The 107,750-nt window shown below is 56.6% G+C and carries 96 protein-coding genes and 5 pseudogenes; 53 read left to right on the forward strand and 48 right to left on the reverse strand.

The window, feature by feature from the left end:
* The 6 genes from P1Y20_RS18825 to P1Y20_RS17875 form a co-directional block, all read left to right on the forward strand.
* Positions 1–174 (forward strand): acyl-CoA dehydrogenase family protein (locus tag P1Y20_RS18825; protein WP_368662202.1); only part of this gene is annotated, 174 nt, incomplete at its 5' end.
* A gap of 221 nt (positions 175–395) precedes the next feature.
* Complete coding sequence (locus P1Y20_RS17855) at positions 396–1,406, forward strand: alcohol dehydrogenase catalytic domain-containing protein (protein ID WP_304450045.1); 1,011 nt, start codon at positions 396–398, stop codon at positions 1,404–1,406.
* 56 nt (positions 1,407–1,462) lie between these two features.
* Positions 1,463–2,245, forward strand: coding sequence for an enoyl-CoA hydratase/isomerase family protein (locus P1Y20_RS17860; RefSeq protein WP_304450046.1), 783 nt, complete (start codon positions 1,463–1,465; stop codon positions 2,243–2,245).
* A gap of 53 nt (positions 2,246–2,298) precedes the next feature.
* Positions 2,299–3,279 carry a thiamine pyrophosphate-dependent dehydrogenase E1 component subunit alpha gene (locus tag P1Y20_RS17865; RefSeq protein WP_304450047.1) on the forward strand — a complete coding sequence of 327 codons (981 nt, stop codon included), beginning with the start codon at positions 2,299–2,301 and terminating at the stop codon, positions 3,277–3,279.
* Positions 3,279–4,256, forward strand: a complete 978-nt coding sequence (locus P1Y20_RS17870; RefSeq protein ID WP_304450048.1) for an alpha-ketoacid dehydrogenase subunit beta — start codon at positions 3,279–3,281, stop codon at positions 4,254–4,256. The genes P1Y20_RS17865 and P1Y20_RS17870 overlap by 1 nt, the downstream gene beginning before the upstream one ends.
* Positions 4,257–4,259: 3 nt before the next feature.
* On the forward strand, positions 4,260–4,721 hold the full coding sequence (locus tag P1Y20_RS17875) for a nuclear transport factor 2 family protein (RefSeq protein WP_304450049.1): 462 nt from the start codon (positions 4,260–4,262) through the stop codon (positions 4,719–4,721).
* Positions 4,722–4,724: 3 nt separating this feature from the next.
* Here P1Y20_RS17875 and P1Y20_RS17880 read toward each other — a convergent pair whose 3' ends face one another.
* From P1Y20_RS17880 to P1Y20_RS17910, 7 genes and pseudogenes are all read right to left on the reverse strand, one after another.
* Positions 4,725–5,483: an IclR family transcriptional regulator gene (locus P1Y20_RS17880; RefSeq protein ID WP_304450050.1), complete on the reverse strand. Its 759-nt coding sequence runs from the start codon at positions 5,481–5,483 to the stop codon at positions 4,725–4,727.
* Positions 5,484–5,928: 445 nt separating this feature from the next.
* Positions 5,929–6,600: pseudogene (locus P1Y20_RS17885) on the reverse strand (IS6 family transposase).
* Between the two features lie 85 nt (positions 6,601–6,685).
* Positions 6,686–7,018, reverse strand: coding sequence for a DUF6788 family protein (locus tag P1Y20_RS17890; protein WP_304450051.1), 333 nt, complete (start codon positions 7,016–7,018; stop codon positions 6,686–6,688).
* Positions 7,019–7,287: 269 nt separating this feature from the next.
* Positions 7,288–7,671: a DUF8115 family protein gene (locus P1Y20_RS17895; RefSeq protein ID WP_304450052.1), complete on the reverse strand. Its 384-nt coding sequence runs from the start codon at positions 7,669–7,671 to the stop codon at positions 7,288–7,290.
* Entirely contained in the window at positions 7,671–8,510 is an 840-nt protein-coding gene (locus P1Y20_RS17900) for a ParA family protein (protein WP_304450053.1), read from the reverse strand. Before P1Y20_RS17900 ends, P1Y20_RS17895 begins: the two co-directional genes overlap by 1 nt.
* 217 nt (positions 8,511–8,727) lie before the next feature.
* Complete coding sequence (locus P1Y20_RS17905) at positions 8,728–9,240, reverse strand: zinc ribbon domain-containing protein (protein WP_304450054.1); 513 nt, start codon at positions 9,238–9,240, stop codon at positions 8,728–8,730.
* A 1,022-nt stretch (positions 9,241–10,262) separates the two neighbouring features.
* Complete coding sequence (locus tag P1Y20_RS17910) at positions 10,263–16,904, reverse strand: sacsin N-terminal ATP-binding-like domain-containing protein (RefSeq protein ID WP_304450055.1); 6,642 nt, start codon at positions 16,902–16,904, stop codon at positions 10,263–10,265.
* Between the two features lie 774 nt (positions 16,905–17,678).
* Here P1Y20_RS17910 and P1Y20_RS17915 point away from each other — a divergent pair.
* A complete protein-coding gene (locus tag P1Y20_RS17915) occupies positions 17,679–18,800 on the forward strand; it encodes a tyrosine-type recombinase/integrase (RefSeq protein ID WP_304450056.1) in 1,122 nt (373 codons plus the stop codon).
* An 823-nt stretch (positions 18,801–19,623) separates the two neighbouring features.
* On the opposite strand, the gene P1Y20_RS18915 is transcribed toward P1Y20_RS17915, so the two are convergent.
* Positions 19,624–19,914 carry a DUF7961 domain-containing protein gene (locus P1Y20_RS18915; RefSeq protein ID WP_465261623.1) on the reverse strand — a complete coding sequence of 97 codons (291 nt, stop codon included), beginning with the start codon at positions 19,912–19,914 and terminating at the stop codon, positions 19,624–19,626.
* 72 nt (positions 19,915–19,986) lie between these two features.
* On the opposite strand from P1Y20_RS18915, the gene P1Y20_RS17920 reads away from it, so the two are divergent.
* The 3 genes from P1Y20_RS17920 (at position 19,987) to P1Y20_RS17930 (ending at position 23,744) form a co-directional block, all read left to right on the forward strand.
* The gene (locus P1Y20_RS17920; RefSeq protein WP_304450057.1) at positions 19,987–21,144 is read left to right on the forward strand and encodes a hypothetical protein; all 1,158 of its coding nucleotides are present in this window, start codon (positions 19,987–19,989) and stop codon (positions 21,142–21,144) included.
* Positions 21,145–21,533: 389 nt separating this feature from the next.
* Positions 21,534–22,601 carry a hypothetical protein gene (locus P1Y20_RS17925; RefSeq protein WP_304450058.1) on the forward strand — a complete coding sequence of 356 codons (1,068 nt, stop codon included), beginning with the start codon at positions 21,534–21,536 and terminating at the stop codon, positions 22,599–22,601.
* A 3-nt stretch (positions 22,602–22,604) separates the two neighbouring features.
* Positions 22,605–23,744, forward strand: a complete 1,140-nt coding sequence (locus tag P1Y20_RS17930) for a hypothetical protein (RefSeq protein ID WP_304450059.1) — start codon at positions 22,605–22,607, stop codon at positions 23,742–23,744.
* A 395-nt stretch (positions 23,745–24,139) separates the two neighbouring features.
* Here P1Y20_RS17930 and P1Y20_RS17935 read toward each other — a convergent pair whose 3' ends face one another.
* Positions 24,140–24,364: a hypothetical protein gene (locus P1Y20_RS17935; protein ID WP_304450060.1), complete on the reverse strand. Its 225-nt coding sequence runs from the start codon at positions 24,362–24,364 to the stop codon at positions 24,140–24,142.
* A 234-nt stretch (positions 24,365–24,598) separates the two neighbouring features.
* Between P1Y20_RS17935 and P1Y20_RS17940 the strand changes: the two genes are divergently transcribed.
* Positions 24,599–25,306, forward strand: a complete 708-nt coding sequence (locus P1Y20_RS17940) for a DNA methyltransferase (RefSeq protein ID WP_304450061.1) — start codon at positions 24,599–24,601, stop codon at positions 25,304–25,306.
* A 1,255-nt stretch (positions 25,307–26,561) separates the two neighbouring features.
* On the opposite strand, the gene P1Y20_RS17945 is transcribed toward P1Y20_RS17940, so the two are convergent.
* The 4 genes from P1Y20_RS17945 to P1Y20_RS17960 form a co-directional block, all read right to left on the reverse strand.
* Positions 26,562–26,951 (reverse strand): hypothetical protein, encoded by a 390-nt coding sequence (locus P1Y20_RS17945; protein WP_304450062.1) that lies wholly within the window; start codon positions 26,949–26,951, stop codon positions 26,562–26,564.
* A 188-nt stretch (positions 26,952–27,139) separates the two neighbouring features.
* Positions 27,140–27,856: a DUF6338 family protein gene (locus P1Y20_RS17950; RefSeq protein WP_304450063.1), complete on the reverse strand. Its 717-nt coding sequence runs from the start codon at positions 27,854–27,856 to the stop codon at positions 27,140–27,142.
* Positions 27,857–27,868: 12 nt separating this feature from the next.
* Positions 27,869–28,243 (reverse strand): hypothetical protein, encoded by a 375-nt coding sequence (locus tag P1Y20_RS17955; protein WP_304450064.1) that lies wholly within the window; start codon positions 28,241–28,243, stop codon positions 27,869–27,871.
* 169 nt (positions 28,244–28,412) lie between these two features.
* Entirely contained in the window at positions 28,413–28,577 is a 165-nt protein-coding gene (locus tag P1Y20_RS17960; RefSeq protein ID WP_304450065.1) for a hypothetical protein, read from the reverse strand.
* A gap of 213 nt (positions 28,578–28,790) precedes the next feature.
* Here P1Y20_RS17960 and P1Y20_RS17965 point away from each other — a divergent pair, with 213 nt between their 5' ends.
* Positions 28,791–30,677, forward strand: a complete 1,887-nt coding sequence (locus P1Y20_RS17965) for a hypothetical protein (protein WP_304450066.1) — start codon at positions 28,791–28,793, stop codon at positions 30,675–30,677.
* A 220-nt stretch (positions 30,678–30,897) separates the two neighbouring features.
* On the opposite strand, the gene P1Y20_RS17970 is transcribed toward P1Y20_RS17965, so the two are convergent.
* Positions 30,898–31,143, reverse strand: coding sequence for a winged helix-turn-helix domain-containing protein (locus P1Y20_RS17970; protein ID WP_304450067.1), 246 nt, complete (start codon positions 31,141–31,143; stop codon positions 30,898–30,900).
* Between the two features lie 182 nt (positions 31,144–31,325).
* On the opposite strand from P1Y20_RS17970, the gene P1Y20_RS17975 reads away from it, so the two are divergent.
* From P1Y20_RS17975 to P1Y20_RS18005, 7 genes are all read left to right on the forward strand, one after another.
* Positions 31,326–31,688 (forward strand): DUF7344 domain-containing protein, encoded by a 363-nt coding sequence (locus P1Y20_RS17975; protein ID WP_304450068.1) that lies wholly within the window; start codon positions 31,326–31,328, stop codon positions 31,686–31,688.
* 293 nt (positions 31,689–31,981) lie between these two features.
* On the forward strand, positions 31,982–32,836 hold the full coding sequence (locus P1Y20_RS17980) for a hypothetical protein (RefSeq protein WP_304450069.1): 855 nt from the start codon (positions 31,982–31,984) through the stop codon (positions 32,834–32,836).
* Positions 32,837–33,233: 397 nt separating this feature from the next.
* The gene (locus tag P1Y20_RS17985; protein ID WP_304450070.1) at positions 33,234–33,722 is read left to right on the forward strand and encodes a hypothetical protein; all 489 of its coding nucleotides are present in this window, start codon (positions 33,234–33,236) and stop codon (positions 33,720–33,722) included.
* A gap of 230 nt (positions 33,723–33,952) precedes the next feature.
* Positions 33,953–34,213 (forward strand): hypothetical protein, encoded by a 261-nt coding sequence (locus tag P1Y20_RS17990; protein WP_304450071.1) that lies wholly within the window; start codon positions 33,953–33,955, stop codon positions 34,211–34,213.
* 92 nt (positions 34,214–34,305) lie between these two features.
* Complete coding sequence (locus tag P1Y20_RS17995) at positions 34,306–35,424, forward strand: CRISPR-associated protein Cas4 (protein ID WP_304450072.1); 1,119 nt, start codon at positions 34,306–34,308, stop codon at positions 35,422–35,424.
* Positions 35,405–36,208, forward strand: a complete 804-nt coding sequence (locus P1Y20_RS18000) for a transcription initiation factor IIB family protein (RefSeq protein ID WP_304450073.1) — start codon at positions 35,405–35,407, stop codon at positions 36,206–36,208. Before P1Y20_RS17995 ends, P1Y20_RS18000 begins: the two co-directional genes overlap by 20 nt.
* The gene (locus P1Y20_RS18005) at positions 36,205–37,158 is read left to right on the forward strand and encodes a recombinase family protein (RefSeq protein WP_304450074.1); all 954 of its coding nucleotides are present in this window, start codon (positions 36,205–36,207) and stop codon (positions 37,156–37,158) included. The genes P1Y20_RS18000 and P1Y20_RS18005 overlap by 4 nt, the downstream gene beginning before the upstream one ends.
* A gap of 14 nt (positions 37,159–37,172) precedes the next feature.
* Here the strand turns inward: P1Y20_RS18005 and P1Y20_RS18010 are convergent, their stop codons facing one another.
* A complete protein-coding gene (locus tag P1Y20_RS18010) occupies positions 37,173–38,069 on the reverse strand; it encodes an alpha/beta hydrolase (protein WP_304450075.1) in 897 nt (298 codons plus the stop codon).
* 192 nt (positions 38,070–38,261) lie between these two features.
* On the opposite strand from P1Y20_RS18010, the gene P1Y20_RS18015 reads away from it, so the two are divergent.
* Positions 38,262–39,050 carry an SDR family NAD(P)-dependent oxidoreductase gene (locus tag P1Y20_RS18015; RefSeq protein WP_304450076.1) on the forward strand — a complete coding sequence of 263 codons (789 nt, stop codon included), beginning with the start codon at positions 38,262–38,264 and terminating at the stop codon, positions 39,048–39,050.
* Positions 39,051–39,297: 247 nt separating this feature from the next.
* On the forward strand, positions 39,298–39,651 hold the full coding sequence (locus P1Y20_RS18020) for a nuclear transport factor 2 family protein (RefSeq protein ID WP_304450077.1): 354 nt from the start codon (positions 39,298–39,300) through the stop codon (positions 39,649–39,651).
* 286 nt (positions 39,652–39,937) lie between these two features.
* Here the strand turns inward: P1Y20_RS18020 and P1Y20_RS18025 are convergent, their stop codons facing one another.
* Together P1Y20_RS18025 and P1Y20_RS18030 are read right to left on the reverse strand one after the other, a co-directional pair.
* Positions 39,938–40,600 (reverse strand): recombinase family protein, encoded by a 663-nt coding sequence (locus P1Y20_RS18025; RefSeq protein WP_304450078.1) that lies wholly within the window; start codon positions 40,598–40,600, stop codon positions 39,938–39,940.
* Positions 40,597–41,319, reverse strand: coding sequence for a recombinase family protein (locus P1Y20_RS18030; RefSeq protein ID WP_304450079.1), 723 nt, complete (start codon positions 41,317–41,319; stop codon positions 40,597–40,599). The genes P1Y20_RS18025 and P1Y20_RS18030 overlap by 4 nt, the downstream gene beginning before the upstream one ends.
* Before the next feature lie 477 nt (positions 41,320–41,796).
* Here P1Y20_RS18030 and P1Y20_RS18035 point away from each other — a divergent pair, with 477 nt between their 5' ends.
* Positions 41,797–42,804 carry a Cdc6/Cdc18 family protein gene (locus tag P1Y20_RS18035; RefSeq protein ID WP_304450080.1) on the forward strand — a complete coding sequence of 336 codons (1,008 nt, stop codon included), beginning with the start codon at positions 41,797–41,799 and terminating at the stop codon, positions 42,802–42,804.
* A gap of 66 nt (positions 42,805–42,870) precedes the next feature.
* Here P1Y20_RS18035 and P1Y20_RS18040 read toward each other — a convergent pair whose 3' ends face one another.
* Positions 42,871–43,470, reverse strand: coding sequence for a winged helix-turn-helix transcriptional regulator (locus P1Y20_RS18040; RefSeq protein ID WP_304450081.1), 600 nt, complete (start codon positions 43,468–43,470; stop codon positions 42,871–42,873).
* A gap of 5 nt (positions 43,471–43,475) precedes the next feature.
* Positions 43,476–44,207 (reverse strand): DUF4396 domain-containing protein, encoded by a 732-nt coding sequence (locus P1Y20_RS18045; RefSeq protein ID WP_379738186.1) that lies wholly within the window; start codon positions 44,205–44,207, stop codon positions 43,476–43,478.
* 389 nt (positions 44,208–44,596) lie between these two features.
* On the opposite strand from P1Y20_RS18045, the gene P1Y20_RS18050 reads away from it, so the two are divergent.
* Positions 44,597–44,941: a four-helix bundle copper-binding protein gene (locus P1Y20_RS18050; protein ID WP_304450083.1), complete on the forward strand. Its 345-nt coding sequence runs from the start codon at positions 44,597–44,599 to the stop codon at positions 44,939–44,941.
* 144 nt (positions 44,942–45,085) lie between these two features.
* Here P1Y20_RS18050 and P1Y20_RS18055 read toward each other — a convergent pair whose 3' ends face one another.
* Positions 45,086–46,486 (reverse strand): permease, encoded by a 1,401-nt coding sequence (locus P1Y20_RS18055; protein WP_304450084.1) that lies wholly within the window; start codon positions 46,484–46,486, stop codon positions 45,086–45,088.
* A gap of 240 nt (positions 46,487–46,726) precedes the next feature.
* Positions 46,727–46,882, reverse strand: coding sequence for a HoxN/HupN/NixA family nickel/cobalt transporter (locus P1Y20_RS18060; protein WP_304450085.1), 156 nt, complete (start codon positions 46,880–46,882; stop codon positions 46,727–46,729).
* Positions 46,883–47,001: 119 nt separating this feature from the next.
* Here P1Y20_RS18060 and P1Y20_RS18065 point away from each other — a divergent pair, with 119 nt between their 5' ends.
* Entirely contained in the window at positions 47,002–48,009 is a 1,008-nt protein-coding gene (locus P1Y20_RS18065) for a potassium channel family protein (protein WP_304450086.1), read from the forward strand.
* 543 nt (positions 48,010–48,552) lie between these two features.
* Here the strand turns inward: P1Y20_RS18065 and P1Y20_RS18070 are convergent.
* Together P1Y20_RS18070 and P1Y20_RS18075 are read right to left on the reverse strand one after the other, a co-directional pair.
* Complete coding sequence (locus tag P1Y20_RS18070) at positions 48,553–50,043, reverse strand: multicopper oxidase family protein (RefSeq protein ID WP_304450087.1); 1,491 nt, start codon at positions 50,041–50,043, stop codon at positions 48,553–48,555.
* The gene (locus P1Y20_RS18075; RefSeq protein ID WP_304450135.1) at positions 50,040–50,426 is read right to left on the reverse strand and encodes a DUF302 domain-containing protein; all 387 of its coding nucleotides are present in this window, start codon (positions 50,424–50,426) and stop codon (positions 50,040–50,042) included. The genes P1Y20_RS18070 and P1Y20_RS18075 overlap by 4 nt, the downstream gene beginning before the upstream one ends.
* Positions 50,427–50,655: 229 nt before the next feature.
* Here P1Y20_RS18075 and P1Y20_RS18080 point away from each other — a divergent pair, with 229 nt between their 5' ends.
* Both P1Y20_RS18080 and P1Y20_RS18920 read left to right on the forward strand, forming a co-directional pair.
* Positions 50,656–51,006, forward strand: coding sequence for an SHOCT domain-containing protein (locus P1Y20_RS18080; RefSeq protein WP_304450088.1), 351 nt, complete (start codon positions 50,656–50,658; stop codon positions 51,004–51,006).
* 108 nt (positions 51,007–51,114) lie between these two features.
* Complete coding sequence (locus tag P1Y20_RS18920; protein ID WP_497526968.1) at positions 51,115–51,912, forward strand: DUF8832 domain-containing protein; 798 nt, start codon at positions 51,115–51,117, stop codon at positions 51,910–51,912.
* 604 nt (positions 51,913–52,516) lie between these two features.
* Here P1Y20_RS18920 and P1Y20_RS18090 read toward each other — a convergent pair.
* On the reverse strand, positions 52,517–54,532 hold the full coding sequence (locus P1Y20_RS18090; RefSeq protein ID WP_304450136.1) for a copper-translocating P-type ATPase: 2,016 nt from the start codon (positions 54,530–54,532) through the stop codon (positions 52,517–52,519).
* A gap of 452 nt (positions 54,533–54,984) precedes the next feature.
* Between P1Y20_RS18090 and P1Y20_RS18095 the strand changes: the two genes are divergently transcribed.
* A complete protein-coding gene (locus P1Y20_RS18095) occupies positions 54,985–55,584 on the forward strand; it encodes a winged helix-turn-helix transcriptional regulator (RefSeq protein ID WP_304450090.1) in 600 nt (199 codons plus the stop codon).
* A gap of 169 nt (positions 55,585–55,753) precedes the next feature.
* Here the strand turns inward: P1Y20_RS18095 and P1Y20_RS18100 are convergent, their stop codons facing one another.
* Positions 55,754–56,593, reverse strand: a complete 840-nt coding sequence (locus tag P1Y20_RS18100; RefSeq protein WP_304450091.1) for an alpha/beta fold hydrolase — start codon at positions 56,591–56,593, stop codon at positions 55,754–55,756.
* A 319-nt stretch (positions 56,594–56,912) separates the two neighbouring features.
* On the opposite strand from P1Y20_RS18100, the gene P1Y20_RS18105 reads away from it, so the two are divergent.
* The 4 genes from P1Y20_RS18105 to P1Y20_RS18120 all read left to right on the forward strand — a co-directional run bounded on the left by P1Y20_RS18105 (position 56,913) and on the right by P1Y20_RS18120 (position 60,646).
* Positions 56,913–57,608: a hypothetical protein gene (locus tag P1Y20_RS18105; protein WP_304450092.1), complete on the forward strand. Its 696-nt coding sequence runs from the start codon at positions 56,913–56,915 to the stop codon at positions 57,606–57,608.
* 3 nt (positions 57,609–57,611) lie between these two features.
* Positions 57,612–57,890 (forward strand): DUF8156 family protein, encoded by a 279-nt coding sequence (locus P1Y20_RS18110; RefSeq protein ID WP_304450093.1) that lies wholly within the window; start codon positions 57,612–57,614, stop codon positions 57,888–57,890.
* Positions 57,874–60,030 (forward strand): type B DNA-directed DNA polymerase, encoded by a 2,157-nt coding sequence (locus P1Y20_RS18115; RefSeq protein ID WP_304450094.1) that lies wholly within the window; start codon positions 57,874–57,876, stop codon positions 60,028–60,030. The genes P1Y20_RS18110 and P1Y20_RS18115 overlap by 17 nt, the downstream gene beginning before the upstream one ends.
* Before the next feature lie 307 nt (positions 60,031–60,337).
* On the forward strand, positions 60,338–60,646 hold the full coding sequence (locus P1Y20_RS18120; RefSeq protein WP_304450095.1) for a PadR family transcriptional regulator: 309 nt from the start codon (positions 60,338–60,340) through the stop codon (positions 60,644–60,646).
* 420 nt (positions 60,647–61,066) lie between these two features.
* Here P1Y20_RS18120 and P1Y20_RS18125 read toward each other — a convergent pair whose 3' ends face one another.
* The 3 genes from P1Y20_RS18125 to P1Y20_RS18135 form a co-directional block, all read right to left on the reverse strand.
* Positions 61,067–61,432, reverse strand: a complete 366-nt coding sequence (locus P1Y20_RS18125; protein ID WP_304450096.1) for a DUF7344 domain-containing protein — start codon at positions 61,430–61,432, stop codon at positions 61,067–61,069.
* Between the two features lie 159 nt (positions 61,433–61,591).
* Positions 61,592–62,248 carry a helix-turn-helix domain-containing protein gene (locus P1Y20_RS18130; protein ID WP_304450097.1) on the reverse strand — a complete coding sequence of 219 codons (657 nt, stop codon included), beginning with the start codon at positions 62,246–62,248 and terminating at the stop codon, positions 61,592–61,594.
* Between the two features lie 182 nt (positions 62,249–62,430).
* The gene (locus tag P1Y20_RS18135; protein WP_304450098.1) at positions 62,431–62,790 is read right to left on the reverse strand and encodes a hypothetical protein; all 360 of its coding nucleotides are present in this window, start codon (positions 62,788–62,790) and stop codon (positions 62,431–62,433) included.
* A 41-nt stretch (positions 62,791–62,831) separates the two neighbouring features.
* On the opposite strand from P1Y20_RS18135, the pseudogene P1Y20_RS18140 reads away from it, so the two are divergent.
* The 4 genes and pseudogenes from P1Y20_RS18140 to P1Y20_RS18155 all read left to right on the forward strand — a co-directional run.
* A pseudogene (locus P1Y20_RS18140) lies at positions 62,832–63,104 on the forward strand (PEP-utilizing enzyme); the annotation flags it as partial.
* 446 nt (positions 63,105–63,550) lie between these two features.
* Entirely contained in the window at positions 63,551–64,762 is a 1,212-nt protein-coding gene (locus P1Y20_RS18145; protein WP_304450100.1) for a Cdc6/Cdc18 family protein, read from the forward strand.
* Positions 64,763–65,013: 251 nt separating this feature from the next.
* Positions 65,014–65,253, forward strand: a pseudogene (locus P1Y20_RS18150) (antitoxin VapB family protein); the annotation flags it as partial.
* A pseudogene (locus tag P1Y20_RS18155) lies at positions 65,248–65,448 on the forward strand (zinc ribbon domain-containing protein); the annotation flags it as partial. The pseudogenes P1Y20_RS18150 and P1Y20_RS18155, both read left to right, overlap by 6 nt.
* Here P1Y20_RS18155 and P1Y20_RS18160 read toward each other — a convergent pair.
* Together P1Y20_RS18160 and P1Y20_RS18165 are read right to left on the reverse strand one after the other, a co-directional pair.
* A complete protein-coding gene (locus tag P1Y20_RS18160; RefSeq protein WP_368662200.1) occupies positions 65,427–65,834 on the reverse strand; it encodes a type II toxin-antitoxin system HicA family toxin in 408 nt (135 codons plus the stop codon). The pseudogene P1Y20_RS18155 and the gene P1Y20_RS18160 overlap by 22 nt on opposite strands.
* Positions 65,734–65,985 (reverse strand): type II toxin-antitoxin system HicB family antitoxin, encoded by a 252-nt coding sequence (locus tag P1Y20_RS18165; protein WP_304450102.1) that lies wholly within the window; start codon positions 65,983–65,985, stop codon positions 65,734–65,736. Before P1Y20_RS18165 ends, P1Y20_RS18160 begins: the two co-directional genes overlap by 101 nt.
* A 543-nt stretch (positions 65,986–66,528) precedes the next feature.
* Here P1Y20_RS18165 and P1Y20_RS18170 point away from each other — a divergent pair.
* The 4 genes from P1Y20_RS18170 to P1Y20_RS18185 all read left to right on the forward strand — a co-directional run bounded on the left by P1Y20_RS18170 (position 66,529) and on the right by P1Y20_RS18185 (position 70,454).
* A complete protein-coding gene (locus P1Y20_RS18170) occupies positions 66,529–67,785 on the forward strand; it encodes an orc1/cdc6 family replication initiation protein (RefSeq protein ID WP_304450103.1) in 1,257 nt (418 codons plus the stop codon).
* A gap of 479 nt (positions 67,786–68,264) precedes the next feature.
* Positions 68,265–68,513, forward strand: a complete 249-nt coding sequence (locus P1Y20_RS18175; RefSeq protein WP_304450104.1) for an antitoxin VapB family protein — start codon at positions 68,265–68,267, stop codon at positions 68,511–68,513.
* The gene (locus tag P1Y20_RS18180; RefSeq protein WP_304450105.1) at positions 68,510–68,920 is read left to right on the forward strand and encodes a PIN domain-containing protein; all 411 of its coding nucleotides are present in this window, start codon (positions 68,510–68,512) and stop codon (positions 68,918–68,920) included. The genes P1Y20_RS18175 and P1Y20_RS18180 overlap by 4 nt, the downstream gene beginning before the upstream one ends.
* A gap of 259 nt (positions 68,921–69,179) precedes the next feature.
* Positions 69,180–70,454 carry a serine hydrolase domain-containing protein gene (locus P1Y20_RS18185; protein WP_304450106.1) on the forward strand — a complete coding sequence of 425 codons (1,275 nt, stop codon included), beginning with the start codon at positions 69,180–69,182 and terminating at the stop codon, positions 70,452–70,454.
* Positions 70,455–70,754: 300 nt separating this feature from the next.
* Here the strand turns inward: P1Y20_RS18185 and P1Y20_RS18190 are convergent, their stop codons facing one another.
* Positions 70,755–71,825, reverse strand: coding sequence for a hypothetical protein (locus tag P1Y20_RS18190; protein ID WP_304450107.1), 1,071 nt, complete (start codon positions 71,823–71,825; stop codon positions 70,755–70,757).
* Positions 71,826–71,828: 3 nt separating this feature from the next.
* Positions 71,829–72,947: a hypothetical protein gene (locus P1Y20_RS18195; protein WP_304450108.1), complete on the reverse strand. Its 1,119-nt coding sequence runs from the start codon at positions 72,945–72,947 to the stop codon at positions 71,829–71,831.
* Positions 72,948–73,179: 232 nt separating this feature from the next.
* On the opposite strand from P1Y20_RS18195, the gene P1Y20_RS18200 reads away from it, so the two are divergent.
* Positions 73,180–74,013, forward strand: coding sequence for a GNAT family N-acetyltransferase (locus P1Y20_RS18200; RefSeq protein WP_304450109.1), 834 nt, complete (start codon positions 73,180–73,182; stop codon positions 74,011–74,013).
* A 1,036-nt stretch (positions 74,014–75,049) separates the two neighbouring features.
* On the opposite strand, the gene P1Y20_RS18205 is transcribed toward P1Y20_RS18200, so the two are convergent.
* Positions 75,050–76,909, reverse strand: coding sequence for a transposase (locus P1Y20_RS18205; RefSeq protein WP_304450110.1), 1,860 nt, complete (start codon positions 76,907–76,909; stop codon positions 75,050–75,052).
* Between the two features lie 652 nt (positions 76,910–77,561).
* On the opposite strand from P1Y20_RS18205, the gene P1Y20_RS18210 reads away from it, so the two are divergent.
* Both P1Y20_RS18210 and P1Y20_RS18215 read left to right on the forward strand, forming a co-directional pair.
* A complete protein-coding gene (locus P1Y20_RS18210) occupies positions 77,562–78,563 on the forward strand; it encodes a Cdc6/Cdc18 family protein (protein ID WP_304450111.1) in 1,002 nt (333 codons plus the stop codon).
* Between the two features lie 652 nt (positions 78,564–79,215).
* Positions 79,216–79,410 carry a hypothetical protein gene (locus P1Y20_RS18215; RefSeq protein ID WP_304450112.1) on the forward strand — a complete coding sequence of 65 codons (195 nt, stop codon included), beginning with the start codon at positions 79,216–79,218 and terminating at the stop codon, positions 79,408–79,410.
* 20 nt (positions 79,411–79,430) lie between these two features.
* On the opposite strand, the gene P1Y20_RS18220 is transcribed toward P1Y20_RS18215, so the two are convergent.
* Complete coding sequence (locus P1Y20_RS18220) at positions 79,431–80,162, reverse strand: 3'-5' exonuclease family protein (RefSeq protein WP_304450113.1); 732 nt, start codon at positions 80,160–80,162, stop codon at positions 79,431–79,433.
* A 173-nt stretch (positions 80,163–80,335) separates the two neighbouring features.
* Between P1Y20_RS18220 and P1Y20_RS18225 the strand changes: the two genes are divergently transcribed.
* Both P1Y20_RS18225 and P1Y20_RS18230 read left to right on the forward strand, forming a co-directional pair.
* Complete coding sequence (locus tag P1Y20_RS18225; RefSeq protein ID WP_304450114.1) at positions 80,336–81,343, forward strand: DUF8098 family protein; 1,008 nt, start codon at positions 80,336–80,338, stop codon at positions 81,341–81,343.
* Between the two features lie 17 nt (positions 81,344–81,360).
* The gene (locus tag P1Y20_RS18230; protein ID WP_304450115.1) at positions 81,361–82,017 is read left to right on the forward strand and encodes a hypothetical protein; all 657 of its coding nucleotides are present in this window, start codon (positions 81,361–81,363) and stop codon (positions 82,015–82,017) included.
* Between the two features lie 456 nt (positions 82,018–82,473).
* On the opposite strand, the gene P1Y20_RS18235 is transcribed toward P1Y20_RS18230, so the two are convergent.
* The 4 genes from P1Y20_RS18235 to P1Y20_RS18245 all read right to left on the reverse strand — a co-directional run bounded on the left by P1Y20_RS18235 (position 82,474) and on the right by P1Y20_RS18245 (position 89,205).
* The gene (locus P1Y20_RS18235) at positions 82,474–83,523 is read right to left on the reverse strand and encodes a phospholipase D family protein (RefSeq protein ID WP_304450116.1); all 1,050 of its coding nucleotides are present in this window, start codon (positions 83,521–83,523) and stop codon (positions 82,474–82,476) included.
* Positions 83,524–83,716: 193 nt separating this feature from the next.
* Positions 83,717–86,743: an Eco57I restriction-modification methylase domain-containing protein gene (locus P1Y20_RS18240; protein WP_304450117.1), complete on the reverse strand. Its 3,027-nt coding sequence runs from the start codon at positions 86,741–86,743 to the stop codon at positions 83,717–83,719.
* 2 nt (positions 86,744–86,745) lie between these two features.
* The gene (locus P1Y20_RS18830) at positions 86,746–86,916 is read right to left on the reverse strand and encodes an AbrB/MazE/SpoVT family DNA-binding domain-containing protein (protein WP_368662201.1); all 171 of its coding nucleotides are present in this window, start codon (positions 86,914–86,916) and stop codon (positions 86,746–86,748) included.
* 999 nt (positions 86,917–87,915) lie between these two features.
* Positions 87,916–89,205 (reverse strand): orc1/cdc6 family replication initiation protein, encoded by a 1,290-nt coding sequence (locus tag P1Y20_RS18245; protein ID WP_368662203.1) that lies wholly within the window; start codon positions 89,203–89,205, stop codon positions 87,916–87,918.
* Positions 89,206–89,896: 691 nt separating this feature from the next.
* Between P1Y20_RS18245 and P1Y20_RS18250 the strand changes: the two genes are divergently transcribed.
* Together P1Y20_RS18250 and P1Y20_RS18835 are read left to right on the forward strand one after the other, a co-directional pair.
* Entirely contained in the window at positions 89,897–90,127 is a 231-nt protein-coding gene (locus P1Y20_RS18250; protein ID WP_304450138.1) for an antitoxin VapB family protein, read from the forward strand.
* A pseudogene (locus P1Y20_RS18835) lies at positions 90,124–90,198 on the forward strand (PIN domain-containing protein); the annotation flags it as partial. The gene P1Y20_RS18250 and the pseudogene P1Y20_RS18835, both read left to right, overlap by 4 nt.
* 125 nt (positions 90,199–90,323) lie before the next feature.
* Here P1Y20_RS18835 and P1Y20_RS18255 read toward each other — a convergent pair.
* Entirely contained in the window at positions 90,324–90,812 is a 489-nt protein-coding gene (locus tag P1Y20_RS18255; protein ID WP_304450118.1) for a winged helix-turn-helix domain-containing protein, read from the reverse strand.
* 115 nt (positions 90,813–90,927) lie between these two features.
* Here P1Y20_RS18255 and P1Y20_RS18260 point away from each other — a divergent pair, with 115 nt between their 5' ends.
* Positions 90,928–91,728, forward strand: coding sequence for a DUF8170 family protein (locus P1Y20_RS18260; RefSeq protein ID WP_304450119.1), 801 nt, complete (start codon positions 90,928–90,930; stop codon positions 91,726–91,728).
* A 250-nt stretch (positions 91,729–91,978) separates the two neighbouring features.
* Positions 91,979–92,746 (forward strand): SDR family NAD(P)-dependent oxidoreductase, encoded by a 768-nt coding sequence (locus P1Y20_RS18265; RefSeq protein WP_304450120.1) that lies wholly within the window; start codon positions 91,979–91,981, stop codon positions 92,744–92,746.
* 51 nt (positions 92,747–92,797) lie between these two features.
* Here P1Y20_RS18265 and P1Y20_RS18270 read toward each other — a convergent pair whose 3' ends face one another.
* From P1Y20_RS18270 to P1Y20_RS18285, 4 genes are all read right to left on the reverse strand, one after another.
* A complete protein-coding gene (locus P1Y20_RS18270) occupies positions 92,798–93,259 on the reverse strand; it encodes a MaoC family dehydratase (protein WP_304450121.1) in 462 nt (153 codons plus the stop codon).
* A 158-nt stretch (positions 93,260–93,417) separates the two neighbouring features.
* Positions 93,418–93,711: a hypothetical protein gene (locus P1Y20_RS18275; protein ID WP_304450122.1), complete on the reverse strand. Its 294-nt coding sequence runs from the start codon at positions 93,709–93,711 to the stop codon at positions 93,418–93,420.
* Positions 93,712–93,914: 203 nt separating this feature from the next.
* A complete protein-coding gene (locus P1Y20_RS18280; RefSeq protein WP_304450123.1) occupies positions 93,915–95,534 on the reverse strand; it encodes an acetate--CoA ligase in 1,620 nt (539 codons plus the stop codon).
* A gap of 54 nt (positions 95,535–95,588) precedes the next feature.
* On the reverse strand, positions 95,589–96,344 hold the full coding sequence (locus tag P1Y20_RS18285) for an SDR family NAD(P)-dependent oxidoreductase (protein WP_304450124.1): 756 nt from the start codon (positions 96,342–96,344) through the stop codon (positions 95,589–95,591).
* 90 nt (positions 96,345–96,434) lie between these two features.
* Here P1Y20_RS18285 and P1Y20_RS18290 point away from each other — a divergent pair, with 90 nt between their 5' ends.
* Together P1Y20_RS18290 and P1Y20_RS18295 are read left to right on the forward strand one after the other, a co-directional pair.
* On the forward strand, positions 96,435–97,181 hold the full coding sequence (locus P1Y20_RS18290; RefSeq protein WP_304450125.1) for an ABC transporter ATP-binding protein: 747 nt from the start codon (positions 96,435–96,437) through the stop codon (positions 97,179–97,181).
* A complete protein-coding gene (locus tag P1Y20_RS18295; protein WP_304450126.1) occupies positions 97,178–97,894 on the forward strand; it encodes an ABC transporter ATP-binding protein in 717 nt (238 codons plus the stop codon). The genes P1Y20_RS18290 and P1Y20_RS18295 overlap by 4 nt, the downstream gene beginning before the upstream one ends.
* Positions 97,895–97,994: 100 nt before the next feature.
* On the opposite strand, the gene P1Y20_RS18300 is transcribed toward P1Y20_RS18295, so the two are convergent.
* The 5 genes from P1Y20_RS18300 to P1Y20_RS18320 form a co-directional block, all read right to left on the reverse strand.
* Positions 97,995–99,005: a branched-chain amino acid ABC transporter permease gene (locus P1Y20_RS18300; protein WP_304450127.1), complete on the reverse strand. Its 1,011-nt coding sequence runs from the start codon at positions 99,003–99,005 to the stop codon at positions 97,995–97,997.
* Positions 99,005–99,940, reverse strand: coding sequence for a branched-chain amino acid ABC transporter permease (locus P1Y20_RS18305; RefSeq protein ID WP_304450128.1), 936 nt, complete (start codon positions 99,938–99,940; stop codon positions 99,005–99,007). The genes P1Y20_RS18300 and P1Y20_RS18305 overlap by 1 nt, the downstream gene beginning before the upstream one ends.
* A 6-nt stretch (positions 99,941–99,946) precedes the next feature.
* Positions 99,947–101,212: an ABC transporter substrate-binding protein gene (locus P1Y20_RS18310; protein ID WP_304450129.1), complete on the reverse strand. Its 1,266-nt coding sequence runs from the start codon at positions 101,210–101,212 to the stop codon at positions 99,947–99,949.
* Between the two features lie 137 nt (positions 101,213–101,349).
* Complete coding sequence (locus P1Y20_RS18315; RefSeq protein WP_304450130.1) at positions 101,350–102,876, reverse strand: acyl-CoA synthetase; 1,527 nt, start codon at positions 102,874–102,876, stop codon at positions 101,350–101,352.
* Positions 102,877–102,963: 87 nt separating this feature from the next.
* Positions 102,964–103,428: a VOC family protein gene (locus tag P1Y20_RS18320; RefSeq protein ID WP_304450131.1), complete on the reverse strand. Its 465-nt coding sequence runs from the start codon at positions 103,426–103,428 to the stop codon at positions 102,964–102,966.
* A 106-nt stretch (positions 103,429–103,534) separates the two neighbouring features.
* Between P1Y20_RS18320 and P1Y20_RS18325 the strand changes: the two genes are divergently transcribed.
* From P1Y20_RS18325 to P1Y20_RS18335, 3 genes are all read left to right on the forward strand, one after another.
* On the forward strand, positions 103,535–104,710 hold the full coding sequence (locus P1Y20_RS18325) for an iron-containing alcohol dehydrogenase family protein (protein WP_304450132.1): 1,176 nt from the start codon (positions 103,535–103,537) through the stop codon (positions 104,708–104,710).
* A 60-nt stretch (positions 104,711–104,770) separates the two neighbouring features.
* A complete protein-coding gene (locus P1Y20_RS18330; protein ID WP_304450133.1) occupies positions 104,771–106,573 on the forward strand; it encodes a dihydrolipoamide acetyltransferase family protein in 1,803 nt (600 codons plus the stop codon).
* 64 nt (positions 106,574–106,637) lie between these two features.
* On the forward strand, positions 106,638–107,750 hold a 1,113-nt coding region (locus P1Y20_RS18335), incomplete at its 3' end, for an acyl-CoA dehydrogenase family protein (RefSeq protein ID WP_304450134.1).

The raw sequence follows: 107,750 nt of genomic DNA on the forward strand, positions 1-107,750 counted from the left end.
TTCAATGCCTGCGACCAAGCCGTCCAGACACTCGGTGGGATGGGATTCGCGAACGAGTACCACGTCGAGCGACTGTACCGCGACGTTCGCCTCGCGCGGGTCGCACCCGTCAGCGACGAACTCGTACAGGCATTCGTCGGCAGTAACGTTCTCGGCCTTCCCCGGTCGTACTGAGCGGGTCACCACTCGTCCGGCCGTAATCGCCCTTTTCGCTGTTGGCTTCCGTTGTCACCCGGCGACCTACGGCAACGAATACCCATGCGGAGACGTACCGGCGCCGCCCACACGAAGCGAGGAGAGGCGTAAACACCGTCGCCACTCCTGACCAGATGAGAGGCGAGCGCTGTGTGGGGAGCCACGCCAAGCTATTTCACACCGTACGGTCATGATGGTCTATGCGTGCTGCAGCGTTTACTAGCCTCGGCGGCCCCGACGGGGTCGAAGCCATCGACGTACCGGAACCGACTGTCGGCGACGGTCAAGCACTGCTCCGCGTTCGTGGAGCATCGGTCAACCGCCATGACCTCCTGTACTTACAAGGTGACTTCCGACTGCGTGAGAACCACCTCCCGTTCGTCTCCGGTGTCGACGTAGCCGGTGAAGTCCTCGACGTCGACGAGAGTGTCGAACGCGTCGCGCCCGGCGACCGAGTCGTCCTCTCGCCGATGATGACCTGCGGGACCTGTCAATACTGCCGTGACGGTCCGGAGAACTACTGTGAACGGTACCATCTCTTCCACGGAGGATTCGCTGAACGCGTCGTCGTCGATGCTGATCGACTTGTTGTCCTCACGGATGACGTCGACCTCGTCGCCGCCTCGACGCTCCCTGTCGCGTATATGACTGCGTGGCACATGCTCCGCCGCGCCGATGTCGACGCCGGTGATACCGTGCTCATCCCAGGGGCGACCGGTGGCGTCGGCGTCGCAGCCACCCAGCTCGTCGCTGCGATGGGGGCACGCTCGATCTGTACGTCCACATCATCGTCGAAACTCGACGCGCTGGGAGTGCACGGCGGTGACCACCGGATAGTCGTCGAGGACGCCGAGATGCTTCCGGATGCGGTCGCAGAGTTCGGCCCCGTTGACGCGGTGCTCAATCATCTCGGTGGGCCGTTCACCGATGCCGGGCTTGCAACGCTCCGACGCGGCGGGCGGATGGTCATCTGTGGGCGGACTGCCGACCGCTATTCGACGTTCGATACGCAAGACCTCTTCCTCGAACACAAGCAGGTCCTGGGGAGTACGATGGGGACACAAGCGGACCTCGAACGAGTCGTGCGGTTCGTCGAAGCCGGACAGTTCGACCCGCCCGTTCACGAGACCTACGACCTCGAGGAGGCGCATCAGGCGTTTGCCGACATGGAGAACCGAGACGTCGTTGGAAAACTCGTCGTCACACCGTAGGCGGTCCCGCATCATTCGGGAGAACAGTTAACACACCAGTCACCCAACGACGGATGATGTCGAATGAGTACGAAACGATAGCCGTAGAACACGATGGACCGGTCGCGACGGTGCGCGTCGCCCGTCCAGAGTCGATGAACGCCGTCAACACGGAGGTCCTCACCGAGCTCGCGGATGCCATCTCCACGGCGGAAACCGACGCTCGTGTGGTTGTCTTGACGGGCGAAGGTGACCGGGCGTTCATCGGTGGGGGCGATATCAAGGAATTTCAGGGCCAGTCTGGGATGTGGTTCCGTGGGGAGTTCCGTGACCGGATGGCTGACCTCGAAGACGCCATCGAATCGGGCCGCGTCCCGGTCATCGCTGCGGTCAACGGTATCGCACTCGGTGGAGGCACCGAAATCGCGATGATGTGCGATATGATCGTAGCGACGGAGAGCGCGGTGTTCGGTCAACCCGAAATCGGCCTCGGCTTCATTCCGGGGGCGGGCGGAACCCAGCGACTCACCCACCTTGTCGGGTATATGAAGGCCAAGGAACTGATTCTCACCGGACGGCAGGTCGCCGCGGAAGAAGCGGTCGATATCGGGTTGGCAAACGAAGTCGTCGATGACGACGCCTTCGACGACCGGATCTCCGAACTAGCGACTGACCTCGCAAACGGTCCACCGCTGGCCCAATGGTTCGCGAAGAAAGCTGTCAACCAGTGCCGGGCCGACATCGAACGCGGACTCGAGCTGGAGGCAGCCCTCGGGGCGCTGCTGTTCGAGACCGAGGATAACCAGGAGGGTTTGACCGCGTTCATCGAGAAACGCGACGCGGAGTTCCGCGGTCGGTAATCCCTGCGACGGCGACACATACCTTTTTGTAGTTGGACTCGGCCTATCTCGGTATGCCAGAAGCTGTCGAAGAGTATCCCGAACTTCTAGCTGAGCAGCTGAAGGAGATGATACTCATACGTGAGTTCGAGACCCAGGTGAGTTCACTGTTCGAAGCCAACGAACTCCCGGGGTTCGTCCACCTCTACATCGGACAGGAGGCGGTCGGCGTCGGCGCGTGCTCTGCCATCGATGACGAGGACTACATCACGAGTACCCATCGCGGGCACGGCCACGCCATTGCCAAGGGGCTTGATCCCGACCGGATGATGGCCGAACTGTTCGGCAAGGAGACTGGCTACTGTGGGGGGAAGAGTGGGAGTATGCACATTGCAGACGTAGACAAGGGAATGCTCGGTGCGAACGGTATCGTCGGAGCAGGACCAACACTCGCGGTCGGGGCGGGGTTATCGATTCGCCAGCGCCAATCCGATGCTGTCTGCCTCTCGTTCTTTGGAGAGGGTGCGATGGCCGAAGGATCCGTTCACGAGGCGATGAACCTCGCGGGCGTGCTCGACCTCCCGGTGGTATTCATCTGTGAGAACAACCAGTACGGAGAGATGACGCCCGCCGCGAATCAACACCACGTCGACGGGTTCGCTACTCGTGGAGAAACGTACGGGATGCCGACCGAGATGGTCGACGGGATGGTCGTTCAGGACGTCTACGAGGCGACGGCAGAAGCCGTCGAGCGAGCCCGGTCTGGCGACGGTCCGTCATTGCTCGTCTGTGAGACCTATCGCTACCACGGCCACTACGAAGGCGACCCGACGCGATACCGAACCGACGAGGAACTCGAGCAGTGGCAGGCACGCGACCCCATCGAATCCCTCGAGACAACACTCCTCGACGCAGGGACGGTCGATGAAGACAACGTCGAAGCGATGCGCGAGGGCGCAACGGATCGAATCGACGAGGCCGTCGAGTTCGCGAGGGAGAGTACATTTCCAGCCGAAGAGACGGCCTTCGAGGGCGTCTACACGGAGGAACTGTAATGCCTGAACGCTCGATGCGCGATGCCATCACCGAGGCACTCGACGAGGAACTCGAACGCGACTCTTCGACGTACCTCATTGGTGAGGATGTCGCTGACGCGGGAGGGAGTTTCGGTCTCACGCGCGGGCTCCTCGATTCGTATGGTCCTGAGCGAGTCATCGACACGCCCATCAGCGAGGCCGCGATCGTTGGAAGCAGTGCGGGTGCAGCGCTCACCGGATCGCGCCCGATTGCAGAGATCATGTACGCTGACTTCATGGGGTTGGCCGCAGACCAGGTGATGAACCAGGCAGGCCTCTTCAAGTACATGTTCGGTGGGGATGCCTCCGTACCGATGACCATCCGGACGGTCAACGGGGGAGCAGGGTTCAATGCGGCCGCTCAGCACTCGAAGAGCCTCCACGGGCTGTTTATGCACATGGCAGGGGTTCGGGTGGTGCTCGCGAGTACCGTCTACGACGCGAAAGGGTTGCTCAAGAGTGCGATTCGCTGTGACGACCCCGTGGTGTTCTTCGAACACATGGGGCTATACAACCGGAAGGGCGAGATCCCGGCCGAGTCGTACACCTTGCCACTCGGCGAAGCGGCCGTCGAACGTGAGGGTGACGACGTGACTGTCGTCGCCACCCAACAGCTGCTTCACGACGCACTGAACGTTGCCGAGACGCTTTCAGGCGATATCAGTGTGGAGGTGATCAACCCGCGAACCCTCGCACCACTGGACCGCGAAACACTCGCCGAGAGCGCCAAAAAGACCGGTCGAGTTGTCGTTGCCGATGAATCACTCATCCGGAATGGCCCGGCGTCCTACATTGCCGGACGCATCGAAGAGGACGCGTTCTACCACCTCGAAGCACCCGTCTCGGTCGTCGGTGTGGACGACACACCGATACCGTTCTCGCCCCCGCTCGCGGACGCCGTCGTCCCAGACGCTGAAGCCATCGAAAACGCGATTACTGCACTCCCACGACTGTAACCAATGTCAACTGACCTTATCGAACGACTCACTCGCCTGGAGCACCGAGAAGCGATCAAAGAGCTGCGCGCTGAGTACTGCTATCGAATCGATGCCCGTGACTGGGACGGGTACACGGCTCTGTTCACTGAGGATGCTCACCTGAGTTTCGGACCCGTCGGTGAGTTCGATGGAAGCGAGGAGATTCGGGAGTTCGCCGAACACATCGTCGGCGCCGAACACCCGTTTCTCTCGCACATGATCCACAACCCTGTAATCGATATCGATGGAGAGACGGCGACTGGGCGGTGGTACTTCGAGGTCCCCTGTACGTTCGCTGATGGTACTGCGGGCTGGATCCAGGGGCAGTACACCGACGAGTACGTCTACAACGGGTCTGAATGGCGGTTTAGTTCGGTCATCGCCGAATTCAACTACTTCGCGGACTATGACGCGGGCTGGGCAGATATCGTTGCCTCGCGGTAACGTTCAGTCGTAGTTCAGCAACACCTCGACGATGTTGGCCGCTCGGAGGAGCTTATCTGGGAGCTCCTCTGTAAACAGGTGGTCGTCGATGCGATTCGTCGGTCCGTACACGGATAGCGATCCCTGGACACGGCCGCTTCGGTCGATAACGGGAGCGGCGACAGAGCGCATTCCTGTGAGCCGTTCCTCGTCGTCTAGGGCGTAGTTGTCGGCCCGGATCCGTTCGAGCTCCGTATCGAGACGCTCGCGATCGGTGATGGTGTTCGTAGTTCGTTTCGGGAGGCCATGTGTCTCGATGATCTCGTCGACACGGTCTGGAGAAAGGAACGCTAAAATGGCCTTTCCAGGAGCTGCAGTATGGAGATTCATCTTGAGACCGTCAAAGATGTGAACCGGAATCGCCTGTTCACCCTCTTCGGTGGCGATGATGACGGCTCGTCCGTGTTCCTCGACCGTGAGACTAGCGTATTCGCCGGTGTCTGCAGCAAGGCGCTGGAGTTCGTTTATCGCCGCCTGGTACAGCGTCCGGTTATACCGGTTCCAGTATCCCAGACGCAAGAAGTCAGATGTCAGTCGATACGTACCGTCTTCGCGCGTGAGGTACTGGAGTTCGTACAGCGAGACGACGTGGTCATAGACGGTACTCTTTGGCTTTTCAAGTGTCTCCGCGAGTTCCGCGATACCCGCCCCGTTGCGATCGACGATTTCCTCGATTATCGCGAACGTGGTTCGCAGGGAGTTGACGGGGAGCTTTGGGGCCATACGAGTGCAATTCACAGACTGCTATATTATAGTATCGGCAATGCCGGACGAGTAATTGCTGGATGCCGATCTAGCACCCCCAGCGCGGCGAACTTTTCTACAGAGATACGCGCGATCCCCGAATTTGAGACAATTACATTTTCTTTTTGATACTTGGTGACGGGGGCAGATACTCCAACCTGTTCCAATATCAATAGTTTCCATCTGGGCATCCGGTAATGCCGGACATGGTTTGTGCATACATACCAAGAGACGGCAGGGGGCAGGTGGCCAATGGGCAATGGCTATAATGAACGCCGAAGTACAGAATGAAAGATATAACAAATCTATGCTTGTTATAAGATTCGATAGGATGCGCAACCGAGTAACAAAGCAGTTTACGTTATGTGAAATTCAGTCTCGTAGTACTATCGAACGGGGTACCTCATTGCCAGTCTGGCACTGTCTAGTTTGGTACCTCCTCGACTGGCGTTTTTCCATCGAGCGATTGGTGCGGTGTGAGATAGTCGTAGTAATGTATTAACTGTTCAAGTCATTGGCGGACGTTCCGCCGACTGCCCACCCATGAATATGGAAGCGGTCGACCCGCATTGTGAGCGTGTGAAACCACTTTTCGATAGGATCCGATCGGTGTAGTCGACCCGATCGCTCAACCCAGATCGAGCAAGGGAAGTTCGACATCCTAACTGACCGACGAGAAACACAGTGTCTGACAGGTCGTGTTTTTCGGCAAGGCTGGACAGAAACGCAGCCGCCGGATCGGTACCATGTGTCCGAACTATTGCACATCAAGAATCAGATTTGTGTCGAGGTATATTGTAGTATACAACCACGACCGCTCGCTATTGACCCTGGCAGCGGTCTCGTCGACCGTGACTAGCGACGGCGTCGTCGTCGGGTCAGGGACGCTGCCAGCCAGCCGATGTACCCACTTCCATACTGCTCCGTGAGTGCGCTTAACGCCTAATTCTACGAGTATAGACGTTGTTTCTCTAAGCGAACAGCCGGTCACGTGGAGCCGGACGGCGACACTCGTCAGAGTATTCGCTGTCCGCTTACACTCCCAGGTTTCTTCTAAATCCGCCGCAAAGCACTCGCTGAGCAGGTCTGCGAGCATCTGAACCAACTGACTCAACGACCTGCTCACTTCTCAAACGGGCTTAACTAGACCGTGCCTCCTCTAGTTATCTTCCATACCCGAATCAGGAGTCGACCTTTCCCAGGTATTCCCACTTCAGCGTGTCCCCCCGTCGGGTTACCCGGTACTGGTAAGGGCCATGCGGACAGCCGCTACAGTCCTTCCCACAGGGAATTTTCTTCGTGACGATCGTCCCGCGCTTCTCATCTCCATCGACGTCGACGACCTCTTCGTCCGCCTCCGCGAGCTCATCCGTCTCCACGTCACGTGTCTGCCAGTCGATGCGTGCGTGGCAGTACTCGATGATGTCCTCGAGGGTTCCGGTGTCCTGGCGATCGATGCCCTCGCGAATATACTTTGGAATCGACGTCGGTGGGTCTGGTTTCTCGGTATTCATTCTTACCAAACGTATCCCATGCTATCATCGTAGATGTTTGGTAAGGCGAACTCGGCATACCTTCCGAGTTTCTTTGAATCCATATCTGAATACGTACCCGTATACGAATTCGTATACGGTATCATATACGATTACGTATCTGTATAAGGCGTGGATCCGCAGCCACGGGAACTGCACATACTTCAACATCTGGTCCAGTAGCCTGCGGGAAAACGCACCTGGTATCGTATACGAATACGCATACAGACACGAATAGGAATTCGTATACGTCAGAACTGGTCGGTCATATGCCGTATCTGCGCGGATTTGGCGGTCTCGATCACCTCTGGTGCAGCCTCCTGTAACCCAACCCGGAGTGCTAACCTGAGGAGTTCTGACCGGTCAACAGAGTCGTCGACATCCCGTCCGAGCGCACTCTGAAGTGACGCTCCGACGGTCTCTATTTCACCGGTTGCCTCTAGACCGTAAATGACCGCTGCGAGTCGCTCATCTCGAACCGAGAGCGTCTTTGCCTTTCCTCGCTGGTTGATCGCTTCCAACGCCTCGACAATTGCTGTCTCGAGTTCGTCGACGTCGTCTTCTTTCGCAGGCTGCTTGACGCGTGATCCTGGATCGGTCAACTCCCGGAGCTCATCGAGTTCGTTGCCGGTCATCAGTTACCACCTCCTAATCGTGCGATGAGCGCTCTGGCATCTTCCTCGTACGCTGCCATTGCCCGCTGGGCAGTTTTCGACGGTCGTTCTAGTGACCAGAGTACGGTCCCATCCATCTGAGCGTTCTGGATGTCCTGGCTCGAGGGGATCTGTGCAGGCGCAATTGCGTCAGGGTACTCGCTTGCGAACTCTTCGAGGTACCGTCGGCCCGCCTTCGTTCGCTCATCAACTTCGTTCAGTAATACCATGGTCAACTCGATGGTGACGCCCTGCTCTTCGTGGATGTCATCCAGATCCTGCCTGAGTTGAGCGGCTTGCCCCGCTTCGAATGGTCCTGGTCTAACGGGGGCGATGACATTTCTCGCCGCCCATAGGCCATTGTATGCGATGTTCGATGTACTCCCTGGGAGGTCGAGGAGGATTACATCGTAGTCATCGTCAACGTATTCGGTGAGAAACGCGTCGAGGCGGCCATATCGCTCCGCAGGCTCGTCGATATTCGCTAACACGGCGTCCAGTCCATCGAGCGACCCGTGTGCGGGGATGATATCTGGTCCTTCCTCCGTCTCGATGATGAGGTCCTCGAGTGCTGAATCCAGTTTTTCGACGACGATACTCCATTCGTCCTGAAACGTCGTCGCGATGTTCGGCCACCGGTCTTCGGCTTGCAACTCCTCCCAGAGCCCGAAGTGCTTACTCAGGTCGCCTTGCTTCCCTGCGAGATCGATAAGCAGGGTTCGATACCCCTCTTTTTCGAGCGCTGTGCCCAGATGAGCAGTTCCGGTGGTCTTACCGACACCGCCCTTGTCGAGGAACAGTGCCGCTCGCATTGCAGCCATATACGGTTTCGTATACGTATACGCATAAATGTACGTCAGACAAATCACAGTCTACTGATCTCCAAACCGATAGAAACCAGCAACCACGAAAACCGGTACACAGGTAGTCTATGGAGTTCAGCACAACTCGTGGTAGATCGGTGGTCTGGCCGGTTCTCGTACCTGATTGCGAGAGTTCATCTACTGGTGTATGTTGACCACCAATCTTGTCGTCCAGTTACTCCGGGACCTCTTCGTTCTCAAGCTCTTCATTCGCGTACTCGATCAGTTGCTGCACTCGGTCATTGAACTCGTTCTCGAACTCAGTGTGAAGCGCGTCATCGTACATCTGGAGAGTTCGTCCCAGCCCAACCGCAGCGAGCCAGTCTCGGAACTGATTGCTGTTCATGTCGTCGATGGACATGCTCAACGCTTCCGTGTCCGATCCAGCTCCCCAGAGATGTAGAAGATCGAGATCGGTGATCATTGCGAGGCGAGCAAAATCTGCAAGCGCAGCAGTCACCTCTCGAGATAACTCCGTGTAGGAGACGGAATCATGGTCGAGTTCTCGCTCTCCCCTCAACAATTCATTGACGTATGTGAGCGAACGTCGTGATAGGAATCCATCTCTACCGACTGCCATCGGGGGATCACTCTCTGACTCTGCAATCTCAGACAATGCCTGTCCACAGGAGCCACAGTAGTGGTGAACTGCCTTGATCCGACGTCCGCAATTCGAGCAGTAGGGCATACTTTGCGCTACGAGTCATAGATACTGAGTCTTTGCTGGTGCGGGTATCTCCTGCGGCCTCGAGGACCCACTCTAGCCAGTATTCGTCTCTAGGGAGCTATCTGAACGCAGTCGGGGCGATATTCTCTGTCTGCTTGTTCGCGGTGAGATCGATTCTTACAATTTCGCGGGGTCCCGTTGAGGTGGTCCAATCCTCAATTCGAGTTTGGACCAGCTCCGAGCGGTCGAACCGAGCACCAGCAGAAGTTGCGACTGGGAGTCTCAATGCATGAGTGCTTGTGAGTCGAATCAGCTACTGCATGGATTGCTGGTATTGATAGATAGAGAGCGTGCGTGTCTCAGTGAGGGGCCCAATCTCTCACAGTTCTGCCAGTCTCATTGTGCTGCATACACAGTGTGTATCAGTCGGCCAACAATCGCAAATCCGAGACACTAGTCAATAGATTGTATCAATCTTGAAGTGGAGGATTCTCGAACACTGAACCACAATCTTTGCATACTGTTACCGTCCGACTGTTTCTCCGGGTGAGAGTCAAATCAGCATGCCCACAGTGGGGACAATCTCGCGGGATATGCTCACTATTGCAGGAAGGGCAGACGAAGGTAACACCAGCATCACCGGTGTTCAAGCGTAGATTCTCGTGGTCACAGGTAGGGCACAGTACTGGGATTCGTATATCCGCAGTGTTGCGAGGCGCACCCATAGCGAGGGCTACCAATTCCTGACCAGACGCGTTTCTACCAGACTGAAACTCGCCGGGAGGAAACCGGATTACCTCACCTTCTTTAGGCGAGACCCGATACAAATAATGAGGGACTCATTACCGTGGTCACGATCTCCGCTGTCCCTGTTTGACATTTCGATTTTGGTGCCCAACAAATGACCGATACACGCTGTGTATCTTCGCACGACTGTTTTAACAAATTCCAGATAGGATATGAGTGAGTAGATGATTTTTTGTGAATCCAATACTAAATTTGGAATCGCGTTCCACGAAGATTTCTGGCTGTCCGCTGGTTTGTCACCCTCCGAGTTCGAAGTTCACGTAGAATTTCCCGCCGCGGAGTTTCTCCCAGACGGGGTCTTCCTCGTGATCGAAGTCGCCGAAGCGAACGACGTCTTCGATGTCCCGAAACTCGATCTCCGGCCATCCCGATCCCTTTTCCCACCCACGGGGTAAGCGGACCATTCGAACCAGATATCGGTCGACGGTCACCCTTGCAGGAATCCCTCCATCGGCACTGGGACCAGGTCGACGAGCCATCCGGAACTCGTTCCCGGTCAGTTTGAACCGCCCTTTGTCGGTCTCCTCGAGCAACACCGTCTTCACTTCGGTCCGCGTCATCTGCGCTCGTTCCCACCCGTCGGTGGCGTCGGGACCGTACTGCCGGCCGAACGGATCGATGTAATCGAATCCCGGCCCCCGTTCCTCCGATGTGTCGACGAGTGCGTGGAAGACGGCTCGAGCGGTGGGTTTGTCGTCGATCTCCGCAGCCGTGAGGTGACGCTTGGCGACGGCGTAGTCGTCGATTCCCTTCAGTCCCAAGATGGCAGCGTCCGTCACGGCATCGGACGCCGACTTCATGCGCCAGTCGTCGTAGTCTCGCCACTCTTCGACCGCGTCGACGACACGCGACCGTTGGTTGGCAGCTAGTGACTCGAAGCGGTCCCAGGCACGCTCGATACAGATCAGTTCGCCATCACGGCCACGACCCGCGGCAATTTCGGCGTCACTGTACGACGAGGGGGTGCCGCTCTTGTTGCCAACGGACGGGGAGCCGCGCGACTCTGGGGGATCCGACGCTGAGAGGTCGGACTGGCTGAAGTCGATCGACGAAACCGGCGACTCCTCCGAGAACCACTCTTCGGTTCGCCGTTTCCGCGTTCGTTCCTGCTCGACGGGAGACGACCGCCCCCTGTCCTCGGTGACCGTCTCGAACACCTCTCGCACCGTCGTCTCGGCACTGGCTGGCGACTCCAACGCTTCACAGAGGCTGTCGAACAGTTCGCGGTTGGCTTCGTCGGCGAAGACGACGTCCATCTCGACGACTTCCGATCGCTGAGTCCGACACCACGACACCACCGTGTCACGGAGTACCGGGGGAACTGGCCCCGAATCGTCCGCCGGAAGGGCGACCAGCGGAACGTCCTGGAGGTGGTCCGGTAACGACGTGGCAGTCGGAATCACGTCCGATGTCGAGGCAGTCGGGGTCGGCGTGGTCCGCCGACGTGCCTCGGCTACGGCGTCGAGGAGGACGTCCTCTCCGGGATCGGTCGTCTGTGTGACAACGGCCCAGAACTTCTCGACGGCTGTGATCGCGGTGACGTAGTCTTCGAGTGTTTTGTAGGTTGCCGACTCACCCCACTCGTCCAGATCGGCCCACGGGTCCGACTTGGCGAGGCTGGCGAGATCGAGGTGTGGTGTACGTCTCGCGACGGGTGCCAGCAGCCGTTGCCGATCGGTTGGACGGCTCTTCGCCGCGGCGACCGTACAGCGCGTCGCATCCTCCTCGGAGAGGCCGCCGGGCTCACAAAGGTGTCTGTGCCACGTCGCGATCGGGTCGAGATCGCTGAGCGGTTCGTCAGCCTCGGGATCGACATCGGTCACTGCGTTGAGGACCGTTTCGGCGTCGACCGATGACCACGCGATTTCGGGGAGGGGCCGTCGGTCTGAACCCGACTCGGAGTCGGACGAGCGCAGGTGGTCGAGCAACGTCTCGAGAGCAGCGTGGATCCGCCGCAGTCGCCTCTCGTTCAAGGCAGCAATCTGCCGCTCGATGTCCGCCAGATCGTCCTCGTACTCCCGATCCAGTTGTGGCTCTGTTTTCATCAAGACGTTCTCGAACGCGTTACGAACCCGTCGTGACGGCTGATCGTCGAGGATCTGGACCAGGCCTTCGGCTGCGTAGAACGGGGGAATTGACTCGTCGTCGGCCACTCGGAGACTCTCTTCAAAGAACGCGATCCGTGTCTCGGCACTCTCCTCCGTGGGGACCCACAGTGCCGACCGACGGTCTCCGGGTCTGTCGTCCGAGCGGTCGACGATCCCGATCTCGTTGGTCGCGGCGCTCTGGAGCGCCGTGTAGACAGCTTCGAGTTCGGTTTGCGAGGTCGTGGCCCGGTCGTAGGCAGCGACGAGATACGGAACTCTGTGGTCGATCGCTTCTGCTACTCGTTGGAGTGCCGAGTCGTACGACTCAGCGGCAGTACTCGGGCCTTCGACCGGTTCTAGCTCCGGAATCTCACCCTCACCTTTCGTCCGGATACCGAACGAGAACGTCGGGTCTTCGTGGGGACGGTCACCCAGTACAAGCGCGAGACCACCGGGGTGGGTAGCGGGCAACTCGACGAACGCGCTTCGCTGCCCCTCTAAGATGTCGCGAGCATACTCGGGGAGGCGATCCGTGTAGACGTCAATCAGGATCGACAGTGACTCCGATCTCCCCTCGCCAACCGTAACCGAGCAGAGCGCGCCACCTCGATTCACAAGGAGACGGGTCCCTACGTGCCAAATGTCCCTACGTTGCCAGGCCCGCTGCAACTCGTCGTCCATGTCGGGAACATGGTCTCTGAGATGGTCCCAAGTCACGAACCGGCGCAGGAGGCCGAACGTAGCCCTCCGTACGGACTCCATGTGCTCCGCCGGCAACTCGGTGACGTCATCACTCAACGGGTCGGTAGCGGCCGCTTCGTACGTCCTCAAGAACCAGTCGAGTTGCGCCGCCGCCTCCGCAGGCGTATGGTCTGCAATCGGTTTTGCGCCGAGTGCACCAGCGACAGCCCGAAGATCCAATTCGGGTGGGTCGATCTCGAACGGCTCGCAGGCTTCACTGACGTCCTCACGGAGGGTCTCCGTGTCGATCGTCGGGAGTTCGGCCTCGGCACGTCGGCCAGAGCCACCGTCGGAGGGGTCGAACACCAATCGCCGTGCTGGGTTCACTCCCGGCCGATACGCACCCTCTCGTCCCTCTCCAGACTTCCAAAGGCCAGAACTGGGCCAGTCGGTCGGCCACAAGTAGGCTGTTTGGAGTTGGACGAGCCCCAACGCTGGAATCGTGGTGTTGTTCGAGGCTGGGCTGTGTCCGGTATCGGTACAGAACCAAGCCGTTTCGAAGAGGTGCTCGGACAGTTCGGGCCAGAGGAGGAGTATCGCCCGTCGGAAGTCCGTGGTCGTGTCGTCATCCAGAATGTCGAGTTCGGTGAAACGCCACCACGTCGGTACGACGATGTCGTTCCCGGCGATCTGGATCCACTCGCTAACGGCGTCTTCGAGCAAGTTGCCACGGCAAGTCGACGTGTGACCTGCGCTGACTGCGGGGTGGTGTTCGGTTCGCCAGCAGATTGACGCGTACGTGTCGAGTTCCGCCGCCGGTGGATCGATCGGACTGTCTTCCACGGTGGCATCCCCGCCTGTCGTCAACTGCTTCGCCTCGGTCAGTGTCATAGCACCTGTGTCCCGGTCGCGACCATTGCTACCAGGGAAGAACCACCCCCACTCGACGTGAGGGCCGACTTGCACGCCGACGTGGATCAAGAAGTTGAGTAACCACAGAGCACGGTCGCCGTCGCGGACCTCGGTGTCTGCGACGACTTCGAGCCACCGCTCGTCACTCGGGGGAGCGACGGCAAGTGTACCCTCCCGATCTACCATCGACGTACACTCGATGACCGCCGCCCACCGACGGAGATCTCTCGCTCGGGCCGGCAGTCCTTCTTCGTAACTCCCAGTGAACGGGTCGCGAACGGATCCCGACTCGAGATCGTCGGCGATACTCTCGAACGCATCGACCCACTCTTGGCCAAAGACCAGTCGTTCTGCCGGCGCGACACCGCCGTCGGCAGTGGGCACTGGAACGCGCTGTGAGTAGCGGCGTTCGAGGAAGGTGTCGTAATCGCTAGGCCGGTTTCGGAGGCTCTCACCGACCAGTAGGTCCTCGACGCCCGTCTCATTTTCACCGGCGCTGAACTGTCGATTCCGATGCGGTGTGGGCCGTAACCATGGGGCTCTCTTGAGGGACGTTTCGACACAGACTGTCTGATAGAGATCCAACAAGTACCCAAGCGTCGCGTCATCGACCTCAAGGCGAGCGTCTCGCGGTGCGGAGAAGCCACCGATCTCTGCGGCGACGCGCTGGTAGTACGTGGCCGGCCCTCGCAGCTCTCGTGTCCCCCACTCGTTGTAGTTGGCCGCCAGCGTGCCCGACCAGTCCTCGTCGAACGGGGTAATGTAGATGTCGAGTGATTTAGGCGGTGCGACAAGTTGATCGATCGACGTCTCTGCTGACTGGCTCGTCTCTTTCGACCGGCGGAACACGATCCGATCGCTCCGCTCATACCGATCCGAGTGGCCGCCAGGTTCGCGTGTCGACGCACGGACGAGGTACCCGATCCCCATATCGGTCTCGTCGCTCGGGTCGTCACCGTGTGCCTCTCCGGGGAGCAGCGGCACGTGCCAGTCCCCTAATTTTCTTGCCGGATCTCTGCCATCCTCCTGCTCGTCGGCCTCTTCGTCCTCCGAATCGTATCTGTCGAGTGCAGCACAGATAGACTCGAAGTAGTGACGAGCGTACGGTTCGTCGTCACCATGTGAAGCGTACAGTTCAGCGTCGATCGGAACGGCCCAGCGGTCGGGATCGCCCCCCCAGACGTCACGGAGTGTCGAGACGAGACCCGAGCCCCCCGTCCCGTCTCGATGGAACGGCTGGTCAACCACGGCGGTCAGACCGATTCGAGTCGCGACTTCGCGATTCTCAGCTTGAATCTCCCCGTTGGCCCGAGCACGCTGCAGCCAGCGGTCACCGTTCGTGACGGACTCCTTCGCCACAATTGGTGGAGATTCACCGGCACGGAGCGGTTCGAACGCGTAGAGGCGATCCGGATCGACCAGTACCTCCGTCGGCTCTCGAATCTCGCCGCCGTGGGACGGCACGATTGGAGTCTCGCGCAAGGCTTCACACACCCGTGAGACTACGTCGAGAGAGTTCTCGTCTCGCTGCCGGAACGGCATCACCAGCCACGGCATCCAGGCGTCGTAGTTATCTTGACCGCCTCGACTGTCCGGCCGAGCGAGGTCGACCGCAGCCTCCGCGACTAAGTCCGGAACTGCGGACAGGAGCTGTCGATTGACGTCGCTATCGTCTAGCTCCTGTCGGTCGAACCCCACTTGGAATGGAGCGTGCACCACGAACGGGAACGACGTTCGGGCGTCTTCGATCGGATAGAAGAGATACAGCGTCTTTCGTTCGGGAGCCCAACCGTCGTCCGCTGGTCTCGGCGACTCGAAGAGCAATCGCATCGGCTCATCGAACGTCCAATCGTCCTCGTCGCTGTCTTCGTCGTCCGGTGGATCGATGTCTACCGGACGAGAGTAGAGCCGGAACTGCTTCTCGGTCGGCTCGTCCACGTCGTCGGTCGCTTCGGAGACCGTGATGGACTGCCGATCTACTTCGGTACTCGATTCGATGTCCCGGGATTCACCGGTCGTGATCTCGACCCGTCTGGACTCGGCGAGTTCGAGCTGGCCACTCACCTCATCGCGGGTAACTCTGAGGAACTCGATGTCTCTAATTTCGCCGAGTAAGACGAGAGTCTCACGACCGAGATCGGTACACTCCCCCCACAGTTGTGTTGCAGACTCGTTGTCTCCGTCGCTCCGCTGGTCACGGAACTGTCGTGCGACGTCCGGGTGTTCGTCGGAGAGCGGTAAGTCCGTCAGTAGTTCCTGGATAGTGTCGAGTAATCTCGTCCACTGCTCGTCGTCGTACTCAAGTTCGAGAACGGTCCGGTACTTTCCACGGTGGGCCGAGAGGCGAGCTTCGAGGTCGTCGTCGACCGACTCGTCGATATCTGACATCGGAGTCGTCGATTTCAATAGGACCTCGGTCAAGCCAGTTCCGTCACTTGAGGAGTGGCCATCAACGAACGGGTACCGAAACAGCGAAAGTCGGGGGATATCCCGCAGCACCTTGAGTGGGTTCGGTGGGATCTGCTCCGCCTGCACCGGCTGGAGTTCTGCCAAATCCTCGTCCTCGAGGTCGTCGGGGGTGGCTGAGGAGACGGGGAGCGAGAGATCGCCGACGATCGACTCGCAGGCGTCGACGACGGTCGAGTCGTACTCGTCGTCGAGCACGGACCGAAAGTCGGGATCGTCGAGGAACTCCGTGTACGTGTCCAGGAGCATCGAGACAGACTGTGACCGAGAGAAGCCGACCGATACCCGCTCGTCGACTACGATCGACTCGATCGAGAACTGCTTGGCAGTCTGGAGGATCGACTTCATCCCGACGCCCTTCTCACCGATCGCCCCACGTTCGTCCGCCTTCTCTGATCGGTTGAGCGCGGTCACGGCCTCGAATACCTGCTCGTCGTGGAGACGGAATGGACGCCCCGTGTTCGCCACGTAGAGCGAGTCGGGTCCGACAATCACTGCGACGGAGCCAGGCCTATCACTACTTGCCGAGGCGTCGTCGCGTCCCCGTCGAATCGCGTCTCGTGCGTTCTGAATCAGTTCGAGGATCGTCCGATTGTCGTGTGCTTCCGATACCGCCTCATTACCGACGCCGAGGTCACCCTCCTTCCGCCACCCACTGGAGTTGCGGAGTTGGAGAAGGAGGTCGCGCTGTTCACGGCGACATAGTTTCCGAAGATCCGATCGTGCACTCATTTAAATATCTAAAACTCCGTCAGTTGCGTCTTCATTCCCTGTTACTTAGCCTTTGGTCTGGATCGACCCCGCACTCGCCACCCTGCTCAAACTCGACGTAAGTGTAGAACCAGTTCATGTGCTCCCTCACCCAGACTATCTGAGAACGGTCGCGTCTCGACAAGTCATCAACCGAGCTTCGAGCGAGTGTTATCGTGTTATAGAACTACCCACACGCAATTTACAGCGGTGCAACTCTGGACAGAAAATGTTGGAATAGAGATGGTTTCAGAAGGCGGTGGAAAGTACAGAGGTTGTACTCACCGACTCAGTCAACTCAGGTTGGGTGCCGAACCGATGACCGATTCGCGCTATGTATACAGCACGACGAAATTAACAGAATTGTGGGGGGTTGGGGGCTCCCTCTGATAGACCCACGCTCTCTGTCTATCAATACCAGCAATCAACGAACACTGTGGTGACCGACGCTCCCAAGGGACGCCGCTGACGAGCGATCCAGCGTTCGGAACGGTGCCGGTCAGCTATCGACTGCTGACTGATTGACGAGCGGTACAGGCATCCAAGCGTGTGGTTTGTAGAAATCCAAATGCCGAACTTCTGAACTTCCCAGCACCAGTACTTGATGTAGCGTAATGTGATATACAAAACGGTCTTTTTGCGATATACGTGCTCTACAACCCTTCAAACGCCTGTTTTCCATCTCCTAAGGTTACTGCCTGGTAGAATCCTACGCGGCAGTGAACTTATGCACCCCCGTTCCGTCTGTCGACCCGAATGGTCGAGCAGCACGAAGACGATGGTTCTCCCGGGGGTCAGCCACTCGAAGAGGCGATCGAGGCACGCCTGCGGAGTATCGACTCGGGGAACTACCGACGGAGTGTTCGGTCGGCACTCGAGGCGTTCGCCGAGGTCGTTTGTGAAGACGGAGAAATCGAGGCCGTCGATGACGTGAGTCGGTACGACTGTCGGTACTACGCCCAGACCCTTCGCGACCGCGCGAAACGCCCTGGGGAGCGCTTCGCGGCGAGTACGGCGCACAAGAACTACGCGTTCGTCCGGGCGTCATTCACGTGGTGGCAACGCGACGGACGCATCGCCCAGAACCCCGCCCAGTGGCGTGGGGCCACGGACGAACTCCCCGAGGTCGTCGAGCAACCCGAGCGCCAGTTCTGGTCGAAACGTGACCGACAGGCGATTCTTCGCTATACCGACCGTCAGGTCGATGAGGCGCTTGATGGTGGGGATAATCCGCTTCCCGCCTTCCGTGACCGAGCGATCGTCTACACGCTTGCCCTGTCGGGGGTACGTGGTGCGGAGGTCTTCCGTGACCCGGCTGACGACCGACGCGAGGGCCTTCGCTGGGAGGACGTCGACTACGACCGTGGGGGGCTCACCGTCTTCGGCAAGACCCGAACCTACCAGAACGCACCCCTCCCGAGTGACGCCCAGACGCGACTAGAGCGTTACCAGCGATTGTTCAACCCTGAGGAAGTGTGGCCGGTCTTCCCCTCGCTGCACCGCCCCTCGCTCTATCGAACGGTCCGAGAAGGACTCACTGACCTCGCCGATGACCGAGTCGAGGCGCTGCTTGAAGAGAACGACCCGCTCGACGTGATGCGCGAGTACGGACTCGTCCCGCCGGCACTGTCAGTCCGGGGGGCCCGATCGGTGATGAAGCGGCTGTGCGCCGACGCCGATCTCGATATCGACGGCGAGTACCTGAAGCCCCACGGGGCCCGTCGGGGACTCGGTCACCAGCTCTACACCGAAGGGCAAGCAGAACTCGCACAGGAGGCGCTGCGTCACCAGTCCGTCGAAACAACGCACCAGTCCTACCACGACGTCCAGGTCGAAGAGACCGCCCGACGTGTCGACGATATCCTGAACGAGGACTAACATAGCGTTCTCTCAGCAGTCGAGCTTATCATAATCTCCACCGGCGGTTAGAAACTACAGCGGTCAGAGATCATCTCGGTGTTTGTCGTAGAACGCTTCGAGTGTCTGTCAGTCGTGCGGGGCGTGGAAACCGCTCTCGAAGAGAGACGAGTTTGAGAAGGTCGCCTGTTCACCGACCGGCCCGCATACGAAGCATTTCACGGTTCGCCACCAAATCGAGAATCGCTAGTCGGTCGATTCGATTGACCGTGTTGGTAGTCGTGTTTTCAGTGACCCGTTGAGGAGTCGTCTCTGCCACCACCAAGTCACGATGACCGAAACTCGTCGAGGAATCAAGACGCTGGGGGAAGGACGAGACAGCAGCGACCGGAGACGCACCCGCAACGAAGACGAGGAACGAAGCAGTCGGAACGCGGAAGTCGAGAAAGAACCCGCCGGCAGAAGGGACGGGAAGCGACCGGGACAGCAGGGGGCGGTGGCGGCCGGTCGGGGCGGTCGGTGACGGTCCGCCGAAAGCGGTTGAGACGGTGCTGTCGGAGGCGGTTCTCTCTGCAATCTGTCGTGTTGAAAATCCAAGGTACACACACTCACCACTTTTTCCGGTGGTAGCCGTTTGAAAGGGTCTCGGGACGAAAATACGAGTCTATATCGTGCGGTAGTTATATATAGTCAGCTGTTTAATTGGTCCGTAGGATTAAGAAATTCGTATCAATCATCTTGTATGATTGTTACGTAATTAATTAAGAACCGTTACGGTCATCGGCTGATTTTCTGGCCGACTCTCTCGTGAACCCTACCACCGGAAAAAGTGGTGTGTGTGTGTTCAAATGGTTTGGAAAGTGTTACAACAGTTCTCCGACATAGGTTCGGCGGTGGGGTAACTCCGTCCCAATCGGTGGGGGAAGAGTGGTTCAGATCGAACCGGCCAATTACTGAGCGGTTCGGTTAGCGGCGTGGCGTTGAGTGGTGTAATTGTAGTGCAGTACCCGGCATCTTGGTCGTCACAGGTCGAACCGAGTCGTACAGGATAGATGGCGCGCCAATATTCCGGGCCCATATTGAGATCCGGCGGAAACGTCTCCAGAATCGCTTCGACGTCCGTCGTCTGAGCCATATTACTCGACTGACCCCTTCTCGTCCGTTACTGTGCGATAATACTAAGATATTCGCTCCGAACACATGGTCGATGGGCAAAAGAACGTTCTTCCGCCATATCAGTGGGGAGGTACCCCAGAACGACTTTTTCCTCTCGCTTCTCGCGTTCTCACTTGACCACGGGCCAGAGGTCCTGAACGCCATCCACGACGACCTCATGTTTTCCAGTGACGCCGAAGTAATCGCCTCGCAACGAAATGGGTTGCCGAGAACGCCACCCGACAGTGGTAATTACGTCCTCGATTGGGTGGTCCGCGACGCGGACAAACTCGTGGGATACGAGTCAAAGACCGGGAGCGATATCCCCTCAGATGGGCAGCTCGACGGAGAACTCGCCAAACTGGAGGCGAACAATGGTGGTCGCGATGTCTACCTCTACGCGTTTACCGACCACCACCGGAACCCGATCGACCGAGCGGATGTCGGATGGCTGAGCTGGTACGACGTCGCCAGTCGGGTCCAGTCGCTCGAAACAATCAACGACTCAATCAAGATTCTACAGGAGATGTTCGACGATAACGGCTACAGCCGATTCAGCGGGTTCGACGAGTTCGAGCAGAGTCGCGAGTGGTTCTTGAACCACGAGGAGCAAATCGTCAAATTGGCGTTCGAGATCGGTCGTCGGTCCGAGGCGTTTGAGTTGTACACAAAAATGCACAACCAGGTTCCACAACACACCACGACGAAGCAACTCACGAAGGCATTTAAGAACCGTGCTAGGTCGCTGAACCAATCCGTACACGCGATTTCATATCATCCAGACGAATCTCGGAAGTATGCCACGAAAGGCTACAATCCATGCTTGCTTGCGCCAGCAATAACAAACGAGGTTGGGGTGTACATGCATCTCAACACGGCTAAAACGGACGAGATAGAAACGTTCGTCCGTGGCAATGCGAGTGCACTTACCGACCTCGTTAACGATCATGGGATGACGCTCCGGACATCGTGGAACAATCTGAATCATCCCGAGCGAAAAATAAAGCAGTACTCCGACGCCAGTGAGATCGAGCGAGTGTTGAAGAACAACGTCGGGTCGGAGTACTGGAAACGACTCTACTTCGGGTGGCAGATGGACACCGACCAGCCAGCGAAGGAGCTCGTAGCGGAGGCGACCCATCGAATAGATGAACTGCATCGGCTCTTTTTCGACCCTGCAGAAAAGCTGGAAGACGTCCCCCACTACTGATGACATCTACACGTAGATGATAGGCCCTGCTTGGATCGCCACGAACCCGCCAGTAAGCGCTGGAGTGAGCCACTCTGTCGTAGTCCTGTCTCGATAACTTCCTCAGCGTACTTAGAAGAGCAACGAACGTTTGGCGAATAGCTAGTCGCCCTCAAACGTCGATACTCTTTGAACGTGCCGTCTGTAATCAGCTAATTGGTCATCTGGTGTAGTCGTCCTCACGACTTGATGGACTACCGATTCAGATACCAACGCAAACTGCTGCCAGGAGTCTCTACACCGAGAGTTTTCAAGAACATCACAAGAATTATGACCAGTCAGAGAGCAGCAACTAGTTAGTTTCACTGCGTGGAACAGGCATTAGCCCCCGCGGAGCTAAGGACAGCACAATGGAGGTCTTCGAGGTTGAATCACGGGAGTTCGCCAGTCGCCCGAGTTTCAACCAATATCTGGCCGACCATTACGGCGAGCTGACTGACCGGGACCTCTACATTCTCACTGGCCTCACCGAGTACGACCGAGAGACATTCGACGAGGTACTCGCGGAGAATCATTACCACGTCATTGATGATCTCGGTGCCGTTCAGAAGATGGAACGTCGATACGGCGACGGCAAGCGCATCCAGTTCTACCTCTCATTCGATGAGGAGTCCGGTATCTTCCTTTGCTACACTGATATGCGGAAGACCGAGGAGATCGAGAACACCCTGGAGAAGTTCTTGCGAGAGACACGGGGCGTCCACTATTTGTTCGTGAGCCCTCGTGTACTGCAGACCATCCGTGAGGAAATCGTCGAGGGCGAGCCGGCGGCGCAGATCACCGAGTTCGTCGCCAAACGAACGGACCGAACGGACACAGCGTCGACCTATCGGCCTGAATTCGCTCGAACGATTAACTACTACGGCGACGATGGACTGGACACGCTTCGTGAGATGGAACGGAACTACGGCGTTCTGCCGCGAATCATGGAGTTCGACATCCCGAGCGGGCTCCAGTTCCGGGTCAACCGCGAAGGCATGTTCAAATTCCTCAGCGGTAACCTGCTGGACCTCTTCGAGTACATTCAGCTGTGTATCTCTGAAGCCCTAAAAGTCAAAGAGGCGTATGAGGAAGCAGACTTCCAGATGGTGCCCGTCTCGGACCAACTGGATGTCCCCACCTCGGAGCCTGTAGCGATTACGCTCCACAACTCACTGCAGTACCACGAAGTGGATGACCTGAAACAGAGCTTGGGGAATCACAAGTACGTCGTCATCGATTCGTATGCCGAGGAAGGATCACTGTACTTCTCGACGAAGCTCATCGATGAGACGAAAAACAGCGTGTTCAGCATCAAGGCGAACGAGGACGAAATCCGCGTCTTTCCCCAAGACCGGAAGGATCTCGGGTCGTTCTACCGGTTCTACGAGTTCATCCAGGACAGTATCGACGAACGCGCTGAACTTGCACAGGCCTAATTGATGCCGGATCGGGACCTGACTGATGACGAACTCAGGAACTTCTTCGAGTACGTTGTCAGCCGGGAACCATCCTACGAAGACACGAAGGATGAAATTGCCGCTGAGTTACGAGACTCTGGGGAGACCGACGACGCCCGGACACGGATCGATAACGGTATCAGGCAAGCTCGAAGTCATGACAATTTGCTGGAATCGACGATTTCCGTCTTCCTCCCTAATGGGCAGGTGAACGCCCAAACCGACTGGCGCTTCTTGGGTGCAGAGCCACTGTCTGAGCTGGGCGTGCCAAACGCAGACCTAATCATAGGTAATCCAGAACGTAACTTCGCCGTTATCGTCGAATGCAAGTCTGGACTCTCACGGCCGGGGAAAGCGTTAAACCAGCTGTATGACGCGGCTGATGCCCTGCGCGAACACCAACCCCACTTGGAAGAGAGAATCGGGATGCCCATCGACCAGTTCGAATGTGCACTCAGCATCTCCAGTACAGACGACATCCGACTCGTGCGGGAAATCGAACAGCACGAGCGCGACGGTCGAGCTCAAGAAAAGGTGTTCGTCTGGCGACTCCACTACCTTGAAAATGGTGAGCAGATCGACTTGTTCACCCGCATCGAAACCCGGGAGCCAGGAAAGTCAACGCACGACAACGAGCTCGCCCAAATCCTCTCGGGCGGAATCGATATCACCAACGATGAGCACCTCTCACCCTCGTTCTTCCCGTCCAGCCACCTGTACCGAATCATGGAGGAAGTGTTCTCGACGATACTCACTCAGCGAAAAATCGAGGATGGCCCGATGCGGCATTTCGCCGGGAAAGAAGTTTTGGATATCCTGACGAGCCAGCGCCATCTACCCCATTATGACGCCGACGAGATAGGGACACGAATCTACGAGGAGTTGATTAGCCGGTTGTTGGACTTCAAGCTGATCGTCAGTATCAGCCCGTCCGACACGCAACTGACCGGTGACGGGGAGTTCTACCGATACAAGGGACGAGGCCGGTCGATGAGCACGATTCTAAACGACCTTCAGGACGGATACAAATCGGCTGCCGTAGAACAGGAAATCGAACTCGAAGCGATGCGACGCACTATTGAGCAGTACGAGGACGAGCAGAGTCGGCTAGGCGATTACTGAATCACTTTGGTTGTCGGATGGAAGTATAGTGTTGTTCGCGCCCAATTTGAGTAGGGAAACCCGTATACGATTACTCCAGCATTTATCGATGCAGTCGGCCGCCAAAGGACCGACGACGACCATCTTGATATCAAGGGCATGAATCTGACAGTCAAAAATATCAAAGAAATGAATAGAACCGATGACACCGGCACGTGACTGCTATTCGACGGTAGCTTCATCCTTGGCGTGCGTGGTGAGTATTCCTTCGCTTACACCGTCTCACCTACTGTTCAGACGCACTGCGGTCGAATCGTTTGACAAGATTCCGTGGTACACCGCGTCGGGATCTCTGACCAGATCTGCTGGAAGCAACGGATCGCATTGAACCACTCGCCCCGCTATACGTCTCTGTCTCAACTCGGCGTTAGATAGACGTGCTCGTCGACCGCGTAGAGATAGCCCTTTGAGAGCAACTCGGAGAGGAAGTGAGAGGCATCGGCCGAATCCATTCCGTCGTCGGTGAGCACAGTGAGAGCATCTTCCCGGGAGAGACCGTCGGCTCGTTCAAGGGGCTCGTGAAGCGTCTTGAGCGCATCGGTTGCGGAGGGACTCAACTGCGTTTGCTCGGGCAGGGTCATACCCAACTATCGAAAGACAGCTACTCTGTGCGTATCAACCTACGGCAGACACTCGGCTGACGAATCCTCGGCGAAGCAGAGACACGACGAGTGCGCTGCCACCAATTATTACTGTGGAGGCTCTGTTGAAATCCTCAGTAAGTGATATGTTCTCAGCGTTCTGCTGAATATAGAGCGCGAGTGTGTCGAGCGAGAGAAGATGGGCTTTTGCGCACGCCCTCTCTCGCTCTCACCATGCAGACGTTCCTCCAACTCGTCCACGAATACGAATTCGATCTCCCCGACCGGTTCGAGGGTGACCCTCGCACGCCTGCCACCTATGTCGAGCACTTTCTCACGACGTTCACCGACCCTGACGACACTATCCTCGACCCATTCGCCGGCTATGGGACAACCCTCAGGGTCGCGGAACGGATGGGACGGGAGGCATACGGCATCGAGTACGACGCCGACGTTGCATCGTTCGCTCGCCAGCAGGTTGACCATCCAGAGCGAATCGTCCACGGGGACGCGCTGGAGGCTGCGAGCTACGACGACGTACCACCCGTCGATTGTTGTTTCACCTCACCGCCGTACATGATCGAGGTGATGGAGGCGGACCCGCTGACGAACTACACCGAGACCGGTCGGGAGTACGAGCGGTATCTCGCGGACCTCGGGCGTGTGTTCGACCACGTCGATGACCTGCTTCGAGCGGGTGGTCACGTCCTCATCGACATATCGAACATGAAGTTCGAAGGGACAGTGACGACGCTCGCGTGGGACGTCGCGGACGAGGTGGCTGACCGGTACCGATTCGAGGGCGAGGTCGTGGTGACGTGGAAGGCTGATAACTCCTCACGCGACTACGGCGAGGGTACCTACGGCTACGGCTACGACCACAGCTACGGTCTCGTGTTCGAGCAAGAAGAGGAGGCTACTACGTCCTCCGACAATTCTTGATATCCACCCACGACTGAAGTCGTGGGCTTCCTCCTCGATCTCTGTAATAAGCATACGTTGTCTATAGTCCAGTTCGCTCTGACAAAGGGTAAATCACCGATGGCAGACTGCTGCATACATCCTCTGTATCTCGCACACCGATTCTATCAGCCCCTAAGGATTTCAACAGAGCCATTCTGGTCTGTTTCCGGGATGCTGGCGGTATTCCTGACTACAGAGAACATTCAATATGTGTGTGTGCTGGTGGCTGTACTAAATCCTCCAGTGAGAGGCCGTTTGGTAAACTCGTGCGAAATGTGTACCGTGAGATATTCCGTCGATTATTCGAATGGATCTTCACTTACACACTCGCAACAGAACGTGAGCCTCGGCGGACTACCGACCTTGGACGCGTCTACAGGGATGTGGGCTGTCGCTAGTTGGTGACGATCACGGAGGTTGGTCACGTTATTCTTCAGGTGATGGCACTCAGGTGTGGCGTGAAAGAGCACGTCCTCACGCCACGTTGTGAACCAGAACCGCTTCATCGGGACGGATTCGACGTCTTCACTCATGACTAATGTTATCGATTCATATGGATCCCTCAGGGAGATATATGTTATTGTGATGGAGTTGCCCGAAAGCCTCGACTCAGTCCGATTGCTCTCTTCCGACATTTCTCCCTCAACTACGTAGAGAACTCTTGAATCTCGCTCTTACCAAACAATCGCGTTTGAGCGTGCCTCTAATGTTAGGTAAGACACCAGACGTGAGCGACATCTTGATTCCTCCCACAGGCCGCGGAAGGGAGTAATGCGAAAGAGTAGTTGAACTGCGTGTGGTGCGGGCGTACTGGTGGTCGGAGAAGCCCCACAGAGATTACCGAGGCGTTCGGTCAGGGCTTGGTTGGTTGACAATGGGGTGCGAAAAGGACGGTTCAGGGGACCAGTCGATCTCTGCTGCGGAGGACCTGTTTTCACTGGTACCGAGCGTTCCGGCAGCTGGTTCCTTCCGCATGAGCGCAACCCGTAGCCCCGTGCAAAAGAGCTAGCCACGGAGACAATAAGAGAGAGCATCGTGGAATCGGATGACGTGGTTATGGTGAACGTCGTCGTTCGAGGAGTCGCATGTGGGAGACTGACAGGGAGACTACGCGGGAGACACACAGGGAGACAGACGGGTAGGATGTGGGAGACACACAAGGAGACAACCGACGTGCGTGTGGGAGACTGACAGAGACACGCGAGCGAAGAGGACGCGACGACGGGCCGGTGCGTTACTGGTACTGCCGGTTGAGCACGTGTTCTTCTCGCGCGAGGTGCATCACACCAGTGTGGGCGCCAAGTGCCTGGATCGTGTGACCAAGGCGTGTGACTCGGTACTCTCTCCTTCCTGGTGAGACAGGAACCTGTTTCACGAGGCCAACACGGACGAGATCTCGAATCTGGGCGTCCTCGATTTGAGTCGTATGACCAATTCCGTTCTCGCTTTCCCCCTCGTATTCACCAGCATCGATTTCGGAGAGGAGTCCACGAGTCTCGGGGTGGGAGGTGACGCGATACAGCTCTCGGTACTCGTCGGCAGTAAGCAGACTCGTCTCGGGGAGTGTATTGAGGAAACGAACGATGTCTAGTGGGATGGCACCCGACATGTGGTGGTCACTCATCGTCGTGCTCGCACATACTCAATGACGACCAGAGGAGGGTCGGTGGAACTCGGACTACACTTCGACGGCCTGTGCTTGACGAAGTAGATGCGCGAGTGAGATGACTGCGATACCGCAGTTCCGACATGACAGTGCTCAGCGTTCTACGTATGTCCTCGAACTAATGTCTTTGTAGCTGAGTCAGGCCATCAGCTATCCGACTCAGCACCGTCGCCAGAGTTCCAGAACTCGAGTCGACTTCCCCACGCCGCCAGCTTCCGAGTAGCTCTGACCCGAATCGGGAGGAACTGATCGGTCTTTAATACGGTAATACGCTGGATGTTGTTGTCCCGGAAGAGCTGCTCGGGCCCGCCGACCGGCTCGAAGTCCTGTTCATTCTCGTTGTACCGGTGTGGGTCGCTTATCCGGAGTTCCTTTTCCCGGCCGGCTCGGCTCCATCCGATTACGTCCCCGATGTACGTCTGATCGTCGCTGGTCTTGACCATCACCTGCTCCGCATTCTTGAGGTATTCTTCCCAGGGTTGGCGCCTCGAGTAGGAGATCTGCGTCTTGGCCTGCAGGATGTCTCGGAACATACCGGGGATGTCGATGATGATCGCTGCGGCGTAGAGGACCCCAACGAACAGCGACGTCCCGAATATCAGGAGGATATAGTCGATGCGGAATGCCGGGTCGAACAGAATCGACTGGAACTGGGAGAACGAGGTGATGGGTTCGACGAGCAGCTGGTAGACGCCGACGAACAGGGTGTCGATAAGGAGGCTGGATACGAGGCTCCAGACGAGAAGGACGAACTGCTTGATGTCATCCTCGATCGCGGCCAGTGAGATGGCAGTCATCACAGCGACGAAGCCGGGCGCTATGAGGACGGCGTAGAAGATTGTGCTTCCCGGAGGGTTGACCATTCGTAGTCCGGGTTACTCGCTGCAATCGGAGCTGCTGGAGCCGTCGGAGTTGTCGCCCCCGGTGTTCGAAGGTGCGTTGGGGTCGACGCTACTGGGGATAGATACTTCGTCGGCCGAGGGGACCTCGTTGTCGCCGGACGGGTTCTTCCCGCCGCTTTTCTCCGTGCTGTCCGAGCCTGAGTCGCTTACTTCCTTCGTGCTGGCGTTCGCGCGGGTGGTCCGCTTCCTGTTGCCGGATTTTTGAGCGCTGTTGGTGGCCTGATAGCGTTCGTCGTCAGTGCTCTGGCTCTTGCTGGCGGCGAGTGCTTCGGTACTGGCGCCGTCGCTAGAGGAAGAGGAGTTGTTTGAAGAATCGCTGCTAGACTCACTACTCGAGTCTTCGCCCATAGAGGGCAGTATGTCCCGAATACACAAAAATCGTGGTCAAGTACGGTGAAAGTGTAACCGCAATACGTCGCAGAGAGTGCTCTGGAATATCACCCATCTGGCTGAGAAAGTGTCGCTACGGACCGGTTCAATACATACCGTACTTGATTTTTGCCCTATGCAGTTCAAATCACTTTCCCTGAATTCGCCCGATATCTGCTTGCATCGGTATTCTCTTTCTATACTTGCCGCACTTTGAACACTGTTCAACAATCTCTTCTGTATTACTCAAGGCAGTTCCTCCGAATCCGGCTCCAATCCCTCTGAATTCGTGTTCGCAGTCCTCTTTGCTCACTGGTTCGGTTCACCTCCGATTTTTACGCTGGTTCTGCAGTTTGGGCAGGTGGCGTAGTACGTGGATTCGCCTTTGTACTCCCATTCTCTGCCGCACCTTTGGCATTCAAGTTGTTTACCCATGACATACAACCACCTACTATTTTTAAAGGTAATCCAGAGCCACTAAACATTGATTAGTCTGTGGTAGAGAAATACAACAACTGATTGAACAATGAGCGAGAAGCCATTTCCGGATGCCAGGTTTTCAACGCCCGAAGGCGAACTTGCATCCGCAGACTTGTTCGACATTAGTCACGACCCGGAACTCCTCCATGACTACATTCAATCGCTGAAGCAACACTCCGAGTCCACTGACGACGGCTCAGCTGTTTCCATATATCGAAAAGTATCCATCTTCCAGCAATCAATGCAGTATCTCGAAGAGTTCGCCCTATACTTCACCGGATACGCCCAAAGACGGGAATCATTCATACAAACGCTACTTACTGGATACGGACACAGCTTCTACGACCACATTGAGCAAGGAAAGACAGACACCTATCTAGTGGAGCACGACGTCGAACAAAACTACACAGAGGTTATCAATCGAATATTCGGCTACTCACAGGTCGACACCTTCCAGCGAGATGATGATGAAGATTACACAGGTAGTATCGCAGGGGAAGAAGAGGAAGTCAAAGACGAGAAACTGGCCGAGCTCATTGATGTATCGGTCAAGTCAATCAAGCGGCGAATCAGCAAGTGTGCCAATTTCTACATCAGATTTAGCGATATTTATAACGCTGTCAAACATGGTACAAGGGTCGTACCGCTCCCGGAGAACGAATTCAGAATTACTCTGGAGACTGCAGACGGTGAGGAAACAATCGAACCTGTAGAGGACTATGCAATGTTCCTCTGCAAGGACGAGCTGCAGCAGCCATATGCTGTCTATCATCCAATTGATGTTCTATCGAACCACGCTCTATCTATTGTTGAGTTAATTCACGAGATGTTCGTGCCGATGAAGCAGGTATCTGAGGCCCAGATCCATGGAGAAGACAAATTCAGAACGGCTTCTTTCGAGTCTGCAGAGGGTAGTGGCAACACGTTATCTTATGCTACAATTTGGAATCGGAGCAGTGCATTTGTGCTACCTGCTGATCAAGCGGCGAACTACGAATCTGCTGCTCGTAGTAGGGACATCGCGGTGAACATCACTCAGGATGGTAGTACGACAGAAGTGAGAACCGAGCTCGATGACCAACCCTCTGATGAATACCCCGTCATGACGTCTCTGGTGGTTAGCGGTACGAGTGGCCTCAAGCCGGACTATCTACTCAACTTCTCCGGGACTATCCACTTCGAGACTCTTGACGTCAAACAACATTGGGATCTTCTCAAAGCTGATGAGAGAATGAGAAGTGGAAGGTATGAACTCAATTTCGTGGACGACCGAAGCGGGGACGTAGTAATTTCAGATACGCTTGAAGAGCCACTGTTCCCAGATCTCCCAGAACTACTCTCGGATGAGATCAGTTTGCTACTCTTTCGACTTCAAATGGCTGCAGAGCGACGCATTCCTGTCCCAGTAAAATTGAATGAAGAGCAGGAAGAGATTCTTGAGGGTAAGGTAGGCGAATCACTGAATAGCGGGGGGGCAGAAACGATACTTTCACAGCTTGAGGACGTAGATTCGAGCCGATATCTGAATCTGTTTTTTGTCTGGGTTGATGAAGATGGGGATGTTTCCGAGTTAGAGCATGTAACAACCCAGGAAGACGGCAGTATCCGAGTGATGTGTTACGAAGGTAGTGAAGACCGTGATAGCGGTGAAGGCCCAGACTCTGACCAAGGCGAGCAGATGGAACTAAGCCAGGTAGACACCTTTGAGATTGGACTAAGCGATTTGAGTAAGACCGAGTTCGTAGAGTTTGCTCGGCGTGAGGACACTACAGTGACTGACCTATTGTCTCAGACATCACCTGTTCTACCCGACTCCGATTTTTCACCAGACCAATTGCTCAGAGTTGAGCCGACGCAGACCAGTTCCGACTTATGGCAAACCACTGAATCGCTCTACGTCTATCTACCAAGATCGGCATCACCCTCCGAGTAACGTTTGAGAGTATCTGAGTTGAACTCCTTGAAATGACTGATTATCGACAGATATGTGCCGGCAATTCCCCTTTTCGAGCCTTGTGTGACTAATTAAGACAGCTCTTGTAAATGCGGGCTAAAGGGATACAGACACATCATTGTGGTATCTCAATTTGTTGTACATGTACTCGGCATGGATCGTACTCATTCGCAGTTTATCAGTAAAGACTAGCAGATGCCTATCGGTCTGACGTTGTATTGGTATGTCCCGGTAACCACCACACGACCCCTCGCGCCCCCACAGCCTTCGAGTGCAACACACCTGCTCGCTCTAACTTCTTCAGTCGGTCAAGCATCCCTCGACGCGTCAGCGAAAATTCACCGGCGAGGTCAGCGGTCGTCAGGACGGGATCAGATGCAGAACGGAACACCTCCAGGATCTCCTCGTCGCTAACCGTGGGTGGTCGACCGGGCGTTCCGCTCATCACAGTGGCTTCTGAGCGACTACGGTTAGTGGTTTATTCCTTTGTGAAACGTATTGTCTGTTCATTCCTACAAAGGAGTTATATCGGTGGGCAGCCCTGCTAGTGAGCGATGACGTGTCCGCCCCACCCCTCAAGCATCACACGCCCCGACCTACTTCAGAGCGCGCCCTGCGAGTAGGTCGATGACGGGGGAGTGGGCCGAAGAGGAATTCATCTCCGACCTCCACCATGCGCTTCGGACGACGCGGCGCCGCCTCGTCATCGAATTCCTCTCGACGAGTCCGAAGTCGACCGTCTCCCTACGCGTCCTTGCACAAGAGGTCGCCGCTCATGAGCAGGGCGTCGAGCCAGAGTTCGTGAGTGGAGAGCCCTACCGGAACGTGTACACTGCCCTCTCCCAGACGCATCTCCCGACACTCAGAGAAATTAGAATCGTCGAGTACGACGCTGCGCGTCAAACCGTCTCAGTCGGAGATACCCTCCCACTCGCCGCTCTTCTGGTGGCACTCAATCGCTCGACCGTCCGGACGCTCCGGCTTTGTTGAAATCCTCTGTAGATGATGAGTTAGAGCGGACGTGCTGCATACAGGGCGCATATCTCTCTGATTACCCTTCCCTAAACAATCCTATATATGATAATACGCATGTGTCTCAACATTCGAGTACACAAATGACAGTTCCGTAGTACTCTCGGTAGTGGTAGCACTGAAGTAGTTACACACCCGACATAAATGGGGGAGGAAAGATGGGGGAAACTATATCAGCAAAATGGCTCGGAGATGAATCCCTTCCGAATGAGGGGTGGCTCAAGTCGCATTGGGATCGTGAGACTGAACAAATGCAGACCGAAGAGATGGTCGAAGAGCAGCTACGCCAGAGCGATGCCGGACAACGTGTAAGAACACTGCGTCAAGAGCTCTCTCAGACCGCCGGATTTAGTGAAACAGAGATTGACGACCTTCGGACTGAGTTGGCTAATCAGCAGCGCCAGAAATTAGATTCCATCCAAGATCGCCTCGGGAGGCACTCTGTGACGACGGAGACCATATCCCTTGAAGAGATTCTCGGTACCCCACTCTCAACGGAAAGCGTACCTCTAGTTGGATGGATCTCGCCGGACGATTCTTCCGTAGCTGTGAGGAGGAAGGGAACGAAAGAGCCGACACATATTGTTCGACTTGAGGAAGATTATACCGTCTTTCGGGGGGGTATGTCGGTTTCTGGTAATGGTGCCAACAATAAATACTGGGCGACACTAACAGTCTGGCTCTACTACAGCGTTCAGCCCCCAAAAAGAGGGATGCTTACCGTACGGGCCTTCCCTTCACTTCATGGGGGATACCAATTATCAGCTGATGATTGGTTCCCTACCAACGCTGCCGCCCGGACTACAGGCGACTATCTCTGGGCTGCTACACAGAAAGGAAAACAAACCGGCATCATACATCAACGATTCCTCGAGGCAATGGAACGAAACGGGACAACGACGAGGAAGATCGACCGAATACGAGATCCTGTACATACGACACTGCCTGTAGCGGCTGACGAACCGGTGTACCTTCAGTTTGGGTTTGAGTTGTATGCCGCTGGCGTATCGTCATTAGGCCAGGCTGATCTCTATTTTTACTGGGAGGAAGAACTTGGTCACCGTATCATCGTCCCGCCCCTGTACTGGACGCTCGAGCCGTTGTGACGGTGATAGGCGAATTAGCTCGTGCTTCTCGTTTTTATCACACTAGTTGTTTTTGGAAAATGTAACATGATTAGAGCAACTCCTCTGTTTTCAGCAGGACGTTCTTGAGAGGTGCCAAGAGAATTGTTCACCGGCGCGTTAAATAGAGCCTCTGCATACAGTAGCCTCTCAAGGAACTAATGACGGTCTGTTAGAACGACCATGCGGAATAAAGGACGTGAATGTGACATGAAGCGGATTGCGATTATGTGATGGGGTCAAATGCTCAGAATAAGGTTGAACACAGTGTGGTCGTTCCAGAGACAATCCGAACCACTCTCCACTCGGCACTCGATAATAATTCTGTACTAGGCGGTTCCAGCGCCTGCCTTATCTTCGTAGAGAGCGCAACGCTAGCATGAAACGACCAAGCTTAAAAAGACGTGATGTAATAAAAGCTACAGGAGCAGTAGCGCTTGGTGGGTTCACCCTCGCAACACCAGCTGCCGCCCAGGAAAACGTAGAAGTGAGAACCAGAAGCTTTGATTGTGAAGCTGCAAGCCGGACAATAATTGTTTCTTCTATCCCAGGTACATCTGCAGATGTGAGGGTATCTGGGCCTGGAACGATTTCTCCTCTTTTCTTTACAGTAAAGGAAAGTCAAACTATAGTCAATATCACAAATATCACCTACAGCTCTGATGGAACTGCGATTTTCCGTATCACTGCGAAAAGTTTACAGACGGGTGCTATAGGGGTGATAGAGATTAGACATCACGAAGATTGCCCTGTCCCCGCACCACAAACCCGTGCGGATTGTTTGAATGGCGGGTGGGAAATGCGTGGCTTCCGCAACCAGGGCCAATGTATGCAGTGCGTTGAGTCCGGTAAGGGTTGTTCGGATTAATCGTATTCTTCGGCTCTGTTGAAATCTTCTTGTAGTCTTGCGGTTCCCTGAGAAGGTCGTTCTGCGTCGGGTCCACGAAATCCAGTGGGAAGAGTAGCTCTTCTTGATGTTAAATCTGAAGGATTTCAACAAAGCCGACGCTCCCCAATGTCGTCGAGCGAGCAGAGCGACGATAGTGAACCGATCAATACACAATACATAGTGTACTGGTGACTAGATAGTCACTCGATATGGAGCGAAATACAGCCCTCACAGTGTATCTTATTCTCCCGTGTCTACTGTACGGAACTGCCTTTGCTACCATTGTGACCCAGTACCCCGAGATGATCAGTACAGAGCAACTCCGTGGGGTACACGCGGTGTTCGGAGCAGTAATCGCCTGCATTCTCTACACGAAAAAAGACGAGCTCACTGGGGGATGCCTGACGGTCGTCTCTGCCGTTCATCCCAAGCTCGATGTCTATTACCTGTCCTCGTCAATCGGCGATTGAGTAAGGCGTCTGTGGCTGTACGAGGGCTATGCCACCCGCCAACACCCAGTCGCTTGGAGAATCAATCGAGAGGAGACATCGAGAGCAGAGCCATGCCACGCGGTGACGACGCATCGACTGCAATCAGCGACGTCGTCCCGCGTATCACTGGAGACGGCTTTCGGGAGTGGTACCAACAAAAGCGGTTTCGCGAGAACATCAATCAGGGTACGCCGTACTTCAACGGAGTTCGTCCTCTCCCACCTCCCGAGAAGCACAGTCCGAGTCGCCTCTTGCAGTGCCACCGGAGGCACTACTACAATCTCCATAACACTCCCATCGAGACGGCACCTCCGACGGGCATCTTCTGGATCGGCTCACGGTTCGAGGAGGAGGTCGTCCTCCCGTTCCTTCGGGATGCCGTCGGACCGGCCTGGTACGTCCGAAACTCGATGTGGATCGACTTGACCATCAGTGTGGATGGCGAGGACCTCCGGATTCGAGGCGAGACCGACCCCGTCGTCGTCGACGCCGACAGCACGCCTCATCTATTGACCGAGGTGAAAACGACAACCTCTGTCTCGACGCTGACCGAGCCAAAACCCCACCATCGAGCCCAAGCACACGCATATTTGTATGGCCTCTCGGAGCAGTACGACTGCACCATCAATGACGCGTTGATCATCTACGCAGAGCGCTCCAGTTTCGAGTTGCAGGTATTCGAAATCGAGTTCGACCCGGAGTTCTGGCACGACCGAGTACTCGAGTGGGCACGCACCGATACCGGCTATCGCTCACGTGAGGAACTCCCTCCCGCTACGCCAGAGTTCGACTGGGAGTGTCGGTACTGTTCGTATAAGCGCCGCTGTGGGAAAGAGAAGGCAGGCCACGAAGATGCACCACCTTCTGGATTACTTCCGTTGACGGACATCTACCCTCGGGAGCGTCTCGACGAGTATCTGCAGGCGTATCCAGAGGCACGTCTCACGCCGACGCTCGCAAATCGCTATCCCGACCTCGCTACTGAGAATGGCGTGTACCCCTGGACCTGTCCCGTCTGTGGTCACGAAGTCCCGTTCGATACAGTGGAGTGGGACGGGGACACCGAGGCAACACCCGTGTGTCCGTCCTGCGCCGAGAATCGGATTTTCTCGGCGCTCGCTGGACCGACACCCGAGTACCAGCACCAGCTACTCATGGAGGAACCAACCGATGAGCGAGCACGCCCCTGAGGACACATCCGGTTGTATTGGTGAGACTATCACCGAGCGCTGGTGTCCGGAATGTGCAGCGACCGACATCGACCGGACAGTCCCCGCAGTTGAGGCGGTCTGTACAGTCTGTGGAATCGTCATCACCGACCTCGCTGCAACGACCGTCGAACCGACACCTGAACCACCAGATGAGGACACAGCTGAACGCGCCGAGTGGACGGACGTCTATACGGTCTCGGATAGTACCGAACAGCGCCTCGCGGATGCGTTCACCTGTCTGGAGGCACTTGCAGACCACCTCAAGGCGAGTGTCGACCTCAAGCTGCGTGCTGCGCAGGTGTACTGTGATGCTGCCCTCGCCGACCTCGTTGACGGCCGATCCACAGAAACCGTCGTCGCGAGCACGCTCCTCATTGCAGGGCACGACCTCGGCGATGCATATCCATCGAGGTGGGTTGCTCGGGAACTCGGCCTGCGCGAGCGGACCCTCCAGCGAACCACCCGTGACCTCACTCGCACGCTGGACCTACAGGGTGCGTCTCCCCCGGCGGGGTATCTCTCGTTTCTCCGCCGCGAACTCCACCTCGACGCTACTACTGAACAGCAGGCACGAGGACTGCTGGAGCAGGTCGTAGCGGAGACCGCGATTGCGGGAAAGCATCCGGCGAGCGTTGCAGGCGCAGCACTCTATCTCAGTGCCGACGGTGCCGTCACACAGCGTGAGGTCGCTGACGCGGCCGGGGTCACCCAGGAGACGATCCGCGTTCGACTCCGTGAATTCCGGGAGGTACTCAAGACGTGACGGGCGATTCTGAGCACATACTGGCGCCACAGCGGATCGCATCCGATGAGTTGGGTGAAGCATCGGCGGCGGTCTACGCCCGCACCTCCTCAGCAAATCAACGCTTCGGGCACTCGATCGACGAACAGGTCAGAGCGTGTTGTGACCGATGCCGTCTCCTCGGGTGGGAGGTGACCCACGTCTTCCGTGACGAAGCGGTGAGTGGAACGGAGATCGACCGGCCGATGTTCCAGCAGATGTTGCATGCGGCCGAGGCGGGCCACTTCGACGTCCTCGTCTTTTGGAAGCTCGATCGCTTCTCGCGGAGCATCATGCACGCCGTCAAACTCGAACGGTCATTTCGAACGTGGGGTGTCGCCCTTCACAGCGCCACCGAGCATCTCGATACGACGACTGCCACAGGCCAATTCAACTTCCGCAACATCGCGAATGCCGCCGAGTTCGAACGCGAACTCATCAAACAGCGGACCGCGATGGGGATGAAGGCACTCGCCCTCGAGCACAAGTGGCCCAACTCACGTCCCCCATTTGGGTATGCGAAGCGAGCGGATGGCCGCCTCGAAATCGATCTCGAAGAGGCCCGATGGGTCCGGTGGATCTTCGAGACGTATCTCGAGTATAAGTCGATGGCCGATGTCGCTCACATGCTGAACGACCAGGATGTGCCAACGGGAACTAGCACGGCGTGGACCACGAATACGGTTCGAACAATCCTCACGAACGAGTTGTACGTCGGGCAGTACTCCGTCGCGGACGTCGAGGACGATGTCCCCGAGTATCGCCTGCTCGATGACGAACTATTCACCAAAGCTCAGCGCGTCCGGACACGCTTTAGGCGCACGAGCGGAGAGCGGCCGAAGATGCGCCAGCACCGCAAAGAAACGCTTGTGGAGGGAATACTCCAGCAATACGAGGAATATCTCGAGACCGGACGATCTGCGGCCGACTAGTACTGAGCTATTAGTTATCGATTGAGGTGTTCCACGAACCAATCGGTCGCTGGGGTGCTCGTCTCTTCGAACTTCTCGACGTATGCATCGAAGTGTCCACCATCGATGGTCACCAATCTCTTCGGTTCGTGCGCTTCCTCGTACGTTTCAAACGCTTTGTCAGCTACGGCCAACTGATCGTTTTCTGCTACGATCATGAGGAGAGGGGTGGGGCTTATCCGCTCGACATAATCGATGGGAGAGTATTCACCGAGCATCTCGACTGTTCTGAGCGTCACTTTGTTCTCCCAGTTCGGCGCACGCTCCTCTTCCGTCTCTGTAAACCACCGGTAGGAATCCTGCGTTGGGAGAGCAGCATCACCAAGGAGATCCTCCGACACAACTGGAACCATCTGTGGCTCTTCGCCGTTGAACCGCGCAAGCCGGTCCTGATCGAACTGCTCACGGAATCCATCCAGAATATCAGGCCGGACGAGTCGGCGAAGGTTATGGTACCCGTCTGTGAGCGGGACTTGCGAGACGATAGCGTCCACTCGATTGTCGAGTGCACCCACAGTCAGAGCGTGGCCCCCACTATAGCTCGAACCCCAGACACCGATGTGGTTTCCATCGACTTCGTCGCGGGTGAGCGCGTACGTAATCGCATGCCGATAGTCCCGTACCTGTTGCCACGGGTCGATTTCGTATCGTGGTTCTCCGTCACTCTCGCCGAAGTTCCGGTTGTCAAAAACAAGCGCCGCAAGCCCGTTATCGCTGAATTTCTCCGCGTATTTGTCAAGGTACATCTCCTTGACTGCCGAAAACCCATGTGCCATTACAACCGTTGGAACGGGCCCATCAGCGTTGTCTGGCGTGTAGAGCCATCCTCGGAGGACATCACCTTCCGCCTCGAACTCGATATCTTCTCGCATGTCATTTGTTATCCTACTGCGATTACAAATACCTGTGTTCTCTGAAAGGTTATATTCTCTCAACTAGCACTACTAAATTTTAATCTTATTCACGATAGTAGACTACAATTTGAAAGTATCTAAAACAATGACGTGGATAGATGGATGTTATCATTTAACATACGGCAGGCAAACGACTAGCTGGGATTTGAGATGCCTCGAGACATCAGCGGGAAAGTGACGGTGGTAACGGGCGCGAGTTCAGGGAACGGACGAGCTATTGCCAAAGCCTTCGGCGAAGAGGGCGCACCAGTCGTGGTCGCCGACGTCGTCGAGGATCCCAGAGAAGGCGGGTATGAAGATGAATCCGGTATGACGACCGCAGAAGTCATCCGAGAGAGAGGTGGCGAAGCGACGTTCGTCGAATGCGATGTAACTGACCGAGACCAGATACGAGCGGCAATCGAGACTGCCGTGGATGAGTTCGGCTCATTTGACGTGATGGTAAACAACGCGGGTATTTTCACTCGCCTCGTCCCAACGTGGGAGACCACCCAGGACGAATGGAACAAAACAATCGCCGTCAACCTGACTGGAGTCTGGAACGGGTGCAAAGAGAGCATCGATCAATTCCTTGAGGACGAAACGCAAGGGAATATCATCAATATCGCCTCGGGTGGTGGCATAGTCGGTCTGATCAATGAGCCAGCATACACCGCGTCCAAGGGAGGCGTGGTCCAGCTCACAAAAACGGTAGCGCTGGACTGTGCTGACCACAAAATCAACGTCAATGCTGTGGCGCCAGGGTGGATCTCGACCTCTATGACACGCGAATACTTCGAAGACGAGGGGATCCGAGAGGACCTCGAACAGAGCACGCCCTGGCCTCGATTGGGTCGCCCTGAAGACGTCGCCAATGCGTGTACCTTCTTGGCCGCCCCGGACTCTGAGTTCATCACTGGCAGCGTGTTAGCTGCTGATGGAGGATTTACCGCTCGCTAAGGGGAAAACCATCAGACCCCTCTAGTTTGGTTCAACAACCTCCGGTAGTTTCCGCTCCCGTAATCACGACTCACCGACTACACACGTCAGATTCGTCAAGATGAACATATACGGTGCATACGAGCAGTCTGTACTCGTCGCATTGCGCGACTGGACACAGTCGAGAACGATGATACGGGACGTCGGCCATCAGTAAAACGACCCCCAATCAGTAGGACTACAACACGAAGAATATTCTAGAGCATTCGTGTCCCCCGACCCAGACAGAAGACCGGAAGCAGTCGTCAAGCGACAGACAGAGGCATACAACGAGGGTGATATCGAGGCATTCACCGCGTGTTACGCCGAGGACGCTGTGATTGAGCGACTCGACGCCGAGGGGGTCGTTGCGAACGGAGACGATGAGATTCACGACCAATATCGCGAACTGTTCGAGATGCTCCCTGAACTCACATGCGGGGTGACCGATGAGTTCACTTTCGGAGAGTATGTCGCCTGCAAAGAGCGAGTTACGGGAACAGACGATCCTGTCGTTGCTCTTGCCGTCTATCTGGTTCGGGATGATGTAATTCAACACCTCTGGCTTGGTGGCGAACCCTAGTCGCATTCGTCGCCAAGTGTTACTCATATCATCGTCGCGTTAAGATTTCGAAACGAGCAAGCGGCTCTCAGTGCTTGCTCGGTACGTACTGTGAGTGTCGCTGAACGCTCATCCACAGTGGATTTCAACGGAGCCGTCGACGTCACGATTCGCGGGGTCTGCACCGTGTCGTCTACTGAGTACGCATCGCACACGGTCGAGGAAAAGGGTCCGAGTGTTGCCACTCACGAAAAGTGGCTCCCGTACGGTGTTCACAGACTAACGGTGGTCGTCGAAGCGGCTGGCCTTACTCGTCACGCATCTCCTCCAAGAACTGCTCAAGTTCCTTGGCTATTCCTTGGAGCGTGCGATAGTCAGGCCACTTCGATTGCCGGTCACACTCATTACACTGGTAGTTTTGAACCGAGATCTCTCCCGTTTGCTTTACCCCGTTTTTCACCAAGTCTACGCTACCACATGCGGGACAGTGAAGCTGCAAATTCGGGGCGACATTCACTAACCCGTCGATGCCAATCAGATCGACGAAGTCCGTTGGCTCTACCGTCTCGTTCGTCTGCGAGTAGGTCCTCGTCTTCGCCGCAATGACGTTCTGGACCCGTGTGTAGAGTTGTTCGTCGACGATCGCCAAATCCGCGTCGTCCACAACGACCTTCTTGTCGTCGACCCGACTGGAATCGACGTTCATCGTGGGCTTTCCGATGTAAACAGGGCGCTGGAGGAGGTTACTCACCTGCCCTCGGGTCGGTCGGATACCCCGATGCCCGTATTGTTCCGCCAAGTGGTCTGCCGTTCGTTGATAATTTTGGTGTTCGAGGAAGTGCTCGAACATATCTCGAACGACGTCGACCTGGTCCGGATCTGGTGTAATCCACGTTGGACTCGTATCGTCATCATCGCTCTCCGGGAGAGGGGACGAGTCCTCACTTCCGGAGTGGCCTTGACAGCTCATTGGTCATCCCCCTTCTCAGCTTGGTATCCAAGTGGCACTGTGTTGAACACCGACCACCAGTTTCGTTGATTTTCGAATTTGTGGATGACGGTCTTGAGAGAGTTCGTGACACGGGTTTCGGTCGATACGTGCGCTGACAACGACTTGAGCGTGGTTGTGATCAAGTCGTCAATACACTCCCCAATGTTCACCTCCTCTCGCTCCATATTGACTCTGATTCCCTCATTGTTGAGGAGATGGAGGAGATAGAGCGTTTCAGGAGCGTTGCGCCCTATCCGACTGACATCGTTAACGACCAACACGTCGAATTTGCCGCTTCTGGCTAGTTTGAGCACTCTACGAATGCCCGCTCTTCGGAAATCAGTTCCAGTTTCTCCGTCATCCACGATCTCAAAGACGACCTCGTAGCCTTGTTCTCTGGCGAGTTTACGCAGATTCTGGAGTTGCCTCTCGAGGCTTTCACCATCAGTCACCTGACGGAGCGTGGACACTCGCACATAAATGAGGGCGCGAAGTGGCCGATCCATCTCTTTTTTCTCTAGCAATTCTCCTAACTCCGTGACGGTGATCGAAGAGACCGACTCATCACCCACAGATTGATACTGGTTCGTTGCTGAGTCAGGTGTGTTGAGAGTGCGTCCGACAGGGGTATCCGAGTAGTCAGAGATCGCAGCCTGATGATCCACTGCGGAAGGCATCTGCGATGGCTCAGCAGACATCTGTACTCACCTCCCCTCGAACGACTTTCATGTATGACGGAGGGAGCGTTCGAGCCAATCCGCTCAAGGCCCTTTTTATGCCCTGTAAAGGCGATACGACTGCATGGATGATGAGAGCAGGGTACCCTCCACTCATCAAACCCTTATAAGGCAATCTTAGGTTCCTGGCACCATTCTGACGTCTTTTTTGTGACATCGTAACTGGAAACCAATCGCGCCCCGGTAAGTAGTTTCTGTTCGAGAAATCAGTATCCGAAAGAAATACAGAATATACATTCAGAGTTTTAATACAAACGGTAGTTGTCCAAACAGAACTGACCGTTTAAATTTAATATTCTTAGATATAGTGGCACTTAGTGCATCGCCTGAGATGTCCACTATCAAGCACTAGCGAGGGGATCGTGTGATTCCTTCTGGCAGTTCTGGAAGCGACCCCCCGACCGATTTATACTTCGAGTAGCGAACACATTCGTATCGATGATCACCGATGCTCGGGTGTTGCGTGCTGACTTCGTTCCGCGTGACGTCGAGCATCGCGACAGCGAGGTCGATGCACTCTCGGCAGTCTTAGAACCACTGGCGAGTGGTGAGCCGTCCGACCCGGCCATCCTGCTCGGTCCTTCTGGAGCAGGAAAGACGTGCATCTCGCAGTTCACGCTCGAACAACTGCGCCAGGCCGTCCTCGATATCGAAGTCCAGTACGTGAATTGCTGGCAGAACTACTCGGAGTATCGCGTGCTCTATCGCGTCCTCGAAGGGCTCGGCAAGACCATCGACATCCATCGCCAATCGACCCCTCGCGATGAATTGCTCGAGCGGCTTCGCCAGTACGACGGGCCGCCCTGTGTCGTAATCCTCGATGAAGCCGACCAGCTGGAGGACAAGCGAATGCTCTACCATCTGCACTCGCTGCCGCAGTTCACGCTCGTCCTCATCGCCAACGAAGAAGCCGAAATCTTCGCGAGCGCTGACGAACGCGTGACCAGCCGATTTGTGGGCGCCGAACGCATCCAGTTCGACCGGTATTCTGTCCCGGAGCTCATTGCCATCATGGACGCGCGTGTCCGGTGGGGCCTGCAACCCGACGTCGTTGGGGAGGGAACGCTCCGGACGATTGCGGACGTCGCTGCCGGCGATGCCCGAGCCGCGCTAAGTATCCTCCGGAACGCCGCTCGTCACGCCGACCAGAAGGGTGTCGAACGCATCACGCCAGACCTACTTGAAGCCGCCATCCCCGATGCCCGCCTCGAGGTCCGGCGCAAGAACGTCGACACGCTCACCCCCCACCAGCGCACCCTCTACGAACTCATCGAAGAGACAGGAACGATCGACCCCGCGGCCCTCTACGAGGAGTATCGCAGTCGCGTCGAGAACCCGAAAGCCGACCGCACCGTTCGAAATTACCTCCAGAAACTCGCTCGCTACAATCTGATTCGTATCGAGGGGACGAGTCGTGACCGGCGCTACTGTCGTGTCGAATACTGAGGACGGTGCAACCGGGAGGCTAATCGACCAGAGAGGAATCGACGATTCGCGTGAGGGACCACGTGCTTACTCGTCGGTCCCACGAGCGAGTGCCTCGTACTGCTCAACGATGTCCTCGGCACACGAGGAACAACAGACGTGATAGGTATCTCCGGATTCGACTTCGACGGTCTCTCCGTCATCTGCGATTGGTTTCCCACAAATCGGACACTCGAGATCCAGGTCGCCAGTCCCGAGTTGTGGTTGCCACGCCGACTCCATTACGGATTCAATGTGGTAGTTCCGCACTTGGTCGTCGGTCAGTACGTCGGTGACTAGTTCTTGCACCTCCGCGGGGGAGAGAAGCACTTTCGCGATGACCGTCGACGCAGCCGTGTGGAACACGTGTTCGACGTCGTCGGCATCCCGCAGCGTTGTGAAGACGTCTCCGGCGTGACCGAGACGCGCCTCAACCGTGAGGAGACATGCGTCGTCGTCGGCAAACTGCGTCCGGTCGACCTGGACGGTGAAGCGCTCGATGACGCCGAGGTCCTCCAAGCGCTCGACCCGATTCGAGATGGTCGGGGCAGAGCGCCCGACATCGTCTGCGATGTCGCGGAACGACCGTCGGCCGTCTGCTAGCAGGAGTTCGAGGATTCGCTGATCAATGGTATCGAATTGTGTCATCGTGATTACTCCGCTGCACTCTCGCCCATCTTGGCTGGGTTGCTCATCCCCTCTTTCACGCCGTAGCGAACGAGAAGGACGTTAATCGGCCACGCGACGAGGAACCCGATAGAGAGCGAGAACGCGAGTGCCGACCAGAACAGGAGTTCTCCCATGTGTGCATCGGCGGCCAGTAAGAGGTCGGTCCCGATGGCGAAGACTTCCATAATCGTAATCGAAGGAGTCTCACTCAGGAAGGCGTCCCAAGTTGCCTTGACGAAGCCGACGCCATCCTGCATCAGCGGACCGATGGTCAGGCCGTAGCCGAAGAGGTAGGCGAACCCAAAGGTGACGGCCGCGACCCATCCGACGCTGAGCGCGAGCACCCCCTGCGCGAGCGTGATCCCGACGACTTCACCGGCACCACATCCCGAGTAGCAGTGGCTCGTCGAGCGAAAGCCCCGACGCCACAGCGAGTCGTGGGCGATTTGCGTGCGTCCGGTGTACCAGTAGACGCCCAATCCGAACGGGCCTGAGTACAGCACGACCAGTGTCCAGACGGCCTTCATCATGGAACCCAACTGCGGATTGTTCTGCCGGAGGTCCCACCACAGGACACCGAGACAGACGAAGACGAGCAGTGCCCACCCCCCGACTAACAGTGGGTTAGAGAGGAGCGGTACGAGGACCTCCCGGGCCGGCTCGAATGCCCGCTCGATTCGTGTCGTGAGTTCTGCAACGCCTCCCGACGATTGCATCGTCGTGAGTACAGCGATGTCAAGCGCGTCAACCATTGCTCGTCTATGCGGTTCTCACGGCTCGTTTAACCGGTTTATCCCTCCGCTTCGAAAGTCGATCAGTGGCCAGCGAACGGCATCCGTCGACAGATCGAACGCCACGAGCGGAATCTTCCACAGAGCGGTGGTTTCGAAACCGTAGCAGCGTCGGTATGCAATTTACAGACAGCGGGTCGTTCCGAAGGGCATGACCAGTTCGTAAACGATGACAGTGGCTGACGAGCGTCTAGTGGATTCGGATGAATAGCCAGGGGCTCAGAACTCGCTACCCTAGCGGTGACATGGTCTGATCGAGTTTTAGTTCGTAAGCGAAAAATCGCTTGAAATAGCCGCCCGTCGGTATACCCGCAATGGTGTTACAAGAACTCGATCACCTCGACGAGAACACGCAGAACTGCATCGACGACTGTTTCGCGGCCGTTCAAGCCTGTGAGTGGTGTGCCGACGAGTGTGCCGGACACGGTGAGGAGATGGCGGAGTGCATTCGCCTCTGCCGTGACGTCGCAGATATCGCTGCCCTCTGTGCCCGGACGTGCCTTCGACAGTCGGAGTACAACCACGGCATCGCTGAGGCCTGCGCGGGCGCGTGCGAAGCGTGCGCGGAGGAATGCGAACAGCACGACCACGACCACTGCCAGACCTGTGCCGAGGTCCTTCGTGAGTGCGCGGAGAGCTGTCGGAGCATGATGGCCTGAATCGGTCAGGAACCTTACCGGCGGACGAGACGAGGTGCTCCGTACGCGAACGATCGCTCAGGGGTGTACGCCCTTCAATATGACCGAAACCATCGAAGCACCTCGCACGTGGAGTATGCGGATGGCGCTCAGGGGCTACGTCGTTCAGTGATGATGGTCGTTTGCTCTCGCACTGTCGCTTGCGATGGAGGATACGGAGAGGAACTCGGACGGGTCGGTTTCGAAGGCTCGTTTACAGTGGGTAGAGCAGAAGTAGAACGTCTCCCCGCGATGCGTCACCTGGGGAGCGTCGTCGTCAGTCCGCATCCCACAGACTGGGTCACGATATCGGCCGGGCGCTCCGAGCCCACGCCAGTAGGCGTACAAGAGGACACCGGAAAGGGCGAACGCGATCACGTTCAGGTAGAACGTATAGTTGATTGTGAAGTACGTCTGTTCGGAGGCGGTCTCGCCCCCAGCGAGGTCCGGGACGATTCCAAGAGCGCTGAACAATTCCTCCATGAGAAAGCCTGTGAAGGCCATCGTGACGAAGAACACACCGAGGATGTACAACATCACCTTCCAGCCGTAGTACTTGCGGTAGACGTTCAGAACGGGAATCGTGATGAGGTCAGCGTAGACGAACGCGATGACCCCTGCGAAACTAACTCCCCCACCCCATAGCGCGACGGCGAACGGGACGTTGCCGATACTCCCGACGAAACTGATGACCGCGATTGTGACGCCCATAACTGCGTTCTCGGCGCTCGCGATGACGCCGTCTCCTCGGATGAAGAGGGCATTCCAGACCCACTGCGGGACGAACACGATGACGAACCCCGAAATTAGGAATCCCGCGACAACGTCCTTCCAGATCATTGCCCACTCCTTGCGGTACTGGTTTCCGAGTTTGTACCAGCCGCCCCACGAGAGGAGTTCGTCACGCCACCCGCCGCTACTGGCTGCCTCCTGCTGGTAGGTCTCCAGACAGCCCTTCGAGCAGAACTTCAGGGTCTCACCTCCATCGGTCGCGATCGAGTACTGGTCGTTCCCTTCCATTCCGCAGGTCGGGTCTTCCGTCACGCCCTGCTCGTCGTCACGCTGGGTCAGTTCCGCTCGGACCTGCTCGAAGAGGTTCTCGGGAAGCGTGACGTGGACGATGAGCGCCATCACGGTGATGAGTACGAGTCCGCCGAGGAGCTCTGCGACGAGGAACTCCCAGCCCAGAAGGATCAATATCATGAGTCCGAGTTCGACGATGAGGTTCGTCGAGGCGAACATGAACGCGAGGACGTTCACGACGTGCGCACCCTTCTTGAACAGGCCTTTTCCGATCGCGACAGCGCCGAAGCTACAGCCGCTGCTCGCAGCACCGAACACCGTCGCCTTAGTGAGTCCACCCAGGCTTTCCTCCCCGAGGAGTCGCGCCATCCGCTCCTTGGAGACATAGACCTGCACGAGGCTCGTGATGGTGAGTCCCATAATAATCGCCCACGAAGCCGTCCAGAGGAATCCCCCGCCGATTCGTATCGCCTCGAGAACCCCATCGATTACTGTGGTTTGCATAGTGTTACCTACTAACCCGCAATTTTTGCCAGTGTCTCTTACGAAGCCAGCGTGGTCCTCGCTGTGAACCTCACCTTCGAAAGGTCGGGCAGTGAACGAAACACGCGATGGGAAAGGGGTCCCGCGAGGTACCCCGAGGAGGGACCACCAGCAGGGTGGTCGTCGAACGAACGTCGCGCGAGCACTGGCGAAAATGCGCGGGAGCCACCTGCCGGAGGGAGTAGTCACCGTGTCTGAGAGTCAGGGCAGAATCGAGGGGCCGATTCCCCAAGCGGCCCCCGTCGAGACCGGGCGCTCCCCGTCCTCGACAAGCGTCGCGACTGCAGCGAGATGGTCAGCTTCGAACGCATGTCTCATACCGAAGGCCCCGCCGACGAGAAGCGCACCTTCGAGCATGCGTGCTCTCGCTTCGAGAGCGGCAAATAACTGGTGTGCTCTGTCACGACACCGCGATACGACCATCCGCACCGTAACACTCAGCACCATCGTGGTCGTGGGTGGCGAGAGACGAGCATATGGCAGCGACACCCGTCTCTCTCGCGCTCGGTCTCCTCCTTCTGGCTATCGTCGTCGTGGATCTGCTGTGGACGGCGCTGTGGGTGGAAGGGGGAGCCGGCCCGCTCACGTCCCGACTGATGGCGTGGATGTGGCGGGCACTCAGACGAGTTGGAAGGGACGACGACCGATTCCTCTCGCTTGCGGGGCCGCTCGTCCTCGTGACCGGCCTCACGGTGTGGCTCCTGTTGCTCTGGGTCGGGTGGACGCTCGTCTTCGCCACGTCGGACGCCGTCCTGGTCGACACCGTCGACGGAGGCGCAATCTCGTGGACCGACCGCCTCTACTTCACCGGGTACACGATGTTCACCCTCGGGAACGGCGACCTCGTCCCGCGGGAGGGCGTCTGGCAACTCGCGACCGTCCTCGTCACAGCCAGCGGAATGCTCCTCGTCACGCTCAGCGTCACGTACGTGCTCTCAGTTCTGGACGCGGTCACCCAGAAGCGCGCGTTCGCCGGCGGCGTGAGTGGGCTCGGACAGCGAGGCGACGAACTCGTCGTGACGGCGTGGGACGGACAGACGTTCCAAGGACTCGACCTGCAACTGAGCGCGTACACGACGCAACTGAACACGCTCACAGCGAATCACAAGGCGTACCCCATCCTTCACTACTTCTACAGCGCGCAGACCGAGCAGGCTCCGGTCACGAGTATCGCCGTCCTCGACGATGCACTCACCCTCCTGAAGTACGGCGTGCCCGAGGACGACCGGCCCAGTGACGCCATCGTCGAGAACGCGTGGTCGAGCGTCGAGGGGTACCTCGAGACGCTCCATGGGGCGTTCATCCGACCCGCGAACCGGCTGCCACCGGACCCGGACATCGCCTCACTCCGCGCCGCGGGCGTTCCAACGGTCCCCGACCGCGAGTTCGAGGCAGCGCTCGACGAGTTAGACGACCGACGGCGGACCGTCCTGGGGCTCGTCGAGTCCGACGCGCGGCGATGGCCGACTCGGGACACCCGATAACTCAGGTCGATAGCCGGTCACGAGAGAGCGAGCGTCTCGTATGACTGTGGACGCACCTCGGCGAGCCGAGCCGAGTCCATACTGCCTTCGCCAGCGATATCGTACGACTCGTCACGCGGAGGGCGTATGTGCAACGACAGCGAGCACTCAGAGAGAGGACGTAGTTCCGGCTGGCAGCCGAATTAGGGGCATCATGACGCGACCGAGAAGCGTCATAGAGAGGGCGATAAAGAGCGAAAGCGGACACGGGTAGAGCAGTTACCACTCGAAGAAGCCGAAAACAATCCAGAGAGGACGCGATTAGTCGAAGCGGGCGAGACGGAGGGTACACACGGTCACGAGAACCCACGAGAACCGAAACAACGACGGCGGCCATGGTGCGGGGGGATGTACGCCGGCCACGAACAGCGGTTCTGCCAGCGCTTTTTCGTCTCAACCCTGCTGTCGAATCTCTCGACCTCGCGGTACCGAACCTACCAATGGCCCCCACATCGAGAGAGGTTCGCCTGCCGATTGACGAGACGTTCGACCATGAGTCTCGTTCTATTCGAAGTACTGGATGACGCGCGCCATCCCCGCTTCGAGGTGATACAGGTTGTGACAGTGAAACAGCCAGTCGCCGGGGTTGTCGGCGACGAAGTCGAACGTGACCTGCCCCCTGTGTCCCGGGACGACAACGGTGTCCTTGACTGCCTCATCCACCTGAAAGAAGTGGCCGTGCAGGTGCATCGGGTGGACGACGGGACTGCGGTTCGTCATCCTGACCCGGACGTGCTCGCCTTCTCGGACCTCGAGTGGATCTGCGTCTGGATACGCCTGTCCGTCGATGACCCATTCGTTCGACCGCCCGCCGGCCGAGAGCGTCAAATCGAAGGTCCGGTCAGGGTTGCCGTCGACATCGTCGAGTGGCGACACCGCGACGAGGTCGCCGTACGATAGCTGTCGTCCATCGCCCGAGGGAGCCGTCGGTGACGCCCCCGACGCACCCTCGTACGCGAGAATCGCTCGTGCGGGAGATTCGTCGCCGTCGACGGCGGCGGCGCGGACCTCCCACGTTCCTGGCTCGTCCGCGTCGATAATCGCGTCGTAGCGCTCGCCGGACCCGAAGGCGAACGAGTCGACCGTCACCGGGTCGACCGGACGGCCGTCGGCGTGCGTGACGGTCAGCGGGTGCCCAGCAACCCGCACTCGAAAGAGCGTCGCGGCACTCGCATTGATGAACCGGAAGCGAACGCGCTCTCCCTCTTGCACCTCGAACGTCCGTGGGTCGGTCGGTAATCGGCCGTTGATGAGGAGGCCGGCGTAGGGCGGCCGTCTGTCGGTCATCATCCCACCGCTCATTCGGTCGCCGTCGTTCATCCCGCCACCACCCATTCCTCCCCCGCCCATGCCGCCTCCTCCCATCCCACCACGTCCCCTGTTACCGTCGGTGGCGTTACCCGAGAGCGGTTCGGGTGTCCCCTCGAGGTAGTCGTCGACGACCACGGTGTATTCACGGTCGTACGCGACGTGTGGGTCGGACTCCTCGATAACGAGCGGAGCGAGGAGTCCGCGGTCGAGCTGGAGTCCGACGTGACTGTGGAAGAAGTACGTACCCGCAGGCTCCGCCCGGAATTTGTAGGTGAACGACTCGGTCGAGGCGACCGGCTCCTGGGTGACGTCCGGAACGCCGTCCATCCCGTTTGGGACGGGGATGCCATGCCAGTGGATCGTCGTCGCCTCGGGGAGGTCGTTTGTCACCGCCGCCTCGAAGACGTCCCCTTCGGACAGGCGGAGTTCGGGGCCGGGGAACGTACCATTGTAGAGCCACGTCTCGCTGGGAGTATCACTTCCTGGTTCGACCGTCCCCGGCGCGGCGCGGAGTGTCGCGGTCGCGTCGGCTGGCCCTTCTGGGGCCGAACGTGGGGTCACGGCCGAGCCGTCACTTTCCGCCGTCGACCGGTCGAACTGGGTACACCCCGCGAGTGTCCCGAGACTCCCCACACCGAGTGCCTGGAGGAAGCGCCGCCGCGAGGTCGGCGGCTGGACGGTCATAGCGACTCGAGAACTCGCTCGAACCGTTCGGCGACGTCGGTGGCAATAAAGTCAAGATTGTGGTTTCCGGTGACGCCGATGAGTGCCGACGGGTCGACCGCGCTCACCGTGACCGTTCCGTCGTCGGTCTCGTAGACGACGACGTTACACGGGAGGAGCGTCCCCAACGCTAGCTCCTCTTCGAGCCCCTCGAAGGCGAGTTCCGGGTTACAGGCGCCGAGGATGCGATACTGGCGGAACTCCTCGTCGAGTTTCTCCGCGAACGTCGCTTGCACGTCGATGTCGCACAGCACGCCGAACCCCTCCTCTTTCAGCGCAGAGATCGTTCGCTCAATTATTTCGTCGAACGGTTCATCGATACGCTTCTGCAATGTGTAGCTCATATCACACACTACTCTGTAGGCACTCATGAGCGTTTCGAGCGTAATTTCGAGACGAGGGACTCCACTAACAGACGCAGACATATCTAGCTATTCTGAACTCTACGCCATCTAAATTCCTTTTTTCGGAATTCACGTACCTGTAATCCATCACACAGTGGAGGACGTGACGCTAGCCTATTCGGGGTGTGGTTTATCTTTGCTCGTGTGCAATACTTACAATAGAGAGCACATGTCTACACAACAGCAACGCGACTCGCTCCTGTGGGTCATTCTGGTCGGGGTCGCACTCATCGTCGTCGTGCCGATTCTCCTCATGGTGTTTATGACACCGATGATGGGGATGATGGGCTGGTGGGGGTATCAGGGAGCCATGCCTCCACAGTGGAGCATCGGTCTGCCACTCCTCGTCCTGCTCGTCCTTCTCACGGTCGGGTACGTGATTTACCGGGGCATCACCGGCGGGGACCAGTCCGGACGCGACCCCGCACTCGAGGAACTGCGGTCGGCGTACGCCCGGGGGGACCTGACCGACGAAGAGTTCGAAACCCGACGCCAACGGCTTCGGAGAGACCGCGAATAGCAGTGGGTTAGCGGACAACGAATCGGGTACGGTGGTGGACCCGTTTTCGCGAGAGTCACGACCGCAGAGCAGAGATATCCGTAAGCTGACAGCCGTCCTCCGACAGGTATGGCTGGCAGTCACCACGACCACGACGACGGCTCGACGCGAACCGACAGACACAGACACGACCGAACGGGGACGGACGAGACGCACCACGCACTCCCGAGCGGGGTGACGGTCGCCGCGAACGGGCTTCACCTCGACCCCGCGGACACGAGACTCGACTCCGGTGTCACGCATCGCTGGACGTACCGTATCCGCGACGACTCGGGAGCGGTCGTCACCGAGTTCGAGGAGGCACACGACCAGTTAGCGCACCTGATCCTCGTCCGCCGGGACCTCGCTCACTTCCAGCACCTCCATCCCACACTCGGTGCAGACGGTACCTGGACGACGACGTTTACCCTCCCCGAACCGGGAACGTATCGAGCGTTCGTCGACGTCGTCGTCGATGCTCAGTCGACGACCCTCGGCGTCGACATACTCACCTCGGGGGCCGCCGACTACGAAACCCATCCGGAGCCGACGCGAACGAAGACCGTCGAAGGCTATACTGTCACGATGACGCCAGAGCACGTGACGCATGGGACAGACACACCCCTCGAATTCGAAATCCGTGGTGATGGTGGTGTCGCCCATCTCGACCCGTATCTCGGTGCGCTGGGTCACCTCGTTGCACTGCGAGATGGCGACCTCGCCTATCTCCACGTTCATCCCGAGAAGACCGACCCCAAAGGCGGTGTCATTCGGTTCATCGTCCAGTTCCCGACTCCCGGTCGGTACCGCCTCTTCCTCCAGGCGAAACCGCACGGCGAACTCATTACGACGTGGTTCGACGTCCGAATCGACCATCGACCGGAGTAACGTCGTAAACCGTGCCCGACCGCTCGCTCATAAGGACGACTAGCACGTAGATCAAGTCGTCTGTACGCATCCACAGAGAGCGACGCACGGACAGTAGTCGGCTACGCGGGAGGATCTGTCAGAGGAAGGTGGAACACCGCGCCCTATTGCTGAAATCACAGCTGAGAACATAGACCTCCGATGCACCCGTTTCAGACACTCGATACCACGCGAGAGATTATTCGTTGACCTGCGAGGACAGGAGTAATGGACGAGAGAGGCCAGAATTCAACTGTTCTCGGAAACGGGAACCGATGGAGCCTCTGACAGCCGGCGGCAAAAAATCGCTAGCACTACACATAATAATTGTCACTTCGAGCGATTGTTTCGGGTTCGATATATCGATGATAGTCACGATGAAATCAGTGTATACCGTGTTTATATTGGACTAGTCGTGTCTAGTGCTGCAGTTTCTTTCACGCCGGTTCACGGTGACGTAGCTGTTAGACGTGTGCCGCGTGTGTAGCGCGGCGGTTCCTACCAGATTGGGTGTATATCGTCTATCAGCCCGCTGCATACAGAGGGTGTAGTCAGCAGGACACTATCCCCACGAGGCATCTCTGGGTCAACCAGTTGGCCGGGGGTCAGCCGACGGCGACACCTCGGGGAGGCTTGGAATTTCGAGGTCAGCTCGTCGAAGGAACTGCGCATTGATGGCAACGATGACCGTACTCAGCGACATCAGCAGTGCGCCCACTGCCGGCGAGAGAAGAATCCCAATTGGAGCTAGAACACCCGCAGCTAGCGGAATTGCGAAGACGTTGTAGCCGGCCGCCCACACGATGTTCTCCTGCATCTTCCGGTAGCTCGCCTTGCTCAGCTTCACAAGTCGGACCACGTCCATTGGGTTGTTCTGGACGAGGATCACGTCGGCCGACTGAACGGCAACATCAGTACCACTTCCGATGGCGATTCCGACGTCGGCTCGCGTCAATGCTGGTGCGTCGTTCACGCCGTCGCCAACCATCCCGACGAGCTTACCCTGATCTTGGAGCTCCCGGACCTTCGTGTCCTTGTCCTCGGGGAGCACCTCCGCAAATACCGTGTCGATACCGAGTTCGTTGGCGACAGCGTTGGCAACGTCCTGAGAGTCTCCAGTCAGCATCGCCACCTCGATACCGAGGTCGTGTAGGGCATCAACGACGAGATAGCTCTCGTCGCGAATCACGTCGGCCATTGCGAAGGCAGCGATCAACTCGCCTCCACGGACAAGGTACACGACTGTCTGAGCGTTCTCTCCGGCCTCGTCAGCGAAGTTCTGGAGATGATCGGGAACTTCACTCTCGAGTTGGGTCAGCAGGTTCGGCCCACCGACGTACACCTCGTTTCCGTCGACGTTCGCTCGAACACCTCGACCCTTGATCGCCTCGAAACCGGTCGCGTCAGGGGTAGTGAAGTCTCGCTCCTCGGCTGCCTCGCGGATAGCCCGCGCAATCATATGCTCAGAGTCGCTCTCAACCCCGGCGGCGAGTGCGAGTGCATCGTCTTCAGCGACGCCGTCGACGGTCGCGATGTCGACAACGCCATGTTCACCCTCGGTGAGCGTCCCCGTCTTGTCGAAGATGATGGCGTCCAGATTGCGTGCGTCCTCCATCGCGATTCGGTCGCGGACCAGCATTCCGTTGCGAGCCGCCAACGACGTGTTGATGGCGACGACCAGCGGGATTGCGAGTCCGAGTGCGTGCGGGCAGGCGATGACAAGCACCGTGACGATACGTTCGATGACTGTGGCGTCGAACGACACCGCGATGGTCCACGCGATTGCCGTCACTCCTGCCGCTGCCACGGCAACGTAGAACAGCCATCCCGCCGCCCGGTCAGCTAACACCTGCGTCTTGGACTTGCTCTGTTGGGCCTCATCAACTAAACGCATGATCCCGGCGAGCGTCGTCTCCTCACCTGTCGCGTCGATTCGGACGCGAAGGCTGCCGTCGCTGTTGACGGTCCCACCGATGACCTCGTCGCCAGGTTCCTTCGAGACGGGCTTGGATTCGCCGGTGATCATCGCCTCGTTCACGTCGGAGTCGCCTTCCTCAACGATGCCGTCTGCGGGGACGCTTGCGCCCGGCCGAACGAGCACAAGGTCGCCCTCCAGAAGGTCGCTGACGGGAACCTCCTCGGTGTCACCGTCGTCAGTGATTCGTTCCGCGGTGTCCGGCATCAGCTTCGCCAGTTCGTCGAGCGCACTGGAGGCACGACGAACCGACCGCATCTCGATCCAGTGGCCCAGCAGCATGATATCAATCAGCGTGACAAGTTCCCAGAAAAACGCCGACTGCGTCGGGAAGACCACGCTCGCGAGGCTGTAGACGAAGGCGACGGAGATCGCCATCGAGATAAGCGTCATCATCCCCGGGGATCGGTCCCGCACCTCCGGGACGGCCATCTGGAGGAACGGTACGCCACCGTAGGCAAACACGATTATCGCGAAGACGGGATTAATCCATTCGCTGCCGGGAAACGCCGGAACCGAGAACCCGAGCCACATCTGGAGCATCTCGCTGTACAGCAGGACGGGAATCGACAGCAGTGTCGAGATGAAAAAGCGCCGTCGGAACATCTGCTCGTGGCCTTCGTGCATCCCACCGTGGTCGCCATGGCCGTTATCCTCACCGTGGTCTCCATGGTCGACGTGTGCTCTCCCATGCCCACCCTCAGAAGTGGTTTCATGGTCAGCATGCCCCGATACTTGTGCTTCTTCTTCGACCAGCTCTTGCTCCACGTGAGGCTGCTCGTAATCTATGTTCTGGCGAGTTGAACGGCTAGCAGATTGATCCTGTTCCGGCTCTGAAGGGGTCCCATTGCCGCCTCCGTTCTCGTCTTGAGTATGTTCGTCGTGATTTGTCATTTGATGTCCCCGTATGGTGGTGCAGTTTCATTTGAAACCGAGCCCGCGGTTCCGGATCTCTGACCTAGCCACACATACGGGATCCATATTCTTGCCACCTTTGCCTAGCAGATATAGGCAAGCAGCCAATCGGACCTTCCGAAGTTAGGAAAACCGGTATTTGGATGCGCGATTTAATTATCCCCATGCGTACCTTAGACGAGACTGACTTCGAAATCCTTCGGCTCCTAACCGAAGATGCACGCCGACCCTACCGTGAAATGGCTGACGCCGTCAATCTCAGCTCACCATCGGTATCTGACCGCGTCAGTCGTCTACAGGACATGGGAATTATCCGCCGGTTCACGCTCGACCTCGACCGCTCAAAACTCCGTGGCGGTGTTCCCGTTCTCGTGGAACTCGCAGTTCAACCCGATATTGTCGAAGACATCCGGGATACCCTTGCACTGGCAGATGGCGTCGAGCACGTGTTCACCGCCTCTGACCCTCGCGTATTCTTCCAGTCGCGCCTCCCGAACGCAGATGTTCGGACGTTCCTAGTGGACACGTTCGATAAGGGGCAGTGGGAAGCGATTACCGATTACGAGGTCGTCGTTCTCACGAGTGCTGACTGGACGCCCCAGATTAGTGGAACTGACCTTGCAGTTACCTGTGCCCAGTGTAGCAACCCCGTGAGTGAGGACGGTCATACGCTCGAACTTGACGGTAGTCTATACTATCTCTGTTGTCCCTCCTGTCTGGAGCAGTTCCAATCACGGTACGAGCAGTTCAGCGCGAACGCCTGAGAGAGTCAGATAATTCGGTTGTCTTGTAACCCTGGTCTCATGGGAGTAATTGAGCCCGGCGTTCCTACACTGGTCAGTTTGCCGCTTAGTATGAAAAATGACGACGCTACGACTCATAGAGACCGAAAGCGAACATAGCGTGTTTAGCCGTCAGACGTCCCCTCCAATATCAGTCGAGAAATTGTTCTAACGCTGCCCGATACGCCTCAGGCCGGTCCTGCATCACCCAGTGGTAGGCGTTGTTGAGGTACTCTTTCTCCGCATCCGGGAGGTCCGAAGCGAGTCTGTCGGCCCACTCCGTGGAGACGAGGATGTCGTCACCACCCCATAGTAACAGGGTTGGGACATCGATATCGGAAATCAGGTGAGAGACTTCGAGCGTGTGGTTGCTGTTGGTCGAGACGGCGTTGCGTGCAAACGCCTGTAGGTCGCGGTCCCGTTCGAGGAAGGGGGCTTTCATCCCCGCAACGAACGTCTCGTCCTCGTCGCCGTAGGTTCCCTCGCCGAAGACGAACTGGAACTTCTCGTCGACGTCCTCTGCGGTCCACTCGCGAGCCTCATCTGGTTGGCCTTGGCCGTGGATGAACCTCACTGGCCAATTGTCGTAGCAGGCGCTGTTCGAGAGGACGAGCTTCTCGACGCGTTCCGGGCTGTGGGCCGCCAGCCTGAGGGCCGTACCCCCACCGATGTCGTGGGCGACGATCTGAACCGAGTCGTAGCCGAGTTCGTCAAGGAAGCCTTCAAGGAGCTCCTCTTGGGTACGAATCGAGCGGTCATATCCTCCTTCGCCGAGGTGGTCTGTGTATCCATACCCAGCAAGGTCAGGAACCACTGCGTGATTGGCGGCTGTGTACACGTCTCTGAAGAGATACCCCCATGTTGGAATCCCATGGATGAAGAGGGTCACTGAGTCGCCTGCCCCTTCCTCACGGTAGGCGACGTCGAACTCGTGAAAACTGGTCTCGACCCGGACCGACTCTTGCTCTGTTACCCAGTCTGTGTGGATCATACGATTCGGAGTGGTCTACGATAGGTGATAACTATATTTTTTCCAGATGACACGCAACATTTTAACCCGTAGAATCTGTTTGATCGTGGGCGAATGGCGGAGAGGTCATATGATCTATAAATTGGCGATAGTCAGTGTTCTCTACACATTCCTACCATCTTTGAATCACTGCCTTCGTTCTGGCAAGAGATTTGGCAACCAGATTCACTTCGGTGTGTGCGACGACCCGGGGTCTCTGAAATCGCCACATTCGCCGTGATATGGTGCATCTGGCACGCACCCGGTTCGCGCTATACCACGCCGCAGTGATTCAGGAGGTATGCGACCCGACCAGACCCACCAGACGGAGGACGTCACGCCCGCGTTGCCAACGCTCCAGTCAGGCATCTCTCTCCTCGAGGCTCCCGATGCTTCGCGCCGGCAGACCGCACGCGTCATCCAGGCGCTCGTCGTCGACCACCTCCTGCTCAATCGAGGGCGTATCGAGTGGGTGGACGTCGGCGGGTGTGCCTCGACGCACCCCCTCGCCAGCCTCGTCCCGAGCGAACGCTCTCTCGAGCGGATTAATGTCGCCCGGGCGTTCACACCACACCAGCACGCCTCGCTCATCGACGAACTCGCCGAGCGCGTCACGGCACAGACGACGCTCGTGGTCTGTCCAGCGGTCGACCGCTTCTACCGCGAGAGCGAGTGTCAAGATGATGAAGGCCAGCGGCTCTTGCTTCGTGCGGTCGCCCAGCTCTCGACGATTGCTCGGACGCACGACGTCCCGGTACTCGTAACCCGGACCACAGCCGACGAATTCGCGGCGCCAATCGAGCGAGCCGCCAGTGAGTGCCTCAAGTACGAAGAGACACAGTATGGACCTCGATTCACGGGGAACGCGTTCGAGACACTTGTCTATCCCGTCGGTCGAGGGCAGGTCCAGACGACCCTCGCGTTCTGGCAACAAGTGCTCGCCGATCGTCAGGCACTATACACGCACTCGAACCAAGTCGCACCGGTCGTGGGGTAACGGATGGGCCGCACCAACCCCACCTTTCGCGATCAGCTCCGGGCGTTCGAAGCCCGCTGGCAGCCCTATCGACGCACACTCCGTCGACGTGACCAGCCCCATTTCGATCGGCTCATCGACCAGGCCGCTGCGCACGCCGATGCTGCAGGCGTGGTGAACCAACGGGACCCCTACCAGCCGATTCTCCTCTCGATCGCCCTCGAACAGGAACGGCGTCTTACCACTCTGGAGGAGCGGATCGACGACGTCGACCAACCGGAGGACGATGCCGTTCAAAATTGACTACCTCGACGAGGGAGTCCTCGAGTGGGAGCTCACCACTGACGGAGCGGTCGCCAAGCACAACCCGCACTTCACCCCGTCGCTGTACGCGAGCACACCTCCTGGGACATCTGACGAGACCGCGCTGCTCAAATTAGACGACAGGGTTGAATCCCTACCACAGGTCACCGGAACGCGACTGACGATGAAACGACCAGGGTTCAGATACGGCGAGCAGCCCGTCCTGCACATCGCCGTCACCGACCTGGAGGCCGTCGAGGAGGTGGCGTGGTTCGTCGCCCGGCAGGGCCCCCCCGGTGACTACCGCCTGTTCAACGTCGACTTCTCACGGGAATTTCGCTACTGTCTCGAGCGAAATGTGAGCGCTCTCCCTTGTCGGAGGCCGACGACGCTCTCGCTCTCCATCCCCCAGCGACAGATCGCTGCTGGCGAGCTCGAGTGCCTCACGATCGACGGCGAAGAGTACACCGGCAGCCCACTGGAGCTCCTCACGACCGTCGAAGAGCACGTCCAGACGGTCGACCCCGACATGCTAGTGGTCAACACCGGGGACGTCGTCCCGACGCTTTTCGACACCGCAGAGGGGTACGACCAGCCGTTCTGCCTCGGACGGCGTCCTGGGTATCAACGACTCGCCGGGCGGTCGACATACGAAAGCTATGGGCGGGTTGGTCACTCACCAGCGCGCTACAACATTCCGGGGAGAGTAATCCTCGACGAGTCCAACGCCTTCGTCTGGCACGAAGCCGGCCTCGACGGGTGTCTCGACCTCGTCGAACGGTCGGGGAAGCCGCTGCAAGAACTCGGTTGGGCGTCGATCGGCAACGTCCTGACCGCCATTCAGATCCGCGAGGCGACTCGGCGCAACGTCCTGGTTCAGTGGAAGGCGTGGCGACCGGAACGCTTCAAGACGATGCGCCAGCTCCACGCCGCCGACCGTGGGGGGGTGACGCTCTCGCCTGCTGTGGGCCTCCATGCCGACGTTCACGAACTCGATTTTGCCTCCCTGTACCCGAACATCATCTGCACGCGCAACCTCTCGCCCGAGACCGTCCGCTGTGACTGCCACCCGGACCGCGTCGACCTGGAGGACCTCGGCTACTCAGTGTGTGATACCGAGGGTTACCTGCCAGATGTCCTCCAGCCGCTCATTGACGACCGGGCGGCGATTAAGGAACGGATTGCCGAGACAGACGACCCCGCAGAGCGCGCGACGCTGGAAGGCCGCTCGGCGGCCATCAAGTGGATACTCGTCTCGTGTTTCGGCTATCAGGGGTTCTCGAACGCGAAGTTCGGCCGCATCGAAGTCCACGAGGCGATCAACGCCATCGCTCGCGATATCCTGCTGGACGCGAAGACCACACTCGAAACAGCCGGTTGGCGCGTCCTGCACGGGATCGTCGATTCGCTCTGGGTGACGCCTCGCGTCGACGAGCCACGTCCGCTCGATGCGGTCGCCGCGGAAATTACCGAGCAGTCGGGAATCACTCTCGAGTACGAAGCAGCCTACGACTGGCTCATGCTCCTCCCGCAGCGCTCATCCGAAGCAGGGGCACTCACCAAGTACGTCGGAAAGCGGGTGGGTGTCGACCGTGCGGACAATGGGGCGTTCAAATATCGCGGTATCGAGTGTCGCCAGCGCTCGACACCCCCATTCGTCGCGTCGGTCCAGCGAGACTTCGTCCGGACGCTGGATGCACACCTTGCTCACCTCTCAGTCGAGGAGTGGCCGGGCGACGCCTTCGATATCGTCTGCCAGCGGCTCCGGGGACACCTCGGGACACTCGACCGCGGCGCTGTCTCACCTGAGCAGTTAGTCATCGACCAGCGGACCTCGAAACCCCGCGAGGCATATCAACAGGCGACCCGGGCGGTTGCCGTGCTTGAAAGGGCCGATGACACCGGTCTTCCAGTGTATCCCGGGCAATCAGTCCAGTATGTCGTCGTCGATGCCTCCCGAACAGGGCGCGAGCGAGTGCGACTCGCCAGTGAGGTCGAGACAGGTGAATATGACGTCGAGTTCTACAAGCAACTGCTCGTCAGAGCAGCGGAGAGCGTGCTCACTCCACTAGGCTGGCGAGAACGAGAGATTCAATCGTATCTCGCCACCTATGAGGACGTATCTCTCAACTCATTCTGATTTGAACCAACAACCGAGCAAGGCAGAATAGTCCACAATGAGACGCACCGACATCGTTTGACCCGTTGAGCGGGCCAAGACGAAGTCTCTCAAAACATTAGATGACACATGGGTTCAGCGGGTATGTCGAGTGAGAACGACGCTAACTACATAGAGACCAGTTAACAGTAATTCGGTCGTCAGCCAGAGTTGTTGGTTGAGTGGTTTCGTGTGTTAACTAGGCCCAAATAACCTATTATATCGCCTAACAATTTGGGTGGTAGATAATTTATCTGCTAACAATACCCCTGGCGCAAGACGACAGAATATGGATCTCTTCGAACTTACGGGAATCCAACGTGACCTCCTGTACGTAATCGCCGGTTTTGACAAGCCATCAGGTCAGGAGCTTAAAAGCGAACTCGAGGATCAAACAGGGGACGACATCACGCACGGTCGTCTGTATCCGAACCTCGACACGCTCGTCAACTCGGGATACGTCGAGAAGGGAGAACTCGACCGTCGCACAAACTGGTACAGGCTCGCCGAGAAAGGCCGCCAGGCACTGACGTCTCGCCACGAATGGGAAGACTCATACATCGCAGAGGAACCCACTTTGAACCCCAGGGGACAGTGACTGATCGGAGGGGATACTGGCGGCACAAGGCCCTATAGCACTGAAAACGCCCGCCGACGGAACCACGAGGGGACCTCAGAAGTAGAAACGTACCCTCACCACCTTCCTCCGCTCAGGATGAAATACGACGCATCCACTCAGTAACGTCGAGACGGTCGCTGCCGACGACCGAGACATCGGTAGGAGCATCCGTTAGAACGCTGCCGACCATGAGGTCGACACAGCAATGGGTACGACACGAGCGGGGGGTTCCCCCGGCGTCTCCGGCGAGCGACGGCGTCGTCGGTGAATGGGAACGTCAGCCTCGTTTCAGCGAGGGGGTCGAACGTTACCGAGCGCCGATACGGTCACTCATATACCTCTCGACGGAGGTCCCGCGGTTGGGCAGTCACTGTCGGCCGCTCTGGACACCACAACTAGTCACTCGTCGCCTGCAGCGTTTCTCTCATCGAACAAAAATCCGATCACGTTGATTGCACTCTCCATTGCAGCGCTGATCGTCGCATCGTTACACCGAATCGTCTGATTGACTGTCTGGTACTCGATGAATCCCATTTCACTGAACATTGGAAGGTGCGTCTTCTGGAGGGCTGTTCGGGTCTGGTCGACCTCTACTCGTGCAGGTGTGGCTGCGGGGGGCTGTTCCCACCGAGCGATCCGGAACGCGAGATCGTCGAGTGCAATAGGGTTGTGATATTGCTTGAAATATTGGAGCGCGAGCCGACGTCGGTTGTGACTCAGTAACTGGAAGATATCATCAACTGATACGTGCCCGTCTCGCTCCATACCTGTGAGTCGGGGTTCCATCCGTACATAACTTCCCTTCGGTGGCAAAGTCTACTACTGTACGGATACTTCGTCACAGAAGATTTCTTTTTTTTTACTCGTCGACCTGCCGCCCTTCGCTCGTACTATGGGGTATTTGGGTCCAAGACCCGTGGTCAGTCACCGCTCGCTCGAGCCGAACTCCGGCATGAGGGTATCGGCGATGAGTGCGGAGATACCCCGACGGATGCGCTGGGAGAACGCACTATCACTCACACCGAATTCGGCGGCGAGATCACCCATGTTGCTACTTCGGGGGACGTCAAAGTACCCCGTCTTATAGGCACTCATGAGTGCCTCGTACTGTTCGTCCGAGAGGCTTCCACTCTGTTCGGGAAGGGTTGGGTTGTAGAGGCGGCGGAGTGTCAGCGAGATTCCTCTTTCTTCGCACGCCTGACGGAACCGTGTCAGGTCGCCTCGACTCCGAAATTGAATGCGAAAGTCCCAGACTCGGGCCGTCCCTTCGGCTGCGAGTAGCTGTGCATCGGTCGCCAGTAGCGCTTGGACGAGGCCGTTCACCTCGGTGCTCCACTCCACCTCGTACAAAGTACGCGTGTCGGCCCGGGTGAGTTGCGTAACCGATTTCGTGACGGGGTCCGCCCGGAGCGTCTCCTCGATGGCGTCCGTGTCACCGTCGGAGACCCAGAAGAGTGGGATAATCGCCTCGTGCATTGGGACCAGCCGCTCCAGTTCGATTTCGACGTCCGGAAAGGCGTCGAGAACCCGGCCGAGCGGAAATTGGTCGGCTGGGATACTGATGTCAACGATAACGATCATGTCACGTTACTCCGTCACCCGTCCGTTAAAGTCGACCGGTGTCATGAATCGCTTACTCGACAGCGTGCTCACCGTGCTCGTTTACGACGACCCTTGTAGCTGGAGTACCTATCCCCCGGGTATTACGTCCCTTCGAGAGCGAAGGAATCGGTTATGGATGTACTGGACATTCGTTTGCGTGCTTACTTCGGGGTGAAGAGAAGGTGGGGATCGACTTGATCCCGGTGTAAGTAGCTGTGGGCGGCCACACAACAGGTGGGGCCTCTGACACTCCCAGTGTGGTTTCCCACACCATTCGCCGTAATCGAGATAGTGAATGTCTTCGTACGAAAGCAACTCATTCGATTATACTCGAGTCGCCGCGCCCGGTCGACCCATATCGGTTCTTCGACCGTGGGTTCACCGATTTTGGGGACGTGAATCTCTATCTCAGTGGTTTGGCGGTCACCCTCCTGGTCAGCGTCGATGACTAGGTGGATGTAGTTGAAGACGTCGCCGTTCTCGTGGGCCACCAGCGTCGCATTGTACACTGTGAGGGTCACAATCGTACGAATACACCTGGAATGGGGTGGGATAAATGGAAGTCGCTCGGGTCGTTCGCGATCCGAGCGAGGAGACGATCGAGAAGGGCGAGGTCCTCGTTGCACCGTCGTCCGACCCGGGCTGGACGCCCCTGTTTCTGAACGCCGCCGGTCTCGTCTCCGAAGTCGGCGGCCGGATACGTCACGGCGCACTTGTCGCCCGTGAATACGGCCTGCCGGCCGTCGTCTCGGTACCGGATGCCACTCGACGGATCACGACCGGTCAACGCGTCCGCGTCGACGGGAGTACTGGACGCGTCGAGCTCATCGAATGACTCGCACACGACGGGCCGTGGACAGCAACGGTCGTCAAGAGCGGCGATTCCTAATTTCAGAGGCGATGGAGCCTTCGTCGATTAAACCAACCAAGTAGGACGGGGACAGAGAGACACCACCGTTTCCTGAGCCCTCCCACGAGAGACCGGCTACTCGACGAAATCCACGCTTCCCCTCTAGATATTGACTGCTACTGTCATCCCAACGAGTGGTTTGCAGATGTGGTTATACCGATGTTATCTTAAAGATTTGCATACGTTATTCTTCGTTCGCATCTGCAACGACGGGTGAAGGTGTGGACGAGAGCTCAGGAAATGGTGGTGTCTGACTGTCCGCTCGAATCTGCGTTCTAGTATAAAATTGCAACGGGCTCGGGAAACAGCGGACACTCCGGACGCTGAGGAACTACCGGTCTTTATCACCTACCGGTTCGTGAGCGTCTGTCATGGCGATGTTCACGCCGGATGAGAACATTTTCGCGGATGAGTACCCGTTGCGTGAAAACTATCAGCCACAGCAGATTCAAGAACGTGACCAAGAGCTCGAGAAATTTCAGAACGCCTTACAGCCGGTGATCAACGGAGCGCCGCCGAAGAACATCTTTCTGTACGGTAAGACTGGCGTCGGGAAGACCGTGGCCACGAACTATCTGCTCAATCACTTGCAGCAGGACGCTCAATCGTATGATATCGATCTGAACGTGATCAAGCAGCCATGCAACAACATCTCCAGTAGTTACCAGGTCGCAGTCAACCTACTCAATCAGCTTCGTGGCCCGACCGAATCTGTGTCCACGACCGGGTATCCGCAGCAGGACGTGTTCAACATGCTGTACCGTGAGCTCGACGAACTTGGCGGAACTGTTCTCATTGTACTCGACGAAATCGATAACATCGGATCGAACGATGACATCCTGTACGAGTTGCCTCGAGCCGAGAGCAATGGCTATGTTGACGATGTGTGGCCGGGTATCATCGGTATCTCGAACGACTTCACATTCCGAGATAACCTGAGTCCGAAAGTGAAGGACACGCTGTGCGAGGAGGAGATCCATTTTCCGCCATATGATGCCGAAGAATTAGGAGCGATTCTCGGCGACCGGGCGGAGAAAGCGTTTCACGAAAACGTGTTGAGTGGTGATGTTGTGCCGCTGGCAGCAGCATTTGCAGCTCAGGATAGCGGGTCTGCAAGGCAAGGTCTTCGTCTGCTGCACAAAGCCGGTGAGCTGGCTCGAGCGAATGATGACCGCGAGGTTGTCGATGACCATGTTCGACAGGCCCAAACCGAGTTGGAACGCGACCAGTTAGAAGACGGGATGCGTGAGTTGACGACGCAGGGACATCTGGTACTGTGTGCGGTTTCAGCCTTCGAGATAACTAATGTAGCCCCCGTCCGTACACAGGAAATCTACGACCGCTATGTGACGTATGCAGAGCGAGTAGATGTGGATGCATTGGGCGAGCGTCGTATCCGTGATCACTTGAGCGAGTTATCGCTTCACGGATTCCTGCAGGTATCTCAGCGGAATGATGGATTCCACGGCGGCAGCTATTACGAATATGAGTTGAATGTTGACTTGGAGTCAGTGGTGGCTGTGCTGCAGGAAATTAGCCGGTTGGAGGATATCCCGACGCAGTTGAGCGAAGCAAGTCAGTAGGTTGATGTATTTCTCAGGAAACGGTGGTGTCTCCCTGAATGGATCAGAGAAAAACCACTAGAAATCAGTGGTAGTCATTGCGATGTGGGTAGACTAACTCTCTAATGGATGACCGAAACCGCTGTGGGCATCTCTCTGCATATCTTATCATATAGCTGAGCACCTGTCTTACCAAACAATAGAACCAGAATCTACTCTACTGTTTGGTAAGAAACCAAACGGCGACGTAGCGTCATCACAAGTGTCAACGCATGATAACCGCCAACGAACGGATCTGGGTGAGTGATCGGGTGAAGCGTGAGCTCGAACGCCGGAAGCGACGGGGCGAGAGTTTCGACGATGTGCTCGAGTGGCTGCTCGCAGAGAACGAGCCTGGTGACTTCTACGATGGGTTCGGTCGGTGGTCGGACGAGGAGGCAGCGACCGTTCGCGAGCAGCGAGCGAAGGCGAAGGACGATCGGAAACGACGGATGCGAGAGCGGACTGAGAACCGTCCGTCGCAGGCTCAGTTCTGTTGTGTGAAGTGTGGGTACGAAGCGAACGCAGACTACAACGCGGCGAAGAACGTCGGGTTTCGGCTACTCCGTGCGGGGCAAAAGTCTCCGCACGGAGGGGCGACACGTCACCTCGCCCTAAAGTCGGGGACGCTGAACGTGAATGGCGGCTACTCGCCTGCCACCCAGTAGGGTCGGCCAGAACGGGAGTCCACCGACAAGCTCCGCCCTTTAGAGCGGAGAAGGTGACCGAAGTCGTTTGCGCCGGCCTGCTCCGCAATACTGCGCAGTGTTCCTGTCCGGAGACGGTCGTGGTAGGGAACGACCACAGTACGCTGCTCGACATCCGGACCATCCGGATGCTCCCACTTCAAAATGTAGTGGTCACCAGTAATCCGGCCCACCCAGAAGTTTCCAGTGTTACAGAGGACCGTAATGACATCTTTACCGGAGAAATCGCGAGAAACCATCCACGAGTCACTGCAAGACGTCAGGGACGTCGTCGGGGGATTCCTTCCGGGATCGGTTCTCATCTGGATCGATGCCGAGCTCACGTAGCTCGTTATCGGTCGGCTCATGACCTGCCCCTTCGACGCCGGCGATTGCGTCGTCGAGTTGCTCCAGTGCCTCGTTCCGTGTTTCACCCTGACTCGTGACGCCGGCACTGACATCAGTGCCCACCCACCCGTTGTCTTCCTCGACGAGGCGTATCTCCCGACCGGTACTCATATACACGAGTTCGGTCGCACGCGGTATAGAACCCACCGGCAGGCGAGGTAGAGATTCAGCCTTCAAAACTAGCCAAAGTGAAACCACCAACCGCACAGACCCTAGAGAATCGATCGCGAAAACGTAGACTGTCGTCCCGGTAAGGAAACAGGAATTCACGACCCTCTTGGCAGTCTCGGGGAACGAGACCACAGGTGCCTGTATTGCCAGTAAGGTAGTTGTTTAAGTACCACACACACTCCACTATTGCCAGTAACGAAGAGAGACAGAAGTGGTTACAAACCTAGCTTGTCCAACTTACTAATACTAGCCGACTCGCTAGTACATAGTAAGGACTCTTTCGATGTCTGTTATATTAAAGATACCGGCTAGTAATGGGGGGCTTGTCGATTCCCACTAGGTATTGTGAGGTAATCTACTGGCAAAAGTGGTGTGTGTGTGGTTTATAAGCCACTGTAAAACTGGCATAACTGGCAAGTGTGGTGGGTTAGTGGCGATACTGGAACCCATGGTTTTATAATTATCCTTCGTCTGAGTCCATCCATGGGCCGATTCAGTCGTGAATCGTTTATTATCCAGGACAAGGATGTCCTCCGGGATGATTACCAGCCGGAGACGCTCGAGGAGCGGGATAAGGAACTTGACGAATACGCAGCTGCTCTCCGCCCCGTCATCCAGGGCTGGCAACCGAACAACGTCTTTCTCTATGGGGTTACCGGGGTGGGGAAGACCGCTGCAACTCACGATCTTCTTGAGGAACTGCAAGAGTCAGCCGAGGACTACGACGACGTTGACCTCAACATTATCGAGCTGAACTGCACAGGCTGTACTACATCCTATCAGGTGGCGGTCAACCTTGTGAACGAGATTCGTTCCCCTTCTCATCCTCTCACTACTGTCTCGTCTACACGCGAACCCATGAGCGAAACGGGCTACCAGCAAAAGCGTATCTTCAACGAACTCTATGACGATCTGGAGGCTATTGGTGGGACTATTCTGGTGGTGCTAGACGAGATCGATAATATCGGCTCAGACGACGATATTCTGTACGAGCTTCCGCGAGCACGTTCACAGTTGGACCTAGACGTGAAAATTGGCGTCGTCGGTATCTCGAATGATTTCAAGTTCCGAGAAAACCTTTCTCCAAAGGTCAAAGATACCCTCTGTGAAGAGGAGATTCTGTTCCCCCCCTATGATGCAACTGAGTTGCAGAACATCCTCGAACAACGAGTCGATATCGCGCTTTACGACGATGTTCTCGAATCGGACGTAATTCCGTTGTGCGCGGCGTTCTCTGCACAGGACTCGGGATCGGCCCGGCAAGCGCTCCGGTTGCTTCGAAAAGCAGCTGATATCGCGGAGAACGAAGCAATCGCTGGGAAGGAGACAAAGGTAACTGAAGAGCACGTCCGTGAGGCCGAACATCAGATCCAGCGACAACAGGTTGTCGAAGGGATGCATTCGCTGACGCGACAGGGGCAGTATGTACTATTAACAGTCTGCCAGTTGGCGGCCAAGGGAGAAACACCTGAACGGACGAAGCTAATCTATGAACGGTATCGGGAGGTGCTCCGTACTCACGGCAGTGAACCACTCAAACGTAGACGAGTACACGATCACTTGTCGGATCTGAGTCTCCATGGAATCCTACGATTAGTCGATTCGTCAGGTGGGCGTGGGAACTACAACGAGTATGAACTAGACGTCTCTCTGTCGTCGGCTTTAGATGCACTCGAGAGCGAGCTGGGAGAACTCGATGATATTCGTGCGACTGCGAAGCGGCATCGAGTCTTGGAGTGAGTTCCGGACCCATAACACCAGTACTGCCAATACCCTCTCCACCTCTGCCAGTAACCGCCAACCACTAGTGCCAGTATTTCCAATACCCTCTCCAGTGTTGCCAGTAACTTTGAACTGATGTCCCTATGACCAGTTATGTAATCACCACCGTTTCCAGTTATACATAGGAGGATACAGGGCACCGATTTTACTGGCAAAAGTGGTGTGTCTGACATTCTATCTGATAGTTGAACGGATTCCCATCTCATCAGCGAATGAATAGCTATTTAATCAGTAGGGAGATGGTCTGACTTTCCATAGCAAATCCCTCTGGCATCCTGACACCATGTTCGAATGTGTTGACACTGGCCAGTATGAAACTCTGTTTCAGTCCGCTCTTACTCGCCCGAATTGTTCTTACCAAACGATAGAACAGACATTGACTGTACTGTTTGGTAAGAAACCAAAGGACGAAGTAGCGTCAACGCGAATGTCAACGCATGGGAACCGCCGACGAACAGATCCGGGTGAGTGATCGGGTCAAGCGCGAGCTCGAACGCCGGAAGCGACGGCGCGAGAGTTACAACGATGTGCTTGAGCGGCTGCTCGCAGAGAACGAGCCTGGTGACTTCTACGATGGATTCGGTCGGTGGTCGGACGAGGACGCAGCGACCGTTCGCGAGCAGCGAGCGAAGGCGAAGGACGATCGGAAACGGCGGATGCGAGAGCGGGCTGAGAACGGGACATGAAAGTTCTCGATGCCTCGTTTCTCATCGATTACCTTGACGGACGCGTGGAGACGCGTGAATTCTACGAGGCGAGTGGCGGCGCTGACGAACGGTGGGTGATTCCTGTCCCAGCGCTTGCAGAGGTACTCGTCGGGGAGGGGAACCTTCCGAATGGAGATGTCAGTGACGCCCATGCTGCGCTGTCATGGGCGGAGGTATACGCAGTCGATGAGCGAACAGCTGTCATCGCTGGAGAGATTGCTGACGAAATCGCTCCTGGTGGTCCGTATCTCGATGGGCCCGACGGACTCATCGCAGCGGTTGGTCGTGAACTCGATGCCCCTGTCGTCTCCGGTGACGGCGATCTCACGCACCCCCAGACGAAAGCGGTCATCAAGGTCGAAGAGTACAGAGAGCGTACGGCGTAGCGAAGCTGCTCTAACTCACCACAATCGAGTCCTGCTGCGCGTCTGTTTCTGACGGCGCGGCTTTGTTGAAATCCTATTGGCTCGACACTTTCTCCGCTGAAACAGCCGTTAGTTAGAACTGCGCGTCGGTCACGGGCTCGACACTCAGTATGATAGAGTGGTTCTGTTGAAATCCTCCGAGACTGATAGTTTAGGGAGGCTATGCTGTATACAGAGCGCGAGTCGGTCAATCGCCCAGACAATTATCGACTCCACGGTTATGCTTTCAGAGGACGTATCTGATGGTATGCCAAACGTTAACGTGCCGTTCGCGGACGCCGTGACAATCCATGGCACTGTCGAGCCCGGTTTCGAGCCTGTCCGTGAAGTGTTCGCGGAGAATTTTCACGACCGCAACGAATTGGGGGCGGCGGTTGCCGTCTACTCTCGTGGCGAGCTCGTCGTCGACCTCTGGGGTGGCTACCGGGACACCGACCACGAGCATCCGTGGGAGGCCGACACGATGGTCCTCGTGGCCTCGGGGACGAAGGGGATGACGGCGGCGGCCATCGCTGTCGCGCTCTCGCGGGGGTTGTTTGCACTCGACGACCGCATCGCCGACCACTGGCCAGCGTTCGCCCAGCACGGGAAGGGTGAGGTCACGGTCCGACAGTTGCTGAGTCACCAGGCAGGGCTCGCGACGCTCGATGGGCGCCTTTCGCCGGAGCAGATTGCCGACACGGAGTTCCTCTCGGGCCTGCTCGCGAGCGAGAAACTCGACTGGGTGCCCGGCACCCGCCACGGCTACCATGCGTTCACACTGGGCTGGTACGCAAGCGAACTGCTCCGACACACCGACGGACGGACGCTGGGCCAGTTCTTCACCGAGGAGGTGGCCGAGCCGCTCGGCCTGGAATTCTACATCGGGCTTCCCGAGAAGATTCCAACCGACCGCGTGGCGGACCTCGATGCATTTGGGTATCTGGATATGCTCTTGAACCTCCGGACACTGTCGCCGCGGTTCGTCCTGTCGTTCTTCAACCCGTGGTCGGTGACGAATCGGGCGCTGAATGTGCTCGATACCCGACGTCCGGCCGACCTGAACAGTCCGGCGTTCCGTGCGGTGGAGATTCCCTCGGGCAACGGCATCGGGACCGCCCGCGCGATGGCACGGCTGTATGGTGAACTCGCGACGGGCGGCGAGGCGCTGGGTCTCGACAAGGACGTGTTCGCGGAATTGACCGCCCCCCCGTTGCCGCCGTCAGGTGACCGGCGGGACGTCGTCATCGGCATGGAGACGGCGTACGCGATGGGGTATTCGAAACCGTCGCCCGACTTCCGGTTCGGGACTTCAGATGCCTCGTTCGGTACTCCCGGCGCCGGCGGCTCGTTCGGGTTCGCGGACCCCGACGTGGAACTGGGCTTTGCCTACACACCCAACCGATTGGGCCTCCACCTGAAGGACGACCCCCGGGAGGTGGCACTCAGGGAAGCCGTCTACGAGTGCATCGAACGCCGGAGTTCGGAGACGGATTCACCTCGTACCCGACTCTGACGTTCTGAATAATTCGATAACGCCGCGAATACAGGTTCCCGGCAGATTGCTGTCGCCTACCTGGCTCTTGCTTTACTCGTGATGGTCGCGGCCGGGTTGCGAAATATATACTCTGTATCTAACAACACCGGCAAGGTATGCAAGAGTCTTAAGAGCGATTCAGAATGACGCAGTTATAGAGACGTGCCGCGGGTGTATCGAGTAGTCCTCGAGTTGAGAACTTTGGCGGGTTTGGACAGGGAACTGAACAGAGCATTCAAACAGATATCGCCGAAGACTAGTATCCTCGACCAGCCAATTTCAGTAATACTCGCTTAGTTCCTTCTGCTGATCGACCTCTTCGGTGGCTTGCTCATAACACTCCTCCTGCATCTGTTCGCGCTTCTGCTGCACCTGATATTGGCACCACTTCTGTTCGAGCGTTTTCTCGAGACCCCGGCTGTTGGTGTATCGAGAGACAATTTTGAAGTCTGCCGGGCCATCTGGTTCCCTGCGCAAGAAGTTGATGGTCTGAGCCATCTGGATGATATTCGCGATAATCTCCTCACACACGTCCTCTGAGACGTAGAAGAGGTCCTCGTCGATCGTCGAGTGAATCGTCTCCTTGTCGACATAGCAGTGTCCACTGTGCTTGCTTCGAGATGAGATTATCGTCCGAAGCTGCGTGACAGGGTGGGATTCTGGGAAGACATTGAATCCGCCCGTGGAGGTGTCTGCCTTCTTCAGCGCACTATTGAGAGAATGGTTCGAGTGTTGGATTCGCAGCCGCGTATCTTCCAGGTCTTCTCCCTCCGGTAGTTGGTCAGGCAGAATCGAGTTTACAGAGACTCGCTTGCGCATCTGGTGAACGCCCCAGGTGACGACCTCCACACCGGTTTCAATGACCTTCTCTGTGATGTCATTCGCATCGCTGGCAAAGGTCGCTAGCACGTACTCAATGTTCCGTGGTTCCTCACCGAGGTAGTGCTCAACGATGTAGTCCCTGTGCTCCTCGACGGTTTCCCGCTGTTTCTCGACCTCGTTGACTAGGCTCTTTGCGCCCTTCCCGATGCTCGACTTCGCCTCACCGAAGACCGCTTGTCCTTCGAAATCCCAGAGCAGAAAGTCGAAGTTCGGGACGCCGAGCTCCTCAAGCGGGTCTGCTCGGAGGAATTTGTAGCCTGCCGGCGGCGCACGGGTCGTGAACGGGAAGACACAGAGGTTGAGGAGCTTGCGGTGTTCTTTTTCGTCGCTGATGTTGTCGCGAAGTCGCTCTGTGTATGTCTCTTCGTTAAAATTGCGGTACTTGTCCCGTATGCACCCACGATAGTACGACCTGAAATCTGTCGTCCAATGGTCAGGCAGGTCCTCGGGAGGATCGACGTTGACCATGGCTCAGGAAGCAGACGTACTGTAGGCAGATTCGTCGTCGAACAGTGTGATTTGAGCGCTCTCGTCGATGGTCTCGGTCAGCAGCTGGTAGAAGCGAATCAGTGACGGGAACGCGCAGTTGTGCTTCGGCACGATGCGCATCGCATCTTCGGTCGCACTGATGTTGAAGAAGGCACTGCGCTGCTCGTCGGTCACGGTGGCCGTAAAGTCCAGTGACCCCGCCTCCATGCTGACGTCGGTGAATGTGAACGGTGTATCAGACCGGTTGCCGGCGTTCTGCACGAACTCCTCGGCCATGAGTCGGTTGAACGACTTCTGAAATTCGATTTGGCCAGCAGTTACTGTTGGAACTTCAAGCTCCAAGTCTCCGGACCGGCGTTTCTCGGTTCGAAAGCGAATCTCCTGACTCACCTCCTGGATGTCCAGAACGTGGTCGAGGACCTCTTCGATGAGCTCGAACAGGAGGGTGAAGGTCGCGTTGTTGAGGCGAATGAGCGTGAACTTGCCGTTGGTATCGATGCGGAGGGCGATGTCCTCGTGTTCGTACTGGATTCGGACCGGGACGACGCCGTAGTACTGTCTGAACTCCTTCAGTGTCTGGCGGCCGTCACGGCCCTTGTACTCCATCGTTCGATCGTACTCCGGACGAATCTCGGCATCGGCGAGGTCCGGGATGCGCTTGGACTTGAACTCGGTGATGTCGACCTCCTCGTACTTCGAGAGCACCATCTCGTTCATCTTTTGGAAGTCCCGGGGGACGATGGGCATCTCAGCCAATTCCTTGCTGGCGTTGACGGAGTTCTCGAGGGTCTGATCGATGGCGTCCTCGGTCGCGGAGGTGAAGATAATGAGCAGGTCGTCCTCGTAGTACGCTGCGTAGAAGACGGCACGACCGGCCTCCCCCGAACGCGTGGTGAACTCGCGGGTCAGCTTCGTGATTTCGCCGTAATCCTCCTCCTGATAGCTCTGGCCGAACGACGCTTTCCAGTCGTCGTGCTCGGTGAGATAGAAGTAGGTCTTGATCTGGTGGAGGTGCTGTCCCTCGAAGAGGTGGGACTCATCGATGTCAAGCAGCGCTTGACAGAAGCCCTCTAAATCGTACACCTCTTGAGGGACGTGCATGTGTGTTCAGTTGACAACGTGTCTCTGGAGCATCAGTCCTGTTATAACTATCGATGAATGTTACTGGGCCGTCTCACTCTCTAAGTCCTCTTGATTCTCAGTGACGCACGAGATTGGAGCCCAAGAGCGGAGTCTGTGCTAGTTCTCTGTAAATCGGCTGCGAGCAGGTAAGACCGGCGAGAACTTCTTCATTCCACAATTGTTATTTCTCTAATGCACTTTGGCATACACTGTGCCTTCACTTGAAGGAATAGAGCTGATTGGTGGTGGTGAGCAGACGACTGTGGAGACACGTGCTGTTAGGTGTCCGGACTGTGGTGAGCCGACGTTCACCGCGATGGCAGGTCAAGTGACGTGTGATTCATGTGAGACTACATTCTCGGGTGACTCCCACATAGAAGCGCCGTGTCGGGCAATCATCTGTGATTCCTGTGATGACCCGCTCCCACTCGGACAGGACTATCGATTTGAGATAGCCCAGTGGGATGCTTATCTCTGCGACGATTGCATGAAGCTTGTCGCAGTCGATACTGACAGCGGGATTCAACAGCCCGCTATCTTGCTTGAAACTGAATGGGTACTAAACGGTGAATCGCCGGAGGTAGCTGGTAATCGAGTCAGCGACACGGTCTGGGCGAAACGAGTTGAGACGAGGAGAGAGCAAGCAGCCGTTGACCTGCTCAATCACGAGATACGACGCGACGAGTCGGGCTGGCGCGCATACAACGCGGATACGATGTCGGCTCATCTCTGCTTTGATGCTGATCTCTGTCTCGGGTACATCATGTGGCATTGGGAGGGCGATACCCCCGAACTCGGCCAACTGTTCATTCTACCAACGGCACAGAGGCAAGGAATCGGATCGGGATTCGTAGAAGCGTGGCGTGAGGACGTAGTACCAGCGGACCAGCTGTACACGGTTAACAACCCGAACGAGAACATGCTTCGGCTGCTCCGTGGAATTGGAACACTTGAGCTCCGTGCTGATCAGATAGAGTTCACTGAGTGTCGTATTACGGGCCAAAAGCGCGATATCCCTGAAGAATGGCAGAATCGCGGGCCGTAACTGAGTCGACCATTCTACATTTCACCCCCATGCCTCTGTGCAGCTGGCTCCGGACGACCACTCACCCCCTCCAGCATCGAGCTTTCCAATAGACTCACGCTCTCTGTCTAACAACACCGGCAATCGACGCGATGGTTTGTTTCCCGTCGGTCCGCAGTGAAACGGCTGATAGACGCGTGCCGCGAGTCTAACACAGTCCGCAGAAGATATTCGCCGCGAGTTAAACGAAGTGAATTATAAACCGCCGCGCTCTCGACTCCTCGCTCGGTACTCTCGCAGCCTCACTGCTGGTCGACTGTCTCGGGAGCACTGATTCGACCGGTAGTAGATGGTATATTGGCGAGTAATTAATACAGCCCATCAAGAATAATGGTACATGGAAGACCATCGGAGAGGCGGGCTGGTGTTCATTGGGATAGGTACGCTTGCTCTCGGCATTACCGTCGTCTGGCCACTCCTGACGACGGGTACCGTCCCAGTATCCGAGACTACACAAACACGGTATGGAGATACTCCAATACTGTTCTCTATTCTGTTTGGGATTGGTGCAATCATACTGGGCGCGCTATTCTGGAACGATATTCTCTATTCGAAAGTGAGCGACAATTGAACAGTGGCAGTCTTCACTCTCAAACGATAGACCCACGCTCTGTGTCTACCAATACCGGCAATCGACGAGGGATGGGTGACTGCCATCCCAAGGCGCGTTGCTGAGAGCCGACTCTTTCTGTCAGAGCGGTGCCGGTCGGCCATCGACCGCTGACTAGTTGTCGAGTAGCACAGTCCGCCGAGCGTGTGATTTATAGAACTCCAAACGCCGAACTTCTGGCTTCCACAGAGGTTGAGCGTTTGGCGATTTCTACAAACGAACCCGTGGCTCAACTGCTGCTGGATGATGATTATTAGTCGGTGCTCTTACCAATCCAGTCCGTCAACGCTAGATACCCGCTCAGTGCAGCCGCCACTCGGTAAAATTGCTGGATACTGGCGTTAACCGACGTTACGCGCGGCTCTTCAGGAATGCTACGGGTTGAGGTTAGACCATGACCGAGTCCCCCGGATCGAACAGGAACTTCGCGATGAGTTGGACGACCTCCTTCGCTGGCATCGGCGGCGACTCACCGAGATTAACCGATACTACGTCCCGCAACACGAAGTTCGCTAACCGCCAGACGTTGTGGAGAATCACTCCAATCACGAAGTACAGGAAGCGAATACGGTAGTCCGTACTCGCCGTCTGCGGGAGAAAGTGTGCTTTGATGCTCTTGTACTGGTTCTCTATCGTCCACCGTTGGCGGTACTGTCCGACGAGCGCTTGCGCTCTGTCTTCATCCACCCATCCATTCACGGTGAACATGGAGTACCCATCGTTGTCGTCATCGTCATGTCCCGGCACGTAGATAATGCTGAGCTTGTGCATCCGTCCCCCGTACCACCCCTCAACGTGCTCGATGCGGGAGTTGTAGACCGTGTTCTCGATGACGTCGACGATGTTCATCGTGTCTTCGTTCGAGTTCTCCGATTTCCCGATCACGTACTGAATCGGCGCCTCCCCACCGATATCTGGCTTGTCCTCGTGTCGATGGGCAACGATATCTCTGATGACGTGAACATCGAACTCACGGTCACAGAACAGTTTGTTAATCTCGACGTGTTGTTCCGCTTGGTCCAGCAACCGCTCTACAACCTCGACACGAGACGTTCGTTCCACGTCAACATCGTCGTCGGCTTTCTCCCACCAGCGTTCGTCTCGCACTGGTTCAATGCCGATGACGATTGGTGTATCCGGTCCAACGATGGTGAGTGTCGCGAACTTGTACCCTCGCTCCGTCTTTTTCTTGTTTGAGTCCTTGACCCCGGAAACCATCTCGGGGTAGTCCGCCTTCGGGTAGACCTCACGGCCGCTCTTGCTGATGACTGGTTCTTCATTCCACTCTATTTCGGCCTCATCACGGAACGGTGAAACGTAGAACGGGAACACTGTGATGTCGAGTGCGGCGTGAACTGGTTGTCGAATCCCCTGCCGGTCACGTCCCGCTATTCCGTCTAGTTGATTTTCGACTCCCCGGTGGAACGCTGGGAGAATCGTATCGCGAATCCGCTTCCACTCTGGGGTTCGCCGCCCGCCCTCGTACTCGTCTAACGTGGTTTCAGGGTTCGGCGTTGCGACCTTCTTCATTGTCCGATGGTGGGTTGAGCCGTGAGGCGTATCGGTTCGGTAGCTCTCCCTGTCGAACATTCGCTGGGGTGACGTCGTATAGAGGTTTGAAAAGTTCATGAACCCCTGTCGCTCGAAGAACGCTTCCAGTGGATATTTGAAATTCGAGGCCCGGCCTGCGGAGAACTCGTCGAAACCAAGTTCTGTAGCGAGTTTGACGGCCTCACAAATCTGGTCTTCGCCAATTCCTTCCTCCGGTACCACGTCCTCCGGGTCAAGTGCGGGGATAGTGGTGTCAATGAAACCGTGTTCTGTACAGCACTCACGGATACGGTGTGCACTTCGTTCGATGACGGTTCGTTCACGTTGAGTGAATCGATTACGCCAGAAGTGGCTAATCCCACCTTGGGATGGCGCTCGACAGAGATCAAATCGAATATAGACGAAGGCCGAACCACGAAGACGGTCAGCGGTCTCTTGTTGCGTGATTTCAAGCGCCTCTTTGTATAGGAACAGCTTGACTATACCCTCAAGAGAGAACGTGGCGTCGTTCGGATTGTCGTAGTTCGAGAATACGTCGCCCGAGATGTCGAGAGCGGCGATGACCCGAGTAATATGATCATGGATGAGACACAACTCCTCGGTCTGCTTGGCGAGATTTTCAACGATGGAGTCGATGTCGCTATCTGTGAGAGCGGTCGGCTCCGCCACGTTATCGCCGTCGCCCTCACTGGGCATGCGCGTAGCACCTCGCTCCTAGAAGCGATTCTGCCGTTCCACTCGGCGTCTGCTTGCGGTCAGCAGTAACGCCAAGGCGTCCGGTTAAAACGAGAGGGTGACAGCAACGGGGATAGGTGACCCATTTAGAACTTGGGGTTTCTGAGGTTTTGCAAGAATCGGATTGGGTCTGGGCCAGAGTGAAGTGGCCCAGTCCCATGTCAGGGGTTTCTCAACCTCCCAACAGTGGAGCTACGTTGGCTGTAGTGTACGCGCATTCTCGTTCCGACTTGAACAAACAACCGTTTTAACGCACACACGGCTGCTTTTGAAATCTCGATATATATGCGGCTGCTTAATAGTTTCCTCTTTGCTCCGCCATTAGTGGTCGGAAGTGCCGGGATTTGCACCCACAATCGTAAAACATTGTATTCAGTAGCCGACGGAATCGTCCCGGTGGTCTTCCTGTGAACGGCACAGAACGCACTCGAGCGATCCGCGTTCCCGGCCACCATCCAATGCCACCAGACCATGCAGGTCCGAGGGTAGGTGAGCAAAAAGACAAGCGGGCCAGATTTCCGGAAACTGCCTGAGCGGGTCGATTAAGGAGGTTAGCGGAAGTAGAAATCTGGGGCTGCCACTTTTGTAGTCACGGCAAGATATCGGCTGCAGCATGATATCTGATGCCCGCGTGCTCCACCCCGAATTCGTTCCCCGAGACGTTGTCCATCGTGACCGTGAGATTCGAGGGTTGTCACGAGCGCTCGAACCGATTACTCACAACGAACCGGTGGAAACGGCGTTCCTGTTTGGCCCCTCCGGGGCAGGTAAGACGTGCATCGCTCAGCACACGGTTGAGCGACTTCGAGAGACCGTTCTAGACCTCACATACCAGTACGTGAATTGCTGGGAGGACTACACGCGCTACAAAGCACTCTACCGAGTTGTAGAAGGAGTCGCACCGTCGTTTGACATGCATCGCCAGTCAACCCCCACAGACGCCCTGATCGAACGTCTCCGCGAGTACGATGGACCGGGGTGTGTCGTCATCCTCGACGAGGCCGACCAGTTGGAGGACATGGGCGTTCTCTATGATCTCTATCGCACGCGCGGACTCTCGATGATTCTCATTGCCAACCGAGAAGAGGAACTGTTCGCTCACCTCGATGAGCGCCTTGCCAGCCGTCTCCGAACGACTGCCCGGATTCGGTTCGACCACTACACTGAAGACGAACTCGTTGCTATCCTTTCGGATAGAGCCCGGTGGGGGTTCCATGACGGGGCTGTCGAGCAGGAACACCTCGAGGAGATAGCAGACGCCGCTGGTGGTGACGCCCGGACTGCTATCGGTATTCTCCGGAACGCTGCCCGTCTTGCCACCCAATCAGGTGTGGATTCGATGACGGCCGAGCATATCGGAGACGCTGTTCCGGAAGCGGAATCGGAAATCGCACAGAAGGACATCGAGAAACTCACCCCGGACCAGCGAGCGCTCTACGACATCATCTGCGAGTATGATGAGATTGCTCCCGGAGACCTCTACCGGGAGTACCGAGAACGGGTTGAGGAACCAAAGAGCGACCGCATGGTACGAAACTACCTCAGCAAGATGCAACATTACAACTTGATATCTGCTCGTGGGGAGAACCGAGGGCGGACATATCGAACTCGTTGACCGATTATCGTATAGACTATACGGAGACCCAACACGCTGTTAAAAACGGTCTCCCCAGTCCTCAGTAGTCCCAGATGCAACTCCGGGTTGAGTCTGAACTCCAAATCGTATAAGTGAGAGGGTCTTCTCTTAATCATCAGTAATCAAACCAGACAATGACGCCCGTTAAACGGAGGTACAAGCTGCGTCTACACTCGCAGTTCCGGGGAGAGTACATTGACGTACTTGTTGTTCCTACTCTCATATGGGAATGGCCCAAACGCGGACACCCTGACGAATTCATAGTAGTGTTAGCTATCGCCAACGATTCATTGCAACAGCTCGGTTACTCTGGATTGGTAAATGGTGGTAGCTGGACTGAGGTTGCACACTCGGATCATAATCCCGACACTGGTCATGACATATACGATCACTCGGACCCCAAACAACTCCATATTGATGTAAACCATCCCCACGATCAGTCCAGATACTCACAAGTTTACCGGAAGCTGGCAAATGGGGCACCTCCAAGACCAACTGGCCGGGCGGCTGATATGGCTAAAGAGATTCTGGTCAGAAACCAAATCAGGTTTCTCAGAGACTATCTCCCATGAGCAGAGAATGGGGCCAGATTTATGTGTCTTGGGAGAATACAAACTATTAGAAGAGCTATATGAGTAAGAGCTTCCCAGATGTTCTCGCCGACGAATGCGGAGGGACGCGAGAAGACTATGAGGCGAGCTTAGAAAATATCGCGTCGTTAGACGACGCTGCTGTTGACGACAACGAATTTGATATGTCGGTTGATAATCGCCCTGAAGAATTTGACGAAGCTGATCTTGAGGAAGCGGAAGAAATCTTCCGATAGTAATCCGCATCGACCTCTTGTCATAGTTTCTTCGCTGTGATGTCTTTTTGAGAGACAAATACACGGATAAGTTCTCCGAGTTCCCACGTTCGATGGACGTCAGCGAGATTGTGCTGTAATACGGGCAAGTAGTCTCCGCGCTGGTAGTGACCGATAGCACTGCCGGAGTCGTCGAACGGGTCGTACTCGTGGTCTCGATACCACGGCCCCTCCCATTCAGAAAGGAATTGGTCAACCAGATGGTGCTGATCGAACAGAATCGCGTGGGAGCCGGTCAACGAGTTCGTCTCCGAGGTGGACCCGTAACTGCTGTACGTCGTGTTGAGGCGCTTCTTGAGCGGGTCCCATAGATCCGCGAACTCGATTCCGTCGAACATCCAGTCGACACCATGGGCGATGCAACTCGTTCGGGTGAATGGGAGGTCGAACCCGGACTTCCATGACTCGGCGTTGAACGCGATGAGGCGGTTGTAGTCCCGGTCAAAGTAGTCGAATACGAGTTGGTGCATGGCCTGTAGAAGACCTTGTTCATCACTGGTTGTGATGACGGTTACCGGGACGCCACCGCTCACGTCCTCCAAGTGCTGGTCGAACGCGTGCATGTCGACGTCGTCACCGTTCGTGTTCAGAATGAGTCGAGCACGGCCATCAGGCAACCAGAACCCGCTTACTGTAATCTGGTCCGACCACGAGAGGCCGGTTGTCTCGATGTCCCACGCAACATGACTGCGATGACCGCTTCCTCTAAGCATGGGTCAACAGAGTGCGAAGCCGAAGTTAGGAGTCAGTGTGCAGTTTCCAATTTCCGAATCGGCTACTGGCGTCCGGGAAGCGGTAGTGTGTGCGATTCGCCTATGCAGTTATCTCCGATGTAGAAGAGTAGACCCCAAGATACTTACTTGAGACATAACAAAATTTGATAACAATGACTTGGTTCCCATCAAACGGAGACCCAACATACAGAGATGAGGAACCACTGAAGCGAAAAGTTCTGACGGGTCTGGGACTCGCAGTTGATGAGCTCCGTGAGACAACTGTATTCGATCGAAACACGACAAAAACCGAACGTGAGAAACTCGTGTTTTGCGCGGTTGATGAGTTCGATCTTAATCTCACATACGGGTGGTATCTTGCTGGTACGTTGACGGCAACGCCGACTCCCGAAAGCAGCACTCAATTACCGACTCCTAACACACCAGATCCAGAAGTAGAACGCTACCGCCGTTTTTTTGCGGAAGATGAACTCTTCCGGGTGGGTGGTGCAGGGGAAGAGTACACCTTGGTAAACGTTCTCCTCGGCACATCGAAGCACCAGTTCCTCATTGACTTTTATAAAGAGTTCGCCCCCGAAGAGTACCGCGAGTTGTATATTGAGTCGACAAAGATACGAGAGGAATTGGAAACGATGGGAGAGAAGTTGGACAGTCAGGGCGAAGATATGTCTCTGGGTTCCTTCGGGGTAACTACGGAAGTACTCTCACAGAGTGAGATAAGTGATCTTCGACGTAACATCTCTGGACTTCACATTGAACTCACCAGTGAAGCATTTGAGGACATACGGAAACCCGTCATCGAAGGGACCGACATAATTGAAATGGCCCTCAAGGGAGCCGCTGGAAGAGAGTCGCTGACAGACGATCAGGAACGTATTTTGCTTGATTTGGGGGACTTTTATTATGACTATGTTTGGAAATACCCCGCCCACCAGATTGCTGCGAACGAAGCAAGCGGCCCTCATGCAGGGGAGTTCAAACAACGACATTCGAGCAAGTTGGATAAATTCGATCAAAAGCTCAATGAGAAGAGGGAAAGTATCGAATCTAAGTGCCTAAAAGCCAACTTACTAACGGGACCGAACGAGTACGTCTCAGACGAAAAAGCGGAACTTGCGGACCTCATCCATAGCTTAGTCAAGGATGAGGTTAAACCGTAATGTCGGGCTCAACAGAGGTGAATGTCGACACCTCAGTACTGTTCAACTACCTCTATTCCACCGTTCTAGCGCGGCCGTTGGAAAGGGATAGAGGATGCAGCCAACTATTTGAGGATGGGTTTCGGGTGTACGCAGGCGGGAAGGCCGTTTCAGAATTTCAAGGAGGCTGTGACCGCCGACACGACCTCTATATCGAGATCACTGAGTTCGTCAAGAATGACCGAGGCGATTTCTATGACTTTATCGACTCGAATCAGAGTGTTCGAAATGGGAGTAACGATGAATCACATTTGGAAAGTGTAGGCCAGAGCGAGAGTGCAAAACTCTACGTCATGGACGAGCGAGATCAGCTGACCTTCTTCCGTGACTGTCACCAAGACATCGAGAACTCTGCCCGTCAGATTCTCCAAAATGAGCTTGAGGACCACTTCGAACAGTACGAAGACGATAGACTTCGGGACAAACTAGACCTCGAACTTGACATCGGCCATGACTGTGAGATTCTGGTCGACGCTGTGTATATCGCAGACGAGAAATCAGTCCCTCATTTGGCCGCAGTTGACTCTGACATCACCAACGAACATCACCAGAAAACCTTGGAGACTGTCGTCAAAAGGCAACTCGGTGATTTTGTTCGAGTCAATATTTTCGACCCAAGCAATGGAATCCCGTGACGATAGCTGAGGTCAGGACTCGGGTTCTCGGAGCAACATCTCTCTTCGCTCCTTAGAGACTCACAACAATCAGAGAGCCTTCGACGACTATTGCTTTAGTCGTCCATAGCGGGCACTAAAAGCGAAAGAAACGAGGAATGCGATAGCCAATCAAGAACCAACAGCAATCGCCGCAGGTGAGATTAGACGATACACCCCCAACACAGCAATTACGCACCTGTTAGGATTGCGATCTCCCGAACGCCCATTACCTCTACAAAATTCTGTTCCACAAGCAGAGAACGGCTGTCAGAGACTTAGCAGTTCGGGCATAGTCCTCTTCAGGACTGTTTGTGTATTGCTTGATGATGGAGACTTAGCTCACTGAACAAGAACCCAACCGTACTTCTCAATTGTTGACCGGCGAAATTGGAGGTGAAATACTCGGTCAATTATGTCGGGGAGTGCGGAGATTATTCACTTATAATATCCATATGCTCGTCCCCCTCCCGTTTCGTCAACGATTCCGCTTTCTTCGGACAAGCGTTTCCACTCAGCAACATCCTTGTCTCCTCGTTCGCGTACTGTCAATCTGTATCGGGGTTTCTCTCCCGGGTCAGTCAAAACTTTCTCCAGATGGATGACTTTCTCACGATAATTGAATCCAGTAGGGAGGCCCAGTTTCCGTATTCGGACCCCAAATGGCGGGTCTGTTATACGGGTGTTCACGGGGCGTTCGTCATATACTCTCCCGTTGAAATCAATAATAATCCGATTAGTGTCGTCTGACGGCCGGGTGAAGAATCTGCTTAACTCCTCATTGAACTCCAGTTGGTTGCGTGACCCACCGGTCATTTTCTCTGTTTCGATCCACAAGCACTGAGCGTCACTGGCGTACCTGACATGTTCTGAAGCTTCATATTCACCAAGAATAGGATTCTGTGTGTGGGCTTCCTCTCGAATTTCAGAGTACTGCTCTATCAGTTCATCTGTGACTGGTTTAGAATTCTTCCAAACGCTGTCCCACCATGTGTCGAATGTCTTGACCTCCTCTGGTTCTAGGCCATCTGCGACCGATTTGGCTATTCCAAGTTCGTAATTAGATGGTGTTCCCCCAAGTGCTGCGTGGGTCAGATTTGCCGATGTAATGAAGAGACGACGTTGGCTTGAATGTTTAAAAGACTCAATTGAGATGGTTTTTGCGTGGAATCGGGGTCGTCCGGTAAGGGTTTCAACAGAGAGCCTATCACCGGGTAAATAGACTCGCACTTCGGTGTTACCATGACTTTGGAGATTTTTGAGAGCCCCCGGTTCCGTGATTCCTTGATCAAGACCAACAATCCATTCTGAGTCCGTGAGGTCTCGCCAGTCATTAGTTGTTTCTCCCCTTAGAAACGTCTCAAGTCCTGTTTCGGTTGCGTAAGCGAACCCAGCGCGGACGAGGCTCTGGGATGCAATGTCAGAAATAGCTCTTTCAACGTACTCGCCCGCCTCCAGCGATTTCCCCGGACCTCCTGCGAAAATCATAATTGCTATATTTGTCTTCTTACTATTTGTTGCTTCCCACTGGTTGACCAATCGGGTCCTTATGCCAACGCATAGACTCCCCCTGACCAGTGGTATGATCCGGATCAGATGACAGTAGCTATCATAGTGTGTTCAAATTGGTACTCGCGAATCTGTTTGAGTCTGGGAATACAGATCCACCAACTCCCGGGTATCACTCAGCGTCAGGGAACAATTCTCGGACCACCTGCAATCGCTGGAGTTCGTTCAACTCGTTGCGGATTCGAGTCCGCTTGTCCTCTGGGATTCCATAGAAGTCGTATGCGAGCTTCTCTATTTCCCAATCATCCCCACGGTCAATCTTACCGTTGGATTTGCAGGCGTTACGAACGAGGTTGACGAACCGGTCATACCGCTCCTTCTCTTCCTCGTCATCGAAGTCGACTTCTGGGTAGGGGAGGCCCATGACCAATCCCTGCGTCTTGTACGGGTACGACTGCCACTCAATCTCCGAGCGCTCTTTCGTGTAATAGTAGAGCATCACACGGCTATTCAGCAGTCCAAGGAAGTATTCGAGATCGTACTGCTCGAACTCTGGGTCTCGGTCTTCCAATAAGCGGAAGACGTAGACAACTTGGAGGCACCGAGCATCGGTGTAGTCGATGAACGCGTTGAATCCGAATCCAGTCTTTCGAAGGAGTATTTTCGGGGGTGAGTAGAGGTTCTCGTCCTCGAAGTCAATACCATCTATGGAGTCATCGATGAACGCATGACCCGACTCTCGGTAGCGAGTAACGTGTTCGCCAAAGTAGAGGCGCTTCCAACTACTGTCGGGACAGTGATTCTTGATAATTTCTCTCGTCTCGTAGGCCTCCTCAAACTCGTATTCCTTCTCACAGTGAGTACAGGTCTTCGAGTAATACCCGCCACCCTTCGACGCCGCTCGCTTTTGTGGGTACGTGTCCCAGTTCATGCAGGAAGGGCACCGCATCACTTCTCCAGACTTCCCGATTTCATCACCGCGCGAGTCAAAGAGAACCTCCGCGGTGTCCACTGTATCGGTGCCCATGATATCCATGATGGCGTAGTCATCCTCGTCGGCAAATGGCTTAAACGCGTAGTCTGGTTCGTCGAGGATACGTTGTTGAACCTTCGTGTTTTGCCGTTCAGTAATTAGGGTTGACAGGGCCGTCCCGCCTGCGCCCTGCATACGGTCTCGGTCCTCTTTTCGAAGGACTGAACACTCCACTACGTTGTCTCCCATGGATGGCGTTTTGGTGTATTGAATGATTGCACTGCCAGTCCAGACATCTTCAAAGACACCTTCACCGAGCTTGTGAATCTGGTCAACAGTGTAGTTCATTGCGAGCCATTTGCGGAGTTCCTCATGTTCCTCACGGAAGATGGAGTCAGGGATAATGAACCCAAGCGTTCCCCCGTCACCAAGTAGCTCTGCAGTCAATTCAATGAACAGTTCATAGGTGTCGTACTGCCCAGAGGCGAGCGAGTACTGTCCCTCACCTTCTACCCAGTCCCGATAGTCGTCAACGTCTGCACCCCACGGAGGGTTTCCAGCGATTACGCTGAAACCGTCTCCGTTCGCCCCCACAATCTCCTCAAATTCGGTTTCCCAATCGAACGCCCCCATCTCGTCAGCCTCCTCAACCGAGATTTCCAAGGTCGAAGCCACCGCTTCATTAGGACCGTTGAGTAGGCTGTTTCCTCGCTTAATGTTTTCCTCAAGAATCGTGGGGAGCTTTTCTCCGCTTTTGAGGGCCTTCAAGAACAGGTTGACAGAGGCGATCTCTGTCGCTTGATAGTCAAGGTCGACACCAAACAAGTTGTTCCGAAGAATCCGTTGTCGATAGTCAGAGAAATTTTTGATTCGCGAATAATCGTCCAGTTTCGCTTCCTCTGGGCGAGCGGCACGAACGAGGTTTTGATACTCTTTGTAGCAGGCTTCGAACTTGTCGTACGCCTTGATTAAGAATGACCCACTTCCACAGGATACGTCAAGGAACCGTATCTGCTCGACCTCTGAGAACCGGTTTGCGGCGGCCTTAAAATCCGGGTCTTCGCAATTGAGTTCAGACCGAACGTCGTCCATCACGCGGTTCAGCCTCTCTCCGAGCGTTGAGTCGACAATGTACTCAACAACCGGTACAGGCGTATAGTAGATGCCTCCTTCACGGCGTACGTCGTCGATTTCTTCGAGTTCTAAACCCTCTTCCTTTTCGCGGATTGCATGGCCGAGGTAGTCCTCGTAGATGCTCCCGAGGATGTCTGCATCGAGGTATTCGAAGTTGTACTCGTAGAGTTCATCGATGATGTCTTTGAGGGTTTCGTTTGGAACGGCCCATGTTTCGCACTCGTGGCGGGCGAACAGCTCACTGTTGTAGACGCTGTCGAAATCTTGGAAAGCGTTCGAGAAATCCCGAATGAGACGCCGCTGCTCCGGGTTTATCTTCGTTGAATCCCACGCTTCCTTCATTTTATACAACGTATCTTCCGAGATGACGCTTCGGTCCTCAGCCACTCGCATTACGACAAGGCGGTCGAGGATACGTTGGACGCCTTCCCGGAGCGTTTCTAGTGTCAGTTCCGGTTCGTTCGAATGAATCTCGCTGGTAAGGTTTCCACGAGCGGATGAGAGTGCCTGTTGAACTGCCTCCGTGATTGGCTTCCGCTTCCGGGAGCGTTCAAGAGTCCCAAGTGACCCACGCGAAACACCACGCTTCGAGAGCTTCGAGAGCTTTTCCAGCCCACCTTCGGTCAGGAACTCGTCGACAGTGATTTCGAGGACAAGTCCATCCTCCGTTGCGTCTCTACTCTCGTACGTCCAGTACAGACGAATCTCTTCGAAGTTCGTCAAAACCGCCCATTCACATCGCTGGTGATAGGCGTAGTCGACAGCTTGGTCAACATACGAACGCTTCTCTCCGTCTTTAAGGCGGTACCCGTCAAGGTCTTCCGAGAACTTTTTTGCCTCGACGTAGAACTGATCCCGACCATTCAACACCATTGCGTAGTCCGCAGGACCGACGTCTGTCTGGTGTTCTGGACGAACTTCTTCGCTCTCGGTATCCCACCCCAGCGCTCGGAGAAGCGGGTTAATGAACTGCTGACGAACTGCTGCTTCTCTCTTCTGCCGTCTCTTGGTGTCTGAGGTGGAGTTGTAGTTGTCAACGAGGTCTTCAAGAGAGTCTGTATCGACTCCTTCACGAAGTTCAGTTACCGACATGATTACTCACCTGTCACCCCGTCGTCCACTTTTTTCCGAACCAATATCTCTTCGTCGTCGATATGCCACTGAACAACATCTCCAACTTCAAGCTCAAGCAGGTTTCGTACCGGCCGGGGTACAGTCGTTGTGTTACTTGGACTAATCTTTGTTTCGTCAAGCGGTCCCATCATTGATATATGTCTATTGATTGATTCCTAGAGGATTAATAATCTACTGGTATACACTAATCATACACTTACCGAACGCGAATGAGGAATCCTTCTGTCTGCTCGAATCGGCGGCCAACTAGTTTGAACACCTTATAGTCTCGACATTGTGTGATTTGTAGAAATCCAAACTGCGAATCTCTGTTCCACACCTCCAGTACTTGATGAAGCGGTATGTGATATATAAAGAAGCCATTTTACGGCGAATTTGCTCTACAACCCTTCAAACGCCTGTTTTCCATCTTTGGAAGGTACTGCCTGGTAGTTTAGTACGCGGCAGTGACCTTATGCACCACCGTTCCGTCTGTCGACCCGAATGGTCGAGTACGACAAGGAGCAGGCTCCCCTCAGGGGCGACGCGCTCCAGAAACGCTGCGTTTGAGGAGTTCCCAGTGAGCGGTTTCTTACTTATGCCGGACGCCAAACAAACAGACAGGAGCAATCGTCACGTCGCTGTCCGTCTCCACATAGCGCTCGACGTTCAGTCTCATCAAGTTCGACCCCTCTCCCCGTTATCGATGTGTAAATCGTCGATATCCCTGTGGAAGAAGAGCTGTAAACGCCGTCTTGGTTGATCAGTGCGTCTCAAAGGCGGGAGATCTCGGGGGAGACGATTAGTACTCCCCGAACTGAGAGGGCTAAGATCAGTTGTCATCTAGAACTAGTGTGAATACATTACTTCACACTAGCTTTGAGTACTACGGACTAATTCTATCGCAATAGATAATAAAGATTTCTAATCCAAAGACAGATATATTCACGATCAGGCAGGTCTCCTGAGCACCGTTCTCGGCTTAGTGGGTTCTATCCTTGTAGTTCGCCTATCTCGTCTTCCTACCCCAACCCTCGCGTAGCATTTTACACATCGATGACGGGGAGGGGGAGGTAGCTGCTAATTATCCTATACGGTGAATGTACTGCTCTTACACTTCGAACACGGGGGGAGACACCTGTACGGTCTGTTCACACTTCATGGAACTTCTTCAGTTGAGCCGTGACAACTGTCTGTAAGAGTTCTCCCTGTTCGCTAATTCGTTTCAACCGTCCATCATCGACGATCCGGTCCATCATCGCAGCCGGATCTCCGGTGAACGTGAACTCCATATACATCCCGCCCCCTCGCCCTCGACTCTTCCTAACCGTCGATATCAAACCATACGTCGAAAGCTCCTTGACGTACTTGACGTACGTCTCTCGGGTCATTTGGTCTGCGTCAAGTCTATCGGTAACCCACTGATACACTCGAAACCCAACCGGACTCGGGACTGAACTCCCTGTCTGCTTCGAATAGGAGGCAACGGCTGCTGTCGCATACAGCGAAATTTTCTTTTGCGTGGTGAGTCCCTCAACGAGCTTCAGCGACCGATCTTTATCGATCTCCTCTTGGGATTCTCGGACGTGTTCCTCGCGTACTCGCTCGTCGCCACGCTCATCGGCCAGGTCACCGGCGCCCCGGAACAGGTCGATCGCCTTCCGTGCATCGCCATGGCTCTGCGCTGCAAACGCGGCGACGAGCGGGATCACGTCATCATCTAGCGCTGTGGAGCGGAAGGCATCGCGCCGATTTTCAAGGATTTTGCGTAACTGATTGGCATCGTAATCGGGGAAGTAGACGTCCCGCGGATTGAACGAACTCTCTGCTCGCCCATCGATGTTTTCCATGAACTTCGGGTCGTTCGTGAGTGCTGCAACCGACACACGCCCTTGGATCTCGTTCGTATTGCTCGCGCGTGAGAGCTGGTACAGGAGCTTCGAATAGGCGGGCTCTTCACTCGTCTGTCGTCCGACTAGTAAATCGATTTCATCGAGAACGAAGATGACTGAGTCGTAGTGTTCGTTAACGAGTTCGTACAACCGTCGATATTTCCGTTTCGTGGACACCCCCGTCTCAGGCACGCCGATGTCCGCCCCGACGTTTGTCGCGACACTCTGCACCAGTTCGTATACTGCTTGATCAAGGGTGTTTATCGGCTGGCAATTTATTTCAATGACACCAAAACTCTCGCCTCTCGACCGGCAGAGATCGATGATCTGTTTCGTTACAGCACCAATGATGAGCGACTTTCCTGTTCCTGCGGGTCCGTACAGCAGCATGTTTGGAGGGCGATTCCCCTGGAGAGCAGGCCGTAGGAACGACACGACCGACTCGAGCTGGTCATCCCGACCGACGATTCGCTCCTCGTCGATGATCGTGTCCGGCTCTACGAGATTCCGGTTAGTGAAGACAGATACGCCACCCTCCTCATCGAGCATGTCCCGAATCGATCGCTGTGAGTCTTCGTCTACGTCTGCTTCTCCACTCATCGGACTAGCGTTGACAGCACTCTCTCCTTTTTCAGCCTCCGGTTCAGGTTCTTCATCGTCTCGATGAGAGTAATTTGGTTCGTCCTGAGTGCTGTCGGTCATACAACTACTGTTGCGGCGAGGAATAAAAAGTGTGACCCTCGTAGATGTATATCGACGACTCTTCAGAGCCGATGACCCGATATTTGGCGTTTCTGCATGCTTGATCGCTGTACCGATATCGGAGTGATTCATTGCATACACCCCCCACCTTCGATGTGTAAGCCAGACGTCTGACACCCCGCAATCGATGTGTAAAATCGGATCGCCTACCCCCCGTTGTCGATGTGTAAATACGACTTCTACAGACTCTGGTATCCTCTTTTGCTACTGTCAGTACGTATCGGTCTCAATCCGAGGTATAACTACAATAATCTCGTCGTCCCCTCCATCCCTTCTTACCAAACAATAGAACCAGTGTCAATTCTACTGTTTGGTAAGAAGCCTAGTGGCGAACTAGTGTCAACGCATAGAAAACGTCGTCGAAACGTCCGCGACGCACAAGCAGTACTACCATGAGTGGCCTCGGTATCACTGGTTTCGACGTATCATCATGCACCCAAATCTTGACTCCCGTAGAGCGTCAACGCTGTCAACAGGGATGTCGCATCAGGTCCGTCTCAAAGACGACGTATATGAACGGATCAAAGCAAGCAAACGCGACGATGAGTCATTCAGCGACGCCGTCGAGCGGCTCATTGGTGGGCGGTCGCTCCGAGAGCTCCGCGACGTCTTCGACGAGAAACAGGGAACCGAGATGCGGGATGCAATCGAGGCTGCCGACCGGACGGACCGCGACGACGTCCGTCAGATCGCAGAGCGCTTCGAATGATCGTCGACACGAGCTTTATTCTGGACGTCATCGACGATGTCGATGCTGCCGTCGCGAAGGAACGAGAAGTAGTGCCGGACCCGCCCGTACGTGTCTTTAGTCCCGCATCAAACCATCTGTGGTGCTTCTGTAAGCGTTACCCCTCGATGACTCTATCTCACATTCAGCCATCGGCTCACTTCTGTGACAGCCACGACTAGTGATCAGCGCTCGGGTTGACCGACGTAAGATTCGGTTCATCGAATGTGAGCGCATCTTGTACTGCCACTGGGAGCTCCGGACGCGGCGCTGCTTCATGACGCTCGATTTTCTCTGTCTTGCGTGTGTTTTCGTACAGGGCACGAGCAATCGGGAGTCCACGGAGGTACTTGTAGTCGTAGAGAATCTCAACTCCGTGTTCCGTAAATCCGTAGAACTGGGAGGGCAGGTCCCGTTTTTCTCGGCTTGGTTCGTACGTGTACTGCGCCAGGAGCCCTGCCTCGATCAGTGTCTCTAACTGGTCTTTGATCGCCGCCTGGCTCTTGCCGACCATGTATTCGAGTTCGGCAAGGGACATGAGGTGGGCAGGATGTCCAAGCAACTCCTGGATGATGAGGTGGCGTGTGTCCTGCGAGAGGAGTTTGAAGAGCCGTTGCTGCTCTGCGAACGGCCCTGCATCAGCAGCTCCCGTGTCGCTCTCGCTCATGTGGACTGCTACGGTAAGCGCCGCTATAACGGTTCGGGTTGTCCACATTGATTTCTCTTCTGAAGACCAAGGTGGTTCAGAAGGGATATGGTGTAGTGGTTAGAACAGGGTACCGATGAGTGGTCCCAGCCCACCGCCTGACGCGGCGGCCATCATGGAGCTCGTTCACGAGGCTGTTGGCGGCCTCGAACTCGAGCCCGCAGAGAAACGGGACATCTGGCGCTTCGTCCAGCGTGAGCTCCCGTATCTCTGGAGTCAGCGCACCTCGTATTTCATTCTCGGCAGCTACCGTGACCCGTACATCCGTCGCCTTCGTGCCGTGCAGAATGAACTCACGAAGCAGCTCGGGGCGTATCCCTTCGTCATGGGAGATCTTCTGGAGCTTCCAACCGACCGGCTCAACACGTTCGACATCATGTTTTCCTTGCTCGCGACGTATACCGACTACATCGTCGGTGTGTTCGAGAAGGAGAGTGGTGGCGAGGCACCAGAGCTAGGCGAGATCGACGACGCACCCTACTTCGAGAAGTCATACGTGTTCCCGCGCGATTACACCTGGGTCTCCGAGTCGAATCTCGCGTCAGTACAGCACGTCATCCAGGCTGCCGTCGAAATCGCGTTCACCGATGAGTTGACGGACGATGAGAGACAGACGGAAATGACGTCTCTCGTCGAGCGTGCGCGAAGTACTGGTATCGATATTACCGAACAGGAGGTCTGGGATGTGGTCGACGAGCGAGAGCGTGAGGACAACGCGCCAGCAACGTACAGCTGGGTCCATCTCAACAAGTTCCGAAAATTCGAACTGCACGGTCGATGTTTCCCCTGGACTACGGAAGAGGAGCTCCGAACCGAAGTTTCGGAGCTTCCCTCCCCAACACCACGTCCCGCATGGGAAGAGAGCGAGGAGCCGTGACGGACGATGGGACCTTTTAAGTCGAATAGTTGACCTGCTCCACCTCGCACACAGCCCCCTCGTCCCAAGTGTATCGTGTCTCAAGTGAGTCCTCCAGCTGATGTAGGGGTACTAGTCTGTCGTTTGCGGTTTGGCTCTATTTCAAGTTGGTATTCGGGAAAACGATACTCTGAGGGAGCAACTCGACAGGAACCATCCATGTGCTGGCGGCTACCAAATATTTATACCCACTGCGTCAGCACCGCCTTTCATGGTACTTGACGCGTTCTCGCTTGAGGACTCCGTCGCGGTCGTTACTGGGGGAAGTCGTGGTATCGGCGAAGCCATCGCGATCGCGATGGCTGAGGCTGGTGCTAAGGTCGTCCCTGTCGCTCGATCAGAAGAGGCCCTCACTGCGACGGTAGATCGAATCGAGGCGTCCGGAGGTGACGCGCTCTCCCATCCGCTCGACGTAACTGACCAACAGGGTATCGAAGAGATGTTCGACGAAGTAGAATCGGTGTTCGGTGGTGTTGATGTGCTCGTCAACAACGCCGGCGTGAACCCGTTCTTCGGTGATGCACGGAACCTCGATATAGAGACATGGGAGCAGATCTTGTCGGTGAACGTAACGGGGTCGTTCAAGTGTGCTCGTGAGTTTGGTCGACGAGTATTCGATAGAGAAGACGAGGGTGTCATCGTCAATGTTGCAAGCGTGGGTGGCGTCGTCGCGCTTCCGTATCAGACACCCTATACTGCATCCAAGCACGCGATGGTCGGGATGACGAAGAGTCTCGCCGTTGAATGGGCTCCGGACATTCGTGTCAACGCTCTCGCTCCAGGATACGTCGCGACGGAGTTCACCAAGGGGGTCCGCGAGAACGAGAGTATCCATGAGGACATCCTCGATACGATCCCGCAGGACCGATTCGCAGATCCCGAGGAAATCGCGTACGCCGCGGTCTATCTCGCGAGTGATGCCGCACGATACGCGACCGGTGAAGTACACGTCCTCGATGGCGGGATTTCTGCCCAATAGCTCTCGAGGGTCCTTCCACCAGTCTGACCCGCTCGGGAGTAACCAGCGAAGTTAGAGCGCTTCATTCTCTCGGCAGGCGACAAGGAGTTTGTGCGTCTCAGCCAGAACAACGTCATCGTTCTGATCGATGAGTTCAACGCGCATCGTGATCAGACCCCAGTCATCGTTTCGTCGATCTTTCTGAATGATTTCTATTGCCGCGTGAACGCTATCACCAGGGGAGACCGCCCCTGGATACCGAACGTTGTCGTGACCGTAGTTCATCGCTAGGGCAGCATCCTCAGCGATGGCGTCGACGAGGAATCCATCGGCGATTCCAAGAAGCAGAGTCCCCTGCAGAACTACATCATCAACAAGCGGGTGGTCTGCTGCGTACTCCCGGTCAACATGAATCGGATCTGTCGATCCGGTAGCTCCGACAAACATCCGGATATCGGAGTCAGTTACCGTTCGGCCGTCTGTGACGAATTGTTCGCCGACTTCGAAACTCTCGTAATTGCGTCGCGTAGTCATATTGAAACAGTTACCTTGATTTTTTGACTATTTTCGATGGTGTGTGGCACTTGGGTGCGTTACTCAGGTTTCAACCGTATCGTTATTTAGTGACAATAACGGTAACCATCTGGAAATTCAGTGTCATAGCAAAATTTCGGCCAGCTATGGATACGCCACTAGTACTGTCGTTCGTCAGGCATAACGGGAATAGTACCCTCCATATCCCGTGCATACTTGACCATATTCCCATAATCTCTTGCTAGTTCGCCAGATTTCCAGGCGGATAGAGGTTGTGAAGTTGTTGCTTCAATCCACCCATCCGATTGCAATTGAGCTAAAACATTTTCTATCGTAGCTCGCTCAACATGATGCGCGGTTTCGCTCTCGACATCGGCCACAGAAAACTGTTGTTTCTCAATAGCTAGTCTGATTACAACCCCTCCGATATGTGCTGATGTATCATGTACCATAGACTCAGAACTACGCTCGAGCGGCTTATATCTATGGGACACAGCGCAAGGACCATTAGATCCTTGCGCTCGGTCCATACTCACTGCCGTCACAGGAAGTGTGATATCTTTCGTCTTGTAGCAATCGCGCTAGCTGATCGAGACCAGAACCAGGTTTCCGTGCACCCCAGTCTGACCATCCGCGACTCTCGGCTTCAGTTGCCTCACTCTGTCAGCTTGTGGCGTTGAATCTTCCCTGAAACAGTCGTTGGGAATTCGTCGACGAACTCGACCTGTCGTGGGTATTTGTAGGCCGCCTCTCGATCCTTGACGAACTGCTGGAGATCGGTGACGAGCGTATCGGAGGGAGTTACGTTCGGCTCCGGAACGACGAACGCTTTCACGATTGTCCCACGGTCGCTGTCGTCAACACCGACGACAACGGCATCGCTGACCGCCTCGTGCTCCCGGAGACTTGCCTCGATCTCCAGCGGACTAACACGATAGCCACTCGTGATGATAACGTCGTCGGCTCGTCCCTCGTAGTAGAGATACCCATCGTCGTCCATCGATCCGGCGTCGCCTGTCAACATCCAGTCGCCGACGAACAGGTCCTCAGTCAGATCCGGTTGGTTCCAGTACCCCAGCAGCATCGAGGGATCCGGGCGTTTCACCGCGATGTGGCCGATCTCGCCGTTTTCGATGCGTTCACCCGTCTGCTCGTCGACGATCGCGATCTCGTGACCTGGACAGGGCTTTCCCGCCGCCGCGAGGTTGATTTCCATCTGTCGATGGTTCGTTCCCACCAGGAAGTTACACTCTGTCTGGCCGTAGATCTCGTTAACGAGTGCGTCCCACTCGGTCTCGACGAACTCAATGATGTCCTCGGTGACCGTTTCACCCCCACTCGGGACGACTTCGACGTCGAGGTCGTACGCTGAGGCATCGACCTGCCGGAGCAACCGCACCATCGTCGCCGTCAACAGCGGATTGGTGACACCATAGCGTTCCAGCAGGCTGTACACCGTCTCGGGATCGAACTGGCCGCCGTAACCGACCACGGGTTGGCCGTGGTACCACGCTCCCCAGACGACTGCGAACAACCCACCGACCCATGACCAACCTGCGGGTGTGTAATGGACTGCATTCCCACCGGGGAACTCGTTTATCATCTGCCAGCCAGGGATGTACCCAAACAAACTCCGATGGGCGTGGTGAGCCCCCTTCGGTTTCCCGGTCGTTCCGCTGGTATAGATGATATATGCGGAGTCCTCTACAGCCGTCTCGACCGTCTCGAACCGTGGCGAGGAAGCAGCAATGCCATCGTCCCACGAAACCCCCTCGACGTCTTCAGGGTCGTCGACAGTAATGACGGTTTCAAGATGAGGCAGGTCCTCACGCAGTTCTTCGACGAGGTCCGCACGTTGTTCGTCGACGATAGCGACCTGCGTCTGTGAGTGATCGAGACGGTAGTGGAGCCCCTCACTACCATACAACACTGACAGTGGGACCGAGACGGCTCCCAACTGCAGCACACCGAGATTGGCGAACAGTGTCTCGGGGCGCTGGGGGAGGACAATGCCGACCCGCGTGCCTCGTTCAACGCCGTGGTCTGCGAGGAGGTTAGAGACTCGATTCGCGACCCGCTGTATCTCCCAGAACGTATAGGTCTCGCGGGCCCCATCCTCACTCTCATAGAATAGGCCAACGCGACGTTTTCCGTCGTCTCCGTCGGCCCACTGCCCACAGAGTGCGTCGGCCATGTTGAACGACTCAGGGATGTCCCACTCGAACTGGCGGTACGCCTCGTCGTATGAGTCGTACTGACTCAGATCGATGCGCATGAATACAGCATTCGGGTCCACCGTGATTACTGTATGGGAACCTCTCGCATCCAATCAAGCCATTGCATAGCCTCCGTCGATGATGAGGTTGTGGCCCGTCACAAACGAGGCGTCGTCGCTCGCGAGGAACGCGACGCCCGCCGCTATTTCGTCAGCATTTCCGACGCGACGCATTGGCGTCCGTCGCTCGGCGTAGTCAAGCGTTCCCGCATGTGTGTCCTCTCTGAACATGGGGGTATCGACGAATCCCGGCGAAACCGCGTTGGCTCGGATATCCTTCGTCGCATAGTCACGCGCGATCTGTTGCGTCAGGGCGATAACGCCGCCTTTTGCCGCACTGTAGGACGCAGAATTTGGCGACCCTACGACCCCGAAAACGCTTCCGACGTTGACGAGCGCGCCGCCATCGGCATCAAGCATTCGTTCGACACCTGCCAGACAGCCGTGGTAGACACCCGTCAGGTTGAGTTCGACTGTCCCCTGCCAATTCTCCTCGTCGGTGTCCGTCAACGCGTACGACGCTGCGCGTCCAGCGTTGTTAACGACGACGTCAACCCCGTCGAACGTCTCGACGGTCCGTCGCATCGTCTCGCGCATGTTCGTGAGATCAGTAACATCTGTCTCGAAGAAGGCTGCTGACCCGCCAGTGTCGGTGATGAGTTCGTCGGTTGGGACAGCATCGGTTCGTGGAGTCCGCCTCACGTCGGCATTGACCACCATTGCTCCTTCGTTCGCGGTTCGAATCGCGATCGCCCGACCGATTCCAGAACTCCCGCCGGTGACGACGACAACCTTGTCTTGAAGCCGCATACCACTCTCGCCGACGTCGAGACGTAAACCGTTATCTGAACGACAAGGAGCAGTAGCTATTTGTGCAGGAAGCCGAGTTAGTAGGTAGCAATGAACGGTGGAGACACTATTCTCCGTGTGGAGAATTTACGAAAGCAGTTTGATGGCATCGTCGCCGTCGATGACGTCACTGCGGAGTTTCGACGTGACGAACTCCACGCTATCATCGGGCCGAACGGTGCCGGAAAGACGACGTTCTTCAACCTCCTCACAGGGGCGCTCTCGCCAACGAGCGGCACCATCGTCTTCGAAGGCGAGGACATCACCCACGCTGCGCCGAGTGAGATCGCCCGGCGTGGTCTCATCCGATCGTATCAGGTGACGAAACTATTTGATGGGCTTACTGTCCTCGAAAACGTCGCCATCGCGGTGCAATCTCGAGAGAACGCCTACAATTTCTGGGGCGCGACGGATCCGGCCATCGACGAACGCGCCTACGAGATTCTCGAACAGGTCGACCTCACCTCGAAGGCCGATAGTCTCGCAGAGAACCTCAGTCACGGTGAGCAGCGTACACTTGAAATCGCCGTCGCGCTGGGAACGGAACCCAAATTACTGCTGCTTGACGAACCGACCAGCGGGATGAGTCCCGAGGAGACACGCGAGGTCATCGGGCTCGTAGGGGACCTGCGGACAGAGTTCCCCATCATACTCATCGAACACAAGATGAGCGTCGTGAACGAGGTCGCCGACCGGATTCTCGTCTTACACAACGGCCGAAAGCTGGCCGACGACCGGCCAGAGGTTGTCAAGCAAGATGAGGAAGTTCGCCGCGTCTACCTCGGAGGGACGGCATGAGTCTCCTTGAAGTCGAGGCTATCAACACCTACTACGGGCAGAGCCACATCCTCCATGACCTCTCGTTGAACGTTGAAGAGGGGGACCTCGTCACGCTCGTCGGTCGGAACGGGGCCGGAAAGACGACCACGCTGAAGTCGATCATGGGCTTCCAGAACCCCCGGACCGGAACGATCACCTTCGACGGTGTCGACATCTCGGACAACGAACCCCACGAAACCTCGCAGGCCGGTGTCTCCATCATCCCCGAACACCGCCGCGTGTTCCCCGAGTTAACCGTCGTGGAGAACCTCCAGTTGGGTCATATGGGCCATGGACTCCCCGATGAGCGTGTCGAAGAGCTGACCGGGCGTATCTATGACTACTTCCCGCGCCTCGAAGAGCGCAAACAGCAACGCGCGGGGGTGATGAGCGGTGGCGAACAGCAGATGCTCGCCATCGCCCGTGGCCTCCTCTCTGACCCGGAGCTCTTGCTCGTCGACGAACCAACCGAGGGACTGATGCCCTCGCTCGTCGAGAAACTTCGCGAGATCCTCCAGCGTATCAACGACGATGGTATCACCATTCTGCTCGTCGAGCAAAACGTCGAACTCGCCCTCGATATCAGCGACTACGGCTACGTCGTCGACGAAGGCGAAATCAAAGCCCAGGGATCTGGGAAAGAGCTAGCCCAGGACGAAGATATCAAGAACCGCTACCTCGCACTGGGGTGAGCGCTGATCGGAGCGAAGAACGCCGTTCGCGCGTCTTTCGGACGTTCCGCTCTATGGGATGTATGTACTCTAAACAGGATGAGCGGTGAGTGTAGAGCTCTTACGGGCGCAAGCGATCGACGACATCCTGCACACTGAACCCACGACCACTGTCGAACAGACGTTCTTTGACAAGTCCAACGATGCCCTCTGGAGCGAGCAATACGACGAAGATTATGACCAATCCGAACAGTACCTGCCAGTTCTCAGTGATGCCGATGAACGTATCTGACAACAAAATGAATACTGCAGCCCCGACGAGCGGACCGACGAGCGTCCCGATACCACCCATGATCGCCATCAGCACGACCTCGCCAGACATCGTCCAGAACAGCAGATCTGGCGAGATAAAAATGAACAGGGCGACGTACAACGCGCCAGCGAACCCAGAGATAGCCCCTGACATCGTGAAAGCCACCAGGAGGTAGTTGTTCACGTCATAGCCGAGGTGAAGTGCCCGGTCCTCGCTCTCGCGAATCGCCTTTAACGTTCGTCCGAACGGTGAGTTGACGATGCGTGTCATCGCAATGAACACGACCAAGAAGAGCACGCACACGAGCACGTAGAAGTGCAGATCGCTCTCGAGAGGGGCTAATGGGCCAAGGGGGGCCTCGGTGGTCGGTAACGACAGTCCGTTTGACCCACCGGTTAGTCCCGACCACTGGAAGACGATCGTATAGGTCATCTGTGCCAGTGCAAGGGTAATCATCGCGAAATAGATACCACGTCGTCGAAGGCTCAGGTATCCGAAGATAGCACTAATGACCGTGACAGCGACGACGCTGAGTACCATCGCGAGGTACAGGTTCGCGACGACGTATTCGGTAACCAAGATGGTCACGTATGCGCCGAGTCCAAAGAAGGCCGCATGGCCGAACGACAACTCACCTCCATAGCCGAGGATGATGTTGTAGCCCATCGCGAAGATACCCATGACGACGATCTCCGAGCCGAGAAACGGTGAGGTGACGAACGGGAGCGCCAACAACACCAACAGGACGGCGAGGTACATCAGCCATCGCTCACCCAGCATCGATGTGGCGCTTCCGAAGCGGGCGGTATCTGTAGACATCACTCGATCACCCCTTCCTCACCGAACAGTCCTCGCGGTCGAACGAGGAGGATAACGGCCATGAACACGAACACGATAACCTCCGAGGCCTGTGCGTACACCATCCCGGTCAGTACCTGGAGCTCACCGATCAGGAGCCCCGCGATGATGGTCCCACGAAAACTCCCCAGTCCACCGACAACGACCACGACGAACGCGGGAATCAGCAGTTCGATACCCAGTGTGGGGTACGCTGCCCGGACCGGCCCGATGAGTGCCCCCGCAGTACCCGCGAGCGCGGCACCGATACCGAAGACGACCAGATAGATGCGTGAGACGTCGATCCCGAGCGCATCGACCATCTCCCGGTCCTGGGTGCCTGCCCGGATAAGCAATCCCATGTCTGTTCGGTTGAGGAACAGATAGAGCGCGGCGATGAGCACCGCTCCAGCGACAATGACTAGCGTGCGATACAGCGGATAGCTGAAGAGCACCAGGTCGATCGATCCCTGTGCCCACGAGGGATTGGGGAAGTTCTTCCCCGATTGACCCCAGACGAGCATGACTCCACCCCTGAGGAACTCGGCGATTCCGAACGTCAACAGGAGCTGTAACAGCGCGTTGTATCGCCCATAGGTGTACCGTAGCAACGTCCGTTCAAGGACGACCCCGAGCACGAACGTCCCGAGGATGGCGGCACCGATGGCGAGGAGGAAGCTCCCGGTCTGTGCTTGTATCGTCCACGCGAGGTATGTACCGACGAGCAGGATATCACCGTGAGCGAAATTGATGACTCCGAGTAATCCGAAAATGAGGGTCAACCCGAGCGATACCAGCACGAGGGTCATACCGAGCATGAGCCCGTTGAACAGTTGGGTCGCGTAGTACTGCGTCTGGAGCGGGCTCACGAGGGTGAGGGGCTCGAGTGCGGTGACAGCCAAGAGTGATGAGACCATCGTATATCAGAAGCTACACCCAGTTTCGTCGCAGGTCCGCATCTGCGTCTCTTCTGGGTTCTGGGGGGTGTTGAGCACCTCGAAGAAGTTCTGGCCATCGACCTCTGAGCCGGGCCGTCCCTTCACTGTCAGTGTCGCGATGCTCGCACGGTGATCACACGCACGGAACCGTTCGCCGACGCCCCACAGTTGCGGGAACAGCTCGCGGTCTTCCATCTCGCTGCGAACCGCGTCGGTCTCGGTGCCATCAGCAGCCGAGATGGCCTTGAGTGTCGTACGGACACCGGCGTACATGCTCGCGGAGAACCCAAGCGGCCGAGTATCGTATTCCTCGTAGAAGGCGTCGGCGAACGTCTCAGCCTCCGATGTATCGTGCTCCCAGTACCACGGAGCACTGGCATAGAAGTTCTCGTGGCTCAGGATGTCTTGGCCGATCTGTTCGGCTTCGACGATACCCGTCGCGGGCCACACACAGATGTGGTCTTCGAGCAGTCCGAAATCACCGGCTTGTTGAGCACTCTGGACGTGATTCGATGCGAATAGGTTGAAGCTGATGATGTCGGCTCCCGAATTCCGGGCTTCGGTTATCGCCTGTGAATAGTCCGTCGCGCCGAAGTCGACATATGTGTTACCGAGATACTCGACTCCGTCGTACGACGGAACGATTTCGGCTTCATTCCACTCTTGGATGGATTGGCCCCAAGAGTAGTCCGCCGATATCTCATAGACGCTCTCGCCGAGGCCCTCTTCGAGGGCGTAACGTAATCCGCCACTGGTCTGTTGAACGGCGCTGTTCCCTGCGTTGAACACGTTCGCCCGGCACTGTTCGCCGGTGATGGCGTTACTCCCCCCAACACAGGTATAGATGACGTTCTCACGCTGGGCGAGCTCACCGATAGCGAGTGCGACACTGCTAGAGAAGTTCCCTGCCAGGAAATCTGCACCCTCCTCGTTGAGCAGGTCGCGAGCGACCTGAGTTGCCCGCTGGGTGTCGGTCTGGGTGTCTTTGAACACCACTTCGACTTCTCGGCCGGCATCGTCGTCCTCGTTGGCGTGTTGCACAGCCAGTTCAACGCCTTCCTTTTGGTTCTGTCCGATAGTCCCGTAGGGTCCGCTCGTGGGAATCGTTGCCCCGATGGTAATCGTATCGCTGCCCCCGCCAAGTCCCTCACCAATACACCCAGCGGTAGCAGTCAGGGCGACGCCACCCGCCGTTGCTTTGAGGTAGCTACGTCTCGACATACTCCGGGGTGTCCTGTCATTGCGTGGCATGCAGTGGTCAGATGAGTAAGTGCAAGTATATATCTGTTTTCCATTTTTTCGTCTTTCCAATAATCGGTTTATGCGTTATGAGATGGCTGCGTGACATCTTTGGTTCGAAGAGCGTTGCCCTCGGGACAGGATTCTGGTTACGTATGACGCTCGACGACGGCTTGGCGTTCTATCTTCCCGGTGCCGCTGGTCGGGAGGTCCTCGACGAACTCGACACGCTTCGGGTGTTTGAACCGAGCAAGCCGGCTCTCGAGGAACGAGCGAAGCGCTTCTTCGGAAATCTCCTTCCCATCGGTCGTAGCGACGACTGCAGTAACGACTTCTCCCCACTCGCTGTCGGGAACACCGAAGACGACCGCACCAGTCACGTCCGGGTGGGAATAGAGCGCCTCTTCGACCTCACTGGGGTAGATATTCTCCCCACCCGAGATTATCATGTCGTCCAGACGGCCGTGAATGTGATAGAAGCCGTCCTCATCTACCTCCGCGATGTCCCCTGTATGGAACCAGCCATCGTCGTCCCACACTTCGGCTGTCTTCTCCGGTAACCCGAGGTATCCATCGGCGACTGTCGGTCCACGGTGGAGCAACTCACCGCTCTCGCCGGGGCCACACTCCGCTCCGGACTCATCGACGACCTTGGCATCGACGTGGGTGAACGTCTGCCCATTGCACTTCGGAGGTTTCTCCATTGCATGCTCGGGGCGTAACATCAATGACCCATCGGTCGTCTCGGTGAGGCCGTAGGCCGCGACACACTGAACATCAATCGAATCGAACTGGCGTTTCAGCTCGCTCGGAACCGGTTCGCCACCACCGACGACGAGTTCGAGCGCGGAAAGGTCGTGTTCACGCCATCCCTCCACGTCGACCATCGCATTGAGCATCGTAGGAATCGCGAACGTCTTGGTGACGTCGTATGCTTCCAGGATTTCCCACGCCTCTTCGGGGTCGAATTCCTGTTGAAGGACGACGGTCCCCCCGACGTGAAGCAGCGGGAGTGTGAAGATGTTGAGTCCCCCGACGTGGAAGATGGGGCTAGAGGTAACCGTAACGTCGTCGGCAGAGAGTTGCGCGTCGACGACGTAGCTGACCGAAGAGAAAAACAGGTTCTTGTGGGAGAGGGGGACCCCTTTCGGTCGGCCGGTCGACCCACTGGTGTAGAGCAGTACCGCGGGGTCGTCGAACCCGTCTGCGATGGATAGTTCCGCGCTATCGAACTCGTAGAACCCATCCCAGGGGTCGGCGTCAACGCGTTCCTCACTGGGCGAACCGATTCTGACCGTCTGGACACCGTCGAGCGATAGGTGCTTGACCGTCTCCTCGAACACGCTTTCGAAGACGTAGAGGTCCGGTTCGACGTCGCCGGTCAGGTAGTCGAGTTCGTCCGGAGACAGGCGGTAGTTGAACGGCGCGATGACGGCTCCGAGTTTGCAGGTGGCGAAGAACAGCTCGAAGAACTCGATTGAGTTGCGGAACAGCCCACACACTCGGTCGCCCTGACCGATACCGCGGTCGGCCAGCGCGCGGGCGATGCTGTTCGAGCGCCGTTCGAGTTTGCCGTATGTGTGTTCATCGCGGGTCGTCTGTTCGACAATAGCGACTGAGTCAGGGTGGTAGTACGACTTCTTGCGAAGGATGTACCCGAAGTTCGCTTGGCGCATACCTCCGGGGTGTGGCTCCAGTGTAATATGCATACCTCCCGTATAATCACGATTGCAGTGTACCGAGGAACACGCCAGAGACCGTGTCTACAGCCTGTCTTCGAGCGCAGCTAATCGCGTTCCTGCCTCGAAGGCATGTGGAAACTCCGCGAGGAAGATAAACAGCCCATCGAAGTCCCGGGGATGGTACAGGTACTCGGTGAACTCACCCGCGGAGATCTCTCCGACCGGCTCAACCCCATCGTCGGCCAGTTCCCCTGCGGCGGCCTCGAGATCTGCCACCCGAAACGCGATGGCGTACAGCCCAGTATCGTACTTCTCGATGAATCGTGCAACGGCGTTCTCCGAGTCGTTGTCCGACGGCTCGACGACGTCGATACCAATGCCGGCGGTATCGATCACGCTCTGCAGGTCATTCGTCCCACCAGCGGTCTCCGTCGTCAGCGTCAGCAACTCGCCAAAGTTGAGGTCGAGGCGGTCGGTGAGTGTGCCTGCGGTTCTATCGAGATTGTCGGTGGCGATGACGATGCGGTCGATACTGACTACGTCCATAACGAGCGAGAGTAATGCCCACGGGGTATGAAACTGTGGGTCACACTGGCGGTCTACCGACAATTCACCAGAACGGTTATGGTTGGCTCCCAACGAGAGGCATGGTATGCCAGTGCATGCGTACGAGGCAAACACGTTCGTCTGGGGTGCCGGCTGTATCGACGAACTCTCGACACGCCTCGATGAAGTGGGAGCGACCCACGTGTTGGTCGTCTGTGGCGAACACGTCGGCGCGAACGACGACCTGTTCGAAGCGGTCGAACGAGCTCTCGGCGACCACTCGACTACAAGATTCACCGGAGCACGAAGCGACGTCCCGCTCGAAACCGTCATGGAAGGGGTTCGCGTCAAACGCGATTGTCGAGCCGACGTTCTCGTGAGTGTCGGTGGCGGGAGTGCCAGCGACACGGCGAAAGCGATCGCGACGTTCGACGCCGAAGAAGGGCGGTCGATGGACGAGATGAAAGCGCAGACGACCGATGACGGTGAGGCGTACGTTCCCGCACTGCCGGCTGAGAAGGCTGCGGTGTTCGCCATCGCGACCACGCTTTCGGCGGCAGAGGTGAGCAACGCGTTCGGCGTGACCGACCTCGAACGCGGTGAGAAAGGTGTTCTCGTGGACGAGAAGGTACGTCCGGTCGCCAGTTTCTACGACCCCGAGTTGACGGCGACGACACCGCCGAGTATCATCGCGAGCACCGGGATGAACGCGCTCGACCATGCCGTCGAAATCCTCTACTCAGACCCTCGGGGTGAGAACCCGTTCTACCAAGCGACGGCCGCTCGGGCGATTGAGTTGCTGATGGCTCACCTTTCCGACGCCGTTGCGGATCCTGATGACCAGACCGCCCTCGAAGGTGCACAGGTGGGAGCGGCACTCAGCGCGCTGGGCCTCATCGGTGGCATCTGTATCAACCATGGAATCAATCACGCACTCTGTGCACGCCACCCTGTCTCCCATGGGGACGGTAACAGCATACTGCTGCCTCACGGCATCGCGTTCAATATGCCTGCAGTCCCCGAGCGCGTCCGTCGTATCGCTGCTGCGATGGACATCGATACCGAGGGCCGGGACGATCAATGGGTCGTCAGACGCGTTATCGAGTCTGTTCGTGACCTCCAGACAGAGATCGACGTCCCGTATCGACTGCGGGATGTCGATGTCGATCGAGACGACTTCGACGAACTCGCGGCCGTGGCCGCGACGGACTCGGCGATGGCGAGCAATCCACGGCCAGTGACCGAAGCGGATATCCGCGACGTTCTCGACGCAGCCTGGTGAGCGTATCGGAACGTCCGACCGACGGTACTGTTTTACTGTTCGGGTTTCCATAGGTTTCCAATGGTTCAGGCAGTTCGCATGCCGATGATGGGGAATACGATGGAGACTGGCCTGCTCGCTGAGTGGGTTGTCGAGGCTGGCACCTCCGTCGAGGAAGACGACGTGCTTGCAATCGTCGAGTCCGAGAAAGCAGCCGCCGACGTCGTCGCGACGCAGTCTGGAGAACTCGCTCGCATCGATGTCGACGCAGGTGAGGAAGTGCCGCCGGGGACGCTTATCGGGGTCGTCCTTGCCGACGACGAACACATCGAGGACGCCCCAGCTCCTGGAAGTCGAATCGAGCCCGAAAGTGACAGTGATGACGGTTCCGGGAACAGTGGCCAGACAGACGTCGATGACACGTCTTCCGACGAAAATAGTACCAGCGCCAGTACTGACGCTCACATCGACGCCAGCACAGAAGCTAGTACAGAGAATGAGTTGACGATTCGAGCCGCTCCAGGGGCGCGGAAGCTGGCAGCGTCTGAAGACGTGGACCTTTCGACCATCCAGGGGTCTGGTCCGGAAGGTGCCGTCCTCAGAGCCGACGTTGAGGACGTTCTGGAGCAAGCAGTCGTCACGAGGGAGACAGATGACACAGCCGCCGACCCCGACGTCGCTGGAGAGAGACGGTCGTTCGCTACTCCGAGGACACGTCGACTCGCTCGAGAACAGGGGATCTCGATGAGTGATCTCCGAGGAACGGGCGTGAACGGCCGGGTGACGGAATCGGACGTGCGGGCCGCCGCAGGACAGGAAACCGTACCGAGGCCGTCTGAAAATGCTGAACCCCCCAGAGCGTCCATGGATGGCCGCTCGCCGACGGACGCGGCTGCCCATGGTGTCACTGTCGTGGAGGAGCAGCCACTCTCACGCATGCGCCAAACCATCGCCGGTCGGATGACGCAGTCGGCGAGGCAGGCCCCCCATGTCACACTCAATCGCTCGGTGAGCGTTGACCGGGGGTTCCAGACGGCGACAGAACTCACAGAAGATGGAGACACTACCGTAGGGTTCACGGACGTACTCGTTGCGGCCGCGGGCCGAGCACTGGCGACCCACCCTGAATTTAACGCGTGGTTCGAGAACGACAACCTGCGGTTGATCGCCGAGCGAAACGTCGCCGTAGCCGTCGACACCGACGCAGGGCTCGTCACGCCAGTCATTCGCGAGGTGGGCCGACGCTCGCTAGTGAGTATCGCCAGCGAGCGCCGAGAGGTGACCGACGCTGTTCTCGATGAATCGTTTTCGATGGACACCCTCCAGGGAGGGACGTTTACCATCACGAACCTCGGAATGTTCGGTATCGACTCGTTCGACCCGATTATCAACCCCCCACAGGTAGCGATTCTCGGCGTCGGGTGCATCCACGGCGAAAAGGAACGAACCTGTACCCTCTCGCTTTCGTTCGACCATCGAGCGGTCGATGGTGCCGATGCCGCTCGGTTCCTCCAGACACTTACGGCGTTCGTCGAGGCGCCGTCACGACTCGTTGCTGCCTCGACCGAGGATATGAGTACTCACACCGAGGATACCGGCGGGAGCCCAGTGAGCAATACTGGGACGTCACTCGACGAGATATCTGTCGCTGAGTTGCTCGAGCGCGACATCCATGAGCATGCTACCGAGGTCGCCGCTGCCCACAGCTGGCCGGTACCGACCCTCGATGTCGAGTTGATCGAAGGTGTCCCGACCATCGCGGTGGAACGGGGGGGAGATCTCTCGGCGGCGAACGCGAAGCGACTCATCTACGCGGCCTGTCGGGAATCGCAGTACTCCGACGCCATTACTGGTCTCAGAGACCCCGACGTCACCGTCAGCTGAGCACCCTGCCCACCAGTAAATTATTTATCATAAGTACTAAGACCCGAGCGTGTTAGTTCGGGGCATGGACTTTACGCTGTCCGAGGAGCAGCAGATGATGCAGCGTCTCACGCGGGATATCTGTTCGAATTATGATCTCGAGTACTGGCGCGAAAAGGACGAAGCTGAGGAGTTTCCCCACGAGATCTGGGACGACCTGACCGATGCCGGGTTCATGGGGCTGACTGTTCCGACCGAGTACGGTGGCGAGGGGCTCGGGATGGAAGAAGTCGCGACGGTCGGCCTCGCACTGGGTCGCAACGGGGGAGGTGTTAGTGGACCGAACCTCCTCACGCTCGGACCGGTGTTTGGTGGCGTCTCCATCAACGAACACGGCAACAACGAACAGCGCGAACGTCTCCTCCCCGAGGTAGCCAATGGGGCGGTCGTTGCCCTTGGGTTGACCGAACCCGATGCGGGACTGGACACAGCCGGTATCAAATCAACCGCTGAGAAGGACGGCGACGAATACGTACTGAATGGGACGAAGGTATGGACCACTGGCGCACATGTTTCTGACTACATCGTGACGCTGGCCCGGACCTCACCGATGGGTGAGGGCTCGCGCCACGAGGGTATCTCGCTGTTCGTCGTCCCGACAGACAGTGACGGTGTGACGACGAACAAGATCGATAAACTGAGCATGCGCTGTCTCGGTTCCTGTGAGGTCGTCTTCGATGATGTTCGTGTTTCTGAAGAGAATCTCCTCGGCGAGGAAGACCGGGGGTTCTACCACGTCCTTGGGACGCTCAACACCGAACGCATCATCTGGTCGGCGATTCCGCTGTCGGCGGGTGAACTCGCGCTGGACCTCGCGGTTGATTACGCTAGCGAACGTGAGTCGTTCGAACGGCAAATCGGGCAGAATCAAGGCGTGCAGTTCCCACTGGCCGAGAACAAAATCGAACTGGAAACATCGAAGCTGATGATTTACAAGGCCGCTTCACTGTACGATGCCGGCGAGGAGTGTGCAATGGAGGCGAACGCAGCGAAATTCATGGCCGCCCGTGCCGGGTTCAATGCCTGCGACCAAGCCGTCCAGACACTCGGTGGGATGGGATTCGCGAACGAGTACCACGTCGAGCGACTGTACCGCGACGTTCGCCTCGCGCGGGTCGCACCCGTCAGCGACGAACTC

The sequence above is a fragment of the Halomarina ordinaria genome (assembly GCF_030553305.1).
Lineage (GTDB): Archaea > Halobacteriota > Halobacteria > Halobacteriales > Haloarculaceae > Halomarina > Halomarina ordinaria.

Bases quoted from the DNA above. Each gene is read 5' to 3' on its own strand.
- P1Y20_RS17855 (WP_304450045.1), top strand. From the start codon at position 396: ATGCGTGCTGCAGCGTTTACTAGCCTCGGCGGCCCCGACGGGGTCGAA.
- P1Y20_RS17860 (WP_304450046.1), top strand. From the start codon at position 1,463: ATGTCGAATGAGTACGAAACGATAGCCGTAGAACACGATGGACCGGTC.
- P1Y20_RS17865 (WP_304450047.1), top strand. From the start codon at position 2,299: ATGCCAGAAGCTGTCGAAGAGTATCCCGAACTTCTAGCTGAGCAGCTG.
- P1Y20_RS17870 (WP_304450048.1), top strand. From the start codon at position 3,279: ATGCCTGAACGCTCGATGCGCGATGCCATCACCGAGGCACTCGACGAG.
- P1Y20_RS17875 (WP_304450049.1), top strand. From the start codon at position 4,260: ATGTCAACTGACCTTATCGAACGACTCACTCGCCTGGAGCACCGAGAA.
- P1Y20_RS17880 (WP_304450050.1), bottom strand. From the start codon at position 5,483: ATGGCCCCAAAGCTCCCCGTCAACTCCCTGCGAACCACGTTCGCGATA.
- P1Y20_RS17890 (WP_304450051.1), bottom strand. From the start codon at position 7,018: ATGAATACCGAGAAACCAGACCCACCGACGTCGATTCCAAAGTATATT.
- P1Y20_RS17895 (WP_304450052.1), bottom strand. From the start codon at position 7,671: ATGACCGGCAACGAACTCGATGAGCTCCGGGAGTTGACCGATCCAGGA.
- P1Y20_RS17900 (WP_304450053.1), bottom strand. From the start codon at position 8,510: ATGGCTGCAATGCGAGCGGCACTGTTCCTCGACAAGGGCGGTGTCGGT.
- P1Y20_RS17905 (WP_304450054.1), bottom strand. From the start codon at position 9,240: ATGCCCTACTGCTCGAATTGCGGACGTCGGATCAAGGCAGTTCACCAC.
- P1Y20_RS17910 (WP_304450055.1), bottom strand. From the start codon at position 16,904: ATGAGTGCACGATCGGATCTTCGGAAACTATGTCGCCGTGAACAGCGC.
- P1Y20_RS17915 (WP_304450056.1), top strand. From the start codon at position 17,679: ATGGTCGAGCAGCACGAAGACGATGGTTCTCCCGGGGGTCAGCCACTC.
- P1Y20_RS18915 (WP_465261623.1), bottom strand. From the start codon at position 19,914: ATGGCTCAGACGACGGACGTCGAAGCGATTCTGGAGACGTTTCCGCCG.
- P1Y20_RS17920 (WP_304450057.1), top strand. From the start codon at position 19,987: ATGGGCAAAAGAACGTTCTTCCGCCATATCAGTGGGGAGGTACCCCAG.
- P1Y20_RS17925 (WP_304450058.1), top strand. From the start codon at position 21,534: ATGGAGGTCTTCGAGGTTGAATCACGGGAGTTCGCCAGTCGCCCGAGT.
- P1Y20_RS17930 (WP_304450059.1), top strand. From the start codon at position 22,605: ATGCCGGATCGGGACCTGACTGATGACGAACTCAGGAACTTCTTCGAG.
- P1Y20_RS17935 (WP_304450060.1), bottom strand. From the start codon at position 24,364: ATGACCCTGCCCGAGCAAACGCAGTTGAGTCCCTCCGCAACCGATGCG.
- P1Y20_RS17940 (WP_304450061.1), top strand. From the start codon at position 24,599: ATGCAGACGTTCCTCCAACTCGTCCACGAATACGAATTCGATCTCCCC.
- P1Y20_RS17945 (WP_304450062.1), bottom strand. From the start codon at position 26,951: ATGAGTGACCACCACATGTCGGGTGCCATCCCACTAGACATCGTTCGT.
- P1Y20_RS17950 (WP_304450063.1), bottom strand. From the start codon at position 27,856: ATGGTCAACCCTCCGGGAAGCACAATCTTCTACGCCGTCCTCATAGCG.
- P1Y20_RS17955 (WP_304450064.1), bottom strand. From the start codon at position 28,243: ATGGGCGAAGACTCGAGTAGTGAGTCTAGCAGCGATTCTTCAAACAAC.
- P1Y20_RS17965 (WP_304450066.1), top strand. From the start codon at position 28,791: ATGAGCGAGAAGCCATTTCCGGATGCCAGGTTTTCAACGCCCGAAGGC.
- P1Y20_RS17970 (WP_304450067.1), bottom strand. From the start codon at position 31,143: ATGAGCGGAACGCCCGGTCGACCACCCACGGTTAGCGACGAGGAGATC.
- P1Y20_RS17975 (WP_304450068.1), top strand. From the start codon at position 31,326: ATGACGGGGGAGTGGGCCGAAGAGGAATTCATCTCCGACCTCCACCAT.
- P1Y20_RS17980 (WP_304450069.1), top strand. From the start codon at position 31,982: ATGCAGACCGAAGAGATGGTCGAAGAGCAGCTACGCCAGAGCGATGCC.
- P1Y20_RS17985 (WP_304450070.1), top strand. From the start codon at position 33,234: ATGAAACGACCAAGCTTAAAAAGACGTGATGTAATAAAAGCTACAGGA.
- P1Y20_RS17990 (WP_304450071.1), top strand. From the start codon at position 33,953: ATGGAGCGAAATACAGCCCTCACAGTGTATCTTATTCTCCCGTGTCTA.
- P1Y20_RS17995 (WP_304450072.1), top strand. From the start codon at position 34,306: ATGCCACGCGGTGACGACGCATCGACTGCAATCAGCGACGTCGTCCCG.
- P1Y20_RS18000 (WP_304450073.1), top strand. From the start codon at position 35,405: ATGAGCGAGCACGCCCCTGAGGACACATCCGGTTGTATTGGTGAGACT.
- P1Y20_RS18010 (WP_304450075.1), bottom strand. From the start codon at position 38,069: ATGCGAGAAGATATCGAGTTCGAGGCGGAAGGTGATGTCCTCCGAGGA.
- P1Y20_RS18015 (WP_304450076.1), top strand. From the start codon at position 38,262: ATGCCTCGAGACATCAGCGGGAAAGTGACGGTGGTAACGGGCGCGAGT.
- P1Y20_RS18025 (WP_304450078.1), bottom strand. From the start codon at position 40,600: ATGAGCTGTCAAGGCCACTCCGGAAGTGAGGACTCGTCCCCTCTCCCG.
- P1Y20_RS18030 (WP_304450079.1), bottom strand. From the start codon at position 41,319: ATGTCTGCTGAGCCATCGCAGATGCCTTCCGCAGTGGATCATCAGGCT.
- P1Y20_RS18035 (WP_304450080.1), top strand. From the start codon at position 41,797: ATGATCACCGATGCTCGGGTGTTGCGTGCTGACTTCGTTCCGCGTGAC.
- P1Y20_RS18040 (WP_304450081.1), bottom strand. From the start codon at position 43,470: ATGACACAATTCGATACCATTGATCAGCGAATCCTCGAACTCCTGCTA.
- P1Y20_RS18045 (WP_379738186.1), bottom strand. From the start codon at position 44,207: ATGCAATCGTCGGGAGGCGTTGCAGAACTCACGACACGAATCGAGCGG.
- P1Y20_RS18050 (WP_304450083.1), top strand. From the start codon at position 44,597: ATGGTGTTACAAGAACTCGATCACCTCGACGAGAACACGCAGAACTGC.
- P1Y20_RS18055 (WP_304450084.1), bottom strand. From the start codon at position 46,486: ATGCAAACCACAGTAATCGATGGGGTTCTCGAGGCGATACGAATCGGC.
- P1Y20_RS18060 (WP_304450085.1), bottom strand. From the start codon at position 46,882: ATGCTCGAAGGTGCGCTTCTCGTCGGCGGGGCCTTCGGTATGAGACAT.
- P1Y20_RS18065 (WP_304450086.1), top strand. From the start codon at position 47,002: ATGGCAGCGACACCCGTCTCTCTCGCGCTCGGTCTCCTCCTTCTGGCT.
- P1Y20_RS18070 (WP_304450087.1), bottom strand. From the start codon at position 50,043: ATGACCGTCCAGCCGCCGACCTCGCGGCGGCGCTTCCTCCAGGCACTC.
- P1Y20_RS18075 (WP_304450135.1), bottom strand. From the start codon at position 50,426: ATGAGCTACACATTGCAGAAGCGTATCGATGAACCGTTCGACGAAATA.
- P1Y20_RS18080 (WP_304450088.1), top strand. From the start codon at position 50,656: ATGTCTACACAACAGCAACGCGACTCGCTCCTGTGGGTCATTCTGGTC.
- P1Y20_RS18920 (WP_497526968.1), top strand. From the start codon at position 51,115: ATGGCTGGCAGTCACCACGACCACGACGACGGCTCGACGCGAACCGAC.
- P1Y20_RS18090 (WP_304450136.1), bottom strand. From the start codon at position 54,532: ATGCACGAAGGCCACGAGCAGATGTTCCGACGGCGCTTTTTCATCTCG.
- P1Y20_RS18095 (WP_304450090.1), top strand. From the start codon at position 54,985: ATGCGTACCTTAGACGAGACTGACTTCGAAATCCTTCGGCTCCTAACC.
- P1Y20_RS18100 (WP_304450091.1), bottom strand. From the start codon at position 56,593: ATGATCCACACAGACTGGGTAACAGAGCAAGAGTCGGTCCGGGTCGAG.
- P1Y20_RS18105 (WP_304450092.1), top strand. From the start codon at position 56,913: ATGCGACCCGACCAGACCCACCAGACGGAGGACGTCACGCCCGCGTTG.
- P1Y20_RS18110 (WP_304450093.1), top strand. From the start codon at position 57,612: ATGGGCCGCACCAACCCCACCTTTCGCGATCAGCTCCGGGCGTTCGAA.
- P1Y20_RS18115 (WP_304450094.1), top strand. From the start codon at position 57,874: ATGCCGTTCAAAATTGACTACCTCGACGAGGGAGTCCTCGAGTGGGAG.
- P1Y20_RS18120 (WP_304450095.1), top strand. From the start codon at position 60,338: ATGGATCTCTTCGAACTTACGGGAATCCAACGTGACCTCCTGTACGTA.
- P1Y20_RS18125 (WP_304450096.1), bottom strand. From the start codon at position 61,432: ATGGAGCGAGACGGGCACGTATCAGTTGATGATATCTTCCAGTTACTG.
- P1Y20_RS18130 (WP_304450097.1), bottom strand. From the start codon at position 62,248: ATGATCGTTATCGTTGACATCAGTATCCCAGCCGACCAATTTCCGCTC.
- P1Y20_RS18145 (WP_304450100.1), top strand. From the start codon at position 63,551: ATGGCGATGTTCACGCCGGATGAGAACATTTTCGCGGATGAGTACCCG.
- P1Y20_RS18160 (WP_368662200.1), bottom strand. From the start codon at position 65,834: ATGAGCCGACCGATAACGAGCTACGTGAGCTCGGCATCGATCCAGATG.
- P1Y20_RS18165 (WP_304450102.1), bottom strand. From the start codon at position 65,985: ATGAGTACCGGTCGGGAGATACGCCTCGTCGAGGAAGACAACGGGTGG.
- P1Y20_RS18170 (WP_304450103.1), top strand. From the start codon at position 66,529: ATGGGCCGATTCAGTCGTGAATCGTTTATTATCCAGGACAAGGATGTC.
- P1Y20_RS18175 (WP_304450104.1), top strand. From the start codon at position 68,265: ATGGGAACCGCCGACGAACAGATCCGGGTGAGTGATCGGGTCAAGCGC.
- P1Y20_RS18180 (WP_304450105.1), top strand. From the start codon at position 68,510: ATGAAAGTTCTCGATGCCTCGTTTCTCATCGATTACCTTGACGGACGC.
- P1Y20_RS18185 (WP_304450106.1), top strand. From the start codon at position 69,180: ATGCTTTCAGAGGACGTATCTGATGGTATGCCAAACGTTAACGTGCCG.
- P1Y20_RS18190 (WP_304450107.1), bottom strand. From the start codon at position 71,825: ATGGTCAACGTCGATCCTCCCGAGGACCTGCCTGACCATTGGACGACA.
- P1Y20_RS18195 (WP_304450108.1), bottom strand. From the start codon at position 72,947: ATGCACGTCCCTCAAGAGGTGTACGATTTAGAGGGCTTCTGTCAAGCG.
- P1Y20_RS18205 (WP_304450110.1), bottom strand. From the start codon at position 76,909: ATGCCCAGTGAGGGCGACGGCGATAACGTGGCGGAGCCGACCGCTCTC.
- P1Y20_RS18210 (WP_304450111.1), top strand. From the start codon at position 77,562: ATGATATCTGATGCCCGCGTGCTCCACCCCGAATTCGTTCCCCGAGAC.
- P1Y20_RS18215 (WP_304450112.1), top strand. From the start codon at position 79,216: ATGAGTAAGAGCTTCCCAGATGTTCTCGCCGACGAATGCGGAGGGACG.
- P1Y20_RS18220 (WP_304450113.1), bottom strand. From the start codon at position 80,162: ATGCTTAGAGGAAGCGGTCATCGCAGTCATGTTGCGTGGGACATCGAG.
- P1Y20_RS18225 (WP_304450114.1), top strand. From the start codon at position 80,336: ATGACTTGGTTCCCATCAAACGGAGACCCAACATACAGAGATGAGGAA.
- P1Y20_RS18235 (WP_304450116.1), bottom strand. From the start codon at position 83,523: ATGATTTTCGCAGGAGGTCCGGGGAAATCGCTGGAGGCGGGCGAGTAC.
- P1Y20_RS18240 (WP_304450117.1), bottom strand. From the start codon at position 86,743: ATGTCGGTAACTGAACTTCGTGAAGGAGTCGATACAGACTCTCTTGAA.
- P1Y20_RS18830 (WP_368662201.1), bottom strand. From the start codon at position 86,916: ATGATGGGACCGCTTGACGAAACAAAGATTAGTCCAAGTAACACAACG.
- P1Y20_RS18245 (WP_368662203.1), bottom strand. From the start codon at position 89,205: ATGCTCGATGAGGAGGGTGGCGTATCTGTCTTCACTAACCGGAATCTC.
- P1Y20_RS18250 (WP_304450138.1), top strand. From the start codon at position 89,897: ATGTCGCATCAGGTCCGTCTCAAAGACGACGTATATGAACGGATCAAA.
- P1Y20_RS18255 (WP_304450118.1), bottom strand. From the start codon at position 90,812: ATGAGCGAGAGCGACACGGGAGCTGCTGATGCAGGGCCGTTCGCAGAG.
- P1Y20_RS18260 (WP_304450119.1), top strand. From the start codon at position 90,928: ATGAGTGGTCCCAGCCCACCGCCTGACGCGGCGGCCATCATGGAGCTC.
- P1Y20_RS18265 (WP_304450120.1), top strand. From the start codon at position 91,979: ATGGTACTTGACGCGTTCTCGCTTGAGGACTCCGTCGCGGTCGTTACT.
- P1Y20_RS18270 (WP_304450121.1), bottom strand. From the start codon at position 93,259: ATGACTACGCGACGCAATTACGAGAGTTTCGAAGTCGGCGAACAATTC.
- P1Y20_RS18275 (WP_304450122.1), bottom strand. From the start codon at position 93,711: ATGGTACATGATACATCAGCACATATCGGAGGGGTTGTAATCAGACTA.
- P1Y20_RS18280 (WP_304450123.1), bottom strand. From the start codon at position 95,534: ATGCGCATCGATCTGAGTCAGTACGACTCATACGACGAGGCGTACCGC.
- P1Y20_RS18285 (WP_304450124.1), bottom strand. From the start codon at position 96,344: ATGCGGCTTCAAGACAAGGTTGTCGTCGTCACCGGCGGGAGTTCTGGA.
- P1Y20_RS18290 (WP_304450125.1), top strand. From the start codon at position 96,435: ATGAACGGTGGAGACACTATTCTCCGTGTGGAGAATTTACGAAAGCAG.
- P1Y20_RS18295 (WP_304450126.1), top strand. From the start codon at position 97,178: ATGAGTCTCCTTGAAGTCGAGGCTATCAACACCTACTACGGGCAGAGC.
- P1Y20_RS18300 (WP_304450127.1), bottom strand. From the start codon at position 99,005: ATGTCTACAGATACCGCCCGCTTCGGAAGCGCCACATCGATGCTGGGT.
- P1Y20_RS18305 (WP_304450128.1), bottom strand. From the start codon at position 99,940: ATGGTCTCATCACTCTTGGCTGTCACCGCACTCGAGCCCCTCACCCTC.
- P1Y20_RS18310 (WP_304450129.1), bottom strand. From the start codon at position 101,212: ATGCCACGCAATGACAGGACACCCCGGAGTATGTCGAGACGTAGCTAC.
- P1Y20_RS18315 (WP_304450130.1), bottom strand. From the start codon at position 102,876: ATGCGCCAAGCGAACTTCGGGTACATCCTTCGCAAGAAGTCGTACTAC.
- P1Y20_RS18320 (WP_304450131.1), bottom strand. From the start codon at position 103,428: ATGGACGTAGTCAGTATCGACCGCATCGTCATCGCCACCGACAATCTC.
- P1Y20_RS18325 (WP_304450132.1), top strand. From the start codon at position 103,535: ATGCCAGTGCATGCGTACGAGGCAAACACGTTCGTCTGGGGTGCCGGC.
- P1Y20_RS18330 (WP_304450133.1), top strand. From the start codon at position 104,771: ATGGTTCAGGCAGTTCGCATGCCGATGATGGGGAATACGATGGAGACT.